Consider the following 114,414-nt stretch of genomic DNA (forward strand, 5'->3'; position numbering starts at 1 on the left):
AAATACATTATAGCTCTCTAAGACTACATATAAACTTGCCAGAAATTAAAGCCTAACCTTGCTGGAAATCACATGTTATTAAGAAGATTTCGATGATTATTTAAACGAAAAGGAAACCTAGCTTTGCCTCAAGTACAAAAATACTAATAGTCTATCTCAAATTTTTAGAATTAGATAGAAGCACCGCCACTGCCTATCAACTGAATGTTTTGAAAGTACCTCCAAACTTTATCGACATTTAGTTACTTATGTAGATAAAGCTCATTTTGTACATCTAGTAGTTTATTTTTTAATCTATGTCGGACTTTTACTTGAATATAAATTAAATAAGTCACATTCATTAAAAAAACTCTGATTTCCATAATGTATATGAAATCAGAGCGTTTTTTCGGTAGATCAAACTTCAATATTTTCAATAGGTCTTTTTTTTAAATACAAATGGCCAAATACATGAAAAAACTCCGCTTTTAATGTCTTCCCTTATTTGCTAAATAGAGGTGCTATTTTATCAATGCGATTTGTCCAAATTCCACCTGTATAATCATCTGGAAGACGTTTTATATCTTCAGATGAGTCAAATCCACTTGAAAATCCAAGTCCATTTCCTCCTACAATGATAATTCGCGTATCTGCTTTATCCATTCGATTGAGAAAACGATTAGGCCATCCCCAAAGCAAAGGAGCTACTTTATCTGGTATATGTAACTCTCCATGCTTCATGCTTGAAGGTATGTAACCAGTCCACCCTAACGCCATATAAGTAAGAAGATCCTTTTTCATGGTTGCTTTTGACATCGTTCGTAAACTAGGGATGTGCTCTCTTATCACAGCAATCGGCTTATCACCACCATATACTGTTAGTTGATGAAGGCGTTTCGCTGGTAGTTTCTTGAGGTAAGTAGCCAATTGGATTCCTTCATTTTCATCATCACTTTTAATATGAATAAGAAAAGAACGATCTGGAAAATGGTTAAGTACTTCATCAAGTGTTGGCATAAGATTAATCCCTTTTCCACGAAACGGGAATGTTTTTCCCCCGTCAGCTGTATACCCATAACCAATATCAAGTGCTTGTAATTCTTTTGTTGTAAAATCTCTAGTAACACCTTTACCATTAGTACGGCAATCAAGAGTCCAATCATGAAAAATGACAAAATTATTATCTTTAGTTGGTTGAACATCAAACTCTACTAGGTCAGCTCCAGCTTTAAATGCCGCTTCCATAGATGGAATTGTATTTTCTAAATAAGAATGTTCAGGTTCATGTATACGTTCTGCTGTACACGTATCCCCCTCAATTCCCTCCATGCTAAATGTTTGCGAAAGTCCTCGATGAGCAAGAAGAAGAGGATTTCCCTCGTCCCTCTTCGCAAAAAAAGAACTGTTATTTACATAAACAAGTACGAAAAGAATAAAAATTATCCAAGTCGTTTTACGTTTAAGTAACTTTTTTATTTTATTCATTGTATTCTCCTCTTAAGTATTAGTTAAAATGATTTAAACAATATCCGGTAATTAAATACTTTTAAATTCTATAGCTTATCTTATTCCTTTGCAATGGAGATTATAAACAATTGCATGTTGCTATTTTTATATAAAGCAGGAGCGATACAAAGGTATTTTTTAACTATTATGTAGTATCATTTTTAAGAATTTATATCTACTTTAAGGCTGTCTTAGTGGTGATTGGCATGTGGTGCCCTCTAGTATAAGTTTTCTTCCACAAACAAAAGAACCATAACCTTACCGAAACGGCAAATTTATGGTTTAAATCACAATTTTGTCCACACAGTTCTATAACTTTTTGCAATCTACTAGTAATCGCATAATATCCCCTCATTCACAAATGTCTTTGTTTATTTTTTTGAGGTAATTTGCAGTGAAATCTTTTAAAGACTCAGGAATTAATGTTTTTTAAAAATTCATTTTCTAATTCTACTATCTTTCTTTTACGAGCTTTTATTTTTCTTACGGGCACCCCGACATACACATACCAATCATCTAAACTTTCTTTTACCATACTCATCGCGCCAACTGCCGCTCCTTCTCCTATTACTACATTTGGAAAGATAATAGAATGTGCACCAACAATGGCATGCTTTTTTAAGATAACTTTTCCAGCTTTCACATTTTTATATTGATGTGGAACAGTCGGTCCCATTAATGTATTTCCGCTAAAATCATCAATTGCTGCATATACAATTGTTTTTGATGAAATATTTGCAAAATCATGCATTTCAATCCCCATTTCTCCTCCATATAACGCTGTATATGCCGCTATATGCGAATAACTTCCAATTGTAATTTTGCCACTTAAAATGCAAAAGTCATCGATTCTTACATTATTTCCAACAGATATAGCACCTGGATTATATATACTGGTTTTTTTACTTATTAATACATTTTCCCCGACAGATAGAAAGCCAATTTCGCTCAACTCTTCTTGACTATAAAAACTATTCATCTGTGGACACCACCTTCTGCATTAAACACATTATAATTTGCTCCACGATTTCTTTCGTCATTCCTTCCCATAAAGGTAGACTAATTATTCGTTTTGCTATTTTATTTGTATTTGTTAAATCTGTAGACTTGTAGTTTTTAAAGAAATCTTGTTGGTGACAAGATGGTGAAAAATATGATCTAGCTTCTATCTTTTGCTTTTTCAACACTTCTATTACTTGCATATTGTTAATTTTTTCTGGACAGAGAATAGGCATAAATTGATGAATAACTGCTTCTGTCTTTTGAACTTGCCAACCTTTTTTCATTAATCCCGTACTTTGTAATAACTGTTTATACCATTCAGAGATACGATTTCGTTCTTGCATTTTTTGATTCCATGTATTTATCGTTGCAATCCCAATAGCTGCTGCATATTCAGTCATTTTACAGTTAAACCCCATCATCGTACATTCACGATTATGATCAAATCCAAAATTCCCCATTCTTTTAATTTGATTTATCTCTTCCTCATTATGGCTATATATCATACCACCTTCACCAATTCCGAAAGGCTTTGTTGCATGAAAGCTGTATACAATCATACCACTAAAATTCTGACCATAATGTATACCCTCATGCATTAATCCAAACCCTGGTGCCGCATCTACAACAACCGGAACACCCTTTTTCTCTAATTCTTCATAGTCTTTCAAGTCCATCCATGATCCGAATGTTGCATATGGAACAACAATTGCAACCTCTTCTTTTAATTCATCAATCTTATCCAAAAGTACCGTTTTATCCATACACCAATCATCTAATGAAATATCAATAAAATAAGGCTCCAAGCCACACCAAATAGCTGCCAATGGAGTAGCAGGGAATGTAAAACTAGGCATAAGAGCATACTTTCCTTTTTTTCTTTTCTTAAATTGAATTGCCGCCATTAACCCTAGTGTTGCGTTTGCTACTGTTGTAACAGCTCCCCTGTTCTGAAAAAATTCCGACATAATCGTTTCTTCAAAACGTTGATTTATAGGTCCATAATTTGTATATATGTGGGATATATCAATTCGCTCTAATTCATCTAAGTACTCGTTTGCAGGTACAATTGACGCACGTAAAAAAGGAATATTCTCCATATTCATCTATTCCTTTCTATCATTTTCGGACAATATAGAGCATATCCGTTTCAGATAATCCGAATTTCCTAGCAATGTCTATTCCTTGTTTCTCAGCTATGTTATACAATTCCACCTTAAAGCCTGCATCAGTTAATCGTTGAATAAATCCTGATCGATTATAAATTCTTACATGATCTTCTTGACCAAAGGCTATTTTTCTCAATAATGGCGTTACAATAGATTTATCCTCTATAATAAAATCTACATTCATTACGATTGGCACTTGAATAATTCCCCATCCATTTGGCTTTAGTACCCTATATAATTCTCGCATTGCTTTTTCATCGTCAGGCACGTGTTCTAATACATGACTACATAAAATAACATCAAAGGTATTATTTTCGTATGCAATTCTCGTAATATCAATTTCCTCCATTAAAGAATCCTTTGGTTCTAAATCCCCACATATATAAGTAATGTTTTTAAACTGGCTAAGCCATCCTCTTACCTTCACTTCAGGTGCAATATGAAGCATAGTATAACTCCTACTTAACAAATCCGTTTCCGTTTCAATGTACGCACGATACAACCTGTCACGATCCATCGAATAGCAAACTGGACAGATACCTGTATCTTTATTCCACATCTCAAATTCATATTTTAGAAAATCATAATGTGCTGGCCAAGGAGAAAAACTTTTAAATTCTTGATTGCAATATTGGCAATAACAAATATCTTTCTCGAATATATGAGTAACTAGTTTATTTAACCCGCTTTTTATCTTTTCATTATAAATTTGATTTAGTTCTCCACTTCTTACTGCATCCTTCAGTATAAATCCCGCATTCTCCAAACAATAAGATAAGCTCTCTTTATAATCTCGTTCAGCACTTAAAAACCCACTATTATGTGCATCTGTAATTAATTCAATCCATTCTTCAATTGTCATTAATATAAAGTGCATTTGTTTTTGATTTTGTCCACTATGTTGTCTAAAGTAGCTAAGAGGTTCCTGTATATAAACTACTTTTCCTTTCCTCATCATATCTAACCAAGTTGCAATGTCATTAATAGAAGAATACGCTTTCCCCTTAAAATAACCAAATTTCCCTCCAAAAAAATTACGATTAAACAAAACCGTTGTCGGTTCTCCAACTACGTTTTTCAAGTTTTTCAACATATAATTCCCTAGTGTTTTCCCTTCAAAAATTGTAGTTTCTGTGGCAATTTTTACATTCAATGTTGAGGGTGGTAATATCTCTCCATTCTCATCAATCAGTTCACGATACGACGTCACAAATGCAATGTTTTCTAATTCACAAAAGTATTTCATCATTCTCTCAATCTTTTCATGATGAAATAAATCATCATCTAATAAAAAATTTATATATTCACCAGTAGCAAGCTCTATACATTGATTAAAATTTTCAGCCACCAATGGATTTTCATTTTTAACATATGTTATACACTCATATTCTTTTAAGTATGGTTGGATCATTGCTTTTACTTCATCATTTGTACTATCGTCAGAAATTATAATTTCAATATTTTCATAGGTTTGATTCAAAGCACTTTTGAGGGCTAATTCTAAGTAATGAGGTCTATTGTAGGCAGGAATTAGTATACTGACTTTTGGGAGGTGCGAGTTGATATTCATACGCTGTTTTTTCTTTTCTATATTTATTTTCTTTAGCTTGATTTGTTGATAGTAGTCTAATGAATATAGTATGGATGATGGAGCAATTCTTCTTGCATAGTCTAGAAAATTAGTAATAGCTTTGTCTAACTCCTCTTCGGAAGATAAGAAACCATATTTTTCTTCAGCTATAATAATACTATGCGAAAAATCTTCTAACCCATCCATCATTTTATTAGATTCATTTAACTGCTGATTTGAATGTAATCGAAAGTAGCTGAGGGTCTCCGCTATATATACTGCTTTCCCTTTACTCAGTAAGGATAACCATGAAGCTACATCTACGTTGCAAAGATACCGCCTTTTATCAAACACACCATACGGTTCTGTTAAATCATTTTTACGAAATAGCACCGTTGTAGGTTCTCCTATATAATTCTTTTGATTCATAATCACCATATTTCCTAATTGTGGCCCATCTATAATCGTATCTGTATAAAATAAACGCATCGTTGAATAAACATCTGGCAATAGGTTTCCTTCTGCATCCATTACTTGGCGATGGGATGTTACAAGCTTAATTTCATTATCTAGATCATTTAAAAAGTATTTCATCATTTTTTTAATTTTATTTATGTGAAATAAATCATCATCCATTAAGAAATTTATATACTCACCTTTCGCTTTATGAAATAACATAAGTGAGTTCTCAAATTGTCCAAGAGTTGAGCTATTTTTTATATAAATAATATTTGAATGATCAGACAAGTACTTTTGTAACACTTTCTCTGTTTCGTCGTTTGTACTATCATCTCCTATTATAATTTCTATATTAGGATATGTTTGTTCTAATACACTACATAAAGCTTTTTCAAAGTAATGTGGACGATTATACGTAGGAATTAATACACTTACTAAAGGCATTTGATTTATTTTCTTTTCATTTGTACCATATTCCATTCTATTCCTCCGCTTTTTTATTTATTTTCACTTTTGAAATATACATGCTACTACAAATGTACTTATTAGACGAACTAGATCTGAAAGGTGTTGCGAAAAACAAATAAATAGCTTTAAAAACAGCATCTATGTTGGCATAGTGTAGAATAAACCTTGATAACTTTTTTCGTCCCATTCTATTTATTTGTAAAATGCGGCATTCTTTTTTCAATAAATGCCTTTACCCCCTCCTTCACATCTTCTGTTTGAAATACTTTTCCAAAGTAACGCGCTTCAATCTCAAGCCCTTCTTGTAAAGGTACTGCTGCCCCTTCGCGAATTGCCAACTTCATATAGGCGAGAGCTGGAAGAGAAAATTTACTTATTTCCCTTGCAATCTCTTTTGCTTTATTTAACGCCTCTCCTCGAGGAGTAATGTAGTTAACCAAGCCTATTTCTTTTGCTTCTTTTGCTGTAATCGATTTCCCTGTGAACATCATTTCTTTTGCTTTCCCTTCTCCAATTAATCTAGGTAAGCGTTGGGTTCCTCCAGCCCCAGGAAATAAACCTAACGTAATTTCCGGTAATCCAATTAAAGATTGTTCTTCTATTATCCTTAAGTCACAAGCAAGTGCTAATTCACATCCACCACCTAGTGCTAACCCATTAACAGCCGCTATAGTCGGTTTAGGCAGATTCTCTAGTTGATTAAGTGGCTGTTGCAATTCTAATGATTTCATCTCGGCATATTTTTCACCTTTGCCCATCCAATCTGGAAATTCTTTTATATTCCCTCCTGCTACAAAGGCCTTTTCTCCACTTCCAGTTATAATTACGACTGAAATATCATTATCAATTTCTATTTCCTCTAATATATCTACTAATTGTTGAACTACTTCTAAACTTAAAGTATTGACTGGTGGATTTTGAATTGTAACGACTGCAATACTTCCTTTTTTATTACAAGTTACTACTCGTTCATTCTTCATAAAAAGTCCCCTTTTAAACTCCCTAATTTTTCACAACACCAAGCTTCTTCACTTCACTCACCATCGGCCTAAATTTCCGAATATGGTTCCGTTTTTAGAAATTCATCAATTTATTGTATGAACTGTAGAAGCATAAAATGAGCAATCCTTTCTTGGTAATATTTTATAATCTCAACATATTTTTAAATTGTTCTTTTACTATATTAATTGGTTTCATGTTTCTTTAGTTTCCGTTACACAGTTTCTGGAGCTGAGATGAATCGTAGGAAAAATGAGATAAGGAGACTGTTACATAAGATACATTAAAGAAGGACAATTTAAGGCCGAGATAGCATGATATATAGACATAAAAAACTATATAAAAATATATAATGATAATTTGCATTTTTTTGTATAAATCAGTAATTACTTTAAGGATTTATTTGGGATCACCATTTCCAAAAACAAGAACGTACGTTTAGACATAAATTAACCGGTTCCCTGTAAGATAAAGAACCGGCTATCTATTTAATGTTGTTTTGATGGGATTTTTGTCTTGTAATGGTGGTGATTATTAGTTTGGTTACCATGTCTCTCTTGGTTGTTAGGCGTAATTTCATCAGCAAATTCCATATTTGCTAAATTTACTTTGGATGGAATAAATGATCTTGTTTTATTTTGAAAACCTTGAAACGTATGTTTTATAGGTTTCATCATGCTTGAATTACGTGTTGCTAATACACCTAAAACGGTTCCTAATCCTAGTAAAGAAACCCAAATCCATCCTTTATTGTTCTTCTTTTTATTTCCGAATAACTCAAACATTTGTTGAGTTATTTTTTTTGAATCGAATAATGACATCAAAAAATTAAGGATATTCATTTTTGTCCCCCCTGAAAAAAATCGTAAAAAGAAACAATCGTTTCAATTTCACATATTTTATGATGCACTATTTTATAGGGATTTATAATGCCAACTTATACTAATAGTTCTTGATTTTTAAAACAGAACTTCCTAATATTACTCAAGTGGTTTTTACTGAAATACAAAAAATAATTTTATAAAAAAATCAAAAAGGAACTGAAAAGTTATGTATTATTAGATTGGAAATTTATCAATTCTTTTTCAATTGTCGGTTATGTAATGTCGAAAGGGTGAGTAACGCAAGAATCGATCCTACTAAGGCAAGTGACATATCCCATTGTGCATCCCATATATCGCCTTGCATACCTAAAAAGTCTTTTGCTGTTGTTCCTCCCTTTGCTATTTTAAAAGCTAACCATTCGATGATTTCGTATAGTGCAGCAATAGCAAGCGACACACTTATACAAATCGTAACTAACCAAGGACCTTCGGTGAGTTGAGTTTTCCGTAATAATATTTCTCTTATCACAATTGTAAACAAGCCTTTCAACAAATGTCCAAATCGATCATAGTGATTTCGATTTAAATCAAAGACATCTTTTATCCAATTAAAAAGAGGAACCTTTGAGTATGTGTAATGACCGCCGATGAACATTATGATGGCTAGTATTGCAATAATGATATAAGAGAGAGTAGTAAAGCGAAACTTATTGTATATTGCAATTATAATGATTAGACCGAGAACGGCAGGAATAGCTTCCGCTGCCCATGACGAGTATCTTGCAGGCTTAATAACAGACCATATAAAAACTGCAGTAACAATTAATAATAAAAACAGATGGATCATTTTACTTTTGTCTCTTATCACTTTTTTCACTCCTATTGAAAGGCTTTCTGCTTAAAGTATTTGAAAAAATACAGTTTCGTATACAAAGTACTTGGCACTGTTTGCCTTATTTTACACTTAAGAACAGCTCTTTTAATGGGAAAAGTGGTTTTGTCTAGTAAATATTCACATTGAAAATAGACATATTTACAACCTTCGTCAAATGCTCTAAAAGGTGTAGCTCTATATCAATGTCAAGTTAATAATGCCAAGAGAATATAGGGGCGTGCGCTTTCTATAAATTTTTGTGACTAAACTAAAAATGTACATAACCAGTAAGAGGAGCATTATCAAGTTAAACATGTTCAATTGGTAACTATATATTATTTACCTATTTAAATGGAGTAGAATAATAAGAAAGGGCATGCACACTACATATTTCTCTTTCGTGAGGGAATGGTATGTATATAACAATTCAAAAATAAAGGAGAGCATCTGCATGAATTATAAGATGTTTAGGGCTATCAATCGTCTAGCTGGTCGTAACTCAACATTGGATACATTTATGATATTTATTTCACAAAAGACTCGATTGCTGTACATTTTCTTATTAGCCTTAATGTGGTTTAGAAACAATTCCTACAAAAAAATCATTTTATTTGCAGGGGTATCAGTAGGATTCGCATTATTTATAAACCGCTTTATCCAGCTCTTTTATTTTAAACCTCGTCCATTTGTTATACATCGTGTGCGTTTACTTATCCCATCAAAGAATAATTCCTCATTTCCTAGTAAACATACAGTCTTAGCATTTGCCTTAGCGACCTCCGTCTTACTTCGTGAACGTTTATTTGGCTCAATCATGTGGTTTTTAGCAATTTTGACAGGTTTTTCACGTATCTGGCTGGGACATCATTATCCATTTGATATCATAGGAAGTGCCTTCATAGGAATCTTAACCAGTATAGCTATTAGCAATACTACATATTTATTTAATTCTTTTGTTACCTGGATTATAAATGTATATAGAAAATTAATTTTTTTGGATTTGAAACATTCCTGACGATATCTTTGATAAATCACAGCACATAATTTTGCACATTTTTTACTAAAGTTACTCTTCTTTGAAATACATTTTGCCGTAACCTCACAAATATCTAGGAAATCCCTTAATAATTGAATTTGATTCTAATTTGATATAAAGGAAAAAGTGTTAAAAAATGTTAGCATATTCTTTTTCTTTAAGTAGAAGATAATAGCATAAATATTTCTCTGAAAGGAGCAATAATCACTTGAAGAAAAGAAAATATTTACTTGCTATCATGTCTACTATTTTATCTGTAGGTTTTATGTGCGGTTGCAATGGCGTTGATGAGAATGAGCCAGATCCAACTGAAGAACCTTCTGAAGAAATTCAAGAAAAGAATAATCAATAACAGGTTAATGTAAAGATTATCATTGGCTTAGAGCGGATTCTTACATTTAAAAGAACCTAATTGAAGTAGAACAATATAAGGTAATCAAATAGAATAAAACAAGAAAAAATACCTCTTATACCTTATTTTATTAGATATGGTACAAGAGGTGTTTTCTGTTTATGGGTACATTTCAGAAATTTATACATTTACTTCTTATTTCCTAACAATTGTCACTGTAACCAGGCCACTTGTCTTTTCAAAATACTCATGCTAAGCATCCTGATTTTAAAACAAAAAGTTTACTTTCTATATAAACTAATCCCGCAACCAACTAGGAAATCAAAATCTAACCGTTGTCTTCATTAGTCAAGTAACCGTAATTAAAACTAGCTCCCTGTTTACTTATTATTGAGTAATAAGAATACTTAAGTAGTTTGAAGTAAATATTATAACTGTTACAAATCAAAAGGAGGTCATTATAATGAATAAACAAAGAGCAAAAGAGATTGCCGCTTCACCAGTCATGGCTAATGTAACGTATAATGGAGTTCCAATTTATATTCAAAATGTGACTGAAAATAATGAAACAGCTAGAATTTATCCTCTTAATGAACCAGAGAATGAACAAGAAATTCCTTTATCCAACTTAATAGAACATTAATTGGTTACATGTTACCTCAATAAATAATTACTCAAACATACAAACACCATTGTAAGTGGTGCTTGTATGTTTGAGTAATCTTATTTTCTATTTTCTTCTAGCTAATTAGGTTAATAAGGATAAAAAACATTTTTGATTGGTGGTTACAATCCTCTTTAATAAAGCAGCAAAAAAACTACCAAAATTATAGTGGCATTTACTACTTAAATGACTTATTTAAATTAGTGATAACAATGGACCTCCAACGGCACCAGTAAAAATGCAAAAACATGCCTCACTAGTTTAAGAGGCGCTCAAGCAAGCTTAAGTTCCCTTTCATTAAATTCAAAAGATGAAGAAGTAAAACGTGTTTGTCATGTATGTTAGAAATGGACAGCGTCATTGCTGATTTAAAGGATAGAGTTTCCGTATTAGAACGTGAAGAACCTTAATATAAAGGGTTTTAAGTAGACTGGAGGAAATTACTATGTCTCACCTACCCGAATGGACGCTTGTCATTCTCCGCTCTGTATTCATATTAATCGTTTTATTTACTATCACAAAATGTTTAGGAAAAAGGCAAATCTCTCAACTTTCCTTTTTCGAGTACGTAGCTGGAATGACAATCGGTGGTATCGCCTCTCAAGTATCTACAGGGCTAGACCAAAAAATTTTCCATGGTGTCTTGGCCATACTTATTTTCGCTTCGGTACCTTTTTTCGTAGGAATTCTTTCCTTAAAAAACAAAGCCGCGAGAGATTTCTTTGAAGGTAAGTCTACAGTTTTAATAAAGGATGGCAAAATACTTGAGGATAATTTAAAGAAAGAAAAGTATACCAGTGATGAATTACTTGAACTTCTCAGAGGAAACGGAGCCTTTAGTATATCCGAAGTAGAATTTGCTGTCTTAGAACCAAGCGGAGAATTAAATGTATTATTAAAGAAAGAATCTCAACCACTTACAGCAAAAGATATTGGCTTGAAAGTACCAAATAAAAAGGAACCACAAACTGTTATTATGGATGGAAATGCACTAGATGAACCTCTTTCAGCTAGTGGGCATAACCGCGCTTGGTTACATTCTGAACTAGAAAAACTCGGTGTTGTCATTGAAAATGTCTTTCTTGGTCAAGTTGATTCATACGGACAACTTACTATCGACATTTATAATGATAAACTCCAAATGCCTTCTCCTCAAAACAAACCTTTATTATTAGCATCTTTAAAAAAATGCCATGCTGATCTTAAGCTATTTTCTTTGGAAACGAAATCAAAAACGGCAAGTGAAATGTATAGTAAAAATGCACAGCAAATTGAAGCTATTTTAAACAAGGTAACCTACCTTCTAAAGGAATAAAAAAGGACGTTCTCACAAGCGTCCTTTTCTCAGAGTGTCGGAAAATCCTTTAGGGATTTCCCAACACTCTGACATCTTTGTAGATTTTAACGAATGAAAACAAGAAATGAGGATGGATTTAGGCTTCTTTACTAGGATTAGGAACCGTTTTAGGTGTATTAGCAACGCGTAATTCAAATATGACAAGACCTATCCAATGTTTTTATTAACTCATTCATACAAACCATATTACCATTAATAATTCAATAGACCGAATCTATAGTTTTATCATAATACTTATAGTATTCATTAGTGCATATGTTCAGCTTATGCAGTATCCGTTTCCTCGGGATCTAAACCACGTATCTAGCCAACAATCCTGGTAACAGGTCCAATAAAGCTAGGCGGCGTATCAGAGAACCGATCCACCTACAGCGAACGATTCGTAATTCTCCAGCCAGAGTCGTATTGTCTCCTTGGAAACATATCCATCAATTCTAGTCATCTCCAAAGCTCTTGACTCAGCCCCCCTAAAAAACCTTAAACCACTAATAGTATTACATACTATATAACTATTAATAACTAATACTTTAATAATTATTAGTTTTATATTATATATAATGAAGGCTCAAGAAATAATATATACGAGTGTAAAGAAATACTTCAATCACTCCCTAAAGAGAAGCAGATTGAGGTTCTTGAGAATCAAGCTCACTTTGAAGCAGTGGCAAAGATGATTGAACAAAACAATTTAATTCTTTTAGAACAGATGAAAGCTCTACAGCTAATTCAGAAATAACAAACTTATGATTGATTAATTCTACATATGCTTCCATAAATATTGTATCTTTATTTATTCCATCAGCCTCTGTTTGTACAGGGGCTTTTGTTATGCGTTGATTCATATTTTGAATTTGAATGGTTTCTTTCACATGTACGAATAGATCTTCTAATAAACCTGGTGTAGACTCTAATTCTTGTTTTTCAATTTCCTCTGTGACAGCACTTATAAATTCCCATAGTACTTTTGCACCTAGTAGTTCTGCTAATCGTTTTTCACGCATTTCAAATGTTTGCATATTCATATTGAACACTTCCTCTTCTGTGTTTTTCTACTATTAATTGGACTATCTAAATTATGATGGAACAGCTATATTGGCAATCAAATTCTCTACCTTCATTACTGTAAACTATAGTTTACAAGAGGGGCTAAAAATAGATTCCACGCTTGTTCCTAAAACTTTTGCTATTTTTATAGCTAACTTAACGTTAGGTTGTTTTTTATTATTCTCTATCTCAGAAATATAAGTGCGCGATAAACCAACTTGTGCCGCTAACTTTTCTTGTGATATTAGTTTTTCTTTCCTTAATTCAGCTATCTTATTCATTTCTCTACTCCTCTCCACTTATGTATTCATATGATTACAAAACAATTGTAAACCATAGTTTACTTAATCGTCAACAATGTTTTACATGTTTTTTCTCTATTTTAGTTTCTTTTTGTAAATTATTGTTTACAATTGTACTAGGAGGATTATATATGAAGAAAACTCTTGGTGAAATTATAAAAAATTATCGTTTAACAAATAAACTATCCTTACGCGAGTTTGCCCAAAGATGTGATGTTAGTCATACTTATATAGACAAACTTGAAAAAGGTGTAGATTCAAGAACTGGAAAACCTGTAGAACCCACACTTTTAGTAATAGAAAAGATATCAAATGCCATGAATATAAGCACAAAATCCTTATTAGAAGAAATAGGATTCATTACAAGAGATAATATTGAGGTAACTGATACAGAATTAGAACAGTGGTTTAAAGCTATTAAAGGTGCCTCTCCTCAAAAGCAGGAGGAATTAAAGAAGTTTTGGGAGTTTTTAATACAAAAGGAAGACTAAATTAGGTAAAAGGCCTCCACCTTGACAGAGTGGAGGTCGTGAGTTTGAGCCTCTCCAAGGCCATGATTGTAGAAACTGTGTCAAATTAACGTTTGATGCAGTTTTTATTTTCCGCTGATTTGACTCAGGGTGGCAGTTGTCGTCCAAACAGGGTGGCGGTCGGCTGCAACAGGTAGTTATACATCCCTCATCTCGTTTTCAAAAACGAAATAGGAGGTACACAAAATTGATTAAATTACAGGTACGATTTATTAAAACGTTCTCAACTTGAATGGTCCAAGGAACTATTGCAATTTAAACATTTACCATCAAAAAACATGGAAACACTTAAATATAAGCCAAAGATTTGATAATTAGTTAAGAAGGAGCTTTTAAAGCCTCCTTCTTATTGATAATTTTTCTTTACCTTATAAAAATGATCAGTTACTGTTTTATCAACAAAATAAACAAACGTGCCTCTTATACCTCTAGTTAATAACACATAGTAAGCATTTAAAACATATTCTCTAAGTTCCTCATATGATTCAGATTGTCCATCAAAACCTATTGGAATTGCATTTCTGTCTTTAACTTTATCAACATTTATCTCAAGTCTATTTGTTTTAATATCGTAATAAACATCATCTCCAATTATTACACCACAGTAATTTAAATCCGCTCCTTGCAAAGTGTGAACACAACCTACTTCATTTACCGAATTATTCGAAGAAACCCATTCTTCATCGGTAGAATTCCAAATCAGCTTATATCCATCAAAATCAAAATCATAAATAATGTCTCTATTATAAGGATCGCGTACAATTTTCTTACTAAATCTTTTAGAAGCCCATTCAACATAATAGCCAGCAGCTATACGACATAAACTGCATTCTTGGTCGAGGTCCTTTATCACTTCATGCAACTGTTTTACATTTTGAGCCTCACGAATATTATACTCTCCAAAGTTTTCACATTCGTCATTAGTTAAATCAATTCTAGATTCAATTCTTTCAATTCCAAGGAATTTTTCAATAAAATTAATATATTCATTTCCGCCATGTATTCTATGTTGTTCATTTAAAATATATCTTTTGTACTTCACACTATCTTCTTTCAGAAAGTGATCAATTAAATTGGTAAATTCTTTATGGTTTATATCGGAAGGCCTTACAAATTGTAAACTATCCCTAAGTACAATCAAGTGATTGCTATTATTAAATGCTAAACTTAAATCATTATAATCCCCTTTATTCAAATATTTTAATACATTGGCTTGCTTTGCATAATATTTTTTCATTCTGTGGGCTTCATCCACTATTAAAATATCAAATTTTCCATTCACCAAATTTTTCCCTCTAAGCACTTTAACTCTTGTTAAGTCTAATAACTTAAGCAGTTGAATAATTTTCTTATGATTTGGCACTTGAGGTACATAAATACTAATTCTATCTTGTGAGACTCCTCTTGTATAAACTAACTCAAATACTAATTTTATAACAAGTAATGATTTACCAGTTCCTGGTCCACCAATAATATCACTTATAGATTTCACAGGAGTTTCACTTACTAAATTGGTAATTATATCTTCTAATGTTTCTTGTTGAAACTTATCCAAGCATGTAAATGGGGAATATTTAAATAGTAAATTGTTTGTTACTATATCTAAGTTTTTTGTTAAAACAAATTTATTTTCATACATATGGTTCCATATTTCTTCAACAAACCAGTCTACTTTTTTCATAATCTTAATTTGATCTGGTATATTTTGATTCAAACGGCTATTTATAATTTGACTTCGACTATACTTGCCATCTGCTAAAATTAATTTAAGTAGTTTTGATTCCACTCCTCGTGCAATAGCTTCATCCAACTCTACTCCAGAAAACACTAGCATTTTGTCAAAACCTTTTTTTCTTACATCATTAAAATGATCTACACTTCTGGTTTTCACTGACGTAGTTATACCTATATAAATCTGAGTTTTATCATTGTCGAAAAGTATATACACTGTAGATTTTAAATGTAAATGTTCAGGTAATTCTTTAATAGGAAATTTAAACTCTTTATTAGCTACTTTAATTCTGTTAAGTGTACTCAAAAAAATCTCTCCTAATTGATTATTTACTATATTAAATCAACTCATATTCAATTATTATAAAAACACAAAACTAATTTATTAAAACAATAGACCTTTTATACTGATTTAGTATAATACAACGAATTATAAATTACCCTTGAGCTTTGTATTGATAAATCAATATAATATTTTTCTTTTAGTACTTATAGTATAGCTATACGATTTTATCAATCAAAAAATCATATTTTCTCGAAATATTCCCGCCTCTATAGTTCCTTATATTTTTATTAGACCTATTAACTTTTTCTACAGGACATTTCCTGGCATTCTTCTCTAAATTCCCTAAAATTAGCTCTTCTTTATCTACATTTATTTCATTTGCAAATAAATGTAGATAAATTAAGACGTCAGCAAGTTCATCCTTAATATTTTCAAATCTTTAAGGGTATTATCAAATTAGATGATGTCTAACATTAAAACTACCTCTTTAAATAGAATAAAACGAGTTTCCTATACGATATATGTAACTTCATCCATGCATAAAATTATTTTTTGTCCAGTCTCTTTTAATTATAGATAACATATCAATTAGTATTCTATTCATTTCTTCTACTACAATTTTACTATTAGGCATTAATATATTAAAACCTATTACTTTTTTCTTTTTGGTATGTTCCCAACCACCTACAATAGCTTCAACCTGGTAATGTTCCTGTATTTCGTATATTAATGAATATAATAGATTTTGTTCGCTAGATAAGAAATAACGATCATTTATCATCAAGTATTTATCTTTAGATCGTGAAGAATTCTTATAAGATATCTCAAGTAGTTCCTCACGACTTGATTCCTTACTCATATACGACTTAGCTTCAATGCTATTCATTTTTTTATAAATGTCACCGTTAATGTAGTATCTATAATTTAGAGTTTTAATTGCATCTTCTACTTCGTGTATTGCTTGTTTTTTATATTGTAACAATATTTCATCTGTTAAATCTTCTCTATCTATATCTATCAATTCATCTTTAAAGATATTATAACTAATATCAGCTGCTGTCGTAGAGATTTTAGAAGATATATGATCAATATACTCAGAAATAGAAGCGTCAGAAATCTCGAACATAAATTCACTGTTTTTTCTAATAGGAATTACTTCTAAAAACGGTATATCCTCTTCGTCAAAATATTGAACTTTTTCCTCTTCGTTTGCATGTGTTACATAAACCTCTATTACAAATGGACTGGGATCATCATATTCTCCTCTTACTACAACGTCGGCTATAGAATCTCCTATCCATTGCTCAACTTCAGCAAAACGTTTTTTGTAAAACTTCAATATATCTAATAATGATATTTCGTAAGAAACTATATTAATTGCTCTTAAAAATTCTTTGTATTTCCTTTTAAAATAACTTAAATCAATTTTAAGCTTTATGTCTTCTTCTTTATTCATCTTATTAACAAGAAAGTGCTTAGCTTCAAAATGTAGGAGAGTTTCACGAGAGACAACACAATTATTTCCAGGCCTATGACTAAAGTGGTGTTCTCTTTTATTCCCCTTTTTAAAAATCACATCCTCATGACAGTGTGGACACCTGTATTTAATATTTTTATATAGCCTATCTTCAATATGTACGATATCCGTTCCGCACAAGGCAAAATTAAGTTTTACACCCATCCCAATACACTCCCTTTATATAAAAATTAAATTTATTTACAGCATTCATTATACTATAAATAACACCATATTTTTTCCAATCTTTTATGAACAAAAGTTTTAATAGTACATAGAGGGCTCAAAAAAGAAAATTTTTGGTTTTACAATTTTGAGTAAAGTAAATAACCGTTCTATATGAAGATTATTAAGAAAAAATGAGTGCAATTTACTGAGTTCTTCTTTTTTATCATTGTTAAGGAGTTCTTTAAGTCTAATTATATTGCATTCCTATATTGTATAACATATAAGTACCTACACTCTCGATATACCTTTCATTGCTCTTCATTCCTAGACGTCGCTTCTCTACCGATTTGCCATATTTCTTTTCTAGTATATAAAAACTAAGTTATAGTGTGAAATTAATGCAATCTGATTTAAATTACTCATCGATTAAACTAAGTAAATCATGATAATATTTTAATAATATTACTTATTTTAATGGGGGTTATTTTTTTGAAAAACATAAAACAATCAACAGACCTTGAGTACACATCAATTGAAGTAACTACTAAATTACTTAAAGCAGTACAGGACTTTCAAACTATATTTGATTCATACTTTAATGCCCTGATGGAATATTTAAATGCAGGAATAGTAAGTAACGCAAATCCAAATACGATCCACGAATACGAATTAGGTCATCCTACCCTATTTAATTTAGCTAATCAACTTCAATTTGCTTATTTACAATTACCTAAAAATCTCCAAAACAGATTATTAGATTTAGAATTTGATGTATTTTTACATTGTAATAATATAGTTGACTTTTATTCTTTTAGGAGCTTCTTGTTAAAAAAACAACGCTTTAACAAAACAAGTACAATTGCAGTAAGAGTAGATGCAGAAATTCAATTAGCTGAAATGCTTATTAAGAATGATTCTTGGAGTAAATTATCGAGATTACCCAAAAGAAATTTCAATTTTTATCAAGAAGAGGAAAATCAACCTAAACTAATGGAAGAATTAAAATTCGATTTAAAAATTCCAGAAACAAATAATATCCAAAGTGAACGAGAAGAGGTTAAAATTTCTGAGGTTAATGAAAATGTAATCATTGCAAGCCCTAGTATTAAAAATAACATTTTTAATACTATCACCGAAAAACTAAAATTTGGCGAAACCATATTGGGATTGAGTAATAGTTATGTTGAGAAAGCAACAAGTATATGGAAACATATAGTTGGATAATAAATTTTTAATTTACTAAGCTCCCGCTCTAAAATTATTTCTTTTCTTTTAGCTATTATGTGGGCAGAAAATTAATAACTTTAAAGAATTTGGAGCCAATCTAAAAAAAGGGCTCCAAATTCTTATTTTCATCACCTTTTTTAATAATTGGATTAAGACGATACTGTTTAATATATGATATAATTCCACCTGACTTTCCCCAGACGTTTTAGAATAAAATAAAATTTCTAATTCATCAAATGCACCTTTGTTTAATGGGTAAAATCAATAAATAATACACTAAACATAGACTAATTGTAAAATAATTAAATAATCATATACTAATATATACGAGTGTAAAGAAATAAAAGAACTACTTCAATCACTTCCTAAAGAGAAGCAGATTGAGGTTCTTGAGAATCAAGCTTACTTTGAAGCTGTGGCAAAGATGATTGAACAAAACAATTTAATTCTTTTAGAACAGATGAAAGCTCTACAGCTAATTCAGAAATAACAAACTTATGATTAATTAATTCTACATACGCTTCCATAAATAATGTATCTTTATTTATACCGTCAGCCTCTGTTTTTACAGGGGCTTTTGTTATGCGTTGATTCATATTTTGAATTTGAATCGTTTCTTTCACATGTATGAATAGATCCTCTAACAAACCTGGTGTAAACGCTAATTCTTGTTTTTCAATTTCCTCTGTGACAGTACTTATAAATTCCCATAGTACTTTTGCACCTAGTAGTTCTGCTAATCGTTTTTCACGCATTTCAAATGTTTTCATGTTCATATTTAAACACTTCCCTTATCTAATATTTTCTTAAAAATAATTAATAAATTATTTTGTTTTAGGAAAACAATATAGAAATGAAATTCTCACCCTAATAAGTACACGTATCGTGACATTACTCTTCAAAAAAAAGAGTCCAATCAAAATTTAGTACCTTAGCTATATTCTTTGCAACAGGAACACTTGGATTTCTTTCACTACTTTCAATCATTGCATACATACTTCTAGATATTCTTGCCTTATATGCAACATAATCTTGTGTTTTCTCTTTATTTTTACGTTTTTCCAATAACCAAAACCTCATTATTCCCCCTCTTTCTTTGTCACAAAATGTGTAACTAATGATTATATTACATAATTGTAAGTATGAAATCAATGTTTTTTACACATTTCGTGTACTTTGTTAAATGTTACAAATTGTGACGTTATAATTGTTATAGAAAACACCTAAAAGGAGGTAGCATATGTTTGGCACTAGACTACACACTCTTCGAAAAGAACGCAAACTGCGTCAAGAAGACATGGCAAATCAACTAGGGATTGCTCGAACTACATATGCAATGTATGAACAAGGAAATCGAGAACCTGATTATAATACATTGATACAATTAGCGACTTTCTTTGAAGTATCAATTGATTACCTCCTCGGTACAACTGAAATGAGACAAGTTACAGACATACAAGATCCTGAGCTTTATCAATGGTTTGAAGATATAATAAATGCGACTCCTCAAAAGCGTGAGGAATTAAAGAAGTTTTGGGAGTTTATAATACAAAGAGAAGACTAGATTATTTAAACGACCTTCACCTTGGCAGGGTAGCGGTCGTGAGCTCGAGCCTCTCCGGGGTCATACTAAAAAAGAATCACAAACCACCGTTATATGTGGAATTGTGATTCTTTTTTCTCTTAAAATTATCTATCTAGATACCTACTGGTCACACTTCAATATAAAATAATACCTTACTCATAACAAAGTATTCTCATCGTTAGTAAATTATCCAATTTAACATTTTAATTAGTATTCAGAGAATCTTGCAATATAACCATTCTTATGCATTCTAAAAATGAATCTTCCTGCTTAGGTCCATTTAAAAATTCCATTCTCGATTTCCTAACCCAACTCGCTCTGTTAGAATCATTAATAGTATCTACTGGTACTGGGAATGTCTCTTCTAATACATGAGCACATTTCCTCTGCCTAATACCAAATCTAAACCAAGATAGAGCTCCAAGCGAATTGCATCCATTACGAATTGCCAGTGGTAGCGCCTGTAAACTTTCAGGAATTTCTTCATTTTGAAATACGCCCAATTCATTTAAAGCTAAAAAACAACCAGCATCTATTGCTATCGGCTCAATAACTTCTTTAATAAACTTGAAAACCGTAGGTATAGGGTTGGAACCACTACTACGATTTTGACTAGTAATTTCCTTTGCCAATAACAACTCAGCAATTTTTTTATATTCTGCACCTTCCATATATAAACATACTAGTTTTTTTAACTCTTCCCATAATTCCTCCCACTCAGCAGTTATTTCAAAAGTATCCTCCAATAAAATTTGCTTTGTTGTCACATAGTCTCTTATTTTTGTTAGAACTGTTTCTGTTTTAATAGTTTCATCAGGACTAAATTTTATTTTATTTGGATGCATATACGACATTACTTCAAAGAACACATTTAGCCAATCCATTATATTCAATGAAGAAACTTCATCACTTTTTACAAAACCTCGTTTTTCATATGCTTTCCACATCTCTAGAGAACGAAATAAATCTACACCTGCTTTCATTGTTGCTAAATTAAGCCACTCCGGTGTTTCTGAATTATCTAGAAAATCTTCTTTTATTTTTATTATTCGTCCACGTGCAATTTCTAAGGATTCCTCAGTTACAGCTTCTTTCTTTTGAAATACTCCAAAAGTTTTCCCTAGCGTACCGCTTATACTATTTTGGTCATCTAATTCTGCTAGAAGTGAGGTTAATATAAGATCCTCATTAGAAGCATATCCTACATCATATTCACTACTAAGGATATAGTCGATAAATCCCTCAATTGGACTATGCACTTCGAGAGAAGCATCTGGTTCTTTCATAAGATCAAATCCTCGTAAAGTATAGAAGCTTTTACGATCTAACTTTACCGCCAGTGGATCATCTGGAACTAGTACAGCTATTCCTTGATTTGAAAAACCCGGACGCCCTGCCCTACCAAAAGCATTTAATATCATTGACTTCGCCCTATCATTATTAACACCCTGTATATTATCGGTCTCTCGTGGATCCCCCATTTTCATTCCAGCAATAACGACAGCTACTGCCGGTAAATTTAAGCCTTGAGCTAATGTACCTGTCGCAAACATAAGCCTTGCTTGTCCATTACTAAACATATATTCCGATGCAGCTTGTTCCACTTGCAACATCGCACTACTATGTACAGCAATCCCTCGACTTAAATAATCCCATAGTACTGTGTCCAAACCTAATTCTTTATTAGCTATAGTTAAAAAACATTTTACTAATTCAGGTAGCTCCTCAAGATTTCCAACGGCCCCTTCTATCGAACCTTGTACTTTTCCAGCACTACTAAAGGCATGATGTTTACTAGAAAGGATAAAATTAATTACAGGTAGTTCACTGTTTGCTATTTTCTCTGCTAATATACGAGAAGCCGTATTTTTCCAACTTTCAATATCTGGCAGTTTTTCATTCTTGGATACCTTTATTTTAAATGAAGCCGGAATCTGACTTACTTTATAATCATTATCTCCATCTAACGTCCACGGACCCGATAAGCCTGAAATTAACAACATATCATTTTCGAAATACAAGTTCTTCCTATTACCAGTTAACTTATTAGCTCTCTTTTGACACTCTGGATATTTTTCTAATAAATCATTACGGTCAAGTGCAAGCATACTCCTCATTGTTCTTGTCGGTCGCCACCTTATTGGTTCACAAACAGCATTTGAATCATGGACATGTTTTAACCAATCACAAAGTTCTTCACCATTACTAATCATTGCAGACATTAGAAGAAACTTAATATCTTTTGCTAACTCGATTAGGCGGGTTAACAATATATCTGCATTAGTTCCTCTTTTTTGGTCATTAATCAAATGACACTCATCAAAAATACAAAGCGTACAATTTTCAAATTTTTCAGGGTATAATCTTAGAGCAAGAGCGCACTTCTCAGGAGTCATTACTGCTACAAACTTCTCTTCAAAGCCAATTTCCTCTTCACTAAGTGTCGTGTATTCTTCTCCTCCAACAAATGAGCGTATTGTTATATCATTAAATTCTATTAATGCCTCTTTCAAGTCTCTACGTATTTGATGAACTAGAGCATTTGTTGGAGCTAGATACAGCACCCATCCCCTAGCCAACGCTTGTACCATAGCCATTTCAGCAACAAAACTTTTCCCACTTCCCGTTGGCATCGTAACAACACAATCTTTAGATGGGCCAGGTAAGCATTGCTTAACATACGAAATTGCTGAAGGCCAAAGAAAAGGTCTACCTCTCTTATGGCTAGTTCCTTTTGCCCTACTTATAAGATATCTCTGGAACTCTTCTCTATACCTTTCATTCGCACCATTAGGGAACGGCGTTGCATATAGTAATGATCTGAAACGGGTCTTCTGAATAGCAACAGCTAGAATCGAACTGAAATGATAAACATCTGAATATTCTGTATTACGTCTATCGTGTTCAACTGATGATGCCTTTCTTATTTTTTCTAATATCTGCATACATTGAAATAATCCATTTTGATCTGTGCCTTTTAACCATGAAATATAATAATTAACTGATTCTATAAGTTTGATATAGAAAGTAATCCTAATCTTCTCCATTAATTCATCATACTTCTCAGAGAATTCTATTTTGGGTGCAGTTATAGGAAATACGAGACCCTTGTCCAATTCACCATTAATAAATGTTCTAAGAATTTGTAGAAGTAATGTAGAGCTCTGGCCAATATCCAAATACGTTAAACCTCTAATATCAATTTTATCTTGAAATTTTAGCACTTCAAGTGTTGATTTCGCATTAATGTCAAAACCGCCTATCATGTATAAAAGGGCAGACTCTAAAGCAATATAATTTTTATAATGTTTAAAGTGATCTCTTAATTCTTCCTCTTCTTTATCATCTAAAAGACTTAACAGGCTATTTAACAAAGATAGTGCTTCTGCTGCTACAAACGCACAGGCAGATTCGACTTCTTCTGAAACTTCTAGTCCGTTAATTTTATCAAACACAGCTATACTTTCCATTGTATCTGCTAATTTCCTTAGCATATCTCGAACTTCTAGCAAATCCTGATGTAGCAGTTCTTCTTTAACACCCAATTTCAGCTGAGTAATAAACAAATACCCCTTTGTTAAAGCCCTTCTGTAAGAAGCTGAATCAAACTCATCTAAATCAGGAACTTTACTGAGCAATTCTTGAGCATATTTATCATACATTTTAAAGCCCCCTTACAAATTTACGCATCTCTTCTGAGACTTCATTAAAAAAACGCTCGAAATCGTTAACAATATTTGGCATTATAATTATATTATCTTTTGTTAGTTCCAAACTGGTAAATGCATCGCGGTTTTTAGACCAATCTATTTCTACTGAACTATCATAATGAGGATTGGGTATATAAGTACGTATCTGTCGCCAAAATGTACCCACTATGTATCTCTGTTTCTCACGAGGCAAAACACTACGAATATTACTAACATCTTGTCTAATCCTAGTCGTATGCTCCTCACCATCGATTTCTTGAAAGAATTTTAATGCCTTTCTAATCGCCCTATTAGGATCATCCTTATATGCTTTAGATTCTATTAATGATATTCCTATTTGTTCTTCACTTTCATAAATAACTAAACCATCAAGCCCATGATCCTTTGCTTTAACATGTACAGGGCCAATGGCAATAATATTTCCATTTGGGTGCAATTCCGTTCTTTCCTTAGCTATAAACATACAAAGGTGCCAAATCGCTTCAGCCAACCATGGATTTCTTTCATCACGTATTTTGATATCTGTTAAGCTATTTTCGTTTTCCCCTACTAATTCATATACGCTGTTCAATATATCTAGCTTTCCCTCAGGAGTGTCATCAAACAATACAGAACAGATATTTAAAGCAACATCTAATGCACTTGCCCGTAAACCTACTAAATAATGCCCGATAGAACGCAAGGTATTTTCGTTATCATTCCATCCACTCACTACCAATGTTCTATGAGTCGAAGAGTCATACTCTTCTAAAGTAACATGACTCTTAAGATACTCTACCGCTTCTTCAACAGCAATATCTATTTTTTGATTAAGAGACCTACTATTTTCATTATCTGCAATTTCCATACCGGATATCATCCTCTCTATAGCTAAAATAGCTTTATGACAAAGAACACACGAAATTTCACTAAAATTCACAATAATCATTATACCATTAACTATTATTATCGTATGCCTATCAAAATACAATTTAAACCATAAACCGACTCATTTCGAAATTCAGAAAGAAGAAGTTCATTTAACTACCGCGCTTTGCTTGCTACCCTCTACAAAATAATTTAGGACGTTGTCCTAAATCATTTCGTAAAGGATACAATTCAGATATTTATTTCACGGCTTTTGTTTCGAACGATAAATTCTATTATATTAAAATTACATTTTTTGTTTTAATACTCGCTTATCATTTTTGTTTTTTTAATTCACTCTCTTTCCAACCATTAAACTCATAATAAAAAAGTTCAGGATCATATGCCCTAAGATCATACATAGATGTTGCATCTAAACGTTTATATAAATCTAAATGAAACCCAGCATATTTCTTCTTAACAGGATATAAAGGATATCCCATAATAAAAGCAAATTCTGCCCAATCAATTAAATTATTTTTATTACTACAACACACTTTTACATCTTTACATCTTCACATCTATAAACACTCTCACACTTCGTACAATAGCAATAAGACATCAATAATCTCCTTCAAATGTTTTTTGTTTAATCGTCACTTCATTCTTAAATAAACTCTTGAAAATTCGGATTAGATTCCCATTTTTGATCACTTACTAAGTCTATGAAATAGCTTATTACTTCCATATTATTTTTATTGCGTATAAATCCAATAGGATCATTATCCTTCAACAATTCAGCAATTGAATTAAGTAAAAGAAAAGTAATTTTAATTGAAGATAAAGCTGTACTCCTAGCCTTCAAAAAGGAAATAAGGCCAATAATTATTAATGATATAAATTCACATTTTTTAGGGAAAATTACATCTGTAGCATACGCTATTGATTAATTATCAACAATAAAAAATGCTCACTTCGCATGTGAGCATTTTTTATCATGGAATAAATAGCCAAAGTATATGCTATAATCTTTATAATTAATACTACTTTTAATTTAACAAGAGGTGAAAAAATGGTACAGTCAATAATCCAATCAGAACTTCGCGAACAAGCTGGATCAAATAGCTTTAATAGATTTGATTATCAAGCTCATTGGACTCTTTACCATATGATTGAGGAATATAAAAAAAATATACCTTTTTATGTTTTTTGTGAATTTCATGATGATATGACTAAAACGGAACTTTCTGAACACCCTTCATGTGCAGAGTTTTTCCAAGTAAAAACAACAGAAAGTTTTAAAGAATGGACATTGAAAAGACTATTCAGGACATACAAAAAACCAAATGGAGATTTTAAGCACTCGTTTTTAGGTTTCTTATTCTATAATTTTTTAAAATTCAAAGATGAATGTACTAGATGTCATTTTGTTTCTAATATAGATATGGATGAAGATGTAAGAAAATGGCAGTCCGTTATTGAAGATAAGAAGCTACTAAAAAAGAAAGAACCTAAATTATACAATGAGATAAAAGCATTTCTAAAAATAGAGTATCCTAGCCTAAAAGAACCTGAATTTACGTCAGTTTTTGATACATTCATTCAAAATACTTTCTTATATTACGGTGGACTTCCTTTAGAAAATTATGAAAAAAGTGTTGCAGGTGCCTTCTTCATTATGCTTGATAATGAAGATATTTTAACCTCAACAGGAAATAGGATTTTTAAAGATATATTAGAGGACGTAAGGAAAAAAAGTAAGAAAAAAATTAAAACACCTATTAGTTATAAATCTCTTAAAAAAGAAAAAGGAATTTCTTCAGAATCATTCTCTAGAATAAAAGATCAAGTTGCTACATTCTCAAAAAGTGAACAAGTATATCAAGATATAAAAATCAATTTTGAATCTCGCTTAGGCAAAATGAAAATGAAAATGTTAATTAGATTATTAGAAAAACATAAACGAAAAGTATTAGATAGTTCGAATGTTTTGTATTTGGAATCTTCCGAAGATATCCTAGAAGCTATTGATGATATCCTATTAGATCACTACGATAAACTAGATGATTTAGATTTTGTTACAAAAAACATATTAAATGAGGTATTAGAAAAAAGTAATACTTTAATTGATGACGGAATTGGCATTAATAAAGTGTTAGTGGAGGCATTATTCTATGAAAGAATCGTTTCGTAAACAAAGAAAAATTAATCAATATAAAATACTGATTAGAAAACTTAGATTACAAAAAGAAGGTGTCCAAAATGAACAGATTAACTCTAAAAAAACTAATAGTAATTAGTGAAAGTGAAAAGAAATCTAGAGAAATCGAATTTAAAGAAGGCCTTAACATTATTATTGGAAAAAATAAAACTGGAAAATCGTCTCTTATTAAAAGTATTTTTTTCACTTTTGGATGTGAGGTTAAATTTGAGGATGAGTGGAAAAAATTAATCGATAAATACCTACTATATTTCCAATATGGAAATGAGTATTTTTGTATATTAAGAATAAATAAATCATATAAAATCTTTAAAACAAATCAAGAGTTTACTAGTTATCAACTAATGATTGAAACTGATTCTTTCCATGACTATAGTAAAGAATTAATGAAACTATTAGGTATATCCATGGATTGTTTAACAAAGAGTGGAAACCCAATAACAATAACTCCTCCTTTATTATTTAGATTTCAATATATCGATCAGGACAAAGGCTGGGAGAAAATTGGTCAAAGCTTCACAAATATGCAATATATTAAAGACTGGGATAGCAATACAAATAAATATGTTGTAGGATTCCTTAATGAAGAATTTTATAAAACAAAAAGAGACAGAGATATTATTAAAACAGACATCGTAAACTATGATATAAAAATAAATCATTTTGAGGAATTTATAAAAAATCTATCAGCATCAATAAACAAATCAAATACTGAAGATACTTTTGATAAAGACGATAATAATAGATACTCTAACAATAAAGAGCTAAACCAAAGTCTTGTGAACAAAATGGACTCCATTGAGAAAGAAATCTTAGAACTAGTAGAAAAACTCTCTAAAATAAAAAATAAACGCTATGAAAAAACCTTAGAGCTCAATTTTATAAAAGAAAATGTAAAAGAGCTAGAGGCAGATCACACATTTGCTATTCACGAAGATCCTAATTTAAAATGTCCGTTTTGTGGCTCTGTGCATGAAAACTCTTTAGAGAATAGAATTGAAATCGTTAAAGATATACAGACAGGTAGTGAATTAGTAGCACTCTTCCGATCGGAGATAAAAGAACTAGATTCAAAAATACATAAACTAAGTACAAGAAAAAAACAGTTAACACTAAACTATAAATCTCTTAAAAAGAATGTTGAACAAGTAAAAGAAAATGTATCTATTATCAAATCTTACCAAGATCAAGGAAAAATCGAAATGATTGATTCGAGTATAAAACAAAAAGAAAAAATTATTTCAGCAAGAGATACTAAAAACAGTCAAAAATTAATATTTGATGACCAATTAAATCAACTGAAATCTCCACAAAGAAGAAACTTGATCTCCCAAGCATTAAAATCTTATTGTATGACTGTTTACGATATCTTAAATATCCCTTCTTCTTTCATAAAACTAAGAGATTTCGTACAAACTTTACAAAAAACTGGAAGTGATAATCCAAGAATGATTTATGCATATCATATTTCTCTCTACTTATATAATTTAAATAGGGAACACAGTCCATTTAACTTTTTAGTAATTGATACCCCTAATCAACAAGGTCAAGATGAAGAAAACTTAAAAAGTATCGATTCCGCATTAAGTTTATTAACATCAAAAAATGGCCAAGTAATAATTGGGACAGAAAGAGAAACCGGACATGAAGAAAACGCTAGTAAAGTGACCTATTTAATTGAAGAAAGAAGATGTCTTACTAGCATAAATTATAAAGAACATATCAACCTTTTACATTCACTTTTATAATTGATTATTTTTGGTCACATATTGGTCACACACTGTAGTAAACATAAGGGATTTTATGATTACAAAACAGTTAGGTTATAAAAGGATATTCCTTGCACTATCTTGACAGGAGGGAGGCCGCTGGTTCGAGGCCAGTCGGGATCATACGAGAAACCCCTTGATAGTCAAGGGGTTTTCTTTATGTAGCAGATCTTTATCTTTTTTTAAAAGGTAAATTCTTTGATTTAAAACACTTTCTTATGTATATATTTCCCATCCCTATTTGCATTAGTGTTCATTCCAAAAAGAGACCATAGAGACTCGGCAACACTAATTTATCAATATCTATTTTACCTATGATTTAGTGAGAACTTTCTATTAATAGTCGAAATACTTTTATATATAAAATCCTGTAAATCTTTTCTGATATTAAATTCCCCTCTTACCATTTTATATTCACTCCGATTCTTAACTTCAAATTCTACATAGATTTAGGCTGTAATGTAATTAAAATCAATGTATTAAAAGAATAACATTTAACTCAAGTATTAAGTTTAATTTACTTACACCCATAAACCATATTTATCACAAACAGTTGGCACGCTTAATATAATCTATAACATTTGATATCTGATCTTTCAAATCATACATTTTATAGTCGTCCATTTCCCATGCATCAACTAACGCCTTAGCAATCATATTTTTCTTTTTAGAATAACCATCAGCTATTTTTTCCTTTTCTCTATCTGCCAGTAACTCACCACCTGAAAGAATATATTTTTTTGCAAAAAATTCATCAAAAGAATCATACTGCCCAAATGGTTCTCCCACTTCTTCATTAATAAAAGTTAAATCTTTTTTCACTTTTTCTGGACCTACTTTAACAAATTTTCTTAAAAATTGATCTTGCTGTAACACACTCATAAATAATTCATGTGTAACGTAATTCTCAATTTCACGACCTTTAGTAACCCAAACATACACATAATCTGAAAGGGATTTCTCATGCCCTATTTTCTGTTTAGCGAGTTCCTCAATACGTTCCAATAAATTTTGAACACGTTTCTTATATACACTCTCTTCTTGGCTCTTATCTGAGTCACAAACTACAATTGCGTATCTACTTGTCTTTAAAATATCAATGTATTCATTCTCAGCTAAAATATCAAATGATGTTAAATTTGCTCCTCCATACATAAGGAAACTATAATGTCTTCCTTCTATGAACTCCATACCTTCTGGTGTATGATCTTTTATCCATTTATTAATATAAATACGATCACTTGGCCCTTCCACCCAGATTACCATATTACTTTGTAATAATTGTGAAGCCTTAATGCCTAATTGGTCTAGAACTTCATACTTCTGAACAACTTCTGAACAAGGATATAAGATAGATGCTTGATTTTCTTTTCTAATCACTCGATGAACAGTCCAATCATCATCAACCTGATCAATAAGAACAGATGAATGTGTTGTAATAAAAAATCGATGATTTTTAAAATTTTCTTTAATAATTTTTACTAATTGAACCACTGCCTCAGGGTGAAGATTTCCTTCAGGTTCCTCAATAAATACATTCAAAGTGCGTTCCTTATTTAAGTATAAAAAAGACAGTAACATAACTAACTGAGATACACCTGTTCCTAATTGAGAAAGATAAGCTGATATGACTTGATCTCCTCTTTTAATATAAAACCTCAATTTATCCTTAACAGGATCCAATTTTATATATGGCTCTGCTAGAATTTTACTTAACCATTCTTCTAAATTTTCCTTAAAAACAGGCCATTTTCGATCTTCTTCATTTCGAATTCTTATAATCTCTTCCACAATCTCACTACCATCAAAATCACTTTCTTTATCTGAAGGTGAGGTACGATTATGGTGCCTAATGGCATCTACAAAAAACAAACTATCTAAAAATGCGTCCCAATACTGATATGTATCATAGAAAAATTCCATATCTTCCGTCGGATTTACATGAGTACCTGTCTCTTTTTTAAATAGCTTAGGTTTGTTTTGAAACTCTTCTAATAATGTTCTCCCTTCATACTGTATGGAGAGACATGAACTACTGTCATTCGTTCTATGTGTTGCACATAGGTTGATTAATCCCTCTTGAAGATGCAATTTAGGACTTTTTTCCTGCCATGAAGAAGCAATATCCTCTAATATAACATTACTTGTTACATCACAAGAACTCTCCGCCCAGGTATTTTCTATTTGGAAAGCCTCTTGAATATTATTATATAATCCGTATTCTATTTTTGGTGCCTTTGCAACTTCTTTAGCTTTTTTACCAATTTCTCTCAAATAGAATAAATACTTAAAAATATTTGATTTCCCCGAATTGTTAGGCCCGATAATAATATTGATATGCTTTAAATTCTTTAAAGAGACACTCTCTTCATCAGAATAAGATCTCCAACCTTTTAATTCAATTTGATTAATCTTCATTATTTTCTACTCCTACTAACTGTCTTTTCTCACGCACATTCCACGCTTCAGTAATTGTTTTTACACTATAACCCGGAGGAGGGCCTTGAGTCCAAGATTTATGAAATTGGACATCGTTACTCTTTGGTCTTGGTGCAGGCTCATCAAAGCGTACTTTACCAGGTAGCATCATCGCATCTCCAGTAACTAATGCTTCCCCATCTCTAAGTGTAGATAAAACATTAGCTTGTTCTCCTAAACTATCTGGTAAAAGACGCTTAATTTTATTTTGGTCTAAGTCATTTGTTAATCTTAGTGTAATAAACGTACCACATTGAGAAAGCACAGTAGAAGAAACATTTGAAGGTCTTTGAGTAACAACTATTAAACTTAAACCATACTTTCTTCCTTCTTTTGCTACTTTCTCTACCCTTTCAAGGCATAAAGAATATGTCGAAGAACTATCCTCAGGTATGTACGTATGTGCTTCTTCTAAAACAAGCGCTATCGGTAGATTCTCTGGATCCATATCCCAATATTTATAATCAAAAAACAACCTTGTTAGAATACCTACACAGACCGTCCTTACCTCAGCAGGAAGACCACTTAAATCTAGTATAGATATATATGTAGGAATTCCCGTATTCAAACCAAGCAAGGATATAAAGTATTCCTCTAAAGTTAAAATATTCCCAGGATTTTCTTTTAAAAACTCAAATCGACTGTCACCATGTTTACTTTGAATCTTTAATAACATCTTATCAAATGTGTCTTTTTTACTAGCAGTTTGAGCGTCTTTCTTGCTTTCTATTCTTGTAATTAGCTCATCCATATTAAAATATATAGGGCTATCAGCAGACACCCTTTGTCGAAGCTCTTCATCCTCTACTGAATTACGCTTTAATTCTTCAATTATATCTTTTAGATACATTTTTTGTGTTCCACCGGCATCTGGATAATAAATAGAAATAAATTCATCCAGGTCTAAAAACCAGTACGGTAATTTAAAATCATTCCAAGGAACACAATTCGATTTAGGCCTCCACTCACCTTCAAAAGCATTAGGATACTCATTATGAATATCAAAAAACACTACCCTTGGGTGAGGATAATCTCTTAAAATAGATTGAGCAATTTGAGCTACTGTACTACTCTTCCCACTACCCGTAGTACCTACAATAGCTACATGCCTACCTAAAAACTTATCTAAATCTAAATATACATCTCCCGCACCGCGCATCGATCTTCTTCCAACTCTAAAATACTTTTTCGGCGTTGTGGGATCTTGAGAAACTTTCAAAATGCCTAGAAGATAATTCATTTGTTCTCCAGTCATCAAGTATGCCTCACTACTTACATAAGGAAGCTGATCAATCCCTCTGGTAAATTTATTTTCATTCAGACTACCAACAATAGCTAGCTCAACCATCTGATTTTGTTGAGTATCCCCATTTCTTCTTTCAACTTCTTCTATATGTACCCTAGTTACAATGCAAATGGTATCTCCATGATAAACACTTCCACAATTCACAAATGATCCTACCTCAACATGTATAAGTGTTTCCCCCAGTTGTTTCTTTAAAGCATCTGCCTTTACTATAACTTTGCTACCATCAACTCCTTGAACAACCCCAAACTTTAAATCATCGTCTCTGAAATCCAATTCAATTCCCCCATCCAGTGTATGTTTTTAATATTATTATAAATTAAATTACTATATTATGGACAATGGAAATTAAAATAATATCGAATCATAATCACTAAAAATTATGTTTCTTTGTATATACAACTTGACCATGCGGTGGAACTATCTTCATATGTTTCATAAAATAAAATTAATATGATCTATTTTACTTGTAAATCAAAAAAGACACCGCATATTTGCAGTGCCTTTCTAATTAATGCTAATTTTTACGAGATGCTAATAGCTCCTTCATGAGTTCTCGCTGTACTACCATGTACAGCGTCAAGTAATGAGAACTATCTTTTCCAAGTGAATTTGGATTAGAACTATTTGATTTTAATTTTTCAGATGTAAGTTTTACCAATTGGTCAAGTAATATATTTTTATAAGTAAATGGATTAGCTATCCACATATATTTCTTAGTAGCAGAATCCTCTTCAAGAAGAGCTCTAAATGATGCTAAAATGGGTAAAATCAACGCTTCTGGCAACTTATAAGGAAGGTGCTTTGGCTCTTCCGAATATCTTACACGTTGTTTATAACCTTCTTTACTCTTAGCAAAAGTGAGATTCCCGTAGTTTCCTCCAACTTTGTTGTACACTGCAATAAAGTCTGCTTCTATTTCTGCGTGTAATTGAAAAATTTGCTTTGCTATATCTCTCATTTTGAAATATGAGTTATCTTCTTTATTAGAGGAAGTATCATCATACTCATCAAGGTAATACTTCAAAGGGGTTTGCTTTGAAGCATATGATACTGTCGGATGGTTGTCATCACCATAACGAGTTAGGTTAAACAGATTTAAAACAGCTAAAATCTGTCCGACCGAAATATCCTTTGATTTGTCCCACTTATCTTCAAATTGCTTAAATGATACACGATCTAGAAACTTTTCACCATCTAAAGCTTCTTTAACTATATTAAATTTATTTTCAAGTTCAGCAATTGTAAAATCCTGAACTGCAATATTTGTATTTCTCGCCTTAGCAACCAAAGGTAATGTAGTTTCATTTAAGTTTGTAATAAATTCAACTTTTACAAACTTTATTTTCATTAACGGATTATTTTGATGGTTAATAATTGTACGGAAAGTATGACCACCGTCTATGTCTCCGTGAATAGTTAAATCATCTAATGCGATCTCAACGATACCAGTTTTATTGTTATAATTTACAGATTCAACCGAAATTGCCATTCCCTTATTTAGAATATGGAAATTGAAATCCTTGTCATCTGTCAAGGAAGATTCAATCTGTCTTTGACTTTTACTTCCCATATGTTGGTCACGAGGATTGGTCTCCTCTAAAGGTATGTCTTTTGGTAACTCAGAAGCAGGAATAAAACACTCATAAGTTTCAATTTCGTCTAATCCAAGATTTTTAATCATTTTTTTGTAATGAGCGGGTAGTGAAGCCCAGTATGGATGATTGTCTTGGAAATAAGGATTTTCGAGCCTTCTAAAGCTTAGAGCCGGTACTTTAAACAACATAATATACATCTCCTATTCTTTGAAATAAGGTTTAGCTATACAAGAGAATATCTACATGTAAGCATATTTGAATTATAGGATTTTGATTAGTTTTTGTCAAAACAAAGCCCTTCCACGTTTAGAAGGGTCTTCTTATCAAATGAATGAATTATTATGAAGGAAATTGTAAGCAAACCTATAAAGGAAATGTTAACGAAAACAGATAAAGTGAAGCAAAGCGGCTACATTTATTATAACATGAATCCCCATCAATTATTTACGTAAACCTAATATATCAATAGTTAACTTAGACAAAGGCTTGTTCAACAAATCTTTTTCATTTCCCATAACTCCAAATAAAAAAAGATTAAATTCTTCCTCCGATAGTCTAGTGTTTAATAATTGTTCAGTCATTTCTTTATAAGCAGAGGAATATGCTTTTCTTTTGTACAAGAGTTCTTGTACAAAATCTTTATGAGATTGATATACTTCTTCTAATCTAAACATCTCTATATGCCCTTGAAGTTCATCATTATTTGCATGAGCATTATCTACTTCCAACACTAAATCAAAATCACTATTGTTTCCAATTAAAGAATTAATATTAGATATAGAGGTTGGTTTAACTTTAAAGGTAACTCGATCTTCAAAACCCATTTCATATAAATATAAAATTTTAAGCTTTTTAGCTCTTTTAAACCTGCTATTACATATAGAACATGCAGGAATAAAATTAAATAATGATAATGAATAGAGCTGGAATGCAACTTTCGGATAGAAATGATCAAGATCACTTGTTGAACGGAGTTTTTCACCATTCTTATTATAGGTAGTTATGTATTGTCTATTGCAATATGGACAAACTCTAATTTCTAATCCGCATAACAAATTATGTCTTATATCCTCTGTCATAAAACTATAATCTATAAATTCTTTAATTGCTTTGTGGAATTGTTCCAGTTTTTTTGTAATATGATTAGTTAATTTTTTATATTTTATCCAGTTTTTTTTATACTCTGAATACCCCGAGTCAAGAATATCTAACTCAATCCATGGATTTTTTAAATTTTGAACTTTCTCTTCTCTTAACTGTGGTAGCCCCCCTTTTTTAATTCCTTTTTGCTTTGCATGCCATCTTAAAAAATTATCATCATAAAAAGCTAATGCAGCTGTTTTAAAATAATAATCTAATTGAGGATATACTCTTTTTGCTCTTTGAGAAAAAGGATCAATTAAAATTATTTTTACAAACTCTATATCTAACTCTCCTTTATTATTTTCAAAAAAATTTACAACAGGCTCATTTGTAAAAGGGTTCATAACATTTTTTTCTTTTAAAATATTATACTTTTGTTGAATTATCGGCATTATTTGTGAAATATATATTTGTGATAATTCAACAAGTTTCTGCGGATTAATTTTAATCATTTTTACTCCCCTTTAGTCGTAATAACTCTTCTTCTAGCTCTCTAATACGTGCGTTTTTTTCATCATCCGACATTATCTCTCTTATCCTTTGCTTAAGAATTGCATTTAATTTATTATGAATAAGGTCATCATCAATTATATTTATTAATGACTGAAGTTTTTTTATGTTTTCTCCATCATACTTGTTCATTTCATTTAATTTCATTAAAATTCTATTAATCTCATTTGTTGCAAATTCACCTATTGATGAATTTAAAAAGAAGTCATCTTTTATAATGTCATACAAATTACTTCCAAATCCAAAATTCGCCTTTTCAGTAATACGTGAGTAAATTCCATCTTCTTCAACTAGTTTTATACATGTAATATTATTTTTAGGAACATCAGAAACAATAAATGGAGAATGTGTACTAATAATAATCTGATATTTGACATGATGATTTTTATTTATTTGATTCAAAAATGTAGTTAAGTAATAAATATATTTTCTCGCCCATTCTGGATGGAAATTTTCTTCAGGTTCATCTAAACATATAATTACATTTCCAACAATTGCATCATCAAATGCTGTTATTGCTTTATATAGAGAGGAGAAATGAATAATAAAAGTCATTTCTCCTTTACTCATATTCTCATAATAAACATTAATAACATTTTGCAAATCATTTTTTCTTTCTTCTCCTCCAGATGCATAAAAATCATACACTGTCAATATCCGCTCCACTTCCTCATCTAAATCACCACTAATTGGGATTTCTATTTGGTTTGGGGAGATAAAATATTCATTCCGCATGCGTTGTATATAACCAATAAAATCAATTAATGCTTTTGCATAGTATGTTTTTTCATTACCGTGGTACTTTTCTGAAATAGCATCACATACCAGATTTAATACTAAAAATAAGTACTCTAATAACTTTTCAAATGATTGCTTCTCTGGTAAACCATTAAATTCTATTGAATCTATTAATTCTTTTAAAACAATAGCCTTATGCCGATTTTTCCTATCCACATCAATTTGATTAATCCAACTTTTTACAATAAAACTTTCTAATAAAGTTATAATAAATTTTTCTTTTGTACTAAAAGAATAATATGCCGATTTATAATCTGAAGCCAAAGGCCTATTTTCAGTTATTTGAGGAGTTAAGGGTGTTTCTCCTTGATAGAGTAAATTGAAATTTTTCATTTCCCTTTTAGAAATACCTGTTTCTATATAAAAATCTTCTTTATCTAATATGCAAACTACATTTTGAGCGGTAAATCGCTCTTTCTCCATCATTTCATATTCTTTAGTTAAAAAATGATATATATTACTAGTGCTTGCCGGTGGAATTCTAATTCTGTGAAACCCCATATAATCATCACTGCTTCTACTACGTTTTTTATTTTTAACCCTAAATTCTTCCTTAAAACTACCACCATACATAATTAATAAAGTCTTATCAAAAGAGACTTCATTATTTTTTTGCAAGTTGCGTTTCTCTATTGTAATTGAGTGTTTACAATGTAATTTTTTCTCATCAAAATCATAGCTACAAACAAAGGAGTATTCATACTTAATTTCTTGATTATCATTAAATAGTAAATTAGGCTCTGCTCCTTCTACAATAAATTTATTTTTTTCTACATGATATATTGCAAACCATTCAGAAAAACATTCTGCACGAGGATCATGCACCCCTTTTCTATATCTATTGAATAGTAGCCTACGATTTATATTAGTCTCTGCAATTAAATCTAATACTGTCGATTTACCTGCTCCATTTTTCCCCACAATTAAATCAATGGAATTGATTCTTTCCCCCCACAATTCAAAGCTTTTGGGTTCGTTTTTTTCTATAAGTAACTCCTTTGTTTTCGAATCATAACTTACTATAAATTCATCTGTAAAATTAAAATCTAAATTATTAAGTGAACGATTTATATCTTTTATATATAAATAAACAAGTTTTGCATTCATGTAATTCTTTCCTCTCGATTTACTAATAAAAAACAATGCACTAATATAAAGAATAAAAATTTTATATATGCTCTTTTTTATATTAAATCATTTGACAATCAAATAAACAGTTTTACTTCTTCCTTTGAACTTTGTTTTAATTACAATTTTCCGAGTATAAGTATTGAAAGGAGTATCTCATTTTTTGAGAATACCCCTATTGCCATGTCTTAATCATTAAAACAGAGCACCTCTTGCTCTTACTAAATATATACAGCGACTCATTAACTATATATATTAATAAATCATTATATTTTAATATAAAACATTAATAAACAATTCAATTACTTAGATACTTTTTTGATTGAAATACTACTTTTTCTTGTAAATTTCACATAGCTTAGAATACAATATTAATTGTACATTAACAAAATCGTTATAATAAGTTTTATCACTATCTTTTAATGCAAAATGTTTGTTAATACTATACTGAAAAATTTCAATATAAATTTTAAAAAGCAGTATTAAATAATAAAGCCCTTCTTTAGATTTTTTACTAGAACGTTCTAAGATTTTAAGCTCTTTATCTTCTAAAAACAAATATTTAGCAATCGTTTTCGGAGCAAGATGAGCTTCTTTCGATAGGTCATCATATAATTTACCATATTTTTCATTATTTTTTTCTTTTAAATATTTAGTATTACTGGATGTTTTATTTTTTATTATATTTTCTTCAGATTTTTCACCAATAACAAAACATGCCCAACATAACTGCTCATAAATAAGTCTATAAACAGTGATAACTTCTACAAAATAACCGTACCTTATTAAACTAACAGCACTGTTGAAACTTTGCTTTAACCTAATTAATGATGAAAAAAATAAAGTTTCGCCTTGTGTAATACTTTCAGGTTTATTACTCACCAACTTTTGATATAATTCCTTCATAATGCATGTAGTTAGCTCTACAGATCTAGTAATTGCAATAATTATATTGTCATGATTAGATATATTTTTTCATCTGAGTAATTATCAATATTTAAATCGGCTACAATTTCTTCAAAGTCTGTTTCCGGTTTTATATTCTTGAATATTGCAGCTGCCATATATCGTCTTAATTCTGGTGAAGCATTAATCGGTAATCCATAAAGAATACCTTCTAATAAATAAGGTTCAATATCAGCAATAGTCTCTCTACCACTGTATTTCCCCTTAATTAAATCATCTAGAAAATCGCTTTTCATTTCACTATTCCTCACTTATTCATTCTAAAATAACCTCATTACGCTATATATATTTATAATATAATTTTTAAATTAAAATTCCTTATTTATCGTCACTTGTGATACGAATCACCATGTTATATCAAACATTTTTTATAGTTATAGAGCTAATTTCAAAGGGTATTTCTCCAAAATTGTCTCTTTAAAGTAATGTAGGTCCTATTCCAAAAAGATGTGATTTTATATACTCTATATCGCTTTGAAAATTATTATCTTCAATAATCTGGTTTATATAGTCATTTTTTATTTTGCTACCATCAGCAGCTCTTTGAAGCTCTTTGTTATCAATAAAAGCCTTTTGAAAATATTTTTTAATACATTCTTCAATATCTGTATGCAAAATATCACGACATTGAGCAATTCCTTCAAGTTCCGCTATAGCCTTTTTTCTTATTTCATCTCGAAAATCTTTTAGCTCAGCCGTCATATTCATATCATATCTTTCTTTAATTTCAAATAACGATAAGAAATTCTCAATTTTTTTGTTCATTAAACTCGAATTGTCTTCATTCATCTTGACCTCAATTTTAAATTGATCTAAATTACTATCGTCTACCTGAAATGTAAAGTGATTTGCAACTTCATCATAATAAGGATGAGCTATGGGGGTCTTAATATTCTCCCCTTTAATATTCTCATTACACCCTTTACATGAAACAATTAAGTTATCTGGGAATATGGATAAAATCGGAAACTTAGATTTTGGTAAAAAATGATCCACAGATACTAAATCTCTATTAATCTTATTCATATCACAATATGGACAAACCTTATATAGCGACATACTAGCTCTAAAATCTGCAAGAGAGCTCGAAGTTTGAAAGAATTCTCTATTAAAAGTTTTATAATCCAATAAACCTTCGTAAAGAAATATGAAAACTTTTTTAATTTCTATATTTAACTCATTGGTCAACTCACTGTTTCCTTCCCACTTCCCATCAAGAATAGATTTATATCGTCTTACAAACGCTCCGTATTCTTTCCATAAATCCACAGGCGAACCCTTTAGTTTGTAAATGTTCCCCAGAAAATTCCCCCTATTGATGAAAGCATTAAAATTAGGATTTATTTGTATTAAACTTGCCGATAAATCTTCTTTACTAAAATCAATATTTTCTCTTATAGATTTTCTTAATGCCTTTAAAAGATTACACATAAAAGTATGACACGGTTTAAGATAATCTAAATTGTTTTCTACTTTAAACATATTTATTCATTTCGCTTTCTATCTGTATAATATTTTTTTATTTTTAAAAACAAATCAAACTTTGTTGGGCTATCTCCTAGTTGATCATAGAGCCTTACAACCGTTTCTAAATCATCCTTTTCAATACCCTCCAAAATTTTACTTTCATAATTTTTTAAAACTAATCCTCTATTTGTGTCAACCTGAAATATCCTTTTCAAAACTTCTTCATATTCAAGCCCTATTGTTTCTTCATAAATCTCAGACTGTTGAATCATGTGCCCCTCTTTTTTCAACATAACTATACTTTCTTTTGGAATATCTGATACTATTAACGGGGCATGTGTCGCAATAATTACATGGCAATTCACTTTACCAATAATACTCTTTAAAATTGCAATATAATTCCTTATCCATTTTGGATGTAGGTGCGTTTCAGGTTCATCAATCAAAATTATCGAGTTCTCAGTGACTGAATCCGCTAGCTCAACAAGTCTTAAAAACAAACTTAATTCTCCAGAACTCCAAAAAGATAGAGGTATCAAATCAATTGTGTCCGTCGCTTCAAACCATATATCATTAAAGATATATTTATCAAATTTATCTAGTATAAGGATGTCCCTTTCAAATTGATTTAACCCACCGAAATAATAAGATAATTCTGACTCAGATACAAGTCTTTGAGTTTTACTTTTATAATTTGTATCTCTTCTTTGATTGTATTTCTTTGAAAACATCTGCATCTTCAAAAGTATATAGATGTACTCTAAATATACTCTTTCTAAATCAAAAAATGAAAATTTTGACCGAAACCTAGAACGACTATTTACTCTATTTAATTCTTCTCTTTTATAATGTTTAAACCTTTCCATATAATCAGTTAACGTTTTCCTGGACCTATTATCATTTAGAATATTCAATTCATATTCGTACTCTAAAATCAAATTAGTTAAATCTTCATTTGAACCTTTATCTATTAATATATCCTCTAATATATCATCAAATCTCCCGTTAAATAAATTCCTAATAAAAACAGTTACAGTCTCAGGCGAAGTTGTCACTTGGTTAAATTCTAAAAAATAGCCATTAGATCTATAACCAATATATTCTACAATTTCATTCATCTTATTAATATTGCGTATATTTTCTAAAACATACTTTCCAATTATATATTTTAATTTACTTATCCCCATCTCCGAATAAATTATAGGGCATAAAGAATACTTAGATTCTTTCGCCCGCATGTATACTCTTTCAACTGGTGTAAATGATGAAATAATTAATTTAGATGGTAATTCTACACTAGTATTCACAGTATTCAATGTGTAATTAATCCCATTTACCTGATATTCTATAGAGTAATCTAACATTTTTTTCTTCTCGCTAGAATTGGATAAAACGTTTGCGATCGCTTGCAATATTGTAGTTTTTGCAGTTCCATTTTCTCCTATTAATACGGATAAATTAAAATTTGCATCATCAAATTTATTAATATCCCGCTGAAATTCAAGAGAGAAATCATTAAGTTTTTTATATTTTCCAATTCTTATAGTTTTTATAAACATGACACACACTCACTTTCAATTAAATTATATATGCAGGTGAAAATTTTAATATATACTAATTCTTCAACAAACCCACCATTAATTTAAGCTCTTTCATAACAATCAATTTTATAGACAAACACAATTTAGACAACACACTATTTTTACATATATTTAAATATTTAAACCTTCCTCAAGTCTATTACAACATATTTAAAATCTCTACCGTTCCCTAAAGTGATTGATTCATCATTTATCACTTTATATACAATTAATTGGTTCTCGTTATTTTTTTACAATCCGTTCATATGAAGAATCTTATAGAGCTCTTGACTTGTCTTATTTTTACTTTCTAGTGACACACCATACACTCGCAATTTTTTCTCTTTATCAGCATGTAAATACCAAGACTGAACGTATTCATGGTTATCTATTTCAAATTCTAATTGCTTTGGATACAACAAAATTGCTGTTTTGGCACGTTCATATCTCGTTAAGTATGCGTACATTTGGAATAAATCTTCCCGCTTTACTCCTGAACGATTTCCACTCGTTAATGTTTTCCACTTTGTATCAATAATAATTTGTGTATTACCGTTATCAACAACAATATCTGGTTTTAGCTGAAAAATATCATTACCATTGTGTTCATTTACAAGTAATTTATATTCTTTATGCTGCTCGTATAGAGCATGCTTAGTTACTTGTTTTACTAAAGCTGTTATGTATTTTTCAAATAAATCATTCATCTCAAAGAGAAATGAAAATGAGTTATTATTTTTCACGCTAAAACTCGCTGTAACATTCATTAGAAACTGTTTCGCTAACAATAAAGGTGTTTCAAACCTTTTATTTATTCGATCTAAGTTTATACTCCTTAACTGTTTTTTAGAGAATGCCCTTGCCTGTACCCCATCTAACATATGATCTATTTGCTTTAGGAGTTTTTGAGTCTCTATATCTTTAATATTTTTCAATAGTAATTGGTTAGCAGCTACAAATACTTGGTTAATCTCGTGATTAATAGTTCTTTCTTCATATTCACAATATGCCATATACTTCTTATTTCGGCTCAAGTTTTCATTAATATGCTTTTGAATAATAAGAGAACCTTTTAACATCATTAAATTATTCTCTACTTGCTGATACTCCATCATAATACCTTTGCTCAGTTCTTTAAATAAATGGGATGCATAAATTCGTCCAAAGATTTCAAGTAAAGATCCATCTATTAATTGTAACTGGGATAAAGTCGAAGTCTTAACATTCAAATAGCCGCAATCATTTAGCATCCCAATTAACACCTTACGCATTTGATTAAAATCATTATGTAATGCTACCTTGGGTAAGATTTCTATAGAAAACGTTGAACATTGAATACACCCAACATAATTTATAAACTTAATACTCTTATTTCCCCAGCTTATATACTCACTTTTAAGCTTTTGGATTTCAATAAACTTAGCCAGTTCATCTGCTTGTGATGGTGTAATTGTCTTGTCATCCCCTGCATTCTCATTAATCTCTATAACGTCATGACATTCCGTTAATACAATGTTCTTCATTAACTATTTTGCCCTTTATAAATATTCATCAATGCCTGCTTATTTGGCTGAGAAACAATTGAATATTTAACTTGCTCTTCCAAGTAATGATTATTTAACCCGGTAAAAATATCTGCTGGCTTTATTTTTTCTTTTTTCAAGAAATAACTAGAACTATCGTCACTGGCTGCTCCACCTAAGATCATCTCGATCTTTTCCCAATCATCATAAAAATACTCTTGTAATAAAGGAATAACCTTTTTCTTCATAATATTTATTAATTCTGTTTCTGATAAATCATTACACAGGAAGAAAGCATGTCCAATTGTGTGATCTCTATCATATAAATACTCTATTCTTTGATTAATGGCATGCACTAGTTTTTTTACATTTATGCCATCAATATCTTCTGGTAATAGAGAGACATTCGGTACCATTTCAATAAACTCAAAACGTCTTCTAAGAGCTGTATCCATCAATGTAATAGAACGGTCTGCTGTATTCATTGTCCCAATTAAATACAAATTCGAAGGTACTCCAAACTTTTTGCGAGAATACGGTAACTTTACAAATATCTCATTTTTCTTTCCTATTCTTTTATCATCTTCTATTAATGTAATAAGCTCACCAAAAATACGTGAAATATTGCCCCTATTAATTTCATCCATAATTAATACATAGCTTTTCATCTTCTTTTCTTGAGCGATTTCAACTGTACTAATAAGTTCTTGAAGTGTCTCTAAATTCAAATTCTCTTTACGAATATTATAAAGGGATTGCATAGTAAACTCCCCATTAATCAAAATCTCTTCAACAGGAACTAACTTACCTTTATATAGCCACTCTACTGATCTAAAGTGGTGATAGCGTATTCCTGTCTTCTCTTTGTATTCATATTCTCCTGTAATACGTCCAACTGCACGAATATATGAATTCCCATATGATATTACAACAATATCACCAATTTCTACCGAGTGTTTAAAACGATTAATATTATTTAAAACTGTAGATTTTTTATCTTTCCCTTTATAATCTTTTTCAACTAATTCTTTGATATCATCTTTTGTGTTACATTTTGAAAAATTTAAATCATCTCCAAAACCAATTGAAACTAATTTATTATCAATACAAAATTTATAAATATCAGTATCAAGGTCTTTTTTACCTAAAGACATTTTGTAAAAGTTTATTTCCTCTTCATCAAACTCATAAGCCGGGTTAATAATTTTATTACTATCCATTGCTTCTTTACAAATATCTAGAAATATACCATTAGTTGGCCTAAAGTTTCCCTCTGCGTCACTACGTAAGCCTTCTACAAAATCCTCATATGAATATGATTGATGGAATGTACAAAATTGAATTTGCTTCTCCTCAGTATATCGCTGGTATGCATCCATCCACTCTTTACGATCAGCATTATTTTCTATTAACTGCTGATGTAACTCTGGATCAACTATTTCCAACGCTTTTCGGACAACTGAATAAGTTTTTCCGGTTCCGGGCGGACCATACAAAATTTGATTTTTAGGTAAATTCATATGTACCACATCCTTTTGATTTTCTGTGTTATTAGAATTAAAACCAATTTTCTTCTTTATATCTGTAAGTAAACTATCACTATTATCTTCTTTTACAATTAGTCTTGTACTTACACCTTCTTGAAGTTTTCCATCTAGCTCCTGAAAAATCCCTTCTTCTATTTCAACTTTAACAAATTCTTTAGCACGCCATGTTCTCAAGTTTTCAATGAGTTTCTTTCCATTTAACCCAGCTTTATTACACTCTTCTACAATTTTATGTACTGACTGTTTACTAGGCATTTCCCGATAAGTTAGTCGCTCACTGACACCAGCTTCCTTATATGACAAATCTACGAACATATTATCCAACCTAAAAACACTTTCTGAATTATCATTTTTAATAAAAATAGTACCTTTTTTAATAAAGGCTCTTTGAAAGTGAATCTCATCATGATCTAATAAACGCTTAATTATCTTTCCCATTTCAATAGCTTGCTCTAACTCTATTTTATTTTCGGTAGAAAATTCCTTCCCCATATATGTATCTAATTGTTTCATCTCTTTGAGGAATTCAAAAGGAAGCATAAATGATTTATCCATAGTATTACGACCATGTGTATATCGATACCCCATAACAGGTCGGTTATATACCTCTTTTATAATTCCTTTATGCGTAATCATTGGTGCTCCTGTAATCTTTCCCTTTAATATGGGGTCTTTTATATCATTTTTAACCTTTGTCCCTACAACAATATAAACTGCATCCCCAATATTTTCTTCCATTTGTTCATATTCATTACCTTTTTGTTGATACTTCGTCTTTTTTGCAAGCGCTCGGGGCCAATAAAAAGTACCTGCCTTTATAAATGCTTCAAATTCTTCGACTGTGTTAGAAAAAAAGGAAAATACTCTTTCCACTTAAACCTCTCCCTATTGCTTATATTTCCAAAATATATAATAACATTTATTCCTAATATATTAATACAATTAACAAAAAGTATGCTTCCCCCTAGACCTTTTTATTAACAATTTAAAAAGGAGATTAATAGCAATAAACCATTTACATTCAATCTTATTATGATGGTTATCTTATATTAAAGAATGAATACAACTAACCATCGCTAAGAGAAGGTACTAATTTAATATCTTTCCAAGAACCATTGGTTATTTATATAATGTATTTAACAAATACAAATAAAGGATTGTAGTTATGAGTAAACCAGAAAAAATAATTGAAGCATGGTGGAACTTGGAAACATTAACACCAGGACAAATTCAAACGAAATATTTAAAAGAGCCTATAGCAAAAAAATATCTAAAAAAAGAATGTTATGTAAAAAAGTTTTCACTATTCAAAGATGCGGAAACGATAGAGTTCCCACAAATTTGGCAGCAACTTGAATTAAAATCAGAGCAAATTCAGAAACGCTTTGGTTTTTATGGCAATGTATATTACGAACATGAATTAACTCAGTATCAACGCTATTTACACAAAGTGAAAGAAGAGATTATTAATCCCTCTTTTACAATCTGTTTTAGCTATTATGTAGAATTTGATAAAGATGGTAAATACATTGATGAATCACTTTTCATCCCCTATTTACAGCTCTATATTAAACTAATGGAAGAGCATGGTGGATTACAGGATGTAGACTTTATGCAATTGTATAATGAACATAAATACCTTTTAAATACACAAGCAAATGCAATTAATGGTGGTCTCTTCAATGATCAATGGTTGGATGAATTTAACAAACAGTTCAAACAATTTTTTGGAATTTTACCACGTGCAGAAATTTATGTATTAGAGTGTATCTTAAAACAAGAGCAAGATGAAGAAAGTATGAAATTTAATAGCTTCTTTACAGAGGACTTACTGTACGCGAAAAATGATTTAAACGATACACTAGCAACATTTCTAACACCAGCAGCAAACCGGCAAGATATTAATGAAAACCGTGAATACATCGAATATATTCTACATCCAGATCGCCTTCCCTTAGGAAGATGGCCTTCGCCAATTAAGCATCGATTATCATTAATGCAACAGGTAGCTGTAAATGAATTTTTTGTATCAAATACTCCTGTCAGCTCGGTAAATGGTCCACCAGGAACAGGAAAAACAACACTGTTACAAGATATATTTGCAGAAATTGTTGTAAAGAAAGCAGATGCAATGACTCGATTTAGAGACAACGTTAATGACATGATAAAGAAAACGAGCCTTAAAGAAAAAATTCCGCATCTATTTAAAGAAAATGAAGAAGTAGAGCGTTTTATTTATGAAATTGCACCATCCATTACAAAACATGCAATAGTCGTTGCATCAAGTAATAATGGCGCAGTTGAAAATATTTCAAAAGAATTACCTCAACAAAAGAAAGTTGATGGATGCTTTTTAGAAGAATTAATGACTTATCAATACGCCCCAAAAACAGCCAAAAAAATGATTAGTCAGGATAGCTGGGGACTATTTTCAGTAGCACTTGGTAACAGTTCTAATATTAAAAAAGCAGCACAACAATTACTAAATCGTAAATTCAGTGTAATGACTGAATGGAATAAATCAAAAGCAGCACGTGATGAAGCAAAAGAAAATTGGAAAACAATTTGTGATGAATTCATTCAATTAAAAAATGAGGTAGAAGCAGAAAAATATGCCATCTTACAAATGATGGCAGGACGTAAAGAAGCAGATGAAACACTACTACAGTCGACAGATGACTTTTGGACCGCTTCAAATTACGAAAAACGTCAGCAAAGTATATTATTTCAAACAGATAATTTAAACATTAAGCGCTCAAAATTATTTATAAAGGCAATTCATGTATTAAATCACTTTATTCTCATTCATGGTGAAAAATTACGTGCGGCATTATCTATATTAGAAAAGAGAAACACATTAGATTTAAACCAAAAAGAATCAATTGAAAAGCTCCATATAATGTGGCATACTGTCCACTGTTTCTTCCCTGTTGTGAGTACAACTTTTGCAAGCTTTGCATCTATGTATCGCGGAATTAATAAAGACTTTATACCCTATTTAATGATTGATGAAGCTGGTCAAGCTGTACCCTCACAAGCAGTCGGAGCTTTATGGCGCTCTCAGAAAGTAATGGTTGTAGGTGATCCACTGCAAATCGAGCCTGTGGTTACAACAGACAATACGATGTTAGAAGATCTACGTAAAATTTATAAGCTTAAGGAAGACATATTAGGTATCAAGTGTTCTGTTCAATCTGTAGCAGATCGCAGCAATCATAAAGGTTCTTTTGTCCAAGATAATCGATGGATTGGTATGCCCCTTTGGGTACATCGTCGCTGCTTAGAGCCTATGTTTTCAATGGCTAATGAATTAGCTTACGGTGGAAAAATGGTATTAGGAAACGAAGGAATAGGAAAAAGTGAGTGGTATGATGTTAAAGGGAAGGTTAGTACTCAGCAATTTGTTAAAGAACAAGCAGTAGAGCTGGAACAAAAATTAGAAGTGTATTGGAAACAAAGAATTCAATACCAGCTATTAATGAAAATGTGGGAACTTGCTGGAAACGAACCAGCAATGGTATTAAAAGAATTGTTTTATGAACACTTTATGGCACAGCCAGAAACTTCAACAGAGCTAGACGTACTATCTCTCCAAGAATTATTCAAACAATTTATTTCGTACAGCCCACAGCTACGCTTAGAGGAATTTGAAAACCTTTTAACATTAATTGCAGATGAAAAATTAAAACCACCTTCCATCTACATTATTACGCCTTTTACGGCTGTTAAAAACGAAACAATAAAATTCTTAAAAAGAAAAGACAATTGTTGGACGCTACTACTAAACACATTAAAACGAGAATTACGTCATGATGGTATTGATGAAGCTGCCGAAGCATATCGAAAACTATTAATAAATATTGCACAACAAGAAAATGATTGGTATAAAGATTGGGTCAGTGACAATATTGGAACCGTTCATACATTTCAAGGGAAAGAAGCAGAAGTGGTTTTCTTCATTACAGGTACAGATTATACGAAGAAAACCGCTGCAGAATGGGCGTGTAAGGAACCCAATATTTTAAATGTTGCAATCACACGCGCTAAGAAAGAATTTTATATAATTGGAGACCTCCAATTATTAAAAGAATATCCAAATTATCAGATCATATTAAATAACCAATTAAATACGTAAACATTCAATATATGAACACACATGCCGAATAAAATACATTTCATATTACTTGAAATAGTAATATGAATAAATAATTCTCTAAAATCAAAAAGATTTAATTCAAAACTAAACTTACAAATAACAATAAAGGATACGAACAAAGTAATCTGTACCCTTTGTAAAGGACATTTTGAAAAAAGTTAGGCAACATCAAGAAGATGATTTCTGTATCCAACAGGAGTCATCTTTTTTAAATTCCATTGATATCTATAGTGATTATAGTACGTCATATATTTCTTAATCTCTTGTTTCAACTCAGTAAAAGACTCGCAAGGTTTTATATGTGCTTCATCTTTCAGATGACCAAAAAATGATTCTTGTGGAGCGTTATCCCAACAGTTCCCTCTTCTTGACATAGATTGTCCGAGCTTTAGCTTTTTGACTAATTTTTGGTAGGTAGGGCTTGTGTAGTGGGCTCCTTGATCTGAATGAATATATGCGCCTTCAGTCAATGGAATCCTCTTATTCCGTTGTAGTTTATGAAGAGTTGTTGTTACGAGGTCTAATGTCATCTGTTCTGAAACATGGTAAGCTAAAATTTCATTGGTTGAGCCATCTAAAATTGTAGATAGATAAGCTCTTTTATTCTTACCGTAAATTAAATAAGTGATATCTGTAAGAAGCGTTTTTCCTGGGATATTTTGTTTGAATTCTCGATTTAATTGATTCCGCACTACTCGATGTTCTTTTGAAGCTTTCAGCATTCTTTTATAAGGATTTGCTTTCCGAATCGGACAGACAATCTCATATTTTTTCATGATTCTACGGATACGCTTTAAATTGTAGACAACTTGAAACTGACCCGCCAATGTCATCTTTATCTGACGAGCCCCCTTCTTTCTATTTCTAAATCGAAGTGCTTTTAATATGGTTTTCTTCAAGATTTCATCTCGATCACTCTTTTGTTTCCGTTGTTCTTGAGCTGAAATTGAAAAGTAATTATAGTATCCCGAACGGGATACACCAGCTACTTTACACAAATAACTGACCATATTCCTTAAGTTGTATTTCATGATGACAGAACGAATCAAGATGAATTTCTGACTAGGTGGTAGTGTTATTTCCTTTTCATCCTCCCTTCCATAAGTTTGATTTTTTTTAGCAATTCGTTTTCCGCCTTTAGTAAGTTTCGTTCGGCTTCTAAACGGGCATACTTTTCTTCTAACGTAAGCTCTCTCTCAAGAGTTCTTCCAGCGTTTTCGATACGTGTATCCCTTAAACCCAAAACACCATTTTTTCTATAAGCAGCACGCCATCTACTTCCCGATGACATAACCCGTTTCATTCCAATCATATCTATATCAAAACCACATTCTTCAAAAATATTTCGAGGTAGCTTTCCTTTTTCATTTTCCTCAATAAAAATATGCTTAAATTCCTCTGTATAAGTGATACTTTTCTGACTTACAGATTTTACGTATAAGTTATTTGATAGAATTTGAATTTCTCTTTCTGTAAATAGCTTTTTTGTCATTTTCAACATTCTCCGATCCCAATTTTCCTTTTATTATACAAGAAATACCCTATAGAATAGACTTTTTTCAAGTGTCTATTCTATAGGGGACATTTTAAAATTCGTATCCTTTATTATTTCAGAAACTGATAAGACTTTTAAAAAGCTTTTTGAGATATTAGATACAATTTAGAAATTTATCTCTTTACGTTCCCTCTTCTCTTTTTACATTAACCTACAATAAAAAATTATGCTACCAACTGATCTTGTCTTGGGTTATATACCTAGTCCCAGGGTAACAATTTAAACTATTTATAACACATTAAGTCTTCAATAAAGTATATCTTTTTCCCTTCCTTGTATTTTCCGCCCACAAATTATAGAACATAATCCTTTTAATATGTGTTATTTTTTAATAATATCTATATCATTTACTTTTTTAAACTCAATAACTGCGGTTTCTATGTTGGCACTGTACTGATTAAGGTACTCATGTGCCTTATTTAGAGCTTCAGGGTCGTTTGTTTCTTTAAACAAATTAATAGCTTTTGCTGCTAATACAAGGTAACGCGTAGCTATTTCCAAATCTGTATGGGCGGAATTGTATTCATCAGGTATTTTCATCTTTTTGATTTCTCTTTGTGATTCTTCTAGATTTTTTACAGTGTCCTGAATATTAAGTATATCTGTTAATATAGTATTTACTTCTTCTTTCGAATACACTACATTACCCTTTTCATAGTAGTTAAAGGAGTTTTCAATAGCTTTTTGAAATTGTATAGCATCATGTTGGAAGCCTTCAACATTAGATACAATTTGTTCTTCATACGATTCTTTTGATATAGGTACGCAACCTTTAGTTAGCCAAATTAATACAAAAATACAAATTACACTTCCAAACATTTGTGAGATAGTAGCGTCTCCGTTACGAATCCCTGATATTATAACCCATACAAAAACAAGTATTAGCAGAATACCGACAATTAGTCCTAAATTCAATTTGAATTACCACCCTTTTGAAATGAATTTTGTTAAAATTATATATTTATATATAATTTTATTATAATTAAAAAAAATAGATAGTTCAATGTTCTTACTAAACATAGTTTGTAACGACTCTCAATTCAACGCAAGGGGAGTATTATACGGAGAATATTTTGGAAATGGCATCAACCCGCTGAGAAATTAAAGCTACGGTTCTTGTAGGAATTGAATACTTTGAACGAGAAGATTTATATGAGTATATCTATGAATGCTGTAATGCTTTAGCAGAAAAGATTTTTGAACAAGGCTAGCATGCCAAAGCAGGTACATACTTCTATAAAGCAATTCAAGCTAAGAAAAAAGCCGATGCGAAAGAAGCTTTAAAATGAAAAAGCTAATTAAAGTAATGAGTATTGCTACTGCTTTAATGTTTACATTGGGAATTACATCTCAAACAGATAGTCACGTAGTAAAAGTCGTTCAAAGTATGATGGCAGACGGAGACCATGGTGGTTGATGTCCTTTGACCCGGAATTCAGTCCCGGGTCTTTTTTTATTGAAACAAGATATAAATCGTCAGTTTTAACTATATAGTTGAGAAGGAATGCTTATAAAAAGAAGTAAGTATTATCTACATAAGAGGCGGAGTTTATAACCAAAAGATTCATGTCACTCATTCTGGTGCCTCAGGAGCACCCATTACTTTTCAAAACTTCCAGAATAAAAAGGTCATTTTCGATGATTCTAAAGTCAAAATAGATAATAATAGGTTTATTTACAATAGAAGATAAAAATTATATTCAAGTAAATCGATTAGAGTTTTACAATCTAAAATCAACTAAAGTTAACGAAACCCCTATTAATATTAGAAATAATTATATCAATACCATTGAAACAACTTTAAAGAATGGAAACACATATGATATCGCTATCTATGGTACTTCATCTAGTGCAAAAATAATTTAAGTCATAGTTTCATTGATATTTGTAAATAACGAATTTATAGCATCTGTAGCTCAAGACAAAAATGTTAAAGGGATCTTTAACATTTTTAATTAAATGAACAAAGTTTTATCATTAGGAGTTGCAATTAAAGATTTACCCGGACCAATTGTGGGTTTATTACATAAATAATTACAACCTTTTAATCTTATAGAAGCTTTATCTCACGAAAAAATATAAATATAAAATAAAAAGCCCTCTATTGTAAGGGGCTTTTACACTTCAAATAGGTTTTCCTTCAAATAAAGAATAACAGTTAATACGTTTTGTTTCCATTATTTTTAATTAGATCCAATATCAACTAATAACTGATGATTTGTACGATCTACGAACAAAATATTTTCTCATAGAATACTTATCCCAATTACTAGTTATCTATTAAGAAATATAAAATACATCAATTAATTTTAACCTTGTCCAACAATTACTGTAATTGTATGATCTAATACACCATTTCTATAAACATATACTTTTGCTGTTGTGGAAAAATAAGTTGTTAATTTCCCAGTAGAAGAAACCTTTATCAAATCATTACTAGTGCGATAAGTCATTCCTGGCTCATGATAAGTAAGTTGATATCCACTAAAAAATGTTGGTAAAGTAACTGTGTAATCCCTAATGTTGAGAGTTTGTGTTAATTTTTTCTGGTCTTCCCTATTAAAATCAGTGGAAGCCTGTGAATCTGTGGTTCCGATACCTAAAATACTTAGAAAAGCAACCGACGTTACAAGAGCATAACGAAGTTTCATAATATTAACTCCTCCCTTTATAAATGATTTAAATAACAATAGGGATTTATTACCCTACTAGTAAGATAACATGAAATATATGTAAATAAAACCATTTGAATGGGAATTTTCTGTGAACATATATTTTATCAACAATTGTACATAAAAATTGATTATTGACTATCCTATAAAAAAAATTACCAACAATTTCTTAAGATATATTAATTTTATTTAATAACGCGCTCCTTCATCAGAATAAAAAAGTTTATCTTCTTTTATTAATTATTTGAAAATCTCATTAGGTATATTATATTGATCCAGAAAATCACTTTCTTGTACTTAACCTTCCCTATTCACCTTGTTGAATAGGGAGATTAATCTCTTTTAAAAATCTCGATCTTTTAGAAGGTTTCCCATTAATTGTTGCTGGGAATGTAATATATAGATTCTTCTTTGGACGAGTTACAGCAAATGGTGATAGGTAACCCTTTGAATTAATCTCCAAGTTTTCCCCCACCCCGCACCGTACGTGCGACTTTCATCGCATACGGCGCTCCATCTTCTTATTTATTCTTTACAACTGTTATATAAAAAGACTTGAGACCTTCCCTCCACCACTTATTATCATGGTTTCATTGGTACTACATCTCTACTGCCATCTCTACTCACAATCCTTTTTACCAGATTATTACTAGACGTTAGAGACTTCAAACGTTCCGATATTGCTAGGTAAATAACTATACTTAGGTTCTACCTTTACCCCGAATTCACGTTATTTAAACTAAAGCAACCCATTAGCTTTATCCATCAAAATCCGTACGATAATTTCTTTGGAGTGAATTTTTTTATTTTATACATTTCTATATAAAGCTTTTCGAGGTGTACATTCAGTAGTTCGTCATCAATTATGTTGAATACTAACCATATATAGCTCCCTGCCCGCATTACTTTCGCAGTAGTGTTTAACCTTTCCTCAGCATTATCTGTTAGGGCTACTCAATGCGTCTTCACCCAGCTTCATACAAAACCGTTACCAGTTATGCATGTGGGAGTATCAGCAGCCATCTTATCATAGGATTTTTTTAAAGGTATCCTACTGTGGTCTCACAATATCAGTTATCATTATAAAAATTTATAATGTGGTTTATCCCTCGTTAAGCGATTTCAAACCAACGTTTCGCACCATACATTAAGCGCCTTTCTTCTTCTATAGTAGTCGGTGGTTCAGCTTTCTCTATGGATTCCTGGATTATTTCTGGAGTAACTTTTGTGGCTTTTTTACTTGGTAATCCTTCATCATATAAGCCTATTAAAAATACATTTTTAAATGATAATCCTTTACTCTTATGTATAGTTAATAAATAAATTGCATTAAATGTACCTTTATGGTATTTATCTAACTTTTTCTTCATCTCTTCTTTTTTTTGGTTTAACTCATTATACCTCTTAACCATACCTTCCCATGAATGAAACTGTTCTGTTTCTTTTTCTATCCATTTTATTTCATCCTTTGTTAATTGGTTTCTAACGAGTGGAAATTCTAAGAAGGTTTTAATAGTATTTGCCATAGATACTGAATTATTATTTTTTAATCTTACTAACCCCTCAAAGTAATCAATAATTTCTTTTCTTCTATCCAAAGATTTATTTCCACAAATAAAATCAGCAATTTTTTGTGGATTTATATATGATGAACTATCTCCAATAAAGTTAACAACTTCTTGTTTTTTCTTGTAGAATGCATATGAAGTTTCTGAAATTATTTGGTTCCACCGAGTTAATTTATCACTATCTTCATTAGATATTAAAAAAGCTTTCCAATATCTATATGCCCTTTTAAATGCATCCAAGCTAAAAATACCCATTAAGTCTTCATTAGTTTCTATTACAAAAGGGATATTATTAACCTCCAGTTTATGGAGTAATGTTTTAATTTGGGAAGTAGAACGATATAAGATTACACTTTCTCTATAATCTGGGACAGCTTTATTTCCTGATAAACCAATATACTGAGATTGATCTATAATCCATTCAGCTTCTTCCTCTGGAGTAGGTAAACTTCGAATATAGCAATCACCCTCATTTTTATGAAAAGGTTTCATTGATTTTTTTATCCTATTGTTCTCATTAAATGCAATTACCCGATTCCCAGCTTGAACTATTTTTGAAGTAGAACGATAATTTGTCATAAGTTTAAGAGTTTGGGTTTCATACATTTGGTCGAAATCTTTTATGTATTTTGGCTCTGCGCCTCTAAAATAATAGATACTCTGGTCATCATCACCAACAATGATTAATTTAGCACCATCCTTTAAATCCGGTGGGCAAATAAGTTTAATGATATCCATTTGAAGAGGATTAGTATCTTGAAACTCATCAATGAATATATACTGAAATCTTTTTTGTACATATTCACGCGCTTGGATATCATCTTTTAAAACATGAAGCAAATTTAACATGTAATCGTCAAAAACTACAATTCTATTACTTTTTCGTTTATCATAAAATTCCCGCATCATCTTTTGAAATCTTTGACTTAATGTTTCATCACTTGTTGGTTCAAGTATATTAAAGTGCTTTTCTATATATTTCGTCATCATCTCTATAGAGAACCCCATATTCGTCCAATAACTTATTTTTTCAAATAAATTTTTCTCTCCAGCATTTTCATCTAATTTTTTTAGTTTATAATCTTTAATTAAGTCTTCTAATTCCGCCTTATACTTCTTCTCATCTGGATTATCTCCAATAATACCCATATGTTCTACATATGGAAATTGTTTTTTCAACTCATTATACAAGCGTATAAAAAAGCTATGAAAGGTGCCAACTGCTACTTTAGATTTTTCCTCTCCTAAGAAAAAATTCACCCTTTCTTTCATCTCTTCAGATGCCTTTTTCGTGAATGTAATCATGGCTATTTTTTCTTCAGGGACATTCTTCATCATTATTAAATAGGCAGTTTTCGCACAAATTGTCTGTGTTTTTCCACTACCAGCACCCGCAATAATTCTAAGGTTCTTCTCCATATCATATCTAATAGCCTCAATTTGCTCATTATTAAAATCATTATTATCATTTTTAGGCCTTAAAAAATCAAAAAATCCTTTATCTTCATCAAAATTAGTAAGAATATGTTGTTCTTTCCCTTCATCATACTCAAGTTCTCCATAAATACCTTGATAAAGATTCATAACATTTTCAGCATGCACTAATTCTTTTATTTTGGTATCAATAGAATCTTTAGCATGTTCAAGCTCTACTATTCTTCTATCTAATGTTTTATCTAGTATTTTCTTCTCTTCTTTTAACTTTTCATTACTCACATATAAATTTTTTAATGAATTATTTTTTTCCTTAAGTTCCCTTTCTAAAATTTTTATTTTTCCTTGGAATTGTTCTATCTCTTTTATTAACTTTTTTTTACCGAAAAGATTATCTAAGAAACTCATTATTCCCCTCCCCTTTCCTTTTAAATACAGTATCTTTTTATAAAATAATTCGCTATAACACACTAATTATCATACACTAATCAGGAAAATATATCCTTATTAGAAAGCCAATTCTTCATTCTAAATTAGAATGAAGGAGGAGTTTTTTATATTTTCAACTTACTCCAGAGAAAAAGAAATTACAAAGAATCATAAACGAAAAATTTGTGAAGCTTACTAACCTTTCATTTTTCTAATACTCTAAAGTGATAGATCGTTCGTACTAAACATTTTTTGAAGAACACTACATGCAATCATAAATTAGCAAATAGCAAGTATATGCTTTTGAAGATTCAACAATTTTAAGACAAGATTTTGTAGTCAAGAATATACTATAGATCAAAAAGAATTTTAAAACTTATCCAACTCACAAAAGAGGAGATTCAAAAATATATATTAACCATTATTTTCATGTATAATTAAGTTAAAATGCATAAATGAGAGGAAGGTTTTTATGGCTGATATAGTTAAAGATGCAGTTAAAGAGTCCATTGAAAAACTAACAATTAATCAATTACACTCTATAATTGACGTAATTGAAATTAAAGGCTATATTACTGATGAATGCACAACAAGAGATGGTTATGTTCCATTCACCAAAGTAATGATTAAACATGGTTCTACACTTTTAATTAAAAGATTGCAACAAGAAGTACGCTACGAATATCCTCTAAGTTCTACTGGATTTTACCACAATAACTACGGTGAAGTATTAGCTATATTTAGTTGTAAGTTTTTTAAAGACACCCTTGATTTCAAAAGGAGAGCACTCATTCCTTTTATTGAAAAAGCAATAATTAACATGTATTCATAAAAATCTGAAAGATATATTTATATTTTTTATTTCAATACATTTTTTATAAGATAGCGCCTTTTTACAAAATGATTATTTGAAATCCCCAATAATATCCTGTTACTTTTTCTATTACTTATAACAACATTTCTTCAATTTGTTCATATTCATTACCTTTTTGTCGATACTTTGTCTTTTTTGCAAGCGCTCGGGGCCAATAAAAAGTAACTAGCTGTATAAATGCTTCAAATTCTTCAATTGTATTAGAAAATATTCTTCCCACTTTAGCCTCTCCCTATTGCATATATTTCTAGATATACAGTAACATTTATTCCTAATATATTAATACGATTGAAAAACAAGAAACTGAAACCATTTATATTTGTCATGATCCTGAATAAAACTATATAGAATTCGGTGGAAATATTATTGGTGATGGTCACTTTCCTGATTCATTAAAAAATATTGTTAAAATATTAGAACTACTCCTACCAAAGTATTTTTTAACTAAATTAAAACCACCAAGAATTTCTTTGATGGTTTTTAAGAAAGCTATATTATTACAATAATCCCTCTAGACCAAAATTAATATAGCGCCTCTATAAAATGTAGACATAATAATAATTAGGATTCACTTCTTTATTTATTAGACTGAATACACTTCTCCGTTTCTTGAATGTACAAATCTAGTAAATTAGAAAGATAATAAAATGCCTGTACTTTTTTTCTAAATATTTTTTCATCACTTCTGAAGCAAACAGACATACTAATAAATATCAAAAATAATATAAACATACCCAAAATAGGACTTACATTTAAAATTTCTTTCATCATTAATGTTATAATGCCTATTCCAAATGCAAGCTTCGCAGTATATATTTGTGTAGCTTTTATTTGTTCTGCTTTTGATTTAATAAAAGCATTTAATAATTTTAAATCCTCTATTTCCATATTTTCAATTCCTAAATTTGTTACCTCTATCTTGCACTTAGTTAGTGTTCTTTCAATTTCTTTTTTTAGTTCTCTTTTTGAAATTCCCATATAAAAATAATCAGCCATTTTCATATTTCCTCCTAATTACAAAAAACGTTAAAGCTAAATATACACATAATAAAAACTTAGGTCAATGAAAAAACATTTTGTTTTTTCATTAAGATAATCCACCTAAATAAAAATTCCATCCCATTATAACGCACTAGCAGAAAAGATTTTTGAACAAGGCTCGCATTCCAAAACATGTACATACTTCTATAAAGCAATTCAAGCTAAGAAAAAAGCCGATGCGAAAGAAGCTTTAAAATGAAAAAGCTAATTAAAGTAATGAGTATTGCTACTGCTTTAATATTTAAATTGGGAATTACATCTCAAACAGATAGTCACGTAGTAAAAGTCGTTCAAAGTATGATGGCAGACGAAGACCACGGTGGTTGATGTCCTTTGACCCGGAATTCAGTCCCGGGTCTTTTTTTATTGAAACAAGATATAAATCGTCATTTTTAACTATTTAGTTGAGAAGGAATGATTATAAATAAGATAGGAACAGCTAATAATGTAAACTACTCTCAAATGCTACAAGATACATTAAAAAGCATTTAGGTGTTACTGAAAACAATAAAACATTTAAAAGAGATGAATTATCTTCATCCCTTTTTGTCTATCTCCATAAAAAAATCAAAAATTATTTATAGGAAATGATTATTAGTTTTTCCTTCCTATTCAAAAGCCTTCTTAATAACCCCAAAAGTAGCTATTAATGATCCCCCCAACAAAATTATCCCCAAAAGAAAATAAATGTTAAAAATTGCATAATACAAATACAAATTAGAATTTATCGGCAAATAAGGGAACAAAAAAGTTGCGAGTAAAAAAGTTAACGTAACGAGCATCAGTGTCAAATAGTTCAAATAAAAGTTTTTATTTTCCATTCTAGATTCATGATTTTGAAAAGACATACAAGCAATAGAAATTGCAATTAAACCTATAATTGTACTTATTCCTAATTTTGCTGTTTCCTGAAGCATCTCTGTTAACATTTTCATATTTCCTATGGTATTACATATTACAATAATCACTGTAATAATCGCTAAAGCAACGACTAATCGAGTAATAGATCGAATGTCTTTACGGATTTTTCTCATATATGATAGCCTCCTTCTATACAAGAATAAAAGAAAACTACATAAAAAATCAATAAAACTAAATATTAAGTTATATATAAAATGATCCTCTAGAACGTTTCTAGTCTTCATCATGCGGTCTATACTTATCAAGTAATTTTTCTAATTATTTCTTTTCTCCAATATCTTCACAAAGAAATAAACTCACTCGTTCCATTTTCTTAAATGGCACAAGTTTACCACCTTTAATCATTCTGCTAATTCTCGCTTTACTAATACCTATAACACCCATTACATCTGCTGTCGTTAATACTTAATTATGTAAAAAAAGGAATTTCTTTTTATTCTCGAACTTGTACACTTTATTCACCTCTCTTTTCTTTAAAAATCCCATAAAGTCTTAATGACACATTTATAATATAAAAGACTAAAAGAATAATTAACAAAATATCCAAAATCAGTTTAATAATTCTGGTTTCAACCGAATTTTTAAAATAGGAAAAGGAAAGCATTGTAACTAAAATAATTAAAAAGTTAGATGAATTACTTGTTTTCTTCCCCCAAAAGTATTTATACGCATAAATACTTCATCAGGATATATTTCAATATGCATCCATTCATTTTTATCAGTATCTCGATTTCCAAATTTTAAAGTCTCCTTTGGTTCTTGATACCCATTGTTCTTATAGGAATAAAGATTAACAATGTAATACCGATTGGATAAATTACCATTATTTTTAATAGCATATTCTAAATTATCCATGCCTTTCATCGAATATAATTCCATTATTTCCACTGCTTTCAAAGTCACAATTAACAACATTTGGTAATTATAATATAAAAGAGAATTTTTTTGCATTTAAAAGATTCTTTTTACATTATATTTAAAATCCCAACGAATAAAATCATCTTATGTGTAGTTCTATGAAGTTTTTACGCTTCAGTAAGTTGCATCAAAATGGGATTAGACCCTATGCATACAAAATTAGCAATAGTAGGTGATGTAAATAGAAGCGATTCATCGTTCTAGCCGCAACTCCCCCCTTAAAAGCATTGGGTGTAAAGAAGAATGTATGGTTTGGTATTTAAGAATGTAAATCAGACTGTATTTGGTACTATGGAACATTATCCCTTATATTTTTCATTCCTACTGCTACTTATGTTATTTCTAAATTAATATGTTCATAATTAAAAAAGAGGGTGCTCGCAGCTCCCTCTTTTTTTAGATAATTAAATATGCTCTCCATGATCCATAAACACTTCAATAGTTTCATTTTGTGATACGTCTTTTACATTAGTAAGACCAAAAGTAAAAACAGCGGATAACATCATCATTAATAAGATTGCTTTTTTCATTTTAGCGCCCTTCTTTCTATACTCTTTTTGTCTGCATCTAAAGCGATGTGTAAATACTTGCTGGCTTTTTTGTGATTTTCTGAACCATAGAATATATTACCTAAAAGATAAGCATATTCTTTTACCCAATCATATAATTCTTCTTTTTCAAAATACGAAATACCTTCCATGACCACCTTTTCTAATTCTTCTTGTGGTGCATAGTTATGTACTGCTTTTAAAATTTGAAAATGATGACGATAACATAAGTCACTAATCTTATAGCCATTCTCAATATATTCATTAGCATTATGATTATGACCTAACTTAAAATGTTCTCTTGCTAAAAGAAACATCGTTTTAGCGTTGTTTTCTAGTGATTCCTCTAAATGCTTAATTGCTAACTCTGACATGTTTTGACTTGCATATAAAAGTCCTAAATTGTGCTTTACACGTTTAGTAAGACTTTCGTCATGAGATTTTTGGAAAGTACCCAATGCTGAAAGTAAATATTCTTCTGCACTTTCGAAATCACTTAAGCGAGTGTGTGCCATCCCTAAAGTATTCAAACAAGCAGCAGTTTTTAATTCATACCCTGGACTAATTGAAAATACTTCATTTGCCTTCGTAGTAAATTGAACTGCTAGGATTGGTTTCAATATGTGATAGTAATGAACTGCAAGCCAATAATTAAATTCAGCTTTTTCGATTTCATCATGCATGTACTCTAAATACTTTTCAGCTTCTTCAAATTGCATTCTTGCTTCACTATGGTTTGCTGTATTAGTAGCATAAATTGCTTTAAATAAATGATGATAGTACTCTAAAAATGTTTCTGTAGGCTCTTGTAATGGCTCAATTTTATCCAAAATATCTTTTGAACTATCCATATCACGAATTAGCAGATTATACCGTGCATTCAATAAAGCATAGTAGACTAATATTGTTTGGTCTTCCTTAATATTATTGATTTTATCTGCAATCTCTTCTTTTATTTTATTAGACTGTAATACACTTTGTGAAATTATAGCTTGATACCAGTCGTTTAATAATTTTGTGATTTCTTCTTTAGAAATAATTTCAACATTCATATACGCTACCCCCTTTTATTAAAGGTTACCATAACATACTTGTTTATATAAATGATTTTCCGAATATTAAAACTTGATAAATTTTTCCGAACACTCATATTAAACAATGTTAATTTCAGATTTATTGAACCACCCCCACTTTAAATAAATATCTGTTAATCTTACCAATCAAATTAGTACAACAGTTAACATGATACACAGGGAAGCTTTAATTGAATAGAAAACATATTTTGAATAACTTTCCTTAAAATTAGTATCAGTATCTCTCATTCCCTCGTCTACCGATTTTAATTTCCATATTTCTTTAAGTACACGTATATATGATTTGATTTTATACGAAAAACCATGAATTATTAAAAATTTAGTTTCAGATAGAAGACGTAGACCATAGGAGTTGATGTCCCTTAACCCGCAATACATTCCTGTTTTTTTTATTGATACAAGATATAAATCGTCAGTTTTAACTATATAGTTGAGAAGGAATGCTAAAAAAGAAGGAGGATCATGATGAAATATCAAACAATATTTCCCTCATTAAAAAAATCGCTTTTTATCTTTATACTTTCTTTCAGTATGTTAATTTTCACACTCCCTACCTCTACCTTTGCACAAACCAATAGCAATGTAATTTCTGTTACAAATTACTATGTATCTCCAACAGGAAATGACCTCAATCCCGGTACATTAGATCAACCTTTCGCTACCATTCAAAAAGCTGCTAATGTCGCGAAAGAAGGAAGTACAATCTACATAAGAGGCGGAGTTTATAAACAAAAAGTTCGTGTCGCTCATTCTGGTGCCTCAGGCGCACCCATTACTTTTCAAAATTACCAAGATGAAAAAGTCATTCTTGATGGTTCTAATGTCAAGTTAGAAGATGATGGGTTATTTACAATAGAAGACAAAAACTATATTCAAGTAAAAGGATTAGAATTTCGTAACTTAAAGTCAACGAAAGTTAGCGAAACCCCTATTGGAATTTATATCACTGGAACAGGAAGTTACATTGTTATTAGAAATAATTATATCCATCACATTGAAGCGAATGTAAAGGATGGAAACGCACACGGTATTGCTGTCTACGGTACTTCATCTAGTGCACAAAATAATTTAAATCATATTGTCATTGATAATAACGAAGTAGCAAATTTGAAATTAGGATTGAGTGAAGCAATTGCTGTGAATGGGAATGTAGATTCTTTTGAAGTTACCAATAACAAAGTGCATGATAACAACAACATCGGAATTGTTCTGATTGGACATGAAGGCGTATCTCCAGTAGCTGCTTTAGATCAGGCACGAAATGGAGTTGTTCGTAATAACATTGTCCATCACAATACATCCATTAATAATACTAGTTACAATGAATATTCAGCTGATGGTATTTACGTGGATGGTGGGAAGGAAATTATCATTGAGCAAAATCAAAGCTATGAAAATGATCTCGGTATTGAAGTAGCCAGCGAACATGCAGGAAAAAGCGCAAGCCAAATTACTGTTAGAGACAATACAATATCCAATAATATCATGAGTGGTATTGCAATTGGTGGATATGACAGTAAGCAAGGATATGCTGAAAATAACACGATTACGAACAATGTAATTTATAAAAATGATACAAAAGATCAAGAAAGTGGCCAAATCGAAATAAATTACGATACCCGGAACAATGTAATTACCAATAACCAAATCTATGCAAGTAATAGCCGTATTTTTATTAGCAATAATTTTAATAAAAACACAGGAAACAAGCTTGATTACAATCATTACTATGGTGAATTCGATCAAAGTAATGGCTTATGGCAATGGAAAAGAAAAACATATAAAGGATTTTCATCTTATCAGGCAAGTATGAACCAAGAGGGAAATGAACAACATAGTGTATTTAGCAAACTGTCCCTTCATTCAAACTAATTTTGAAATAAAAAAATCTACTAATAGTATCTTTATCTTAGCCTATTTCCTCTCCTATATAAAATTTAAAGAAAAAATATAATATTTATTTTTTTTAAGTGAAAGAATTTAAAACTAGCTTTCTATTAAAAAGAAAGCTAGTTTTAAAAAAATCATTTAATTTTCAAAAGCATAATTCACTGGTAAAAACCATAAAAAAAATTCATATCCTCCAAATTTATAACAGATTAGATCTACCGCTTAATCTTTGATTGACTTGAATCACTTTTCTTTTGTCTTAGCCAATATAACTACTTATCGATCTTAGTCTATTATAAATAAAAATTATAGCCTTCAATTATCCACTACTCCAAGAAACAGGATAATCAATATTTTTTGATGAGTATTTATAATAAAAAATGTCTTTCTACTTCTAGACTAAGATCATTTCATATTACATAACATTATAATACGATATAATAATATGATATAATAATGTTATGTAGTAGAAAAATATATTATTTATTTCAACTAGTATCTTAATAATAGATTAAAGAAGCAGCAATGTAGATCCATATATACCCCTTTAAAAAACAATCCATTCCAATTTTTTATTCATTTTTCTTAATTTTTAGTTTATTAAATTCAAACTTTGTGAAGGAGGATTTCTTTTAAATAATTAATAAACCCGCTAATCAATACTTACTTATTACTTATAATAACTAGTGTACTATAAGTAATAAATAATAAATATTATCAAACAGGAGTTAATATCATCATATGGACTTAACAAACATTTTTCAAACTTTAAATATTACATATTACGTTGCTGCAGGTCTACTATTACTAAAAACATGCACAATACTTAGGGCTTCTAGTATAGAAAAGCTATTTTTCAATCAAGAGAAAATTTTACTTATCCAAATACTTCACATTATTATTTTCACAGTATTCATAACACCAATTACCGTATTATATTTCTATATATTTTCTGATAGATCGTTAAATATATCGGATATTAATGAAATTATAGGTTTTATTATAGTTTCACTTTTAGTGAGTACAATACTTGTGCTTGAAATATACATACCTTACCTTTCTGATCCACTAGGTAAAGATGCATTTTATATTAAACAAGATGATGGTTCAAAAATATATCTTATAAAAAGTCTAAATAAACTCGAAATATTAGGATATAGTCACCAACGTTTAAAGAAAATAGACAAAAATAATCCTAACAAAAACTACACAAGAATTCTAAAAAAAGAAGACGTAAAAAATACTGTTATATTTAGGGAACGCTATAAGGATAGCTTACTAGATAAAATAAAAAATTGGATAAATTAATAATAAAAAAACTACCAAATTTATTTATAGCTCTACTTACAATTTACTAAAACCAATATTAATTGCACATTGAGTATTAAACTACATCTAACACTCAATGTGCATTTTTTCTAGGCATTTCTTATGTATCTAGTTGAAAGCTTGCCTCATTAATTATAGATTGAAACACAATAATTCAGGAAAAATACGACCTAAATATTTTTCATTCCAAGCTAGTTATATTATTCCTTATAATAAGAATATATCCTACTACACATCAAGGAGGCCTTTATCTTGAACTATGGCTGGACTGGAACTATTGAACAATTTAAGCAATTAGATGTACAGTTTTTTATTAAACAATTGTTAGCTCATGTTTATAAAAACAATACAAATGATCCAAAAATAGATTCTCAAAAGAGAGCATGGATTGATAGTTATAATAAACTACAAGATTTATTTAATCGATTTTCTAATTTAGATGCATCACTTATTTTTGAATATGAGATTTTACGCGGAGGCGGTCGTCGCCCAGATTTACTTTTACTGATCAATGGTTATCTGATAGTCCTCGAATGTAAAAGTTATAATAGCGTTTCACCTTCTGAATATATCCAAACATCTCTTTATATGCGTGATCTTGAACATTATCACTCAGCTATTCAACAATCTAACATGCAAGTCATAGGTGTTTTGCTGCTTACAAACTATGAAGGTGAACGCTGGGTTTTCCAAAAAGAATATCAAGTAACCCTCTCCACTGTTGATGGATTGGAAAGCATTCTTAAACGAATCATCAATAAAACAAAAGTACCAACTTTGACGCTAGAGGAAATAATCGATGGTGTCTATGAACCCTCACCTTCTATGCTAGAAGCTGCTCGATCCATTTTAAATAATGAACCGCTCCCTGACATTAAAGCTGTATCAAGCAGTAACTTTCCAGAAGTACAACAAACTGTACGCTCAATTATTGAAGAAGCTCAACGTACAAATACCCATCATCTCATTTTAGTATCTGGTGAGCCGGGAGCAGGTAAAACATATTTAGGTCTGACCATTGCACACGAGATGAAAAATGCAGTTTATTTATCTGGTAACGGCCCATTAGTAGACGTATTACAAGATACGTTGAAAAATAGAACCTTCGTACAAGGTCTATATGGCTATAAAATGGATTTTCTCGAAAAGAGAATGATTCCAAAAGAACAAATAATCATTTTTGATGAGGCCCAACGAGCATGGGATACAAAAAAAGTCGATCAATCACTCACTCGAAGAAATCGAGAAGTTCAAAACTTAAGTGAACCGGATATTATAATGAATGTTACAACAAACAATAAACCGTGGAGTGTAACAATTGGCTTAATCGGAGACGGACAGGAGATCTATTCTGGAGAAGAAGGCGGTCTCGCCCTGTGGAATCATGCGATCGCTGGAAAAAACGTGACTGTTCACTCTAAACATTCTAATTCTATATTCACAAATGCAGCACATTATAGAACACATTCTCAGCTACATTTAAACTCATCTTTCCGTGCTCATGCAGCTTTAAAATACTATAGAATTATTAATACCTTATTAGATGCTAATTTTGAACAAACAAAACAGCTTATTCATAAGCTACCAAAAGAACATTATCAACTTTTTATTACGCGTGATTTAGCCAAAGCCAAACACACTTTACATCAGCTTTATCAGGATGATACAAAAACAGTTGGCGTTGTCTGTGCTGGTGGCGCTGATCATCAAAAAGAAGTCCCTGTTCTACCAAGAGATGAACGATATGAACGCCCTAGTAAGATCGCTCAATACTTTAACTATGCCGAATCCCAATACTATTGTAGAGCGCTCAACTACAGCTCAACTGAATTCCAAACACAGGGACTTGAACTAGATATGACGCTTGTTCATTGGGATGATGATCTATATCTACAAAATGGGACTTGGAAGGGGCAACACTATCAATGGGGTGTTGAAGATCCATTCCAAATTAAACTCAATGCATATAGAGTTATTTTAACAAGAGGTCGGGATGGAACAATTATTTACATACCACCAAAACCCATTCTAGATGAGACTTGGAACTTATTAAAAAACCATTTACATATTCCTGAATTAACGTTTTAAGGCTTATAATAAGAGACGATATTCTAGACTCCTTTAGAATATCGTCTCTTATTTTTTATTTTATAACAACCAGAGAATTGTTCTTACATGCCTTAAAACATTGCAAGAAGGAGTTTCTTTAAACAACTAGTATTATAAGAAATTGTCACTTAAGAAATTGCTGTTTCTTTTATTTCCCTAAAAACTGAATCGCTTTGCGGTACTTCTCCAATCGTTTTAGGTCTTTATCTGTTATCCTAGCAAGTCTTGAGCGATCAGAATTATGTTTTAAGTCTGCAAGTTTAACTGTACGAGCAAGAGAATTTTCTTTCACTCTGCTCAGATACTCAAAATAAGGTGTGTATTTCTCTTTTGTCAGTACCTGCACTGCCTCAACTACGTTATGAGGTATACCAGCACTTAACAGATCATTAGCAGTTATCTCAGTATCTTCCAGAACATCATGCAAATAAGCAGTAGCCTTCTCTTCGGTCGTATTTACAAAGTTAGCAACTGCCTCAGGGTGTTTGATATAATCCATACCTGCTTTATCTACTTGTCCAGCATGGGCTTTTTGGGCTATCTCATGAGCTATTTTTATATAATTAGGTAACATCGCAAAAGCTCCCTTTCTTTAAACAAAATCTCCCCCTCTAGCAAGCTGTTCTAAAAGTGAAGGAGGAAAATATTGATATAATCCCTCAGCAAATCATTAAAGTTCATCTTGAAACAAAAAATTTATAAAAAATGCCATCCTCTCTGTATATTTCTACAAAAAGAATAGCGTTTTTTGGTTATACGGATACAATTTTATTTTAATTTGAATTACGCCCTTTTCTCTTACGGGTATTTACTATATTAATGAAGAAAATTAGTCCGAAGATAAGGAATAAAAATGGGTGTACCCATGTTCTAAAATTAACAAGACTTATAATAAACATTATAATGCAAAGAATACAACCTATAATATCAATGCTAAAAGATAACTTCCCCTTTATTGTTTTCATTTTTAACTATTCCCTTCCAGATGCCACCTTTAATTTATAATTCTCAATATAATAATAACATACGTTTCGACTTTTAACTTTTTTACATTTAATTACTTTTTTGTTCTGGTGCAAAAAATACCGTTATTATGTGCAACCGGATAGCAAGATAGCAATAACCGATGAAATTAAAAGTACATCTGAACAGATTGAAGAATCCACTACAAAAAAGCCAACAAAGCAAAAGCAAAAGTAAACAACATATAGATTTGAATTATATTTCTCAACAACTAAAATTACTTAATGTGGCAAAATAATACTCGGGTTGGCACCCAATACCATATTACGATGGTTCCAGTCCCAGTAAGGCACCTTAGGGTGTCTTTTCTTTTGTTTGAAACACATTCTGCCAAAATACCTGTATCTTTGTTGAATTACGACTCGCATAAACCAACAAACTTCGTATATATAATTTGTTACCCTAGATGGGTTGACAATATGAACAGTTATAGGAGGATTTTGCGAATGGTCAAAACAGCTTGTGTAAGTATGATTACAGGCATTCTTTTAATATGTTCAACAGGATGTGCCACTCAAACTGATTCTATTACAACTAAAACTCAATCAGTAGATGATGGCGCATATACAACAAAAGAAATCACAGACGCATTTCCTGTAGGAACCCCCATAACTACTTACATTCAAAAAGAAGATAAACTGAACGTAAAACATATCACCAGTATTACACTTACAGATGGTGGCGTCGGTAGAGTTTTGGAAGCAACAGATGGTTTTGTTGTCGTATGTGGGAATGAAAAAGGAATTTTTGATGTATTAATATTTAAAACCATGGAAGATGTAAAGAAATATGAACAGAGTTTAAAGCGATAATTAATATCCTTCTTATGCCTTTTACACAGACATTGTCCTCTATCTCTTGCTATGGCCTTTTCTAAGTACAGTATAATTGCGTCATGAATACACACACGTTATAATAGTCACCTAATTACATATTAAGAGGTGCAGAAAATGAATAAAACAGAATTAACAAAAGTAGTAGCAGAAAAAGCTGAACTTACACAAAAAGATGCTGCTGCAGCAACACAAGCGTTATTAGATACAATCACAAATGCGTTAGCAAATGGAGATAAAGTACAGATTCTTGGCTTTGGTACATTTGAAGTACGTGAAAGATCTGCACGTACGGGACGTAACCCACAAACAAGTGAAGAAATGCAAATCGCGGCTTCAAAGGCACCTGCTTTTAAAGCAGGAAAAGAATTAAAAGAGGCAGTGAAATAATTACACATAGTCAAAAGGCTTTCCACACCCCAGCTTTGCCCCCTACCCTTCGCATATCCTGTTTTGGCTAGCTAATCTGGTTTGTTAAGGGGGGAAAAGAGAAGGAGGGCAAAAAAAAGAATCCTTTAAAAATCAGGATTCTTTTTTTTGAAGTATCGCCTATTGTAAAGTATTTTTATAAGAATGTGTAGTAGAAGGTTATAGCAAATCCGATTAAAAAGAGTAATGATACGAGGAGATAAACTCTTTTTTTGTTATCTTTTGCTATTATTTTATCTAGTGTAATAAAAATACCAACAATACCTGCGATTAATGCGAATTTAGAGAATTCAGATGGATATGTGAAGGCAACTAATGCGAAACAAGCAATAATCAATATTAGTCTATAAAACAGTATTCCTTTAGACATTTCCATTTGAGGAATCACACCCTTCTTTTTATATTTGACTAGCAGCGCAAACAATTGCGTAACCAGCTAGACATCCAAGACAATCACCACATGCACCTTCGCAAGCCCATTTAGCCCATTGAGGCATAGTTTTCCAGTTGTTTTTAATACAACGTTGAACATCTTCCCATTGACACTCCCACGGCTAAAGCCGCAAGTCCTACACCTTACGGTGTAACGGATGGGATTCTTGAATGACTAAGCATTCGCAGTCCATTTCTGTTTTGAACAGCCTTCAAGATGAGGATGTGCCATCACCCCTCCTAAGACAGACCATATAGGTTCTTAGGCTGATTGACTATTACCGCCAATCACAGTTGCGTAGCGAATATTCATCGCCCCAACGATATCACGATGTTTCTCAAACCCACATTGACACTTGTATTTTCTGTCTTGCGCCTTGTTCTTTTCAGAACATTTCGGACATGTTTGACTTGTATAAGAAGGGTTCACATATTCGACCTTTATGCCAACTAATGTCGCTTTGTACTCGATGAATTGTGCTAAACGATGGAATGACCAAGTGTGTAGATTTTTTTCGTTTTTACGGCTTGTTCGTGCCGTCTGTCTAAGGTTCGTTAGTTGCTCTAATCGAATGACAGAAATATTATTATCCGTTGCAAAATCAACGATTCCACGACTTACTTTGTGGTCTTGGTCTTGCATCCATCTTTGTTCTTTATCATCAAGTTGACGAAGAGCATTCAGTTTCTTAGCTTCTCCTAATTTCTTGCGAACACTGCGAAACTTACGTTTCATAAATTTGTTTTGCCTACCGTTCCCGAAGAAACGAACTTTATCATCATCTGTGATGGCTACCGCAGGAACTTTGAGACCTAAGTCTACTCCTAAAATCTTTGTTCCCATTTTTTCGTTTGTAGGAATCGTGACAGATATTTGAGCAATCCATTTAGCAGATTTCTTTGTGATACGAAGTGTACCTAACTTGTGCTTCAACAATTCGAAATTGCGATTATATTTGTCGATTAATAAAGCGCGAACCTTTAAACGAGTTGACTTTCCGTCTACCATAAACGGAATTGAAATGTGTGTGAAGTCAAATGAATAGTTTTGGTTATTCCATACACAAACAGGTCTTTTTAGAATCGGAACGATTTTGTATTTACTCTTTTTCACCTTTGTAGAAAACACACTTTTCGCATCTTTAATTGCTTGATTTTTCACCGCACTTGGGATATTGGCCTCAATATCCTTTGTACTTTTCTTCGTGCTTTTCTTTGCTTCAACCATTTCAGATACAAGGGCATTAATGACTTTTATATACTCGTGGCTACTTTGTTCCAATAGCATGATTTGTTCTTTTGTTGGAAGCAATTTAACTTTAACCGTGATGGTTTGTGGCACAAGTTTCACCCCCTCGTTTTTTGATTTTCAAGATAATGTTTTATTGTCTCACTTGATACACTTCCAGCAGTAGAAACAAAATAAGAACGCGTCCATAGGCTCGGCAAGTGTTGAAGATGTGGAAACTCTTCTCTCAAACGTTTTGATGTCACTCCTTTAATTTTTGCCATTGTATCAGCAGGACTAAGTGTTGGTGGTGTATTTAAGAACAAGTGAACGTGGTCTTTGTCGCATTCCATTGCAACAATAGAAATATCCAATTCTCCGCATATTTCTTGAACCAACTCCTTAATAATGCAGTAAGAATGATAACAATGGACGATTTTGCTACAACCAGAGTAAATGCACCGATTGTAACTATAAAAAAACAGTGATGGTAATATTCAAGTATACCGCTTGCCTTTAGAATTGGAATCTTGGGTAATTTCTTGTATGCAGGCTGCTTCTGCAGGAAAAATTTCATTTCCATGTAAAGTTTCCTTTGGGATTATAGATACAAAATATTATGTTGAATTCATTTAAAATTGGAATACATTTGATGTAAATAAAGACGGAACACCAACATTTTGCAAATTCTGTACGTCAAGACTAAATCTCTTAATCAAACCATATTTTATTATAAGTACCAAAACTCACTATCAACAACAAAGTAGCCTAAAAAATATTAAACATCCTTTATTATCGATATTATTAACGTCAAATAAAAAAAGAAGAGAGAAAACATTCTCTCTTCACCAATAATATTTTACAGAGTAAGTAGGGTAAAAAACTATATAAAGATGAACCACGAAAATACTTTACCTAGTGAATTATATCATAAATCACTCTAAAAAAATACATATCACATACAATTTTGTTTTATTTATGACAAAATTGTTAAATATTTGAATACAAAAAGGCTTTATATCTATATGAATAGAAAGGTGTTGGTGTGGTAATAAAATTTAAGGAGGCTTTCTATTATGTTTTCAAAAAAACAAAAATTATTAACAGTAATTACAACATTAACATTAGGGTGCGGATTTACTTTTGGCTTAACACCTGCTTCTGCGGATACTGCCAATAACACTTCTCCAATTAAGGAGGAACAGGTACGAATACAAATACCTTTCACGGGCTATGTTATTTCAGCAGACGATAATTACTTAATTGTTGCTGATACTTTTACGAAAGAAGAAGCACTTTATTATCAGAATAATTGGTGGGAGCTAGTTTCCCAAAATAAAATTTTAAGAGTACCTGTATCCAATGGTGAAAACTACAAATTAGGTGAAAAATTAAACGTATACGCTGCTGCTTGGACTTACTCTTTACCACCAATCGCTATAATGCCAACAATTGAAAAAGTAGTTGATTAAATACTGCTTATCTAATAAAAGAAACATTGCCCTAATTAGAGCAATGTTTCTTTTATTCATTTGGCATTAGAAATTGAAATGGATGAGAACAGATTTGGAATACTATTCTCAAAAGCTAATGTAAAGGAAGGGATTAATTCATGTATTCTTTCTTGCAGTGATCTCTTATCTACTTCTCCAAGTTCGTTCAAAAGTTCGTTCCCTTCCGAAGACTCATCTCCAGTGATTAACATGCTTAACATATCTGAGTTAATGATTTCATGAGGCGAATGAACTAGCCCATTCATCATTATATATTTTTGGACCAAGGATGAATTACCCTCATTCGCTTGCTTTACAGCTTGTTTAAGGTATAAATCAAAATATTTCTGTGCAAATTTCACACCTTTTAGCGGAACGGCTCCTACATGTTCAACACCTTTCCAACGTAAATCCGCAATTGAACTCAGCCACCATGCCGGCTCAATAGCTTGTTGCATACGTTGCAGCACTTTGCGTTCGAATCCAGGTTTATGAGTAGAATGTTCTTTTAAACAAGTATCTAACATTTCAGCTTCAATGGCAGCTACAGTCATCCCTTGTCCATAAATGGGATCAAAGTTACAAAAAGCATCACCTAACACTAATAATCCTGATGGCCAATTTTCCATTTGTTCAAAATGTTGACGAGTTGACTCCTGCGCTCTAAATCCTCTTGGGACACTAATTGGTTCTAACTCTTTAATTAACTCCCTCATCATAGGGGTAACTAATGAGTCCAGTTCTTTTTCATATTCTTTTGAATTGATTGGTGGATAGTGCGTACCTCCAGCAACAAATAGTAGTGCTTGGGCTATGTTATCTTCAATATATAATAACCCTACAGCACCAACTTTTTTAGCAGGATCTCCTTCAGAAATTGCACTCAATTTCTCTTTGATATGTGAAGGTACTTTATAATATCTCGTGCTATATCCAAAATTCACCTTTAAACGTTCTGTTTCTGGAACATCATATCCCATAGATGTAAGCCATTTATTGAGTTTAGATTGACGACCACATGTGTCAACTACCAAATCGGTTAACACAGTTCGCTTTGTTTTTAATTCGTCTCGTTCTTGAATATTAATTCCAATAACACGCTTGTGATCAGACGAAGCTAAAAGGCCTTTCACCGCTTGCTTTGAATAAAAATGTACATTCGGAATTTCTTGCACACGTTGGCGGATTGTCCATTCTAACAATGCTCGACTGCTTGCTGCACCTTTTCGTTCTATAACTAGTTCCAGTGTCCCATACGGAGAAAATCGAATCATTTTATCATTTTTGACATTATGGGCCCCTAGATTTAATAGATCATCAACATATCCAGGAAAGAAACGGTTCATAATTATTTCTCCACGTGGTAATACACGATGAGGATGAAAGTCTTGAGGTGTACCTGGACGTTCAGATGGTTTTTGAGGTAACTCATCTTTTTCAACAACTATCACTGTCTCAAAATAACTGGAAAGCACGCGTGCAGTAAGTAAGCCTGCAATACCAGCTCCAATCACAATTGCTTTTTCTCTTTTTTGCTGTTGATATAGTAATTGACTATCCATCAATAATCTCTCCTCTTTCTAAAAAGTATGTTTGTTCAACATGAATCTATTAAAACTTTTCCAGAAATCAGAATAAACGAATGATGATTCTTCATTATTTTAATCAAGGTGGTTCAAATCAGAAAGTACACTCAAATGAGTATCATTTTTTAACAAGATTCAGGTTCATATAACCTGTATAACTGCTCACCGTTTATAATAGTCTTTTTTAAATACCGCTTTATTCACCCTCCTTTTATATTTTTTATAATTTGCACCTTAAATGTATCACTTTTGTTATCCCTATAAATATTTAGGGTTTTTAGAAATATTTATTTAATTTTTGGTAATATTAGGATTCTATTTTATCAAATAAAAACTAGAAGGTTTGAGAGAAGTATGTAATGATGCATAATAAATCAACTGGATATTATGATATACTTTCAAAGAACTGATACAAAATTTCTTTAGATTGGAAAACTAAAGTCTTATCTACCTATTTGTGGGGACGCCTTATGGCGTCTTTTCTTTTTTAATATAAAAACCCCCAAGCATTCATATGCTTAAGGGTTTATCAATTGAAAGGTAGAGCTGTTTGGAATTCCTTAAATTAAGAACAAAGCGGGATTACTCCTAAACCAATTAATAAAGCTGCAGCAAACGCTGGAATTGGCGCAGGAATCTCCGATACCTTCTACAACTAAAAAGTATTGTCCATTTACTACTTTAAAACAAACTAATTGTATGGCTAATCCTCCCTTATGTTAGGATTAATACATTATATTAAATAACCCCGTTATCGATATAATTAAATAGTTTATTTTTCAGAAAATGTGTACAACATTCAGGGGAAGCACATTAAATTATCTTTCCTTTATTTTCAAAAGGACCTGCTCAATTCATACGTAAAAACATAAGGTAAAGTGAACCCATTAAAACACATGGAATGGCCCCTAGTCTTTTTCTCTTATCTAAAGGAGGAACTATTATTATGGGATATGGTGGTAGTTGCAGCGAAGGCTGCGGTTTTGCTGGAGGCTTTGCTTTACTCGTTGTACTCTTTATACTTTTAATCATTATTGGATGCAGTTGCTTCTGCTAAAATACTAAGGGAAAAGACACTCTTATTTGGGTGTCTTTTCTTTATTTCTCAATATAAGAGCTATAAAAATATGCTATGATTTTAATAGAAATTCCCTTGTGTGCAATGAGATAGTAATACCCAACAAAAACCCACCTATTTCCGTAGGTGGGCATTATCTTTATTACACAATCCAAATTATACTCTGATTTTTTCATCAACTTTATGCAATTATACATATCCGAAAAAAATACACCGAATGAATTTTATATATAGTAAAATAATAAACGTGGATACATTCTATAAAGCAGATTCTTTTGAAAGGCGTAACATACCAATCATTTTAGAAGGTGTCGCGTCACTCTAATACTGATCTCAAATCTCTTGTACTTTGTAAACTAACAATCTGGTGTATATAGACGATTCTGTTTTATAGGGTGTGTTTACACGTATAACAAAGGGATAATACGGATAAGTTTATACTAAATGAACGTGGTTCAAGTCGGAGGAAGGCACCTTAGGGTGTCTTTTTTTGTACATAATAAAAGCCTCACCATCCTATGGAAACGGTAATTCCTTTAAAACAAATAATAATTGTAAATATATTAATTTTACATTACATTAAAAGTTAGAGAAAGCTCTTATACTAATACAGTGCTAAATAGTAGGTGAAAAAATGGAATTTAACGATTTGGGTATTACCATTAAAGAACTTAGAATAAAAAAAAACATATCACAATCCGAATTGTGTCATGGAATTTGTTCACAAAGTCAAATTAGCAAGATCGAAAAAGGTGTGATTTATCCATCTAGCATATTGTTATATCAATTATCAGAAAGACTTGGCATTGATCCGAATCATATATTTGCACTAACTCAAAACAAAAGATTAAAATATACAGAAAATGTAAAATACGTAATAAAAGATTGCTTAAAGCAAAAACAATATAAAGAACTTTATGAAATAGTAAAAAAAGAGAAAAACTTAAATAATTTTCAAACAAAAGAAGAGAAACAATTTCTAATATGGCATGAAGCAATCGCTATATTTGAGGTAAATAGATCAACAAAAACTGCTTTAACTCTTTTAAATCATGCATTAAAACTAACTTTAACCAATTCTGATTTTTTATCAGAAAGAGAAATACATATTATGCAAACAATGGCTATATTTCATGGAGAAAACAAAGAATATGAAAAAAGTATTACGATATTAAAAAGATGTTTAACTAATTTTAATAAGTTAGATCTTCCTAGGGATAAAGAAATTAAATTAAAAATCATTTTCAATTTAGCAAAATGTTTAGACTTCACATATCAACATGAAGAGGCAATAAAATACATTGATAGGGGCATCAAATTAGCAATTAATCTAAATACTTTATACCTATTAGGTGAACTATTCTATTTAAAAGGTCAGTGTTTATTAAAGATTAAACAACACAATGTAGAAGATGTTGTTTATAACTGGAAAAAAGCATTATTTATATTTGAACTAACAGAAAAAGAATATTATATAAAAATGGTACAAGATGAACTTATTGAAATACAAAATAAAAAACACTCATAATTTCGTAAAAACTACTTAAAAAACCCACAGGAAAAGTTTCCGTAGGTTTTACATTTATAAACATATTATTATTTTTTATAAAACCGCATCTCCAATTATTAGATAACTATCTAATCCATTGGAAATGCGGTTTACTAAGGTCATTAATGTTTCAGCTATTCTCTTTATTTGAAAATTACATCTACCATACTAATTTAATATTATATTCCTGAAGCCAACTATTAACTTGAAGTAAATAATCTATTATACCTCTTGCATCATTACCTGAAATTACTTCGTCGTTTCCTTCTGCAATAGCACGAACTCTTTCTACATTAATTAATGGCAAAATAGGTGATTCAGGATTGTTCAACACATGTAACATCCAATCACTAATACCTTGTAGATAAGAGGCATCCTTAGTGCTTGGATATGCACTTTTTTTACGATAACGTACATCTTCTGGAAGTACATTTTCAAAAGCTCTACGTAAAATACCTTTTTCAATATTGTCTATGCTTTTCATTTCGAATGGGACATTCCATAGGTATTCTACAAGTCGGTAATCGCAAAATGGAACTCGTACTTCAAAGCCATTCATCATACTTGTGCGATCTTTTCGTTCTAGCATAAATGGCAAGAAACGTGTAATAAACATGTAAGACATTTGACGTTGCTTCATTTGCAGATCACTTTCACCTTCTAAAAAGGGAACCTCAGCAACTGCATCTTCAAATTTTTGTTTTTGATATTTTTCAGGGCTAATCTTCGCTTTAAAATCTTCTGATAAAATTTCTGTACTATACCATAAATTAACACTCCAAGGGAATATCTCTGCATCTAGAAACTTCTCTTGATGGAACCATGGATATCCTGAGAATACTTCATCTGCGGATTCGCCTGAAAGTGCAACTGTTGCATCTTTTTTCATTTCCTTAAATAACAAATAAAGAGACGTTTCTAGTTCTCCAACTCCAGGTAGATCACGCGCTCGCATTGGAGTTAATAAATACTCTATTAAACTATCTGATCCTAACTCTATAGAATGATGCTTTGTTCCTACATATTCAGCCACACGTTTCACCCAAGGTTCATCACGATCAAAACGAAGGAAGTCTTGCTCAAAGTCTTTTTCATCATTGATGAAATTCAGGGAATATGTATGAAGACGTTCCCCTTTATTCCCAAATTCGTTTCCTGCTAAACCTGTTAAACCACTGGAATCTAAACCTCCGGAAAGCATAGATACCACTGGTTTATCAGCAATTAACTGACGTTTTACCGTATCTTGTAAAACGGAACGGATTGTTTCAACTGTTGTATCAATATCATCTACATGTTTTTTACTTTCAAGTTTCCAATACTGTGTCGTAGTCGAGCCATTAGAGGTAAACGTCATGTAATGCCCAGCACGCACTTCATGTATATCCTTGAAAATAGCATGACCAGGAGTACGTGTTGGTCCAAGACAAAATATTTCAGAAAGTCCTTCTTTATCTACCTCTGCATCTACAAGCGGATGCGAAAGTAAAACTTTTAACTCTGAACCAAAGAGAATTGCGCTTCCCCTTTGCGCAAAAAATAAAGGCTTCACACCTAGATGATCACGACCAAGCATCAATTTCCCAAATCTTTCATCCCAAATACCAAAAGCAAAAATCCCATTTAAGTGTTGAACACAATCTTCTTGCCACTCTAAGTAAGCATGTAGTAATACCTCTGTATCTGACTTGGTCTGAAATTCATGACCTTTCTCCTCAAGTTCTTTACGTAATTCTTGATAGTTATAAATTTCTCCATTGAACGTAAGGCCAATCGTATCATTTCTATCTTTATACAGCATAGGTTGAAGGCCACCTTCAGGATCAATGACGATGAGACGTCGATGACCTAATGCCGCTCGTTTTGAAAACCAATGCCCCTCTGCATCAGGTCCTCGGTGAATGATAGCATCTGTCATTTTTTTTAACGTTTCTTGTTCATGAGACAGGTCTTTAGACCAGTCTATCCACCCTGCAATTCCACACATAGTGTCTACCTTCTCTCAAATAGTATAGAAACCGACTAAAATCCAATATCAGTCGGTTTTCCGTAAAAAAATCCGACTAAAAACATCTTTTAGTCATGTTTATATAATAAAATGAATTAAATAAAAAATCAAATAATTCACTCAAGAAAGAAATCACTGTCCCCTTTCACTTGAATTCTCATCGTCCGATTATAAAAATTATTACCTCAAACTTTCAACTTTATCCCTAGGTTATAAAGTTGCATTCTATTATAGTTATATACTAGAAATAAGAATGGTGTATGTTATTCTATAAGAAGCAAATAAAGGACTTTCTATTAGGAGTTACAAAATTACAAATGAACTGATACAGAATGTAAAGACAGAAAACTTCGCTAAATATTTCAAGGATAGGGTGTAGACAATGATCAAATTAGAAAAAGAAAATAAAAAGATGAAAATCATTCAATCTGCCACAATACTGTTCTCTACGCGTGGTGTCCGTAACACAACAGTTGATGAAATTGCAAAGACAGCTAAAGTTGGTAAAGGTACTATTTATTATTACTATACAGATAAAACTGAAATATTATGCGACTGCTATATGCGTCATATTCAGCTCAAACGCTCACAATTATTTAATTTATATAAAGAAGAAAAAGATGTTTTACTTCGAATACAAAAAATTCTTCATTATATCAGCCTAGAATATCATCAAGATCCGTTTGTTTCTACACTCTTTCAAGAATATAAAGAGTACCATTCACCTGAAATTACAACTTGTTTTAAACAATCTGAAGAAGAAGCAATTAACATGATAAGTGATTTACTCGAAAAAGGTTATCAGCAAGGAGCTTTGCATAAGGTACCATTACCGCTTACAGCTTTTATGTTAGTACGAATGATTTTTAACTACGAACAGGATTATATAAAAGATGATAAAAGTGATACAGAATTTCTACAATTGCTAAAACATATGCTTCTTAAAAACTAGTTTTAACAACAAAAAAATAATTGTGGTACAAATATATGAAGAAGAACGTGAATAATGAATGGTTTAATAAACTCTTTTCATTCTGGACAAACATACTAAATATCCAACGCTTATGTAGAAATGAATGAAAAAATCATATAAATTTTTCTAAAATTAGAAAGCCTATACTTAAATCTACAATAAAATAGTTCAGTAAAAAGAGCGTGTTTTCATCTATCTAAACACGCTCTTACAAATATTTAAACCCTATATGAATTGCTTATTCCATTCTGATTTTCTTTTAACTAATATATCTCTTTATATACGATTATCATGCCAGAAGTTTATTGGAAAATGATTGTTCTCATCATAAGCTTCAAATTCGTACCCTTTTTCTTTTAACCCTTTTATAATTGCTGGAACTGCCGCGACAGATTGTGGATGAATATCGTGCATTAAAACAATTTCCTTTGAAGACGTCGCACCTGCTAAGACATTTTGAACAATCTTTGCAGCTGCTACATCAACGGGTAATTTATTGTATTTCCAATCTAAAGAATCAATTGTCCAATCCCATACTTTCAAATTATTTCCTACCACTTCATTTCGAAGTGATTCATTTAAACCAGGCATTGATCCATATGGTGGACGTGTTAATTTCGGTGTGTTTCCAATAACGTTTCTAATTAAAGATTGATCTTCTTTCATTTCCTTCACATATTCCTGATTGGTGTATAGCTTTTTAAAATCATGTGTCATACTATGCATGCCCACATAATGGTTTTCTACATGCTCTCGTTTCACTAAATCTGGGAACCTTTTCACATTATCGCCAATTAAAAAGAATGTTGCTTTCACATCATTTTTCTTTAGTACATCTAATAGATTAGCTGTATATTTTCCTGGTCCATCATCAAAAGTTAAATATGCAACTTTTCTTTCTTTACCATCAAAACGACTAGGTATCAATTTTTTCAATTCATTTTTAGGTAGACTGCTCACTTGCTGAACACTATTTGCCTCTTCCGCATTTACCAGCTTAGGATTCGTAATAGATTGAAACATGTAATACCCTATTGCTACTAAAGTAATAGCCAACAATACACTTATAATTCTCTTTTTCTTAAGCTTAATTTTCATATTATAATCTTCTTTCTATCTTAATAATAATCTGTATAGGTGAAAATTAGTGCCCTGCACTAGCGTTCATGGCATTTCCTATAATAGTTAGAACTACTGGAAATAATACTGGTCCTAAGGTAAGGACAATGTTTAAAAGTATAATAAAACTATATAGTAAGCTATAATTTTTACTATTACGGTTTTCAAATACTAGGATGACTAATGTTATTATAGTAATTAAATGTAATAATAAAATTATCAACCAATAATACATCATTATAGTAAGATTCCACTTTCCTAATAGTTGGTATGTTACCCCTATGATTATCCCTAATATAGTAACATTAAAGGAAATAAACAAAGTTCTTTTTAGTATTTTAGGAAATGTTTTGTGATCCACAGTTTTATTATATAAACCGATTAAAATGCCCAAAGATAAATATGCCAGTAATAGCCCTACCCAATTCCAGATCCAATCTTGATCCCCCATTAAATTAAACAAAAGCGAAAGGATCCCTCCTACTGCAAAAATCGAGGAGATCATAATACTATTTAAAGCTGATTTCATACTATTTTCACTTCCTTAAAAATTTTACAATACAGCATTGAAGTCTACTCTTAAGTTGTCCTTTACTTATTAGAATCCTTTTCATTAAAAATCTTGCATGGAAATCCCATCGTATAATCCGGTCATCATACCTATTAGCATATACGGAGAATGGGTAGGCCCAGCAAAAATTACATGTACATGATCCCATAATTTTCAAACTAAACGAAACTCCACCAAATCCTACTCCACATGGTAGATATACAAATAGAGGATGCGATCCATCAACTTTTATTTGTATATCAATTATTCAGACGAGTAGCAACTACTGCATTACCTTAAAAACATACTTTGATTTTTCATCGTTAATAAAATAGCACATTTGATTCTTATTAACTTATGTTCCTCATTCTTCTACTGCTTTACTATAACCAGCTGTATATTCAAAAATAGTAGCCCCTTTGTTTCTAAGTAAATCTTTTTCCCACTTTTTCGCAGCTGCTGCCATATGTACATATGATGTTTTAAAATTAACCATACTTTATTATAATTAAGTATATATTAACAATATATTAAGTATAAGTAAATAAAATTAACCAAAATTTAATTTCATTTACTTATTTAAAGGGGATTACATATATGAACGATATTAATGTTGGTCACAAAATTAGGGCATTTAGAAAAGGTGCCGGATTAACCAGTAAGCGTTTAGCAGAGTTAGCTGATATAACACCTTCCATGTTAAGTCAGATTGAGAAAGGAATCACAAATCCTTCATTACAAACACTAAAATTAATTTCTGTAGCATTAAATATTCCATTGTTTAATTTTTTCTTAGAGGATACCAATACAGAAGAATTAGTTGTAAGAGCTAACCAAAGGAAAAAAATAACTTTTCCTGAAAGCGGCAATGTTTCGTATGAGCTATTATCTCCTAATTTAGATGGAGCACTAGAATTGGCTTTAATGAATCTGTTACCTCAAACTGCTTCATCTATGGAGCCTGTGGCACATAAAGGGGAAGAAATAGCATTTATTATGGAAGGTCAAGTGAAACTATATCTAAATGATGAGGTTTTACTTCTCAATACAGGTGATAGTGTTAAAATCCCACCTTATGCAAAGCATAAATGGGAAAACACTTCTTTAAACAAAGTCACTGTTATATTTGGAGTAACTCCACCATCTTTTTAATTTCAAATACTAGCGAAGAAAAGTTAGAGAAAATAATTCTCTAACTTTTCTTGTATACATAACTTTATTTTAAGAAAGTAAAAAACTTGTCTCTCAATTATATGTGATTATAATTTAAACGATTAAAAGTAATGAAATAGATCTTTTTAATTACATACTTAATTTACTTTTTAATGTCCAGTATTTTTCTCCATTAGCTTCAAAAGAGAATTCTACCCATCCATTTGGATCTTCACGATAAATAAAGATGGTTGTTCCAGGAGTTACTGTACCAACTTTATTCTCCTCGACAGCTACATCTGGTCTACTTTTAATTTTTAAATTAAATGGATAAGGTACCTGATAGTAAGTAGCTGATGATACAATATTTGAGCTTGAACCGTCTGCATACATTTTATATGGAATTTCATTAGATAACGCGTCGACATCTAATGTTTCAGGATTCTTTGGTAATTTTTTTGCATATGTATAGTCTTCTACACGAAACGGTTTAATACGTTCCATAATACCCGCAATTTTTGTAGCCCAGCCTTTATCTGATGCATATTTCACGTTCATGCCAGTTAATGTTGGCCCGTTATAATACATACCACTTTCTTCCAAATATCTTTCTCGTACATAATTAGCATTATAAGCAATGCTATCGCCGTAGCTTGGTAAATATTTCGCATATTTAAACGGATCTCCATCATATGCACGTAGACCGAATAAATTATGTTTTTGATATGCGATTTCTGATTTTCCGTATCCAGATTCTAAAATCGCATGCGCTGCTAAATAATGAGCACTCACGCCATATTGATTTTGTGCATTGATAAAATCTTGCCCATGGCCAACTAAAGGACTATCCGAATGATATTTTGCAATAAAACTATCAATCTCTTGAGCTGTAATTTTCGAAGCCACTGTTAAATTTAAATCTTCATATGAGGTAGCAGTAATAACCTCTTTTTCATCGTTTAAATTTTGTTGTAACATATCTGTTTTTGCAGTAAGTTGAGCAGCTTCAGCACGTGTTATAAATCTATTTGGTTGCCAACCGTTCTCGGTGCCATTAGAAATTTTTAAATCTATTAAAATATTGGCATATTTTTCTCCCCAATGCCCTTTTAAATCTTCAAATCTAACCTGCTCGTTATGATTTGCTGTGCTTTGTAGTTTATATGCATTTACTAGCATCGTAGCCATAGCAGCACGAGTTACTTTTCCGGATGGATTAAAGATTCCATTACCTTCCCCTTTAACAATACCAGCTTTTTCAGCAGCAGCAATATACGGAGTAGCCCAGTGGTTTTGTGAATCTGTAAAAGATGGTTTTGCATTAGGATCAATTTGTATACCTAAAACTTTTGTCATAATTTTTGTAGCCGAAGCTCTGTCTAATGATTCATTTGAACCAAAAGTTCCATCTGGATAACCATTTAATACCTGTTTATCCACTAAATAATTAACGGATTTGTCCGCCCATGTAGGAACATCAGGGAATTTATGAGTATCTGCTAAAATATTAGAAGAATAGGATAATATAGCTCCTGCAAGGATACCTGTTGCAATTAATTTGTGCTTCATTAAAATAAACACCTCTACCATTGTATTTATCAAATTGAGATTTTGTATTTTTATATTTACATGTTAGTAATAATAATGAAATCGTATTATCACGCATTCAATTTAATGTAACGAGTATAGTTACTTATATACACAAGTGTCAATGAATGTCTTTTACAAAAATGGATAACATTTACAAAATTTGAATTTCCCTGATCTTATAATTGACTTATGCATATGGTAAATTTAATAGTTATATTTCTTTTCGATTGTGTAAGTTTCTTGAATTTAATGCTTTATTTTTTACTCTATTAGATATAGGGGCATTTTATTAGATTATTTAGGCACCCTCTTCCGAATCCCACACTTCAATAAATTCAAAACCTTTTAATTCACTTTGTTCAATAAGTGCCTTCAACTCGTCTGAAATAAAGACAACCGTCGGATGAATTTTTCCATTTATGTAAACTTTAAAAATCATTTCATTTTGAACCATATTAAAATCAAATGCGAACTTTTCACAGCCTACTATAAGGCCTGTAATCAGTTTTTTAAAGATTGCTTTATCTCCATCAATTGCATCTAGTACATTCAACACGTGGACCAAGTAATATACCTCACTAGTTGAATTGCGTAAGAGTGGTAAAAATTCAACATTATCACCAATTAAAGGTTCAAGTACTTGCTTGGCTTTTTCACTAATCATTGGTGCACCAGTCCCTCCCCAAAATTTAGGCAAATCACTATGATTATCTCCTTCAATACACTCTATATATATTTTTCCCCATGAATTTGTTAAATGAGTTATCGAATTTATTTTTCCATCAATATATTTTTTGTGGTCTTCTTCAAAATTTAATAACTGGAAAGACTCATAGTTATCTAATACACTCTTTAATACCCATATTTTCATGCTTATTCCCCTTAACTATTCTTTTATCTTCTAAAGTAAAATATAATATTACGTAACAAAAAATCGTTTACTACTATTTACTTTGTGATTCTAAAATATATCTTGAATATAAATTACCATCACTTTCTATACTTATTCATAATAAAAAGCTTATACAAGTGCATAAGCTTCTTATTTTTTACTCTATTAGATATGGATTCACATTACTAATCTAATTAAATTAGATTAAATTTCTTTACGCACCCTCTTCTGAATCCCACACTTCAGTAAATTGAAAACCTTTTAATTCACTGTCTAAAATTGCATTTTTGAATTGATCTGATACTAAAAGATAGTTAGGATGTACCTTCCCATTTATATTCAATTTAAAAATCGGTTCGTGCTGGACAACATAAGGAATAAATACAAATTTTTTACATCCTATTATTAAACCTGAACTTAACTTATCAAAGATTGTTTTATTAGTATCAAGTGCTTCCAACACCCTTAAAACATGCATAGCATAGTATTTTTTGTTTGTTTGTTTATGAATTAATGGTAAAAATTCAATATTATCTCCTACTATAGGTTCTAAAACATTCTTGGCTTTTTCACTAATTATTTGTACACCAGACTTTCCCCAAAAAATAGGAGAATCGCTTGATTTCCCTTCATCTGTTACCTCAATAAACTTAGGCGTCCACGAATCTGACAAACTTACCATAGAATTAAAACCAGTTTTAAAATATTTTTTATCCTCTTCATAGTTCAATAATTGAAAGGTTTCATAATCATCAGTCGAGCTTTTTAATTGCCAAATCTTCATATATATTCTCCTTTATTATTGCCATTTATATAGTTATTTCTTGGGTTCATTTAATCGCAAATTACCCTCTAATAAATCTCTTCTTATCCCATGTAACACTTCAGCTATATCAGCTTGAGTACCACCCATTTCTATAACAGAATTCAATCTTTCTGTTACTTCTCTTATATACTCTTTTGAGTGGCTACCTATATGTAAAACTTCAGTAGTTACATAATCATTTATTTTATATGGTAAAAACACCCCATTGACCGCAGCATCATAACTTATCCCTATCTCTTGTAATAATTCCTGAGCTTCCACAGCCCTACTATCATTCCAAGGTACTATGTGATGTGCCGCATTAGGATATGGAGGTGTGTCAACTCCTGCATCTTTAAGTTCTGCACGTAATTTTTGAGATGCTGTATAAGAATCAGGATATTCGTTTTTCACCTCTACTCTATCAAGAACCTTATCTGCATATTCCTGAATTACTTCTTGAACATCTTTAACTTTACTTCTTCCACTAGTTTTGGAAAACATAAATGTTTCACGAGCTTTGCGTAAAACTTCAAATGTTTTTATTTGATTGCTTCCAAATCCACTTGCACCTGCAAATGCCAACCGATCCGTCAGTGGCAATTTATTTACGAAAGAAGACATTCCTGTAGAGAATTTTGCTCCTTTTGCTAATGTAGTGACTTTACTTATCCCCTTATCACCAATAAGTCCAAGTCCAATTTGTGTAAAAGCATAACTTCCCCACTTAGCACGACTTTCAGCGTCTCCATTTATTACATCATTAATAAACGAATCTGATAATGTGTTCCACATAGCAGGTAAGGTTTCATTTAAATGAGTAAAAGCGTACCCCATGTTCTCCCATGTTTCCCATTTACCAAGTGCCACAACACCATCTATTGTATCTTCAACTGCTTGACCCGTACCTTCTAAAATACCATCTATAATTTTTTCAGAAGTAGATTTTTCAGGAGGTTTCTTGCACACCGCTCCCTCTTCCATTGATCCTTCCTTTAAAAGATTATCAACTTGACGTTTTCTTTCATCAGCAATTTCTTGGATCGAAACGGTCCAATCCATATTTAATCCTTGTGTACTAAACGTACCACTTACAGGACTAAATCCTTTTCCACTTTGGACTTCAGCAAGGCCGGCAGTAAGGCTAGCTACAAGTTGAAGAGCTGTGTGGTAGTTATTACTGGACGTATAGTTAAATTCATATAGATGCTCTAATTTTTCTTGCAGTTTTTTTCTCATCTCGACTAAAACAATAACCATGGCATCTATTCCAGGCAATACTGTAGCAATACTAATCGCTTCTATACTTGCTACCATTCGATTAATTTCTTGAATTTGCTCTCTTATTTCTTGTTCAATGACATCTGTGGAAGCAACTTGTGATTGAAAATCGCTTGGAAATGCATCATTTTGACGGATTAATTCTTCACATAAATAAATGATACCTTGTGCTAAAGGACGAAAAGTTTGGACAAAAAATATTTTTGCACTACTATATGTTTGCCCTTGTAAAACTGTATCAGTTGCAAAGGTATCAATTGATTGGATTGCTTGCTCCATAGCTTGGATAGTAGCGACACATACAGCATTCATGCTTTGGGTCTGATTTTGTACTTCCCCTAAATACATATTTAAACTCATGCTTTGTCCTCCCTTTTTAATCGCTGTTGCCGATAGGTAAGGTCGGTTTCTAAATCAATAAGATTGCGTCTTTCTTTAAGTAATGTTTCTTTTTGATTTTCCAATTCCAATGTTAATTTCCGCTCAATATGTTGCGACTCTTGAAGCTTATTCATAAAAAAATGAGAAACATCTTTATCACCATGCCATGTTACTAAAATCCTATTAAATAAACGATTATTTCGATTTCTCAATTCGTGAAAGTCCATTTCTGCTTGTCTCTGGATTTGAATCTCTTTTTGATTTCGATCCTGTTTTTCAAATACTATCCGTAATTCATGATTAAATTCATTTATTTGTTTTTCCACATCTTGACTCATCTTATTCTCCCTTTACCGTAGGTTGCCATATTAGCGAAATGTCTTTTGTAGTTCGTTATCCATTCTTTCAAAATCCTTAGCTACTAAATGAATATTATCAATTGCTTGTTGAAAGGCCCCACAAAATTGTCTAGTTAAATCTAGCATTTGTTGATTCACTTCTTGCGCCTGAGCATTAACAGATAGTGTAGTACGGCTCGCCTTTGTTATAGAACGATTTGTCGCACCTTGAATTGTATCCGATGCATTTTTCATTTGTGTAGCAATTTGTGTAGCTGTTTGAAAATTACTTTGAAAGTTTCCCATCATTTAAACCCCTTCTAGTTCCAAAATCATCAAGGAAATTATACCATGTAAGAATATTTCAATGTATCAAATATTTCTAGTAAGGAATTGATAGCTCTTAATGATAAGAATGAAGCTTTTCTTACCGAATTTCAATTAAGAATCTCTTCAACAGATGTAGTTGAAATAGAACTATTAGAACAAATACTGAAGTTACGAAGCAAGTTATGCCAGTAGCAGGTATGGGTGCAATGGGGAACAAATATTTTTATAGAGTTTGGTTTAGGATGGATTGGAGATAAAGGAGCAGGTCAAATTGGAAAAGTAACTTCCCTTGGAGGCTCTGTACAATTAACAAGATTTTCAGAGCATCTCCCCCCTATTTCAAATCCATTACCATTAAAAGATCGATTTGCTTTTGCTGGTGGAGATGGTTTGCGATCTAGATTTGACACACCAGACTTTAAACAAGCTGAAGAAAAACTCTCTACCTATCAATTTGCTAGTAGTGGAAGAATTAATAGTAGCAGAACTAATGGTGGCAATGTTCCGTATAGTTTTGATTCATCACTTATGGAGCACCTTTTTCATGGGGAACTAAAACAAAATGGTGGGGACTAAAAGCTGTTGGATATCACCATGAAAGTATGATGGGTGGAGGAGAAATAGTTAGAATTACCCATGCACCAAATTCTGCGGGAGTATATAGAGCAAAAGTAAAAGTAGACGGTGAAACAAAAAACGCGCTTTCTTCATTTTTCCCTAAGGATTGGGATAGAGTACAGGTACTTGATTCTATCAAAGAAGCATACGATAATAAGATTCAAGTCGATACAGTTAGATATGTAGGACAAACATCCCACGGATTTAAAGTAGAAATGATTATACAAAATAATGAGATAATAACAGAATATCCTGTTTATACTAGGAGGGAAAAAATGAAATATACATACGAATTTTATCGTGATGGACTTGGCGGATTAAGAATACGTTTGCCAAAAGAAATTTCTATAATTTCTCATTTCTTGGAAGATATTTTAGATGATGAAGCAGATGAGTATATACAAATTTTAGATAATGTAGTAGACCAAAAAGTTCCGCAATATGAAATAGAAGGGAACGTAGCAGCAGTCTACATTGAACCTAATTACACCAGTGCTATTAACTTATTTATGAGTGCCCCAAATAACCAATGTAAAATTGAGACCTCTGAATTTAGACAACTACTTGTGTTGTGGCGAGATACAGTGGTAGCAGAAGGGAAAGATATAGAAGTATAAAAGAAAACTACCTTCTGTTATATTTAGATCGTAGATGCTAAACTCATAAAATTAAAGGCGGGAATATATTAAATATATTTAATATATTCCTACCTTTTTATTATGTGGCGTGACTTCACATCCATTAACTTAAAAATTTTTTAACACCCTAAAATAGAAAAACAATAAAAAATACATCTCTATAGAGATGTATTTTTTATTTAACAGGGATTGTACTTGCAGGAAAATAAAAGATTTTACAATTAAGATGCTACACTTAATATTGTTAACAATTATTTTTGCTTATCCCTCATTAATTGTAAACTACTACCCTTCACTTTCTATTTTATTACTTCATAAGAATAAAATGTTAAAACAGTTTTAAAATGAGTCTCTTTTTCACCTTGTAAGCTGTAGAGCTTTCATATATTCCCCTTTTCTTTCAAGAGCCTTTTTGTATCCTCAGCGGTTAATGCAAGCAAAATCTACTGCAATGTTCTGTAATAACTTCTTATTAGCTTACCTGAAGAAATCTCTTAAATTGATGGATGTGTAACGTACCGCTACTAAAATTCTTGCTTTTAAATCATTGTTACTGTATTATGTTTACGTAGCAATATAAGGATTATGGTATATGAAAAGGAATCAAATCTATAAGTAAGATTTAAATCCTTTTCCAAGTCAATAAGATTTTGCCAAAATCTAATATAATTTATGCTTGTCTTTGTAATATGTATCTAGTACAAACATATTTTTTATCAATAGAATTCTGTTTTCAATGCTAGGAATTAGTGTTCTAAACAAGGAACTATACAAAGTGATCTGAAAAACCTAAGAGGTATTGTATGTAGTTTGCTCATCTCCAGGTACTACATACAATAAAAGAGCCTTACCTCTCTAGGCAAGACTCTACTAATTTAGTTGTATAATATTTACATGATAACTAAGAAACAGAAAACATATAACACCAAATAGCAGCACCCTATTACTCCTCCTACAGCTAATACCTGTTTAACCCAACTCTTAAATTTTTGATTACTGTAAATCGCTTGCACTCTTTCCATATTTCCTCCTATTAAGGACAACCCTTATAGACTCTCACCTTGCTATGGTAACATTAAAAAATGGCTAATAGAGGCCTAATGTATAAATATGCAATATTGCATACATAAATGTATTGTTATAATTGTAAACGCTTACTATAATAAAGTTATAAAGATTCACCAAATCTTAATACGAAAAAAGAGGAGCAAATAATATGGAAATCGCAATGGCAGTTTTAAAATTTCTAGGTGGAGCAATCCCATTAATTCAAGAACTTCTAAAAGCATTTATGTAAATTCACTATTTAGCAATTATTTATAAAAATTATCATACAAATGATCTGTATATCAAAAATGAATTGATTTACAGATCATTTGCGTGAGCAAGTTCCCTTTAACATGACTAAGGGACTTTTTTAATTTTTAAATATGACTAATGTCTCCCATTTTATCGTACTGATTACCTATACGAGGTTTTAAAAGAACCACCTTGACTAAAATGATAAAACAAGAAATCAAAATGAGCCCCTTTTTTATTTTGTAAGCAGTAAAGCTTCCATATAATGCTCTTTTCTCTCAAGAGCTTTTTTTGCATCATCAGCTGTTAATATATAATCTACTGCAATGCTCTGTAATAGCTCCTTATCCGCATTTGGCAACTGAATCGTTATCTCTTCCACACTACTCTTATTATTTCCATTTATCTTATTAAATTCTTGAATACTTCTTGCCAGCTCTGCTAATTTTTCCATATGCACAGGATTGTTTACATCCAAAAATATATTACTTCTAAAAACTGCCGTAACATATTTCTTTACATTTTTCTTTTCTTTTTCTGCTTCTTCTTTTTTATCAAAAACAATATTTCCCGTATACATTTGTTCAAACGTAAATATATCGTTATTCTCTTTTCCAACATAATATGTATTGAACTTTTCTTTTACATCATTCGCTTCTTTTTTGATTTTATAATTATCACTATCTACTTTTGGAGAGATTCGTCCATCCAAAGCTAGCTGAAACTGCACATACGGTTCATTTACTTGCTGTACATGAGCTATCCGTACATCTGGCCCCAGTAAATCTTTATAATTCCCCGGTATTTCAACTTCATTTAGTTTAATAGAAAAACCATACTGCGATTTTGTATAACTTTGAGCTTTTTGTTCAATTTCTTTATCCGATATATCACATGATGTTAATAGTATTAAACTAAACATCATATTACATGTTATTTTTGTTATTTTCATATGGTATCTCCTTTTATGCCTACTTCATATGCAGAAATACTAATATAGATTTCCGATAAAGTCACGAAGTTTAACAAAAAGAAGAGCAGTTTTAAATTGCTATGTTTATACAATTTTATATGAACCAGAGTTAAATTTAAAGGAACTAAATCGTGCGTTTTCTCTTTATTCAACCATTTAACTTACTAACACTTTTCATAAGATATTTACACACTGCATTTAGGTAAAGAAATACAGAAATGTGTTTTTTTCTTTGTACTATCTAGATTTATGCTCCCTCCATGTTTTTCTACTATATGTTTAGCAATAGTTAATCCAAGACCTGATCCCCCATTATTTTCTCGAGAATCATCTACTCGAACAAATGCATCAAAAATACTTTGTTTCATATCCTCAGGTATTCCAATTCCATTATCTATAATGTTTATATATACTTTGCTTTCATCCTCAATTAACGATACAAACACGGTCGTACCTGCCGTATTATACTGTAGAGCATTAGATATTATATTAGAGATAGCACGGTATAGTAACCTGTTGTTAATTGGAGCAATCATTTCTTTAAAGGGTATTTGATATTGAAGGATTAAGCGCTTCGCTTGAAATAAATCATAATATTCTACAAGCAATTCACGAATAAACTCAGATACATCAGTTGGATGTACTTCAAAAGGGTAATCAGAATGCTCCAATTTAGACAGTTCAAAAATATCTTCAGTCAATACCGCAATGATTCGAATCTTATTATATATTACATTCAAAGTTCTTTCTCTTTCACCTTTTTCAGTAATGATCCCTAGTTGTAATGCTTCAACATAACCTTGAACGGTTGTAATTGGTGTCCTTAAATCATGTGACAAATCTACAAGCATCTTCTGCTTGGTTTCTTCTAACTTCTTCTTCTCTTTCTCTATTTTATCCAGTTTTTCCGACATAACATTAAACGAATGCTGTATTTGCATTAACTCAAAATATGTTTCATAGTTTAACCTTTTATCATATTTCCCACTAGCAATTTCCTCAAATCCAGTTGCTAGTTTATCCAATGGCCTGGTTATTTTCCTAGCAATTTGCCTACTAAATATATATACATTCATAGAGAAAAATACAAAAAATAAAACGATTGTAGTAAGTAATATCTTATAAAAAACATATACGTATTCCTCATTTTTATCAGAAAACGTATATCCATACTTTATTGCTTTTTTAGGAACCTTAACAAGGCAATATAATCTTTCACCTTTTTTCGTTACAAATGTTGCTACAGATGAATAATAAGGAAGTTGATCATTATCAAAAAATAAAGTAGTAAATTCTCTTTGTGAATATGATAAAAGCTTATCCTTTTTTTCCCCTTTGGTATAGATAACTTGTAAATTTTCATTAAGAATTTCTACCCAACCACCAAATGATTCTATTGATTCTGAATTAATAGTTTCAAAGTTTTCACGCACTACTTCACTTGCTTTTAAATTATTTAGCTCTCCTAGTTGCTTTTCTGTTTGGTACATCAAAAATATAAATAAGATTATTACCGTGAAACCTATTGCTAGTGCAAATATAACGTAATTTTTAATTAAGATATATAAAACTTTATTTTTCATAAAGTTCTTCCTTCCTAGCAAATCTATACCCAAGTCCCCGGATCGTTTTTATATAAACTGGATTCTTAGGAGAATCCTCTAATTTCTCTCGTAGTCTACTAATATGAACCATAATCGTATTATCATCTGCACAGTAATAATCAGACCATACACTTTCAAAAATTTGTTTTTTAGTAAATATTCTCCCTGGTTCTTCCATAAAAAGTGCTAAGATTTTATATTCCGTAGCACTGAGAGAAATGGATTCGCTTGATTTATAGAGTATACAAGAATGATGATCTAATACTAAATCACCCATATGAATTTGCTTCTCCTTACCTTCTACAGCCTTATCATTAAATTCATAGGATCTTCTAAGGTGAGCTTGAACTCTAGCTATAATTTCTAAAGCACTAAATGGCTTTGTAATGAAGTCATCTGCTCCAATCCCTAAACCGATAATTTTATCTACTTCTTGAGATTTGGCTGACAATATAAGTATCGGGAATTGTAACGTCTCACGAATCTTTTTAATTAATTGATAACCATCCATTTTAGGCATCATAATATCAACAATAGCTAAATCAATATGATTTTCTTCTAGACACTTTAAGGCAACTTCGCCATTTGAAGCCTCTACAACAAAAAAATTTTCCATTTCTAAAAAAAGTTTTAAAAGATCAATAATATCTTTGTCATCATCAACGATTAATATATTTTTTTTCATACTCTCCCTCGCATCGGTCAGAATTTTCAAAAATCCATTTAAGGTTATTGTAAGGTAAATGAAAGTGACATGAAAGACTAACCGTTTAATATACAGGTATGAATTAAAAAAGGAGGCATTATCACATGAAAAAATTTGTTGGAATTGCGTTAGCAGCTGCCATTGGAATTGGAGGTTTAGGAACTTTTGCTACTACTAAAACTCACGCTGCAGTAAACAATCCAGAATCAACAAAATCGGTTTATCAAGTATCTGATGTGCAAGGTGAATTTATGCACATTAAAGTGGGGAAACCTTGGTCAATGACGCCAAGCGGAAATCAATACAAATATGTCTTATTTAGTGAAAATAAAATTTATGTCAACCCTAAAACTGGTGTAGTAACAGCATATGAAGAAGGAGCAGCTGAAGGCAGAGTACTCGATAAAAATGGAAATGTTGTTGCTATTTGGTATATCACGGCTTTTAAATAATGAAGGGTTAATTTTACAAGGTCGAAAAGAGCATCTTTAAGTTTATTATGAAAGTAGTAAAAGAATTTCAAAACTTGTAATTAAACTAAAATAAAAAAGCTTATCCTTTAAAACGTAATGATAAGCTTTTTTATTATTCTTTTCATTTTTTGTTTTCGGAAGTATTTCTTTAAGATGATAGCAATGTGGTGCTATCCCATCTATATAAAGCTAAAACTTTATAGTGCCCCAAAACGGAAACAACGAGTTGCATTTATATAAATAGCTTTTGGAAAACTAATAATTTTGTTTAGGGATACTTTAAGATTTTAGCTTAAATGACATATAGTTTTACCTCATACAGATTGATTAGAATATTAAACTTAAACGTGTTATTTTTAGCAGTCTAAATAATCGGGTTCAATGTATTTTTCTGTTTCAGGAGAGCTTTTAATTTCTATAGGATATTTCTTAAAAGCTACAACAGTAATCCTATCTTCTTGAACTAAACTTCTGGATTCATTTATAGAAGAGAAACCTGTTCGCGTTAAAAAATTGTATAGAGAGGATTTTGTCATCCAAAAACTAGAAACATTATCTAATGATGCCCATTTTGATTTTAAACGTTCTTCTATTGATGAATTAGCAGAGTGTTCTAGCATTGTGTGTCCCTTATATTCATAATTATTATAAAGTACTGATACATTAGGAGTAGAAGTGATATGAGTATCAATTATTACAAACCTTTTGCATACTTCATACACTTTTTCTAAAAAGGGGAATACATCTGAGCAGTCTAAATGATATAAAATACCAGAGCATAAAACAATATCAAATTGACCATATTTTTCAGCACTTAAATTTCTTACATCATCTTGATAAAAAGTTAAGTTTTCCAACCTTAATAAATCTTTAGCGAATATAGCTTTTTGTATGTTTGATTCCCTTCCTTCTATCCCTACAACAGTTGCTCCTTGCATAGCAAACTCAATAGCGTAATGCCCCTCTAAACAAGCTAAATCTAAGATTCGAAGATTTTTAAAATCACATTGTGTGATATCTTGAATCATTGTCACAATTTTTTTTAATGCAGGATTTGGTTGTCGAATATCTCTTGTATATAGAGTATCCGTTAATTTAATATCATAAGCGGTCCATTCACCATATTTACGAATTATGTTTTCTTTTTCGAGAACAAAATCTTTCATGATACATTTCGCCACCTTTAACATAATATTATCTGTAATATATATCTTTATATAATCAATATATGTGTGTATAACTTGTATTTAGACGAAGGTAAACATTTTAAAGCTTGTCACTTTATCATGTGGTACGTCAACGATCCCTTCTTTTTGGGAGCCACTCGCAAATTTATAAAAATAGGCAGCTCAAATAGTTAACTAATTAAACTACCTATTCATCTCACCTATCTAAATTATAGAAATAATTCTAATTTAACTAATTAAGATTTTTTCTTTTACATAGAAAATCTTATTATATTCATTTTTAACCATAGCCAGTGCAAATGTCATAATGATAAGTAGGACACCACATTGCTATCAAGCTAAGCAAACAAAATACTCCTTAAACTAAAATGAAAAAATACATTATTTTTTCTTATAAAAGAAAAGCAAAGAATAAACTTTAATATGTATTAATCCAAACAAGAGAAGATGATTCATGTGAAACAATTTACTAAATTTCCTCTGACATTTTTAGTTATGTTCCTAGCCAATTTAGCGAACTATTATTTTATCCTATTTATGTAATAATAAAGGCCTTCCTAATTATAGGAAGGCCACGTTCTAAAATGAAAACCTATATTTGATTACTAATTAAATTACCTCAAACTGATAATATACACTTTTCCCATTCTCCCTAGTTACTTTAATTTCAGCAAATCCTTTACCAATGACATCCATTCTAACCTTTCCATTGCCCTGTACTGTATATTTGACAACTTTTTCTCCATCTATTGTTGTATGCTTTGCTGCAACTCCATCTTCTGTTCTAGATTGACCAACACGCCAACAGTCACTGCACTTTTTTGTGCTCTTAGATATCATTTCATTTTTTACATGTACGCTGTTAGTAGATGCATCAGCAATACCATTTGTACTCAACAAAATTATGGAAGTTACTAAACCTATTCCCAGTTTCTTTAACATTATTTCATCCCTCCTGTGATAATTCATAATTTTATATTAAACTGAGATTCTTTCAGGTAACTTTCATTTACCTTACAATAACCTTAAATCCCTTTCTGTAGATATCGAATTCTTTGGAAGAAAGAATTCACATAGTTTATATTGATTTTTTTAACATGGCCATGTGGATTGGCGCTACATTATTAGCTATATGTACCTTTCCGTTCATTTTCTGCTATTAGTTCATGTGTTAAATAGATCAAATACATAATGACTGAGAGAATTAGATAACTAGCAGTTTTACCTTTATCAGCAATTAAATGCCTTGCTTCGACTAGAATCACTTTTATTATTAACAAAATCTCACTAGCTCAAATGTAATAACTTATGAGTATAAGAATATTTTCTGAGCTTTAATATAATGTAAAATTAGTAAGAAACTTATTTCATGAAAAAATGTTAACTATTAAAGAATTAGAAGTGATTATATGAATAAATTATTACTATCGTGTTTATTAGCTACATTCTGTCTAAATATCGCAGGATGTTCTAATGATATGACTATACTAAAGGATAGTTCTAAACCTTCAACACCTACGAAGGCGAAATGCATTAACAAAGCTTGGTACAAAAAACATATGCCATATAATAGGTTATGCTAAAGATCATAAGGCGAATATGAATGCATATAGTAAACAATATATAAAAACATTGTAATTAATTGTTATAAATCTACCTAAAAAGACTATCAATAATGGTGGTCTTGTTTATATTGGTGAAATTGTACTAGAATGATAGAATAGATTTAACTGTATGACGTAGGGTCGGTGCTGTCCTTTCTCTTTTTTATGTAGAGGGAAAGTAGGTGACTCCTATGATGGAATATTTACTGTCTTTGCTACAAGATTTGGTGAAAGTATTTTTGACAATCCTTGTTACTGGTTATGGAAACAAACTGGTGAATAACATTGGCAAAAAAACGCAAAAGAACCTCCCTACGCCGTCGGAAGCAAAAGGGAAGTTCTAGAAAAAGAAAATAAATTTATTTAGTAACTACCCGCCTTACGGCAACAGTTACCAGAAGAGATGTATCGAGCATCTCTTCTTTTATTATATACCCAAGGTATTACTGCAATACTACTGTAGTAATAATTATATTCAATGAACACAAAAAATCAATGTGTAAACAATGGATGTAATGGACAAAAGAAAAGACACCCTAAGGTGCCTTCTTGCGATTTGAACTGTCGTAAAATAGTTGCATTTATTGAGAAATTATAAAAGCCCTCTTTCAAGTGCCTTTTTCTAATGTGTTTACATCCTTAATTGATTGTAAAATGATTGGAATACGTGAATTCACCACGATATTTAATTACAGCGACATAAGTACCACTTGTATAGCTATCTGTGATAGATGTTTGCCAAATTTCTGTTCCAGGAATAAATTCTGGTTCTATTATTTGGAATCGTTCTAGGGTACCATTTGTGTGGATTTTAAAAATTTTCATTTGTGCACCAAAATGTTCCCTACCAAAATGCTGTGTTAAGTAAAATGTATCACCAGTTATTAAATTCCCAATCTTCCAATCAGGTTGGTATGTACTTTCCTCTGAATTTTGTAAATCCATAATGGTTTTGAATCCCCAATCATCATTAAGTGGATCTGAGTAAGCTGCAGCTGCTTGTGAGGTAGGCTTACTCATTTCTACTGCAGTAAACCCACTAAATGTTAACGCTCCAATTAATGCTATTTTTCCTAATTTCATTGTTGTTTCCCCCTGCCAAATTTCAGAATTATTTAAAATCATATACAAACAATAATATAATTCGTTGTATTATATTTCAAATATTCTCTAAAAAAAACCAAAATAAAAAGACACCCTAAGGTGCCTTCCTCTTACTTATGAATCAAATTTATATTTTGTTCACTTTATTCAGTATGGTGATGATGGCCTTTGTATAGCAATAGAACCAAATCACGCTATAAGCATTAGCGGACATCATAACATTCAAAATCGGTCTTTTATGTCCGCTAATACTTAACGTAAGTTTTGGTTTAGTTCCTACACAGACTACTATATCCTCTCTAATGACTGTGGTTGCATTGTCAAATACTAAAAGCATAATATCTTTCTATATCATTATAATGATTTAATTTCCTCGTATTCCCTCATTTTCTTGTAAAATGTCGATTTCTTCATGCCAGTCTTGTCCATGAACTCAACTGCTTTGATCTTTTCCCTTCCATTCCTTGCTTGTTATACTCTTTCATGTACCAAGCATTAGAATTGAAACCTTTGAGATTCCTGTTTCCTTAACCGCAAAGAAAACGCTAAACTTCATATATACTTTTGAGGATGTTATGTAATACTAATTGGTTTTTATGATAATTATTCATAAGTAGATAATTCACTACGCGCCTCGTCTATTGTATCCCTAGCAATTCTTAATGATTTTAAACATTTACCTAGTTTCGCTAAATCTGTTTGGCTCGCAGCATCTCCATAGTTGTCTATAACAAATTGCAAGTTATCCATCGCCTTTAAAATAGATGAATGTAGACCCTTTAATTCTGTTGGGGGTTCTACATATCGTATACTTGAGATGAGATAAGACATTTTATAGAAAACATCGCCTACATCTGAAACCCATGATTTGTTTATAGTACCCTTAATTTCTGCATCAGCCTCTAACATGCTAAATCGGGTCGCCACATCAGATAGATCCTTTAAATAATCGTCCATTACCCATGCATAATGCTGCTTGTCTAAATGTTTATAATCACTTGTTTCGGCTCTTTGCTTTACTTCTTTTTGATTTCCTATATTTTTTTTATCTGCGGTTAATTCCTCAACTGCTGCTGTAATGGCTTTTATACCTTTTTTGCTACCAACAAGAGCGTCGATAATTAGAATACTACAGAGAAAAATAACAAACATGGCAATCCACTTAGCCCATTTCGGCATAAAAAAACTCCTTACTTAATATATTTCTCCTAAATTATAATACAGGATTAAAGCCCCTATAAAAACTATATCTCTTTACCTAATACCTTACCTTCTGTTTTCTCAAAATTGACATCTTTAAGTAAATCTATATCATATACAAATCCATTTCCAACATTACATCATTAAATTTAAATATAACACTATATTATGTTTCTATCAAGAATATTTTTCCAAATAAATATCATTCATAGCCTCCTCTTTTCACCATTAAACCTAATTTATACATAATTAAAAAAAAGAGGATCGCCCCATAGTAGAGCAGATCCTCACTTTCACTTCACATACACATAGGCTTCGTTTGCTGTTACATAATATGTTGTACCTTTACTATTGTGCACTCTATATTGTAGTGAATTATTTACAATTACCTTTGCATCAATAATAAATCCTAAGCCTATTTCTACAGTACCAACAACATCTTTATCCTGCCAAGATGGAGAATCATAGAAACGTAAATTATTTACTTTTGAAATAACTCTTTTATCAATTACTGTAGCAGGCTCATTACCTTGGTAACGAATATATGAAGAATCATAATAAATCCATTGATTACCACCAAGATGTAACCAGTTTCCTAATTTACCCCATACTTTATAAGCCTCACCTTTTTGTAGCTTACGAATAATACTATTTTCTGTTGATGGTCCAAAGCGGAGATTTACATTGTATCCTTCAATATATGCAATACCATTCGACTCTACTGTACCAGATATTTCATTTGTTTTTTGTGGTTTGGTATCCACTGTAACCGTGCTCCCGTTATAAACCTTTAACACGTCTGCTCGGAACTTAGCCTCAGATACGCCATGACTACGAAGATAATCTATTGGATCTTCATGGTCTGTCCCACCTAATTTATACGTAATATCCCTATGTGTCCATAATCCTTTAGAGGGATGAATATTTCGTTCTCGCAAGATTTCCCCAATTAATTCTATATATTTTTCATATGAACGTTTAAATTTCAATGGATCACCTGTCTCACACAATTCAACATGAACAAATCTAGCATTTGCTGCTGGACCTGCCCCCCATGCCTGATGTTTTGTAGATGCAATTTGAACCTTTTCATCCCAATCTACTGCGTAGTGAACAAACGCTGAACGCCATGTACGAGACTCATATTTTTGAATATTAATTGCTGGCGCCTCTGGGGTAGCTGTAGAATGTGCCACAACACCTTCATAAGCTCCAACACCATAACGGTATGGTTGTTTTGGTAAATCAGGAATAAATAGAATTCTATCAGCAAATACATTTGTTTCAATTGATAATACTAAAATAATAGCAACAACTATGGATAATATATGCTTGTATTTGTATTTCTTTTTCATTTTCTATCGGCATCCCTTTTCACAATTTTTGTATGGTCAAATAATCCACTAGCTGATAATCCGATAATCATTCCTTGAAATAAATTCATTTTAATATCTTGAGACAAAAATAAAACACCTAGCGTAATGCCAAGTGTTAAATTAAATAACGGAATATATTTTGTTTGCAGTCCAGTTGTTTTTGCAATTTGTGAAATTCCTACAACAACCCCAATCATTGCCGTAATTTCAATCATTACATACCTCCTCCTTTCAAAAAGAAGGTAAGAGCAGCTCCTATTATTCCACCAATAATAAGGCGTAGGATCCAAGTTGTATTAGCACTGATTTTATCTAATTGCTTATTGATATTAATAATGTCCTTTTCATTACCTGTCGTCCGCATTTCTAAACTCCTAATCTCTAATCGTATATCCTTAATATCTTGCCTTATTTCCTGAATATCACCTTTCACCTCTTGTAAACTATCCATTTTGCCACCTCTTTCCCACTTCTTATTTAATTCAACATAAAAAAGCCTACATTACATACGCTTTGCTTTACATCTCATTATTTTTTTGTTTATCAGCTGTATACATATAATTCAATAAAATTTCCTACATTCAATAAATTATTTACAAAGTTATTAACTTCCATAAATTAATTATTATTATCTGGTGTCATATCTTTATTCGGAGCGGATTTTGAATGAATTGCATAACTAACTTCTCTAGGGCTTGTATGGTATGATTAATAATTTGGTTCTGTAATCAATTGTTTTCTGAATTTGTATTCTGTGTTTAAATTGGAGTTTGATTTGTCATTTTGTTATCTCTCCTTGTAAAAAACCGAAAACAAATCAGACTATGTTTGCTACGTTTTCTATTTGGTTTCAGTTGTTATTTTTGTTAATTCTTCAGTTGTTAATTGCACTTTAGAAATCTTCTTTTTATACCTTCTATTCTTTAATTTTATTCTTTTTTTGTGAATACAATGTCTTTATTAACTTGATCAATTCTTTCTTTACTGCTTCTACTTCAGGGATAAAAAACCTCTTACATGTACCATTCCATAGCTTTAATAAGACAAGCTCACCATTACTGATTTTTTATTTAAATCATATCGACTTTGACAAACCAATATATAAATTACTAATCTAGAATCTTGAATGATCATCTCTTTGGTGACTTGAATGCAAGATCTCTAAGATTTCTATAAAAATAGTCTCAGCGTTTATAAAAATTTCAAACAAATTACGCACTAAACTACTCCTTTTATTCTCGAATCGATACACAAAAACATCTTAGTATATAACACCACTGACATTTTCTATTTCCAATCATACTCCAATCCAAAAAATAAATAGCCACTCATACGAGTGACTCTAATTCTTCAAGCTTATCTCACATCAAAATGTTCTTCTTTTACCCATGCATTATTTCCAATCGCCAAATAACCATCTTTTCGTGCCAAAATTCTATATGGAACAGACCCGTCTACAAAACCTGTATAATTTCCATTAGGGCTATCATACGTATTTAATACCACTGCCTGATGGATATTTTGAATAAGCACTAAACCATTGCACATCGAAATGTTCCAGAGCAGCCCATACCTCGTTTCCAAGACAAATCATAGGATTTTCATACCACGCTGCATCTATAATAAGGTAAGGTGTTTTATCATAAATTACCCTCGTAAAATATCCTCCTTGTGGTTGGCTATATAGATTAATCCCCCCGTTATTCGGATATTTATTTACAGCAATACCCAAGCCCACCGGTTGTATTGGTTTATTGTTATTACCAGCTTCATCAAAATCTACATATTGCTTAACAATTTCAGAGTAGAAGAAATTCCCTCCATTTTTATATCGATAGCCACCATTGTATGCAATGGCAATAGGCTGACTATACTTGACCATAGCACCAGTTGTATTACCAAGTGATGGCGCAACAACTGTTTTAGAATACAAATCTGCCACCGGTAATGAATGCTGTTTATTATTAGAAGCTAACCAACGAAGGTAAGCTCGTCCAAAATTATATGATTGAACAATAGCACTTAAATCTGTAATACCATTTTTCTTTGCATCATCAAAAGCTCCTTTTAGATGCTTTACTCCATAATAAGTTGAATCTTTTGGATTTTTAATTGTATTCATCGCCCAACCTTGTGATTCACTGGACTGCATAATATCAGGTGTTGTTTCAGAGTTTCCTCCACTCTCTACCATAATAATCCCAAGTACGTAGGGAGCTAATTCAGACACACCTTGTGCTGAACATTCACTTTCTACCATTGATTGCCAACGTAACACTTGTTGTGGCAGATTCTTTGTTTTAACTGAAGCAGCTAATATACTCATTACTAAATCTCTCCTTATTTTCCTATTATTTTTTTATAGGACTCTTAATTTACTAAGTACATCTAACATTTAAATGAAAAATTTTTTTAAAATTACTTCATGTTGCTCACCTTCTTTCACAACAAAAAGAGCAACCATAAAAATAGTTGCCCTTTCGTCGAAATCTTATATTACTACTATAAATCACTTTTTCAATACTTTCTGTACACTGCATATACCCTACAAAAAGGTAACATTAAAATAATCTGTACCCTTTGTAAAGGACATTTTGAAAAAAGTTAGGCAACATCAAGAAGATGATTTCTGTATCCAACAGGAGTCATCTTTTTTAAATTCCATTGATATCTATAATGATTATAATACGTCATATATTTCTTAATCTCTTGTTTCAATTCATTAAAGGACGCGCAAGGTTTTATATGAGCTTCATCTTTCAGATGACCAAAAAACGATTCTTGTGGGGCGTTATCCCAACAGTTTCCTCTTCTTGACATGGATTGTCCAAGGTTTAGCTTTTTGACTAGCTTTTGATAGGTAGGGCTTGTGTAGTGGGATCCTTGATCTGAATGAATATAAGCACCTTCAGTCAATCGAATCCGCCGATTCCTTTTTAGTTTATGGAGAGTTGTCGTTACGAGCTCTAATGTCATCTGTTCTGAAACATGGTAAGCTAAAATTTCATTAGTTGAACCGTCTAAAATTGTAGATAAATAGGCCCTTTGATTCTTACCGTAAACTAAATAGGTGATATCTGTAAGAAGTGTTTTCCCTGGGGTATTTTGTTTAAATTCCCGATTTAATTGATTCGGTACTATTCGATGTTCTTTTGTAGCTTTAAGCATTCTTTTATAAGGATTCGCTTTGCGAACCGGACAGACAATCTCGTATTTCTTCATAATTCTACGGATACGCTTTAAATTGTAGACAACTTGAAACTGACCCGCCAATGTCATCTTTATCTGACGAGCCCCCTTCTTTCTATTTCTAAATCGAAGTGCTTTTAATATGATTTCCTTCAAGATTTCATCTCGATCACTCTTTTGTTTCCGTTGTTCTTGAGATGAAACTGAAAAGTAATTATAGCCGAACGGGATACACCAGCTACTTTACACAAATGACTGACCATATTCCTTAAGTTGTATTTCATGATGACAGAACGAATCAAGATGAATTTCTGACTAGGTGGTAGTGTTATTTCCTTCTCATCCTCCCTTCCATAAGTTTGATTTTTTTTAGCAATTCATTTTCCGCCTTTAGTAAGTTTCGTTCAGCTTCTAAACGGGCATACTTTTCTTCTAACGTAAGCTCTTTCTCAAGAGTTCTTCCAGCGTTTTCGATACGTGTATCCCTTAAACCCAATACACCATTTTTTCTATAAGCAGCACGCCATCCACTTCCCGATGACATAACCCGTTTCATTCCAATCATATCTATATCAAAACCACATTCTTCAAAAATATTTCGAGGTAGCTTTCCTTTTTCATTTTCCTCAATAAAAATATGCTTAAATTCCTCTGTATAAGTGATACCTTTCTGACTTACAGATTTTACGTATAGGTTATTTGATAGAATTTGAATTTCTCTTTCTGTGAATAGTTTTTTTGTCATTTTCAACATTCTCCGATCCCAATTTTCCTTTTATTATACAAAAAATACCCTATAGAATAGACTTTTTTTAAGTGTCTATTCTATAGGGTACATTTTAACATTCCTAAGAGCTTTTTTAACATTTCATTTTCCGATTCTAATCGTCGGATCTTAGCTTCGGGATCTTCGGGTCTAACCCTTGATCTACCTAAACCTGGTCCTTTTGCTTTACCGCGTTTTTCTTCTAGTCCTTTGATTCCTTCAGCCTCAAAGTATTTCACCCAACGACTTACAACCGAGTGATGAATACCTAATTCTTTCGCAATAATTTTATAGCTCATGCCTTCTTTTAAGTATAAATCCATAGCTTTTTTCTTAAATTCTACATCGTAAGTGACTCTAATTTTTCCCATAAAAAAATCCCCTCCATAGTAAATATGGTTAATGTTCTTTCTTTTTACTGTCTACTATATCAATTAAGATGTCTCCTTTTATCTACACACTTGTGTTGTTAAAAAGATTTATATTGCCTAATACGTTAAAAAAGATAGAAATCATCGATTAAGCTTATTATGGCGGTATTACATAATATTATATAAAGAGATTTACTTATGAAATGTCTATATATGATAATTGTCTGTTACTTGTTTTAATTCATTTACTCATAATACTTTTGATGGCTCAAGTAATAGAGCCTTTTTTAAACCAAAAACACTAAGGGGCTTTCCTATAAACTATACATCTCCTTAAAAATATAATGTAATTTTAACTTTCTATAACGAGCAGCGATGTTTAGGTCACTATCTTTAAACTAAAATACAGACGCTACTTTTACTTACAACAGGACTTAGCTGTAAATTAATTAATGACACATAACGTAACTACTGCAGTTACAATATTAATTGACATCAATTCTTTTTTAAACATTAAATTTCCTTTGTAAAAAATATTTCACAAATTATTGCACCCACCCGCTGGAATTAATAACATTCCAAAGAAGACACTCCCTACCTAGTTCACAAATTCTTAGATTCTTCATACCAATAACCCCTTATCTAGCAAACTACTATCAATTTTTTTAGACAGATTTATAAAATTAAATACTGATGATTTTCATATCCTAAACCATTAATTTTTAATACTTTTCCGCATCATGAGATCTATAAAAAAACAAGTGGAACAAAGACGAATATCTTATGTCCAACCCAAACTACATATATTACCAAAAACTTGACTTTTTACGGAAAAAATAGTAAATTTTGTTTAGTTGGCAATTAAAATATAAAAATATTCAAAATTTTAAAAAGGAGAATTTTTATGAAAAAAAAAGTATTCGCTTATATAGGTAGCAGAAATCCAAAATCTAGTTTAACTTTATATGTTAAAAATTTATTGGATAAACTAAATAAAATAAATGATATTGAATATGATTTGTTTACTGCTGATAAAACAAACATAAATCATTCTACGGGATGCAAAAACTGTTTTAATAAAGGAATTTGCGACCTTGATAAAAAACCAGGAGATCATATGGGAGTATTAAAGAAAAAAATGCTAGAAGCAGATTTTATTATTCTAGCTAGCCCTGTATATTCTCATAATGTTTCAGGAGATATGAAAGCACTTATAGATAGACTAAGTTCATGGTGTCATTTAATGCGTTTAGCTGGAAAATCGGGTATTGTTTTAGCTTCTGCAGATAGTAATGGAGAGATAACCGTTTTAAATTATCTAGAAAAAATTTGTTGTTATTTAGGGATAAATATAGTAGAAAAGATTGGAATTGTAAAAATGAACCCATCTAGTGAAGAAAGATTTGAAGAATATATAAGTTTGATTTCTCAATATTTAAGTGATAAACAAATTGTAAAGAGTAATGAAGCATTGGAAGTTGTCTTTAAAACTATGCAATATATCTTTGCTAATTATCCGGAAAATCATGTAGAACATCTGTTTTGGAAAAATAATAATTTACTTGAATGCAATAATTTTCAAGAAGTACTTGATAAACAACTAGTTTTTCAAGATGTCCTTGATACCCAAGTCATTTAAGTTTAATTATCAAAACCTAATTTATATTAAACAATATATAATAAAATTTAAACTTCGCTAAATAAGTCCGAATTTTACAACAATCATTCAATATATATTGTTAGTATAATTAAAATCATCTAAACAGTGGGATTCTTATACTACTAAAAACAAAGCTCAGTTTTGGTATCGTCGGTGTACAAAATTACAAGATGATGATATGTAATCATTTCACCCTCGACAGTTCATATAAGTTCTTAGGATACTGTACTGTTAACATACCGTAAAAGTTGTCAATTCTCTATTATGTATTGATTTCTATTCCTTAACTTTAAATGCATCTTAATATGTGTCTCTATTTAAAAGCGATATTTTCATCCCATACCTAAAAGCGTACTATAATCTTTTAGATACCTTATCGTATCGTAAAATTTATAAATTAAAAAATGAAAGACGCTAATATAAAACGTACCCAATCGAATAGATCCTTAAAAGGATCTATTCGATTGGGTACTCCTTGTTTAATAGGAAGAAATTCAAAAACAAAAAAATTCAACTAAGAAGACTCCTATTAAATATATAAATCATCTTTTGCTATTTATTTATAATAATAATAATAAAAACAAGTTAGGAGAGAACCTAAAACTGCTGCGATTATATAAATTCTAAAATATTCTTTTTTAAACACCTAATCACCCCTTATATATCCACATTATACCAAATTAGTTATATAAAATCCATAAACGAGTATGAATTTTATATAACTAATATATGCCTTTAATTTAAATGATTATTCTATTTCAAATTTATGGTTGCAAAGTGATATATTTTTCTTCATTGCTATCTTTAAATTTATTAAAAAACTGAGAATAGTATCCATCTGTATTTATTAATTCATCATGTGTCCCGCTCTCTATAATCTCTCCATTGTCCATTACAACTATAAGGTCTGAGTTCATGATAGTTGTTAAACGATGGGAAATAACAATGCGGGTACATCTGATTTCACTTAAATAATTATCAATTTTTTCTTCATTTACATGATCTAAGGAACTTGTAGCTTCATCTAATACTAAAATAGAAGGATTATAGACAAAAGCTCTTGCCAAAGCTATACGTTGACGCTGTCCTCCAGAAATATTCATACCCATCTCTGAAACTATAGTATTATATTGCATTGGCATTTGAATAATTTCTTCATGTACTTGAGCAATTTTAGCAGCCTTTACGATCATTTCTGAATTAATTTCAGGATTATTTAACGAGATATTATCATAGATAGTACGATTAAATAGGGTTACATCTTGTGGAACAACACCTATATTCTTCCTTAATGAAGATTTATCATATTTATTTAAATCATGCCCATCATATTGTATGTATCCTTCTGTAGGCTCGTGCAGCCCTAAAATCACTCTAGCCAAAGTACTCTTACCTGAACCAGATTTTCCAACTAAGGCTACCTTTTGTCCAGGTTTTATATGTAAATTAATTTGGTTTAATGATTTTTCACTATACTTTGTATATGAAAAACTTACATTTCTTAATTGAATTTCCCCTTTTAGTTTTTCGAACTTTATTGGGTCTGTGGTATTATATTCCACGGGGGTATCTAATACATCTCGAACTCTCTTAAGATATGATCCTGTAATTACAAAGGAGTTATATGTTTGCAAAATAGAATTACTTAATGAAAAGAATTGATTAGCTATTGCATAAAAGGAAATTAATCCCCCTAGGGTAAGTATTCCACTAAAAACTTGATGTGCACCTAACCATAATACCATTAAAGGTGATAAAACAGCTAAGGTACTCCCTATTGTGGTAACATAATTTAATATATTTCCTTTGCGTTTGTACGCTTTTAATAATTCTTCAAAGGAAGATAGCCACCTTTTATAAATAACATTCTCCATCCCTGTCATTTTCACTCCAAAAATTCCATATAAAGTCTCTGTTTGAATTCCTTGAACTACTGTGCTTTTGGTAATTTCATTTTGGTTTGCTTCTTTAATTAAAGGTTTACTAATTAGGGTTAATAATATATTCAAGGTTGTAATTATCAAAACTAATCCAGTTAAAATTACTGATTGATACATCATATAGCCAAATATAAAAATTATCAGACCTAGATCTAGAATACTTTTTATAATTTGTGAAGAGATCATATCACGAATAGCTCTAAGACTACCTATACGAAATAATATGTCCCCAAAAGACCTTAGTTGAAAAAATTTATATGGTAATTTTAAAACATGATAAAAGAATTCTTGCATCATGCTTTTATCAAGATAATTTTCTAATCTAATTAAAATTCTCCCTCGAATAAAAGTAAATATTGCTTGCACCATGACCACTATTATAATACCTATTAAAAAAAGTTCTAAGGTTTCTTTTTCCTGGGGTGTAATAACTTTATCTATAATAAATTGGATAAGATTAGGTATACCTAATGCTAGACCTTGAAGTATTAAAGATGAAAATATAATAAAAATAACCAAATTAGTATTTTTAAAAAAAGTCTTAATCAAAGGAAACCATAAGTTCTTTTCTTTTTGTCTTTTAAATTTTTCTGTCGGTTTACAGGTCATAACATATCCTGAATAATAATTATTAAATTGATCGCAACTTAATTTTCGACGACCCATTGCAGGATCTACTATAACAAATCCTTTTTTAGTTATTTTTTCTAGAACAACATAATGTTTATTTTCCCAGAAAATTACAGCCGGTAATTGAATATTCTCTAATTGCTTCGTTGAAGATTTAAAGCATTTTGAATTAAAACCTAATTGTTTACCGAGTTGCTTTAGTGCTAATAAATTTGTTCCATCTCTTCCGCTACCTGCATACTCATGTAACTCATAAAAAGAAACAGCACTTTTGTAATATGCTGCAATCATTGCTATGCAGCATATTCCACACTCGGTTTGTTGCACTTGTTCGATAAAGGGTACTTTTCTTCTAGAAGATACTTTCGTATTCATTATTTCCCTCACCTGATATTTTAAATTATATTTTTTAATGTAGTTAAAGTTAAATGCTAATTATATTAATTTTAAACATGTATACCTGGCCCAATATACTATTTTAAGAAAATTTCCACTCGATTGTTTATTATGCTTATAACGTTATAAACAGCTATTCGCTTTTTCAATTTGCAAAGGGATTATTTTAGTTAATATTTTAATAAATATCTACTTTTCACACAAAACAGTCCTTATTTAACAGAAAACTCTTTTTAACGTATAGCAAATGCCTTGAATATAATTTTTCTATATGAGAATAAGATTTAATTATTATAAGTAATAACTATTTTTAATCCAAATTAAATATCTAAAAATTGATATTCATTAGATGAACCAGTATAAAGAGGAATCTCTAATGCTAAAATAGAAGGAATATTTGAATTCCATAACCTTAGTAAGCCATATCCAATACCAGCTATTCCTGTCATTAATCCTAACATTTCTACTTCTGTATCATTTCCATATTTCCATCCTTCCTCTAATCCATTTTCTAAAGTAGCATTTCCTAACGAAATTACCATGTTTTCTAGAGTTTCGGAATTTAGATATTTAGAACTTAAAAGTAAAAAATCTATATTGCCAAAATCTCCATGGCAAAGGCAGTGTGTAAAGCCGAATCCATCATCAAGTGTTTTTTTTATAGAGGTATCCAAATCATTCGTAATTCTATCTTCTTGATAATATGATAAAATCATCAATCTACCTAACCCTATACCAGGAGCACCATGGCACCAATATACTGGAAGCTGTTCTACTTTTGTTGGATTCCTCAAATCTCTCCAATTGTTATTTTTATATACAAAAAATTCATTTTCATAGTTAATAAGATTTAAGCCGATTTGTAAAAATCTATCATCATTTAACAAATTACCTAATTTCACCATTGACCAAGCTATTCCTGAGGCACCATGAGCAAAACCTGTCCATAATGTCTTATCACGAATTTGTTTTGAAATTTGCATAGTAAGCCTTTCACCACATTTTTTAGCTAAATTTAAAATCATGATATTACCATCAACAGAATATACCCTTAGACAAACTATTAGTGCACCTGCTAAACCACCTATAAAATCAGAGCTACTATCATTTTCAATTGATTTTTCGAAATCATATGTATATTCATATATTCTATTATAAACACTCTTATCCTTCCAGATTATCCCTAAATATGCTAATGAATATACAATAGATCCAAACCCAGAAAAAACACTTGAAGACTCTTGAGACGTATGTAATCTAAATACACTCTCAACGTATTGTAGTGAAGCTTTTGATAATCTTTTAAAATCTTCACGTTTAGTTTCTTCAGCTAACAGTGCTAAAAAAATTGTAATTCCTAAAGAACCATCGTATAAATCTAATCCTAAAGGGGACAGCCTTAATTTATTATTTGTATCACAATTAATACCAAACCAGTGAGCTTCGGTTTTATTTTTATTCCAAAAAGCTTTTTCAACTAAATATTCTCCGATTTTTTCTGCTTCTGATAGAAACCGTTTATCTTTAAACCTATTTTTAGATGTATTTAAGTTTAATTTAGATTGTTTTTCTCTTGGATTTTTTTTTGTTTCCTTTAAGGTTTGTAGAGAGAGCTTAATTAATTCTAATTGATCCTCACAATCCTCTTTACTAAGTATTACACATCTATCAAGAACTTGCTGTAAACTATTTTTGGGGAAGAAGTTTTTAATTTCTTTTTTCCTACTATCAAATATGCTGGTGCTATTCCCTTTAAATGTAAAATAAGGCACATCATTATGTAACAAATCCTTACACTCACTAGGAATTAAAGAAATGAATTTTGGGATATGGATGGAGGTTTGCCAAAAATAATCAAATAGTTGAACTCTATTTAGACCATCTTGTAAATAATCCGGATGTAAACTAGCCGTTAAAAATTTACTATATGCTTCTGTCGCTCTTACAACATGCCTGAAATGATCGTTTGAAAATTTATATAATGGGCCGTTTAATGATAATAACTCTTCTTTATTTTCTAAAAATAAATCATACATTTCCCTAAACCCTATTTCAATTATAGAAGAAAAATCATAGGCATTAATAGCCAATCCATTAAGAAAAGGTAAATTTTCACTCCCAATTGAATTCATTGACTCCTGTGTTAAATACATTTCATCTGTTTTTGCTTTTTCAATTTTCCACACCTTAATTTTTTGAGATTCTTGATTACTTTTTCCACCTAAACCACTTAAGTCATAATCAATTAAATTGTCGTCTGAAAACTTAACAGGAAGCATCATTGATCCTAATACAGAATTAGATAAATTCTGTTGCATGTCTACTAATACGCTATCTGTATTTTTTAATTCAATATTATTACTAAATAAAGTTTCTAAATCTATAAACATAGGGTGCTCCCCATGTGCAATTAGATTTTCATAATGAAAATCTCTAGAATATAGAAGATAAAAAATTGCAAGATACGAACCCTGTCGTTTATAAAAGTTTTTTACTTCTTTTAAACTAGCACACTCTTGGTGTTGAACAAATTCTTGCCATCCATAATTATTTTTATCAACCACTGCATTTTCTTTTAATGTGATTGTCTTTTTTTTATTATTAATCCATAAAAGAAGTTCTTGAAAATGTTTATCTACTGATAATGACCTAGGCTTATATACTATCTTATCTCCTGATGTAAATTCTAGAATCATTACACTTTGTCCTTGTTGATGTGTATCGCCAGCTCCACCATGAATATGGATTAACCTATTAAAATTGCCTTCGCAGGTATTTGCTATTTCAATTTTATCCCTTATAAATCTATTAATAACTTCAAGGTGAACAGAAATACAAGTTTCAATTTCTTCAATTATGAGTCGTGCTAAAACAGGATAAGCTTTAAAAATCTCTATTCTATTTTTTTTCTCAGCTAAAAACGTACTTGTGAAATAATTGTATCGTTCCGTAGGAGTATTGCCTTTTAAACTGCTTCCAATACGAGCAAGATTTAATTCAAAGATTAACGTTCGAATACTAATATTATAAATTTTTTGGTGAAGTGTTTTTAAAATTGAATTAGTTACTGATGTAATTTCAATATATTCTTTAATATCATGTAGTTTGTTAAATTCACTTAAGATATGCTCATAGGCATAAGTTATAAAAGGTCTATAAAATTCAAGGAAAAAATCATTTTTTTCAGTAATAACCCATTGTTTATCTTTTAAGTTGTTATTTGTTTTTGTTTGAACAATTTTAGATAAATTTTTTATCCATTTAGCATCTTCTTTTAACAATGGTCTTTCTTTATTAGCTAAAATTCTTTGCATATCCTCTTCAACTAAATTATTAACATGCAATCTTTTTTTCCATATTTCATTATTAACTCCTATTTTGTCCCGCCATTCTTGTATCTCATTTAGATGCGATAGACCTTGTTTTGTATCATAAGGATTTCGTTCATCTAAATATGTTCCTTTATAGAATTCTATACTTTCATTAATCGTTTGAACCATAAGATGTACCTCCAATTTAGAAGAATTTAATTCTTAAATATTAACAATAAATAGTCCTTTAACCTTATTACATAGTGTTAAAGGACTATTGTTTTGGTATTTTTTAATAGACAAAAAGAAATATGAAATTAACCATAATATATCAATTTATCATTTTATTTAACTTTAATATTATAAATAACTAAAGTTATCCTTATAATAAGTTTATTGGATTTAAAGGTCGGTTCTACATTTACTTGAACATTTTAGCGTAGGTAATACAGCACTAATTACTGCACCACCAGCAGCTGTTGCTAATATTGTTACTGTTGGTGTTGCTTGTGGCGTTACATCT

At 31.1% G+C, this 114,414-nt stretch carries 93 protein-coding genes and 11 pseudogenes; 32 read left to right on the forward strand and 72 right to left on the reverse strand.

What is annotated here, in order from left to right:
• Positions 1-480: 480 nt before the first annotated feature.
• From MR143_RS20830 to MR143_RS20860, 7 genes are all read right to left on the reverse strand, one after another.
• On the reverse strand, positions 481-1,464 hold the full coding sequence (locus tag MR143_RS20830; protein ID WP_098878166.1) for a glycerophosphodiester phosphodiesterase family protein: 984 nt from the start codon (positions 1,462-1,464) through the stop codon (positions 481-483).
• 433 nt (positions 1,465-1,897) lie between these two features.
• Positions 1,898-2,464, reverse strand: a complete 567-nt coding sequence (locus MR143_RS20835) for an acyltransferase (protein ID WP_001084202.1) — start codon at positions 2,462-2,464, stop codon at positions 1,898-1,900.
• Positions 2,457-3,587, reverse strand: coding sequence for an aminotransferase class I/II-fold pyridoxal phosphate-dependent enzyme (locus MR143_RS20840; protein ID WP_242280926.1), 1,131 nt, complete (start codon positions 3,585-3,587; stop codon positions 2,457-2,459). The genes MR143_RS20835 and MR143_RS20840 overlap by 8 nt, the downstream gene beginning before the upstream one ends.
• Positions 3,588-3,606: 19 nt before the next feature.
• On the reverse strand, positions 3,607-6,165 hold the full coding sequence (locus tag MR143_RS20845; RefSeq protein ID WP_242280927.1) for a glycosyltransferase: 2,559 nt from the start codon (positions 6,163-6,165) through the stop codon (positions 3,607-3,609).
• A gap of 176 nt (positions 6,166-6,341) precedes the next feature.
• Positions 6,342-7,133 carry an enoyl-CoA hydratase gene (locus MR143_RS20850; RefSeq protein ID WP_242280928.1) on the reverse strand — a complete coding sequence of 264 codons (792 nt, stop codon included), beginning with the start codon at positions 7,131-7,133 and terminating at the stop codon, positions 6,342-6,344.
• A 507-nt stretch (positions 7,134-7,640) separates the two neighbouring features.
• A complete protein-coding gene (locus MR143_RS20855) occupies positions 7,641-7,994 on the reverse strand; it encodes a hypothetical protein (RefSeq protein WP_001023781.1) in 354 nt (117 codons plus the stop codon).
• 232 nt (positions 7,995-8,226) lie between these two features.
• The gene (locus MR143_RS20860) at positions 8,227-8,844 is read right to left on the reverse strand and encodes a DUF2238 domain-containing protein (protein ID WP_141481295.1); all 618 of its coding nucleotides are present in this window, start codon (positions 8,842-8,844) and stop codon (positions 8,227-8,229) included.
• Between the two features lie 457 nt (positions 8,845-9,301).
• On the opposite strand from MR143_RS20860, the gene MR143_RS20865 reads away from it, so the two are divergent.
• On the forward strand, positions 9,302-9,865 hold the full coding sequence (locus MR143_RS20865) for an undecaprenyl-diphosphatase (protein WP_242280929.1): 564 nt from the start codon (positions 9,302-9,304) through the stop codon (positions 9,863-9,865).
• Positions 9,866-9,906: 41 nt separating this feature from the next.
• Here the strand turns inward: MR143_RS20865 and MR143_RS33725 are convergent.
• Positions 9,907-9,984 (reverse strand): annotated as a pseudogene (locus MR143_RS33725) (hypothetical protein); the annotation flags it as partial.
• Positions 9,985-10,094: 110 nt separating this feature from the next.
• On the opposite strand from MR143_RS33725, the gene MR143_RS20870 reads away from it, so the two are divergent.
• From MR143_RS20870 to MR143_RS20885, 4 genes and pseudogenes are all read left to right on the forward strand, one after another.
• Positions 10,095-10,238 (forward strand): hypothetical protein, encoded by a 144-nt coding sequence (locus MR143_RS20870; protein WP_242280930.1) that lies wholly within the window; start codon positions 10,095-10,097, stop codon positions 10,236-10,238.
• A gap of 463 nt (positions 10,239-10,701) precedes the next feature.
• Positions 10,702-10,881 (forward strand): small acid-soluble spore protein H, encoded by a 180-nt coding sequence (locus tag MR143_RS20875; RefSeq protein ID WP_001041679.1) that lies wholly within the window; start codon positions 10,702-10,704, stop codon positions 10,879-10,881.
• Positions 10,882-11,139: 258 nt separating this feature from the next.
• Positions 11,140-11,312, forward strand: a pseudogene (locus MR143_RS20880) (DUF1657 domain-containing protein); the annotation flags it as partial.
• Between the two features lie 35 nt (positions 11,313-11,347).
• Entirely contained in the window at positions 11,348-12,217 is an 870-nt protein-coding gene (locus MR143_RS20885; protein WP_242280931.1) for a DUF421 domain-containing protein, read from the forward strand.
• Between the two features lie 653 nt (positions 12,218-12,870).
• Here MR143_RS20885 and MR143_RS20890 read toward each other — a convergent pair.
• Together MR143_RS20890 and MR143_RS20895 are read right to left on the reverse strand one after the other, a co-directional pair.
• On the reverse strand, positions 12,871-13,281 hold the full coding sequence (locus MR143_RS20890) for a hypothetical protein (protein WP_242280932.1): 411 nt from the start codon (positions 13,279-13,281) through the stop codon (positions 12,871-12,873).
• 105 nt (positions 13,282-13,386) lie between these two features.
• Entirely contained in the window at positions 13,387-13,584 is a 198-nt protein-coding gene (locus MR143_RS20895; protein WP_001033047.1) for a helix-turn-helix transcriptional regulator, read from the reverse strand.
• A gap of 152 nt (positions 13,585-13,736) precedes the next feature.
• Between MR143_RS20895 and MR143_RS20900 the strand changes: the two genes are divergently transcribed.
• Positions 13,737-14,096 (forward strand): helix-turn-helix domain-containing protein, encoded by a 360-nt coding sequence (locus tag MR143_RS20900; RefSeq protein WP_242280933.1) that lies wholly within the window; start codon positions 13,737-13,739, stop codon positions 14,094-14,096.
• A gap of 385 nt (positions 14,097-14,481) precedes the next feature.
• Here the strand turns inward: MR143_RS20900 and MR143_RS20905 are convergent, their stop codons facing one another.
• The 3 genes from MR143_RS20905 to MR143_RS20915 form a co-directional block, all read right to left on the reverse strand.
• Complete coding sequence (locus MR143_RS20905; RefSeq protein WP_242280934.1) at positions 14,482-16,173, reverse strand: DNA/RNA helicase domain-containing protein; 1,692 nt, start codon at positions 16,171-16,173, stop codon at positions 14,482-14,484.
• A gap of 193 nt (positions 16,174-16,366) precedes the next feature.
• Positions 16,367-16,579, reverse strand: a complete 213-nt coding sequence (locus MR143_RS20910) for a MazG-like family protein (RefSeq protein WP_082182440.1) — start codon at positions 16,577-16,579, stop codon at positions 16,367-16,369.
• A gap of 102 nt (positions 16,580-16,681) precedes the next feature.
• Positions 16,682-17,833 carry a competence protein CoiA family protein gene (locus tag MR143_RS20915; RefSeq protein WP_242280935.1) on the reverse strand — a complete coding sequence of 384 codons (1,152 nt, stop codon included), beginning with the start codon at positions 17,831-17,833 and terminating at the stop codon, positions 16,682-16,684.
• Positions 17,834-18,325: 492 nt separating this feature from the next.
• Here MR143_RS20915 and MR143_RS20920 point away from each other — a divergent pair, with 492 nt between their 5' ends.
• Positions 18,326-19,060: a hypothetical protein gene (locus MR143_RS20920; RefSeq protein ID WP_242280936.1), complete on the forward strand. Its 735-nt coding sequence runs from the start codon at positions 18,326-18,328 to the stop codon at positions 19,058-19,060.
• 368 nt (positions 19,061-19,428) lie between these two features.
• Here MR143_RS20920 and MR143_RS20925 read toward each other — a convergent pair whose 3' ends face one another.
• The gene (locus MR143_RS20925; protein ID WP_086398216.1) at positions 19,429-19,839 is read right to left on the reverse strand and encodes a hypothetical protein; all 411 of its coding nucleotides are present in this window, start codon (positions 19,837-19,839) and stop codon (positions 19,429-19,431) included.
• 115 nt (positions 19,840-19,954) lie between these two features.
• Positions 19,955-20,143, reverse strand: coding sequence for a helix-turn-helix transcriptional regulator (locus MR143_RS20930; RefSeq protein ID WP_098913928.1), 189 nt, complete (start codon positions 20,141-20,143; stop codon positions 19,955-19,957).
• A 160-nt stretch (positions 20,144-20,303) separates the two neighbouring features.
• On the opposite strand from MR143_RS20930, the gene MR143_RS20935 reads away from it, so the two are divergent.
• Complete coding sequence (locus MR143_RS20935; protein WP_086398214.1) at positions 20,304-20,627, forward strand: helix-turn-helix domain-containing protein; 324 nt, start codon at positions 20,304-20,306, stop codon at positions 20,625-20,627.
• Between the two features lie 224 nt (positions 20,628-20,851).
• On the opposite strand, the gene MR143_RS20940 is transcribed toward MR143_RS20935, so the two are convergent.
• The 3 genes from MR143_RS20940 to MR143_RS20950 form a co-directional block, all read right to left on the reverse strand.
• The gene (locus MR143_RS20940) at positions 20,852-24,310 is read right to left on the reverse strand and encodes a DEAD/DEAH box helicase (RefSeq protein ID WP_086398213.1); all 3,459 of its coding nucleotides are present in this window, start codon (positions 24,308-24,310) and stop codon (positions 20,852-20,854) included.
• A gap of 1 nt (position 24,311) precedes the next feature.
• On the reverse strand, positions 24,312-25,205 hold the full coding sequence (locus MR143_RS20945) for a hypothetical protein (RefSeq protein ID WP_086398212.1): 894 nt from the start codon (positions 25,203-25,205) through the stop codon (positions 24,312-24,314).
• A 334-nt stretch (positions 25,206-25,539) separates the two neighbouring features.
• Positions 25,540-25,761 carry an aldehyde dehydrogenase gene (locus MR143_RS20950; RefSeq protein WP_086398276.1) on the reverse strand — a complete coding sequence of 74 codons (222 nt, stop codon included), beginning with the start codon at positions 25,759-25,761 and terminating at the stop codon, positions 25,540-25,542.
• Between the two features lie 515 nt (positions 25,762-26,276).
• Between MR143_RS20950 and MR143_RS20955 the strand changes: the two genes are divergently transcribed.
• Entirely contained in the window at positions 26,277-27,398 is a 1,122-nt protein-coding gene (locus MR143_RS20955; RefSeq protein WP_086398211.1) for a dsDNA nuclease domain-containing protein, read from the forward strand.
• Between the two features lie 68 nt (positions 27,399-27,466).
• Positions 27,467-29,173, forward strand: a complete 1,707-nt coding sequence (locus MR143_RS20960; protein ID WP_086398210.1) for a P-loop NTPase family protein — start codon at positions 27,467-27,469, stop codon at positions 29,171-29,173.
• A gap of 564 nt (positions 29,174-29,737) precedes the next feature.
• Here MR143_RS20960 and MR143_RS20965 read toward each other — a convergent pair.
• The 11 genes from MR143_RS20965 to MR143_RS21015 form a co-directional block, all read right to left on the reverse strand.
• The gene (locus MR143_RS20965; protein WP_086398209.1) at positions 29,738-31,612 is read right to left on the reverse strand and encodes an ATP-dependent nuclease; all 1,875 of its coding nucleotides are present in this window, start codon (positions 31,610-31,612) and stop codon (positions 29,738-29,740) included.
• On the reverse strand, positions 31,602-33,254 hold the full coding sequence (locus tag MR143_RS20970) for an ATP-binding protein (protein WP_086398208.1): 1,653 nt from the start codon (positions 33,252-33,254) through the stop codon (positions 31,602-31,604). Before MR143_RS20970 ends, MR143_RS20965 begins: the two co-directional genes overlap by 11 nt.
• A 241-nt stretch (positions 33,255-33,495) precedes the next feature.
• Positions 33,496-34,764, reverse strand: a complete 1,269-nt coding sequence (locus MR143_RS20975) for an AIPR family protein (RefSeq protein WP_179192933.1) — start codon at positions 34,762-34,764, stop codon at positions 33,496-33,498.
• Between the two features lie 252 nt (positions 34,765-35,016).
• Positions 35,017-36,171 (reverse strand): hypothetical protein, encoded by a 1,155-nt coding sequence (locus MR143_RS20980; protein ID WP_242280937.1) that lies wholly within the window; start codon positions 36,169-36,171, stop codon positions 35,017-35,019.
• Positions 36,164-38,134: an AAA family ATPase gene (locus MR143_RS20985; protein ID WP_242280938.1), complete on the reverse strand. Its 1,971-nt coding sequence runs from the start codon at positions 38,132-38,134 to the stop codon at positions 36,164-36,166. The genes MR143_RS20980 and MR143_RS20985 overlap by 8 nt, the downstream gene beginning before the upstream one ends.
• A 351-nt stretch (positions 38,135-38,485) precedes the next feature.
• Positions 38,486-39,061: a hypothetical protein gene (locus tag MR143_RS20990; protein WP_242280939.1), complete on the reverse strand. Its 576-nt coding sequence runs from the start codon at positions 39,059-39,061 to the stop codon at positions 38,486-38,488.
• Between the two features lie 41 nt (positions 39,062-39,102).
• The gene (locus MR143_RS20995) at positions 39,103-39,357 is read right to left on the reverse strand and encodes a hypothetical protein (protein WP_242280940.1); all 255 of its coding nucleotides are present in this window, start codon (positions 39,355-39,357) and stop codon (positions 39,103-39,105) included.
• Positions 39,358-39,538: 181 nt separating this feature from the next.
• Positions 39,539-40,603: an HNH endonuclease gene (locus MR143_RS21000; RefSeq protein ID WP_086398204.1), complete on the reverse strand. Its 1,065-nt coding sequence runs from the start codon at positions 40,601-40,603 to the stop codon at positions 39,539-39,541.
• Between the two features lie 2 nt (positions 40,604-40,605).
• Positions 40,606-42,147 (reverse strand): AAA family ATPase, encoded by a 1,542-nt coding sequence (locus MR143_RS21005; protein WP_086398203.1) that lies wholly within the window; start codon positions 42,145-42,147, stop codon positions 40,606-40,608.
• 272 nt (positions 42,148-42,419) lie between these two features.
• Positions 42,420-43,691, reverse strand: a complete 1,272-nt coding sequence (locus tag MR143_RS21010) for an McrC family protein (protein ID WP_086398202.1) — start codon at positions 43,689-43,691, stop codon at positions 42,420-42,422.
• Positions 43,691-45,976 (reverse strand): AAA family ATPase, encoded by a 2,286-nt coding sequence (locus MR143_RS21015; protein ID WP_242280941.1) that lies wholly within the window; start codon positions 45,974-45,976, stop codon positions 43,691-43,693. Before MR143_RS21015 ends, MR143_RS21010 begins: the two co-directional genes overlap by 1 nt.
• Before the next feature lie 427 nt (positions 45,977-46,403).
• On the opposite strand from MR143_RS21015, the gene MR143_RS21020 reads away from it, so the two are divergent.
• Entirely contained in the window at positions 46,404-49,373 is a 2,970-nt protein-coding gene (locus MR143_RS21020) for a DEAD/DEAH box helicase (RefSeq protein WP_086398200.1), read from the forward strand.
• A 179-nt stretch (positions 49,374-49,552) separates the two neighbouring features.
• Here MR143_RS21020 and MR143_RS21025 read toward each other — a convergent pair.
• Positions 49,553-50,895, reverse strand: a protein-coding gene (locus MR143_RS21025; protein ID WP_242280942.1) for an IS3 family transposase whose coding sequence is annotated in 2 segments (ribosomal slippage) — positions 49,553-50,514 and positions 50,514-50,895 — 1,344 coding nt in all. Because the reading frame shifts where the segments join, the coding sequence is not laid out codon by codon here.
• Positions 50,896-51,270: 375 nt separating this feature from the next.
• Positions 51,271-51,864: a hypothetical protein gene (locus tag MR143_RS21030; RefSeq protein WP_086398090.1), complete on the reverse strand. Its 594-nt coding sequence runs from the start codon at positions 51,862-51,864 to the stop codon at positions 51,271-51,273.
• 370 nt (positions 51,865-52,234) lie between these two features.
• Between MR143_RS21030 and MR143_RS33000 the strand changes: the two genes are divergently transcribed.
• Together MR143_RS33000 and MR143_RS21035 are read left to right on the forward strand one after the other, a co-directional pair.
• Positions 52,235-52,366, forward strand: coding sequence for a hypothetical protein (locus tag MR143_RS33000; protein WP_000733479.1), 132 nt, complete (start codon positions 52,235-52,237; stop codon positions 52,364-52,366).
• A 97-nt stretch (positions 52,367-52,463) separates the two neighbouring features.
• Positions 52,464-52,832 (forward strand): annotated as a pseudogene (locus MR143_RS21035) (DUF5123 domain-containing protein); the annotation flags it as partial.
• Between the two features lie 426 nt (positions 52,833-53,258).
• Here the strand turns inward: MR143_RS21035 and MR143_RS21040 are convergent.
• From MR143_RS21040 to MR143_RS21050, 3 genes are all read right to left on the reverse strand, one after another.
• Positions 53,259-53,600 (reverse strand): hypothetical protein, encoded by a 342-nt coding sequence (locus tag MR143_RS21040; RefSeq protein WP_043939363.1) that lies wholly within the window; start codon positions 53,598-53,600, stop codon positions 53,259-53,261.
• 328 nt (positions 53,601-53,928) lie between these two features.
• Positions 53,929-54,084: a hypothetical protein gene (locus tag MR143_RS21045; RefSeq protein WP_153580446.1), complete on the reverse strand. Its 156-nt coding sequence runs from the start codon at positions 54,082-54,084 to the stop codon at positions 53,929-53,931.
• A 649-nt stretch (positions 54,085-54,733) separates the two neighbouring features.
• Complete coding sequence (locus MR143_RS21050) at positions 54,734-57,031, reverse strand: ATP-dependent helicase (RefSeq protein ID WP_242280943.1); 2,298 nt, start codon at positions 57,029-57,031, stop codon at positions 54,734-54,736.
• A 493-nt stretch (positions 57,032-57,524) separates the two neighbouring features.
• Between MR143_RS21050 and MR143_RS21055 the strand changes: the two genes are divergently transcribed.
• A complete protein-coding gene (locus MR143_RS21055; protein WP_086398089.1) occupies positions 57,525-57,884 on the forward strand; it encodes a hypothetical protein in 360 nt (119 codons plus the stop codon).
• A gap of 115 nt (positions 57,885-57,999) precedes the next feature.
• Here MR143_RS21055 and MR143_RS21060 read toward each other — a convergent pair whose 3' ends face one another.
• Both MR143_RS21060 and MR143_RS21065 read right to left on the reverse strand, forming a co-directional pair.
• Complete coding sequence (locus MR143_RS21060) at positions 58,000-58,146, reverse strand: hypothetical protein (RefSeq protein ID WP_179192931.1); 147 nt, start codon at positions 58,144-58,146, stop codon at positions 58,000-58,002.
• Between the two features lie 356 nt (positions 58,147-58,502).
• Positions 58,503-58,928, reverse strand: a complete 426-nt coding sequence (locus MR143_RS21065) for a hypothetical protein (protein WP_141529027.1) — start codon at positions 58,926-58,928, stop codon at positions 58,503-58,505.
• A 234-nt stretch (positions 58,929-59,162) separates the two neighbouring features.
• On the opposite strand from MR143_RS21065, the gene MR143_RS33005 reads away from it, so the two are divergent.
• Positions 59,163-59,294 carry a hypothetical protein gene (locus MR143_RS33005; RefSeq protein ID WP_255287588.1) on the forward strand — a complete coding sequence of 44 codons (132 nt, stop codon included), beginning with the start codon at positions 59,163-59,165 and terminating at the stop codon, positions 59,292-59,294.
• Positions 59,295-59,575: 281 nt separating this feature from the next.
• On the opposite strand, the gene MR143_RS21070 is transcribed toward MR143_RS33005, so the two are convergent.
• From MR143_RS21070 to MR143_RS21080, 3 genes and pseudogenes are all read right to left on the reverse strand, one after another.
• Positions 59,576-60,001 carry a hypothetical protein gene (locus tag MR143_RS21070; protein ID WP_086398087.1) on the reverse strand — a complete coding sequence of 142 codons (426 nt, stop codon included), beginning with the start codon at positions 59,999-60,001 and terminating at the stop codon, positions 59,576-59,578.
• 145 nt (positions 60,002-60,146) lie between these two features.
• Positions 60,147-60,374 (reverse strand): annotated as a pseudogene (locus MR143_RS21075) (DNA-binding protein).
• 132 nt (positions 60,375-60,506) lie between these two features.
• Entirely contained in the window at positions 60,507-60,839 is a 333-nt protein-coding gene (locus MR143_RS21080) for a hypothetical protein (protein WP_242280944.1), read from the reverse strand.
• Between the two features lie 18 nt (positions 60,840-60,857).
• Here MR143_RS21080 and MR143_RS21085 point away from each other — a divergent pair.
• Positions 60,858-61,048: pseudogene (locus MR143_RS21085) on the forward strand (Y-family DNA polymerase); the annotation flags it as partial.
• A gap of 162 nt (positions 61,049-61,210) precedes the next feature.
• On the opposite strand, the gene MR143_RS21090 reads toward MR143_RS21085, so the two are convergent.
• Both MR143_RS21090 and MR143_RS21095 read right to left on the reverse strand, forming a co-directional pair.
• Positions 61,211-61,336 (reverse strand): hypothetical protein, encoded by a 126-nt coding sequence (locus MR143_RS21090; RefSeq protein ID WP_000709205.1) that lies wholly within the window; start codon positions 61,334-61,336, stop codon positions 61,211-61,213.
• Complete coding sequence (locus tag MR143_RS21095) at positions 61,333-62,406, reverse strand: response regulator aspartate phosphatase (RefSeq protein ID WP_242280945.1); 1,074 nt, start codon at positions 62,404-62,406, stop codon at positions 61,333-61,335. Before MR143_RS21095 ends, MR143_RS21090 begins: the two co-directional genes overlap by 4 nt.
• Positions 62,407-62,913: 507 nt before the next feature.
• Here MR143_RS21095 and MR143_RS21100 point away from each other — a divergent pair.
• The 3 genes and pseudogenes from MR143_RS21100 (at position 62,914) to MR143_RS21110 (ending at position 67,755) form a co-directional block, all read left to right on the forward strand.
• Positions 62,914-64,331: pseudogene (locus MR143_RS21100) on the forward strand (right-handed parallel beta-helix repeat-containing protein).
• Between the two features lie 748 nt (positions 64,332-65,079).
• The gene (locus MR143_RS21105; protein WP_097862102.1) at positions 65,080-65,646 is read left to right on the forward strand and encodes a hypothetical protein; all 567 of its coding nucleotides are present in this window, start codon (positions 65,080-65,082) and stop codon (positions 65,644-65,646) included.
• Positions 65,647-65,919: 273 nt separating this feature from the next.
• Positions 65,920-67,755, forward strand: coding sequence for a DNA/RNA helicase domain-containing protein (locus tag MR143_RS21110; protein WP_242280946.1), 1,836 nt, complete (start codon positions 65,920-65,922; stop codon positions 67,753-67,755).
• Between the two features lie 169 nt (positions 67,756-67,924).
• On the opposite strand, the gene MR143_RS21115 is transcribed toward MR143_RS21110, so the two are convergent.
• Entirely contained in the window at positions 67,925-68,350 is a 426-nt protein-coding gene (locus MR143_RS21115; protein WP_000937352.1) for an HD domain-containing protein, read from the reverse strand.
• Between the two features lie 895 nt (positions 68,351-69,245).
• Between MR143_RS21115 and MR143_RS21120 the strand changes: the two genes are divergently transcribed.
• Both MR143_RS21120 and MR143_RS21125 read left to right on the forward strand, forming a co-directional pair.
• On the forward strand, positions 69,246-69,611 hold the full coding sequence (locus tag MR143_RS21120; protein WP_000241086.1) for a hypothetical protein: 366 nt from the start codon (positions 69,246-69,248) through the stop codon (positions 69,609-69,611).
• 138 nt (positions 69,612-69,749) lie between these two features.
• Complete coding sequence (locus MR143_RS21125) at positions 69,750-70,022, forward strand: HU family DNA-binding protein (RefSeq protein WP_242280947.1); 273 nt, start codon at positions 69,750-69,752, stop codon at positions 70,020-70,022.
• Between the two features lie 175 nt (positions 70,023-70,197).
• Here MR143_RS21125 and MR143_RS21130 read toward each other — a convergent pair whose 3' ends face one another.
• The 3 genes from MR143_RS21130 to tnpA form a co-directional block, all read right to left on the reverse strand.
• Positions 70,198-70,437 carry a hypothetical protein gene (locus tag MR143_RS21130; RefSeq protein WP_242280948.1) on the reverse strand — a complete coding sequence of 80 codons (240 nt, stop codon included), beginning with the start codon at positions 70,435-70,437 and terminating at the stop codon, positions 70,198-70,200.
• Positions 70,438-70,755: 318 nt separating this feature from the next.
• Positions 70,756-71,835 carry an RNA-guided endonuclease InsQ/TnpB family protein gene (locus MR143_RS21135; RefSeq protein WP_242280949.1) on the reverse strand — a complete coding sequence of 360 codons (1,080 nt, stop codon included), beginning with the start codon at positions 71,833-71,835 and terminating at the stop codon, positions 70,756-70,758.
• A 5-nt stretch (positions 71,836-71,840) separates the two neighbouring features.
• Positions 71,841-72,179, reverse strand: a complete 339-nt coding sequence (gene tnpA, locus MR143_RS21140) for an IS200/IS605 family transposase (protein ID WP_472926436.1) — start codon at positions 72,177-72,179, stop codon at positions 71,841-71,843.
• On the opposite strand from tnpA, the pseudogene MR143_RS21145 reads away from it, so the two are divergent.
• Positions 72,126-72,357 (forward strand): annotated as a pseudogene (locus MR143_RS21145) (hypothetical protein); the annotation flags it as partial. The gene tnpA and the pseudogene MR143_RS21145 overlap by 54 nt on opposite strands.
• A gap of 440 nt (positions 72,358-72,797) precedes the next feature.
• Entirely contained in the window at positions 72,798-73,193 is a 396-nt protein-coding gene (locus MR143_RS21150) for a DUF3221 domain-containing protein (protein ID WP_000491765.1), read from the forward strand.
• Between the two features lie 56 nt (positions 73,194-73,249).
• On the opposite strand, the gene MR143_RS21155 is transcribed toward MR143_RS21150, so the two are convergent.
• A complete protein-coding gene (locus MR143_RS21155; protein ID WP_000378199.1) occupies positions 73,250-74,776 on the reverse strand; it encodes an NAD(P)/FAD-dependent oxidoreductase in 1,527 nt (508 codons plus the stop codon).
• Positions 74,777-75,746: 970 nt separating this feature from the next.
• Between MR143_RS21155 and MR143_RS21160 the strand changes: the two genes are divergently transcribed.
• The gene (locus MR143_RS21160) at positions 75,747-75,857 is read left to right on the forward strand and encodes a YjcZ family sporulation protein (protein WP_080029753.1); all 111 of its coding nucleotides are present in this window, start codon (positions 75,747-75,749) and stop codon (positions 75,855-75,857) included.
• Positions 75,858-76,512: 655 nt separating this feature from the next.
• Positions 76,513-77,406 (forward strand): helix-turn-helix domain-containing protein, encoded by an 894-nt coding sequence (locus MR143_RS21165; protein ID WP_000395477.1) that lies wholly within the window; start codon positions 76,513-76,515, stop codon positions 77,404-77,406.
• Positions 77,407-77,587: 181 nt separating this feature from the next.
• Here the strand turns inward: MR143_RS21165 and asnB are convergent, their stop codons facing one another.
• Positions 77,588-79,414: an asparagine synthase (glutamine-hydrolyzing) gene (gene asnB, locus MR143_RS21170; protein ID WP_242280950.1), complete on the reverse strand. Its 1,827-nt coding sequence runs from the start codon at positions 79,412-79,414 to the stop codon at positions 77,588-77,590.
• Between the two features lie 403 nt (positions 79,415-79,817).
• On the opposite strand from asnB, the gene MR143_RS21175 reads away from it, so the two are divergent.
• Positions 79,818-80,387 (forward strand): TetR/AcrR family transcriptional regulator, encoded by a 570-nt coding sequence (locus MR143_RS21175; RefSeq protein ID WP_000593068.1) that lies wholly within the window; start codon positions 79,818-79,820, stop codon positions 80,385-80,387.
• Positions 80,388-80,684: 297 nt separating this feature from the next.
• Here the strand turns inward: MR143_RS21175 and MR143_RS21180 are convergent, their stop codons facing one another.
• The 3 genes from MR143_RS21180 to MR143_RS21190 all read right to left on the reverse strand — a co-directional run bounded on the left by MR143_RS21180 (position 80,685) and on the right by MR143_RS21190 (position 82,573).
• A complete protein-coding gene (locus tag MR143_RS21180) occupies positions 80,685-81,506 on the reverse strand; it encodes a peptidoglycan-N-acetylglucosamine deacetylase (protein WP_000694592.1) in 822 nt (273 codons plus the stop codon).
• A gap of 46 nt (positions 81,507-81,552) precedes the next feature.
• Positions 81,553-82,056, reverse strand: a complete 504-nt coding sequence (locus tag MR143_RS21185) for a DUF3902 family protein (protein ID WP_000833537.1) — start codon at positions 82,054-82,056, stop codon at positions 81,553-81,555.
• Between the two features lie 385 nt (positions 82,057-82,441).
• Positions 82,442-82,573, reverse strand: a complete 132-nt coding sequence (locus MR143_RS21190; RefSeq protein ID WP_000247047.1) for a hypothetical protein — start codon at positions 82,571-82,573, stop codon at positions 82,442-82,444.
• Between the two features lie 101 nt (positions 82,574-82,674).
• Here MR143_RS21190 and MR143_RS21195 point away from each other — a divergent pair, with 101 nt between their 5' ends.
• Complete coding sequence (locus tag MR143_RS21195) at positions 82,675-83,229, forward strand: helix-turn-helix domain-containing protein (RefSeq protein ID WP_000997925.1); 555 nt, start codon at positions 82,675-82,677, stop codon at positions 83,227-83,229.
• A gap of 150 nt (positions 83,230-83,379) precedes the next feature.
• Here MR143_RS21195 and MR143_RS21200 read toward each other — a convergent pair whose 3' ends face one another.
• The 6 genes from MR143_RS21200 to MR143_RS21225 all read right to left on the reverse strand — a co-directional run bounded on the left by MR143_RS21200 (position 83,380) and on the right by MR143_RS21225 (position 88,825).
• A complete protein-coding gene (locus MR143_RS21200) occupies positions 83,380-84,798 on the reverse strand; it encodes an S-layer homology domain-containing protein (protein ID WP_242280951.1) in 1,419 nt (472 codons plus the stop codon).
• A 319-nt stretch (positions 84,799-85,117) separates the two neighbouring features.
• Positions 85,118-85,690, reverse strand: coding sequence for an imm11 family protein (locus tag MR143_RS21205; protein ID WP_000708233.1), 573 nt, complete (start codon positions 85,688-85,690; stop codon positions 85,118-85,120).
• A gap of 235 nt (positions 85,691-85,925) precedes the next feature.
• Positions 85,926-86,495 (reverse strand): imm11 family protein, encoded by a 570-nt coding sequence (locus MR143_RS21210; protein ID WP_000708212.1) that lies wholly within the window; start codon positions 86,493-86,495, stop codon positions 85,926-85,928.
• 33 nt (positions 86,496-86,528) lie between these two features.
• Positions 86,529-88,157, reverse strand: coding sequence for an AHH domain-containing protein (locus MR143_RS21215; protein ID WP_000056085.1), 1,629 nt, complete (start codon positions 88,155-88,157; stop codon positions 86,529-86,531).
• Positions 88,154-88,516: a DUF3958 family protein gene (locus MR143_RS21220; protein WP_000076391.1), complete on the reverse strand. Its 363-nt coding sequence runs from the start codon at positions 88,514-88,516 to the stop codon at positions 88,154-88,156. Before MR143_RS21220 ends, MR143_RS21215 begins: the two co-directional genes overlap by 4 nt.
• Positions 88,517-88,546: 30 nt before the next feature.
• The gene (locus tag MR143_RS21225) at positions 88,547-88,825 is read right to left on the reverse strand and encodes a TIGR04197 family type VII secretion effector (protein WP_002083393.1); all 279 of its coding nucleotides are present in this window, start codon (positions 88,823-88,825) and stop codon (positions 88,547-88,549) included.
• Between the two features lie 225 nt (positions 88,826-89,050).
• On the opposite strand from MR143_RS21225, the pseudogene MR143_RS21230 reads away from it, so the two are divergent.
• The 3 genes and pseudogenes from MR143_RS21230 to MR143_RS21240 form a co-directional block, all read left to right on the forward strand.
• A pseudogene (locus tag MR143_RS21230) lies at positions 89,051-89,733 on the forward strand (EndoU domain-containing protein); the annotation flags it as partial.
• Positions 89,734-89,739: 6 nt separating this feature from the next.
• The gene (locus MR143_RS21235; RefSeq protein ID WP_000878118.1) at positions 89,740-90,081 is read left to right on the forward strand and encodes a hypothetical protein; all 342 of its coding nucleotides are present in this window, start codon (positions 89,740-89,742) and stop codon (positions 90,079-90,081) included.
• A gap of 1,131 nt (positions 90,082-91,212) precedes the next feature.
• Positions 91,213-91,399, forward strand: a pseudogene (locus tag MR143_RS21240) (hypothetical protein).
• A gap of 237 nt (positions 91,400-91,636) precedes the next feature.
• Here the strand turns inward: MR143_RS21240 and MR143_RS21245 are convergent.
• The 3 genes from MR143_RS21245 to MR143_RS21255 form a co-directional block, all read right to left on the reverse strand.
• Positions 91,637-92,353: a hypothetical protein gene (locus MR143_RS21245; protein WP_000704983.1), complete on the reverse strand. Its 717-nt coding sequence runs from the start codon at positions 92,351-92,353 to the stop codon at positions 91,637-91,639.
• A gap of 206 nt (positions 92,354-92,559) precedes the next feature.
• Positions 92,560-93,957, reverse strand: coding sequence for a HAMP domain-containing sensor histidine kinase (locus MR143_RS21250; RefSeq protein ID WP_000792427.1), 1,398 nt, complete (start codon positions 93,955-93,957; stop codon positions 92,560-92,562).
• On the reverse strand, positions 93,947-94,663 hold the full coding sequence (locus MR143_RS21255; protein WP_000739374.1) for a response regulator transcription factor: 717 nt from the start codon (positions 94,661-94,663) through the stop codon (positions 93,947-93,949). The genes MR143_RS21250 and MR143_RS21255 overlap by 11 nt, the downstream gene beginning before the upstream one ends.
• A 125-nt stretch (positions 94,664-94,788) precedes the next feature.
• On the opposite strand from MR143_RS21255, the gene MR143_RS21260 reads away from it, so the two are divergent.
• Entirely contained in the window at positions 94,789-95,136 is a 348-nt protein-coding gene (locus MR143_RS21260) for a hypothetical protein (RefSeq protein ID WP_000714875.1), read from the forward strand.
• Between the two features lie 377 nt (positions 95,137-95,513).
• Here the strand turns inward: MR143_RS21260 and MR143_RS21265 are convergent, their stop codons facing one another.
• The 10 genes and pseudogenes from MR143_RS21265 to MR143_RS21310 all read right to left on the reverse strand — a co-directional run bounded on the left by MR143_RS21265 (position 95,514) and on the right by MR143_RS21310 (position 105,954).
• The gene (locus MR143_RS21265; RefSeq protein ID WP_000651398.1) at positions 95,514-96,323 is read right to left on the reverse strand and encodes a class I SAM-dependent methyltransferase; all 810 of its coding nucleotides are present in this window, start codon (positions 96,321-96,323) and stop codon (positions 95,514-95,516) included.
• A 630-nt stretch (positions 96,324-96,953) separates the two neighbouring features.
• The gene (locus tag MR143_RS21270; protein WP_000914230.1) at positions 96,954-97,286 is read right to left on the reverse strand and encodes a hypothetical protein; all 333 of its coding nucleotides are present in this window, start codon (positions 97,284-97,286) and stop codon (positions 96,954-96,956) included.
• A gap of 1,301 nt (positions 97,287-98,587) precedes the next feature.
• Positions 98,588-99,031 (reverse strand): DUF5065 family protein, encoded by a 444-nt coding sequence (locus MR143_RS21275; protein WP_242280952.1) that lies wholly within the window; start codon positions 99,029-99,031, stop codon positions 98,588-98,590.
• Between the two features lie 624 nt (positions 99,032-99,655).
• The gene (locus MR143_RS21280) at positions 99,656-100,231 is read right to left on the reverse strand and encodes a hypothetical protein (protein ID WP_242280953.1); all 576 of its coding nucleotides are present in this window, start codon (positions 100,229-100,231) and stop codon (positions 99,656-99,658) included.
• Positions 100,232-100,545: 314 nt separating this feature from the next.
• Positions 100,546-101,607: an N-acetylmuramoyl-L-alanine amidase gene (locus MR143_RS21285; protein WP_242280954.1), complete on the reverse strand. Its 1,062-nt coding sequence runs from the start codon at positions 101,605-101,607 to the stop codon at positions 100,546-100,548.
• Positions 101,604-101,843, reverse strand: a complete 240-nt coding sequence (locus MR143_RS21290) for a hypothetical protein (protein WP_000570186.1) — start codon at positions 101,841-101,843, stop codon at positions 101,604-101,606. The genes MR143_RS21285 and MR143_RS21290 overlap by 4 nt, the downstream gene beginning before the upstream one ends.
• A complete protein-coding gene (locus MR143_RS21295) occupies positions 101,843-102,079 on the reverse strand; it encodes a hemolysin XhlA family protein (protein WP_016083106.1) in 237 nt (78 codons plus the stop codon). Before MR143_RS21295 ends, MR143_RS21290 begins: the two co-directional genes overlap by 1 nt.
• A gap of 905 nt (positions 102,080-102,984) precedes the next feature.
• Positions 102,985-103,954: pseudogene (locus MR143_RS21300) on the reverse strand (lysozyme family protein).
• A 278-nt stretch (positions 103,955-104,232) separates the two neighbouring features.
• Positions 104,233-105,571 (reverse strand): annotated as a pseudogene (locus MR143_RS21305) (IS3 family transposase).
• 71 nt (positions 105,572-105,642) lie between these two features.
• Complete coding sequence (locus MR143_RS21310) at positions 105,643-105,954, reverse strand: transposase (RefSeq protein ID WP_242280955.1); 312 nt, start codon at positions 105,952-105,954, stop codon at positions 105,643-105,645.
• A gap of 904 nt (positions 105,955-106,858) precedes the next feature.
• Between MR143_RS21310 and MR143_RS21315 the strand changes: the two genes are divergently transcribed.
• Positions 106,859-107,593: a flavodoxin family protein gene (locus MR143_RS21315; protein ID WP_242280956.1), complete on the forward strand. Its 735-nt coding sequence runs from the start codon at positions 106,859-106,861 to the stop codon at positions 107,591-107,593.
• A gap of 785 nt (positions 107,594-108,378) precedes the next feature.
• On the opposite strand, the gene MR143_RS21320 is transcribed toward MR143_RS21315, so the two are convergent.
• The 3 genes from MR143_RS21320 to MR143_RS33490 form a co-directional block, all read right to left on the reverse strand.
• On the reverse strand, positions 108,379-110,559 hold the full coding sequence (locus tag MR143_RS21320; RefSeq protein ID WP_242280957.1) for a peptidase domain-containing ABC transporter: 2,181 nt from the start codon (positions 110,557-110,559) through the stop codon (positions 108,379-108,381).
• Between the two features lie 341 nt (positions 110,560-110,900).
• Positions 110,901-114,080, reverse strand: coding sequence for a type 2 lanthipeptide synthetase LanM family protein (locus MR143_RS21325; protein WP_242280958.1), 3,180 nt, complete (start codon positions 114,078-114,080; stop codon positions 110,901-110,903).
• 213 nt (positions 114,081-114,293) lie between these two features.
• Positions 114,294-114,414 (reverse strand): class II lanthipeptide, LchA2/BrtA2 family (locus MR143_RS33490; RefSeq protein WP_374266673.1); only part of this gene is annotated, 121 nt, incomplete at its 5' end.

Origin of the sequence: Bacillus cereus group sp. BfR-BA-01347, assembly GCF_022663835.1 — a bacterium.
GTDB lineage: Bacteria > Bacillota > Bacilli > Bacillales > Bacillaceae_G > Bacillus_A > Bacillus_A thuringiensis_K.

Coding starts and splice junctions, on each gene's coding strand:
- MR143_RS21105 (WP_097862102.1), top strand. CDS start 65,080: ATGGACTTAACAAACATTTTTCAAACTTTAAATATTACATATTACGTT.
- MR143_RS21130 (WP_242280948.1), bottom strand. CDS start 70,437: ATGGAAATGTCTAAAGGAATACTGTTTTATAGACTAATATTGATTATT.
- MR143_RS21255 (WP_000739374.1), bottom strand. CDS start 94,663: ATGAAAAAAAATATATTAATCGTTGATGATGACAAAGATATTATTGAT.
- MR143_RS21265 (WP_000651398.1), bottom strand. CDS start 96,323: ATGAAAGATTTTGTTCTCGAAAAAGAAAACATAATTCGTAAATATGGT.
- MR143_RS21070 (WP_086398087.1), bottom strand. CDS start 60,001: ATGAGAAAAATCCGTAAAGACATTCGATCTATTACTCGATTAGTCGTT.
- MR143_RS21015 (WP_242280941.1), bottom strand. CDS start 45,976: ATGGAAGAAAATATTGGGGATGCAGTTTATATTGTTGTAGGGACAAAG.
- MR143_RS21095 (WP_242280945.1), bottom strand. CDS start 62,406: ATGAATGTTGAAATTATTTCTAAAGAAGAAATCACAAAATTATTAAAC.
- MR143_RS21190 (WP_000247047.1), bottom strand. CDS start 82,573: ATGGTTAATTTTAAAACATCATATGTACATATGGCAGCAGCTGCGAAA.
- MR143_RS20990 (WP_242280939.1), bottom strand. CDS start 39,061: ATGAAGGAATTATATCAAAAGTTGGTGAGTAATAAACCTGAAAGTATT.
- MR143_RS21185 (WP_000833537.1), bottom strand. CDS start 82,056: ATGAAATCAGCTTTAAATAGTATTATGATCTCCTCGATTTTTGCAGTA.
- MR143_RS20830 (WP_098878166.1), bottom strand. CDS start 1,464: ATGAATAAAATAAAAAAGTTACTTAAACGTAAAACGACTTGGATAATT.
- MR143_RS21010 (WP_086398202.1), bottom strand. CDS start 43,691: ATGAAGAACATTGTATTAACGGAATGTCATGACGTTATAGAGATTAAT.
- MR143_RS21115 (WP_000937352.1), bottom strand. CDS start 68,350: ATGTTACCTAATTATATAAAAATAGCTCATGAGATAGCCCAAAAAGCC.
- MR143_RS21235 (WP_000878118.1), top strand. CDS start 89,740: ATGAAATATACATACGAATTTTATCGTGATGGACTTGGCGGATTAAGA.
- MR143_RS21000 (WP_086398204.1), bottom strand. CDS start 40,603: ATGTTTAAAGTAGAAAACAATTTAGATTATCTTAAACCGTGTCATACT.
- MR143_RS20975 (WP_179192933.1), bottom strand. CDS start 34,764: ATGTTGTTTAAAGTACCGGCTCTAAGCTTTAGAAGGCTCGAAAATCCT.
- MR143_RS21250 (WP_000792427.1), bottom strand. CDS start 93,957: ATGAAAAATAAAGTTTTATATATCTTAATTAAAAATTACGTTATATTT.
- MR143_RS21090 (WP_000709205.1), bottom strand. CDS start 61,336: ATGAAAAAAGCAATCTTATTAATGATGATGTTATCCGCTGTTTTTACT.
- MR143_RS21275 (WP_242280952.1), bottom strand. CDS start 99,031: ATGAAATTAGGAAAAATAGCATTAATTGGAGCGTTAACATTTAGTGGG.
- MR143_RS21080 (WP_242280944.1), bottom strand. CDS start 60,839: ATGCAAAAAAATTCTCTTTTATATTATAATTACCAAATGTTGTTAATT.
- MR143_RS20930 (WP_098913928.1), bottom strand. CDS start 20,143: ATGAGGTTTTGGTTATTGGAAAAACGTAAAAATAAAGAGAAAACACAA.
- MR143_RS21285 (WP_242280954.1), bottom strand. CDS start 101,607: ATGAAAAAGAAATACAAATACAAGCATATATTATCCATAGTTGTTGCT.
- MR143_RS20855 (WP_001023781.1), bottom strand. CDS start 7,994: ATGAATATCCTTAATTTTTTGATGTCATTATTCGATTCAAAAAAAATA.
- MR143_RS21205 (WP_000708233.1), bottom strand. CDS start 85,690: ATGAAAATATGGGTATTAAAGAGTGTATTAGATAACTATGAGTCTTTC.
- MR143_RS21050 (WP_242280943.1), bottom strand. CDS start 57,031: ATGAGTTTCTTAGATAATCTTTTCGGTAAAAAAAAGTTAATAAAAGAG.
- MR143_RS20890 (WP_242280932.1), bottom strand. CDS start 13,281: ATGAATATGCAAACATTTGAAATGCGTGAAAAACGATTAGCAGAACTA.
- MR143_RS21310 (WP_242280955.1), bottom strand. CDS start 105,954: ATGGGAAAAATTAGAGTCACTTACGATGTAGAATTTAAGAAAAAAGCT.
- MR143_RS20955 (WP_086398211.1), top strand. CDS start 26,277: ATGGTACAGTCAATAATCCAATCAGAACTTCGCGAACAAGCTGGATCA.
- MR143_RS20965 (WP_086398209.1), bottom strand. CDS start 31,612: ATGAAGATTAATCAAATTGAATTAAAAGGTTGGAGATCTTATTCTGAT.
- MR143_RS33005 (WP_255287588.1), top strand. CDS start 59,163: ATGAAAAAGCTAATTAAAGTAATGAGTATTGCTACTGCTTTAATATTT.
- MR143_RS21200 (WP_242280951.1), bottom strand. CDS start 84,798: ATGAAGCACAAATTAATTGCAACAGGTATCCTTGCAGGAGCTATATTA.
- MR143_RS21165 (WP_000395477.1), top strand. CDS start 76,513: ATGGAATTTAACGATTTGGGTATTACCATTAAAGAACTTAGAATAAAA.
- MR143_RS20940 (WP_086398213.1), bottom strand. CDS start 24,310: ATGTATGATAAATATGCTCAAGAATTGCTCAGTAAAGTTCCTGATTTA.
- MR143_RS20925 (WP_086398216.1), bottom strand. CDS start 19,839: ATGAACATGAAAACATTTGAAATGCGTGAAAAACGATTAGCAGAACTA.
- MR143_RS20980 (WP_242280937.1), bottom strand. CDS start 36,171: ATGATTAAAATTAATCCGCAGAAACTTGTTGAATTATCACAAATATAT.
- MR143_RS20900 (WP_242280933.1), top strand. CDS start 13,737: ATGAAGAAAACTCTTGGTGAAATTATAAAAAATTATCGTTTAACAAAT.
- MR143_RS21220 (WP_000076391.1), bottom strand. CDS start 88,516: ATGAGTCAAGATGTGGAAAAACAAATAAATGAATTTAATCATGAATTA.
- MR143_RS20995 (WP_242280940.1), bottom strand. CDS start 39,357: ATGAAAAGCGATTTTCTAGATGATTTAATTAAGGGGAAATACAGTGGT.
- MR143_RS20845 (WP_242280927.1), bottom strand. CDS start 6,165: ATGGAATATGGTACAAATGAAAAGAAAATAAATCAAATGCCTTTAGTA.
- MR143_RS21005 (WP_086398203.1), bottom strand. CDS start 42,147: ATGTTTATAAAAACTATAAGAATTGGAAAATATAAAAAACTTAATGAT.
- MR143_RS21215 (WP_000056085.1), bottom strand. CDS start 88,157: ATGAGTTTAAATATGTATTTAGGGGAAGTACAAAATCAGACCCAAAGC.
- MR143_RS20850 (WP_242280928.1), bottom strand. CDS start 7,133: ATGAAGAATGAACGAGTAGTAACTTGTAATAAAAAAGGAAGTATTGCA.
- MR143_RS21225 (WP_002083393.1), bottom strand. CDS start 88,825: ATGATGGGAAACTTTCAAAGTAATTTTCAAACAGCTACACAAATTGCT.
- MR143_RS20895 (WP_001033047.1), bottom strand. CDS start 13,584: ATGAATAAGATAGCTGAATTAAGGAAAGAAAAACTAATATCACAAGAA.
- MR143_RS20960 (WP_086398210.1), top strand. CDS start 27,467: ATGAACAGATTAACTCTAAAAAAACTAATAGTAATTAGTGAAAGTGAA.
- MR143_RS21245 (WP_000704983.1), bottom strand. CDS start 92,353: ATGAAAATAACAAAAATAACATGTAATATGATGTTTAGTTTAATACTA.
- MR143_RS21180 (WP_000694592.1), bottom strand. CDS start 81,506: ATGAAAATTAAGCTTAAGAAAAAGAGAATTATAAGTGTATTGTTGGCT.
- MR143_RS21155 (WP_000378199.1), bottom strand. CDS start 74,776: ATGGATAGTCAATTACTATATCAACAGCAAAAAAGAGAAAAAGCAATT.
- MR143_RS21325 (WP_242280958.1), bottom strand. CDS start 114,080: ATGGTTCAAACGATTAATGAAAGTATAGAATTCTATAAAGGAACATAT.
- MR143_RS21260 (WP_000714875.1), top strand. CDS start 94,789: ATGAAAAAATTTGTTGGAATTGCGTTAGCAGCTGCCATTGGAATTGGA.
- MR143_RS21160 (WP_080029753.1), top strand. CDS start 75,747: ATGGGATATGGTGGTAGTTGCAGCGAAGGCTGCGGTTTTGCTGGAGGC.
- MR143_RS20945 (WP_086398212.1), bottom strand. CDS start 25,205: ATGGAAATTGCAGATAATGAAAATAGTAGGTCTCTTAATCAAAAAATA.
- MR143_RS21150 (WP_000491765.1), top strand. CDS start 72,798: ATGTTTTCAAAAAAACAAAAATTATTAACAGTAATTACAACATTAACA.
- MR143_RS21295 (WP_016083106.1), bottom strand. CDS start 102,079: ATGGATAGTTTACAAGAGGTGAAAGGTGATATTCAGGAAATAAGGCAA.
- MR143_RS20835 (WP_001084202.1), bottom strand. CDS start 2,464: ATGAATAGTTTTTATAGTCAAGAAGAGTTGAGCGAAATTGGCTTTCTA.
- MR143_RS21195 (WP_000997925.1), top strand. CDS start 82,675: ATGAACGATATTAATGTTGGTCACAAAATTAGGGCATTTAGAAAAGGT.
- MR143_RS21175 (WP_000593068.1), top strand. CDS start 79,818: ATGATCAAATTAGAAAAAGAAAATAAAAAGATGAAAATCATTCAATCT.
- MR143_RS21315 (WP_242280956.1), top strand. CDS start 106,859: ATGAAAAAAAAAGTATTCGCTTATATAGGTAGCAGAAATCCAAAATCT.
- MR143_RS20985 (WP_242280938.1), bottom strand. CDS start 38,134: ATGAATGCAAAACTTGTTTATTTATATATAAAAGATATAAATCGTTCA.
- MR143_RS20915 (WP_242280935.1), bottom strand. CDS start 17,833: ATGGGTGTAAAACTTAATTTTGCCTTGTGCGGAACGGATATCGTACAT.
- MR143_RS21270 (WP_000914230.1), bottom strand. CDS start 97,286: ATGTTAAAGAAACTGGGAATAGGTTTAGTAACTTCCATAATTTTGTTG.
- MR143_RS21065 (WP_141529027.1), bottom strand. CDS start 58,928: ATGAAAATGGCTGATTATTTTTATATGGGAATTTCAAAAAGAGAACTA.
- MR143_RS33000 (WP_000733479.1), top strand. CDS start 52,235: ATGAAAAAGCTAATTAAAGTAATGAGTATTGCTACTGCTTTAATGTTT.
- MR143_RS20840 (WP_242280926.1), bottom strand. CDS start 3,587: ATGGAGAATATTCCTTTTTTACGTGCGTCAATTGTACCTGCAAACGAG.
- MR143_RS21290 (WP_000570186.1), bottom strand. CDS start 101,843: ATGATTGAAATTACGGCAATGATTGGGGTTGTTGTAGGAATTTCACAA.
- asnB (WP_242280950.1), bottom strand. CDS start 79,414: ATGTGTGGAATTGCAGGGTGGATAGACTGGTCTAAAGACCTGTCTCAT.
- MR143_RS20885 (WP_242280931.1), top strand. CDS start 11,348: ATGTCTCACCTACCCGAATGGACGCTTGTCATTCTCCGCTCTGTATTC.
- MR143_RS21120 (WP_000241086.1), top strand. CDS start 69,246: ATGGTCAAAACAGCTTGTGTAAGTATGATTACAGGCATTCTTTTAATA.
- MR143_RS20935 (WP_086398214.1), top strand. CDS start 20,304: ATGTTTGGCACTAGACTACACACTCTTCGAAAAGAACGCAAACTGCGT.
- MR143_RS20875 (WP_001041679.1), top strand. CDS start 10,702: ATGAATAAACAAAGAGCAAAAGAGATTGCCGCTTCACCAGTCATGGCT.
- MR143_RS21210 (WP_000708212.1), bottom strand. CDS start 86,495: ATGAAGATTTGGCAATTAAAAAGCTCGACTGATGATTATGAAACCTTT.
- MR143_RS20865 (WP_242280929.1), top strand. CDS start 9,302: ATGAATTATAAGATGTTTAGGGCTATCAATCGTCTAGCTGGTCGTAAC.
- MR143_RS21020 (WP_086398200.1), top strand. CDS start 46,404: ATGAGTAAACCAGAAAAAATAATTGAAGCATGGTGGAACTTGGAAACA.
- MR143_RS21040 (WP_043939363.1), bottom strand. CDS start 53,600: ATGAAACTTCGTTATGCTCTTGTAACGTCGGTTGCTTTTCTAAGTATT.
- MR143_RS21055 (WP_086398089.1), top strand. CDS start 57,525: ATGGCTGATATAGTTAAAGATGCAGTTAAAGAGTCCATTGAAAAACTA.
- MR143_RS21320 (WP_242280957.1), bottom strand. CDS start 110,559: ATGAATACGAAAGTATCTTCTAGAAGAAAAGTACCCTTTATCGAACAA.
- MR143_RS21280 (WP_242280953.1), bottom strand. CDS start 100,231: ATGCCGAAATGGGCTAAGTGGATTGCCATGTTTGTTATTTTTCTCTGT.
- MR143_RS21125 (WP_242280947.1), top strand. CDS start 69,750: ATGAATAAAACAGAATTAACAAAAGTAGTAGCAGAAAAAGCTGAACTT.